General features: G+C 70.1%; 93 protein-coding genes and 12 pseudogenes (2 of these 105 only partly in view). 48 read left to right on the top strand and 57 right to left on the bottom strand.

Annotation, left to right across the window (positions count from 1 at the left end):
• From OG562_RS45300 to OG562_RS45290, 3 genes are all read left to right on the top strand, one after another.
• Positions 1–325, top strand: the 3' portion of a protein-coding gene (locus OG562_RS45300) for a MarR family winged helix-turn-helix transcriptional regulator (RefSeq protein WP_266408715.1). The gene continues 170 nt to the left of window position 1, outside the view; the window shows 325 of its 495 coding nt (coding positions 171–495); its start codon lies off the left edge, out of view; it ends in the stop codon at positions 323–325.
• 145 nt (positions 326–470) lie between these two features.
• Positions 471–1,118 carry a hypothetical protein gene (locus OG562_RS45295; RefSeq protein ID WP_266408713.1) on the top strand — a complete coding sequence of 216 codons (648 nt, stop codon included), beginning with the start codon at positions 471–473 and terminating at the stop codon, positions 1,116–1,118.
• Positions 1,115–1,858, top strand: coding sequence for an ATP-binding cassette domain-containing protein (locus tag OG562_RS45290; RefSeq protein WP_266408711.1), 744 nt, complete (start codon positions 1,115–1,117; stop codon positions 1,856–1,858). The genes OG562_RS45295 and OG562_RS45290 overlap by 4 nt, the downstream gene beginning before the upstream one ends.
• A 176-nt stretch (positions 1,859–2,034) precedes the next feature.
• Here the strand turns inward: OG562_RS45290 and OG562_RS45285 are convergent, their stop codons facing one another.
• The 3 genes from OG562_RS45285 to OG562_RS45275 form a co-directional block, all read right to left on the bottom strand.
• Positions 2,035–3,552 carry a glycoside hydrolase family 43 protein gene (locus tag OG562_RS45285; RefSeq protein ID WP_266408710.1) on the bottom strand — a complete coding sequence of 506 codons (1,518 nt, stop codon included), beginning with the start codon at positions 3,550–3,552 and terminating at the stop codon, positions 2,035–2,037.
• 57 nt (positions 3,553–3,609) lie between these two features.
• Positions 3,610–4,974 carry a cellulose-binding protein gene (locus OG562_RS45280; RefSeq protein WP_266408708.1) on the bottom strand — a complete coding sequence of 455 codons (1,365 nt, stop codon included), beginning with the start codon at positions 4,972–4,974 and terminating at the stop codon, positions 3,610–3,612.
• Positions 4,975–5,344: 370 nt separating this feature from the next.
• The gene (locus OG562_RS45275; RefSeq protein ID WP_266409864.1) at positions 5,345–6,328 is read right to left on the bottom strand and encodes a LacI family DNA-binding transcriptional regulator; all 984 of its coding nucleotides are present in this window, start codon (positions 6,326–6,328) and stop codon (positions 5,345–5,347) included.
• Positions 6,329–6,924: 596 nt separating this feature from the next.
• On the opposite strand from OG562_RS45275, the gene OG562_RS45270 reads away from it, so the two are divergent.
• The 4 genes from OG562_RS45270 to OG562_RS45255 all read left to right on the top strand — a co-directional run bounded on the left by OG562_RS45270 (position 6,925) and on the right by OG562_RS45255 (position 12,111).
• Positions 6,925–8,415 carry a cellulase family glycosylhydrolase gene (locus OG562_RS45270; RefSeq protein ID WP_323187636.1) on the top strand — a complete coding sequence of 497 codons (1,491 nt, stop codon included), beginning with the start codon at positions 6,925–6,927 and terminating at the stop codon, positions 8,413–8,415.
• A gap of 101 nt (positions 8,416–8,516) precedes the next feature.
• Complete coding sequence (locus tag OG562_RS45265) at positions 8,517–10,193, top strand: ABC transporter substrate-binding protein (protein WP_266408706.1); 1,677 nt, start codon at positions 8,517–8,519, stop codon at positions 10,191–10,193.
• Between the two features lie 221 nt (positions 10,194–10,414).
• On the top strand, positions 10,415–11,182 hold the full coding sequence (locus OG562_RS45260) for an ABC transporter permease subunit (RefSeq protein WP_323187635.1): 768 nt from the start codon (positions 10,415–10,417) through the stop codon (positions 11,180–11,182).
• Positions 11,179–12,111 carry a carbohydrate ABC transporter permease gene (locus OG562_RS45255; RefSeq protein ID WP_266408704.1) on the top strand — a complete coding sequence of 311 codons (933 nt, stop codon included), beginning with the start codon at positions 11,179–11,181 and terminating at the stop codon, positions 12,109–12,111. The genes OG562_RS45260 and OG562_RS45255 overlap by 4 nt, the downstream gene beginning before the upstream one ends.
• Before the next feature lie 25 nt (positions 12,112–12,136).
• Here the strand turns inward: OG562_RS45255 and OG562_RS45250 are convergent, their stop codons facing one another.
• Positions 12,137–13,072 carry a glycosyltransferase family 39 protein gene (locus tag OG562_RS45250; protein WP_266408702.1) on the bottom strand — a complete coding sequence of 312 codons (936 nt, stop codon included), beginning with the start codon at positions 13,070–13,072 and terminating at the stop codon, positions 12,137–12,139.
• A gap of 533 nt (positions 13,073–13,605) precedes the next feature.
• On the opposite strand from OG562_RS45250, the gene OG562_RS45245 reads away from it, so the two are divergent.
• Complete coding sequence (locus tag OG562_RS45245; RefSeq protein WP_266408700.1) at positions 13,606–14,076, top strand: DAK2 domain-containing protein; 471 nt, start codon at positions 13,606–13,608, stop codon at positions 14,074–14,076.
• Positions 14,073–14,570, top strand: coding sequence for a ribose-5-phosphate isomerase (locus tag OG562_RS45240; RefSeq protein WP_266408699.1), 498 nt, complete (start codon positions 14,073–14,075; stop codon positions 14,568–14,570). The genes OG562_RS45245 and OG562_RS45240 overlap by 4 nt, the downstream gene beginning before the upstream one ends.
• Before the next feature lie 455 nt (positions 14,571–15,025).
• Here OG562_RS45240 and OG562_RS45235 read toward each other — a convergent pair whose 3' ends face one another.
• From OG562_RS45235 to OG562_RS45220, 4 genes and pseudogenes are all read right to left on the bottom strand, one after another.
• Positions 15,026–16,093: a hypothetical protein gene (locus tag OG562_RS45235; protein WP_266408697.1), complete on the bottom strand. Its 1,068-nt coding sequence runs from the start codon at positions 16,091–16,093 to the stop codon at positions 15,026–15,028.
• A 436-nt stretch (positions 16,094–16,529) separates the two neighbouring features.
• On the bottom strand, positions 16,530–17,132 hold the full coding sequence (locus OG562_RS45230) for a HutD family protein (RefSeq protein WP_266408696.1): 603 nt from the start codon (positions 17,130–17,132) through the stop codon (positions 16,530–16,532).
• Between the two features lie 266 nt (positions 17,133–17,398).
• Positions 17,399–17,548 (bottom strand): annotated as a pseudogene (locus tag OG562_RS45225) (XRE family transcriptional regulator); the annotation flags it as partial.
• Between the two features lie 110 nt (positions 17,549–17,658).
• Positions 17,659–17,937, bottom strand: coding sequence for an undecaprenyl diphosphate synthase family protein (locus OG562_RS45220; protein WP_266409862.1), 279 nt, complete (start codon positions 17,935–17,937; stop codon positions 17,659–17,661).
• A 31-nt stretch (positions 17,938–17,968) separates the two neighbouring features.
• On the opposite strand from OG562_RS45220, the gene OG562_RS45215 reads away from it, so the two are divergent.
• Positions 17,969–18,802, top strand: a complete 834-nt coding sequence (locus OG562_RS45215) for a PIG-L family deacetylase (RefSeq protein WP_266408695.1) — start codon at positions 17,969–17,971, stop codon at positions 18,800–18,802.
• A gap of 551 nt (positions 18,803–19,353) precedes the next feature.
• The gene (locus OG562_RS45210) at positions 19,354–20,403 is read left to right on the top strand and encodes a GDSL-type esterase/lipase family protein (RefSeq protein WP_266408694.1); all 1,050 of its coding nucleotides are present in this window, start codon (positions 19,354–19,356) and stop codon (positions 20,401–20,403) included.
• Positions 20,404–20,650: 247 nt separating this feature from the next.
• On the opposite strand, the gene OG562_RS45205 is transcribed toward OG562_RS45210, so the two are convergent.
• From OG562_RS45205 to OG562_RS45170, 8 genes and pseudogenes are all read right to left on the bottom strand, one after another.
• The gene (locus OG562_RS45205) at positions 20,651–21,532 is read right to left on the bottom strand and encodes a TIR domain-containing protein (RefSeq protein WP_266408693.1); all 882 of its coding nucleotides are present in this window, start codon (positions 21,530–21,532) and stop codon (positions 20,651–20,653) included.
• Between the two features lie 1,090 nt (positions 21,533–22,622).
• Positions 22,623–23,189 (bottom strand): annotated as a pseudogene (locus OG562_RS45200) (DUF4157 domain-containing protein); the annotation flags it as partial.
• A 447-nt stretch (positions 23,190–23,636) separates the two neighbouring features.
• Positions 23,637–23,897, bottom strand: a pseudogene (locus tag OG562_RS45195) (MFS transporter); the annotation flags it as partial.
• Between the two features lie 119 nt (positions 23,898–24,016).
• Positions 24,017–24,592, bottom strand: coding sequence for a hypothetical protein (locus OG562_RS45190; RefSeq protein ID WP_266408692.1), 576 nt, complete (start codon positions 24,590–24,592; stop codon positions 24,017–24,019).
• Complete coding sequence (locus OG562_RS45185; RefSeq protein WP_266408691.1) at positions 24,589–25,983, bottom strand: hypothetical protein; 1,395 nt, start codon at positions 25,981–25,983, stop codon at positions 24,589–24,591. Before OG562_RS45185 ends, OG562_RS45190 begins: the two co-directional genes overlap by 4 nt.
• Positions 25,980–26,813, bottom strand: coding sequence for an ABC transporter ATP-binding protein (locus OG562_RS45180; RefSeq protein ID WP_266408688.1), 834 nt, complete (start codon positions 26,811–26,813; stop codon positions 25,980–25,982). The genes OG562_RS45185 and OG562_RS45180 overlap by 4 nt, the downstream gene beginning before the upstream one ends.
• The gene (locus OG562_RS45175; RefSeq protein WP_266408687.1) at positions 26,810–27,628 is read right to left on the bottom strand and encodes a zf-HC2 domain-containing protein; all 819 of its coding nucleotides are present in this window, start codon (positions 27,626–27,628) and stop codon (positions 26,810–26,812) included. The genes OG562_RS45180 and OG562_RS45175 overlap by 4 nt, the downstream gene beginning before the upstream one ends.
• Entirely contained in the window at positions 27,625–28,128 is a 504-nt protein-coding gene (locus OG562_RS45170; RefSeq protein ID WP_266409860.1) for an RNA polymerase sigma factor, read from the bottom strand. Before OG562_RS45170 ends, OG562_RS45175 begins: the two co-directional genes overlap by 4 nt.
• Positions 28,129–28,500: 372 nt before the next feature.
• Here OG562_RS45170 and OG562_RS45165 point away from each other — a divergent pair, with 372 nt between their 5' ends.
• The gene (locus OG562_RS45165) at positions 28,501–30,669 is read left to right on the top strand and encodes a SpoIIE family protein phosphatase (protein ID WP_266408686.1); all 2,169 of its coding nucleotides are present in this window, start codon (positions 28,501–28,503) and stop codon (positions 30,667–30,669) included.
• A gap of 204 nt (positions 30,670–30,873) precedes the next feature.
• Here OG562_RS45165 and OG562_RS45160 read toward each other — a convergent pair whose 3' ends face one another.
• Positions 30,874–32,058 (bottom strand): type III polyketide synthase, encoded by a 1,185-nt coding sequence (locus OG562_RS45160; protein ID WP_266408685.1) that lies wholly within the window; start codon positions 32,056–32,058, stop codon positions 30,874–30,876.
• Positions 32,059–32,493: 435 nt separating this feature from the next.
• On the opposite strand from OG562_RS45160, the gene OG562_RS45155 reads away from it, so the two are divergent.
• Positions 32,494–32,796: a hypothetical protein gene (locus OG562_RS45155; protein WP_266408684.1), complete on the top strand. Its 303-nt coding sequence runs from the start codon at positions 32,494–32,496 to the stop codon at positions 32,794–32,796.
• Here the strand turns inward: OG562_RS45155 and OG562_RS45150 are convergent.
• The 5 genes and pseudogenes from OG562_RS45150 to OG562_RS45130 all read right to left on the bottom strand — a co-directional run bounded on the left by OG562_RS45150 (position 32,735) and on the right by OG562_RS45130 (position 36,204).
• The gene (locus tag OG562_RS45150) at positions 32,735–33,568 is read right to left on the bottom strand and encodes an SMI1/KNR4 family protein (RefSeq protein WP_266408682.1); all 834 of its coding nucleotides are present in this window, start codon (positions 33,566–33,568) and stop codon (positions 32,735–32,737) included. The two genes, OG562_RS45155 and OG562_RS45150, sit on opposite strands and share 62 nt — an antisense overlap.
• Before the next feature lie 26 nt (positions 33,569–33,594).
• On the bottom strand, positions 33,595–33,924 hold the full coding sequence (locus OG562_RS45145) for a deoxyxylulose-5-phosphate synthase (protein ID WP_266408680.1): 330 nt from the start codon (positions 33,922–33,924) through the stop codon (positions 33,595–33,597).
• A gap of 357 nt (positions 33,925–34,281) precedes the next feature.
• Positions 34,282–34,416, bottom strand: a pseudogene (locus tag OG562_RS45140) (AraC family transcriptional regulator); the annotation flags it as partial.
• Between the two features lie 226 nt (positions 34,417–34,642).
• A complete protein-coding gene (locus OG562_RS45135) occupies positions 34,643–35,284 on the bottom strand; it encodes an AbfB domain-containing protein (RefSeq protein WP_266408678.1) in 642 nt (213 codons plus the stop codon).
• Positions 35,285–35,988: 704 nt separating this feature from the next.
• Positions 35,989–36,204, bottom strand: a complete 216-nt coding sequence (locus tag OG562_RS45130) for a hypothetical protein (protein ID WP_266408675.1) — start codon at positions 36,202–36,204, stop codon at positions 35,989–35,991.
• 58 nt (positions 36,205–36,262) lie between these two features.
• On the opposite strand from OG562_RS45130, the gene OG562_RS45125 reads away from it, so the two are divergent.
• Positions 36,263–36,544, top strand: coding sequence for a hypothetical protein (locus OG562_RS45125; protein WP_266408673.1), 282 nt, complete (start codon positions 36,263–36,265; stop codon positions 36,542–36,544).
• A gap of 350 nt (positions 36,545–36,894) precedes the next feature.
• Here the strand turns inward: OG562_RS45125 and OG562_RS45120 are convergent, their stop codons facing one another.
• Together OG562_RS45120 and OG562_RS45115 are read right to left on the bottom strand one after the other, a co-directional pair.
• Positions 36,895–37,785, bottom strand: a complete 891-nt coding sequence (locus OG562_RS45120; protein WP_266408670.1) for a hypothetical protein — start codon at positions 37,783–37,785, stop codon at positions 36,895–36,897.
• Positions 37,786–38,821: 1,036 nt separating this feature from the next.
• A complete protein-coding gene (locus tag OG562_RS45115; protein WP_266408668.1) occupies positions 38,822–38,995 on the bottom strand; it encodes a hypothetical protein in 174 nt (57 codons plus the stop codon).
• Between the two features lie 201 nt (positions 38,996–39,196).
• On the opposite strand from OG562_RS45115, the gene OG562_RS45110 reads away from it, so the two are divergent.
• A complete protein-coding gene (locus tag OG562_RS45110) occupies positions 39,197–39,886 on the top strand; it encodes an SDR family oxidoreductase (protein WP_266408665.1) in 690 nt (229 codons plus the stop codon).
• Here OG562_RS45110 and OG562_RS45105 read toward each other — a convergent pair.
• The 4 genes from OG562_RS45105 to lanKC form a co-directional block, all read right to left on the bottom strand.
• Positions 39,822–41,681 carry an ABC transporter ATP-binding protein gene (locus OG562_RS45105; protein WP_266408663.1) on the bottom strand — a complete coding sequence of 620 codons (1,860 nt, stop codon included), beginning with the start codon at positions 41,679–41,681 and terminating at the stop codon, positions 39,822–39,824. The genes OG562_RS45110 and OG562_RS45105 overlap by 65 nt on opposite strands.
• 112 nt (positions 41,682–41,793) lie before the next feature.
• Positions 41,794–43,461, bottom strand: a complete 1,668-nt coding sequence (locus OG562_RS45100) for an ABC transporter ATP-binding protein (RefSeq protein WP_266408661.1) — start codon at positions 43,459–43,461, stop codon at positions 41,794–41,796.
• Between the two features lie 237 nt (positions 43,462–43,698).
• Complete coding sequence (locus OG562_RS45095; protein ID WP_020127262.1) at positions 43,699–43,824, bottom strand: SapB/AmfS family lanthipeptide; 126 nt, start codon at positions 43,822–43,824, stop codon at positions 43,699–43,701.
• A gap of 100 nt (positions 43,825–43,924) precedes the next feature.
• Complete coding sequence (lanKC, locus tag OG562_RS45090) at positions 43,925–46,522, bottom strand: class III lanthionine synthetase LanKC (RefSeq protein WP_266408658.1); 2,598 nt, start codon at positions 46,520–46,522, stop codon at positions 43,925–43,927.
• Between the two features lie 480 nt (positions 46,523–47,002).
• Here lanKC and OG562_RS45085 point away from each other — a divergent pair, with 480 nt between their 5' ends.
• The 3 genes from OG562_RS45085 (at position 47,003) to OG562_RS45075 (ending at position 49,324) form a co-directional block, all read left to right on the top strand.
• A complete protein-coding gene (locus tag OG562_RS45085; RefSeq protein ID WP_266408656.1) occupies positions 47,003–47,650 on the top strand; it encodes a hypothetical protein in 648 nt (215 codons plus the stop codon).
• A 44-nt stretch (positions 47,651–47,694) separates the two neighbouring features.
• A complete protein-coding gene (locus tag OG562_RS45080; protein ID WP_266409858.1) occupies positions 47,695–48,633 on the top strand; it encodes a nucleotidyl transferase AbiEii/AbiGii toxin family protein in 939 nt (312 codons plus the stop codon).
• A gap of 118 nt (positions 48,634–48,751) precedes the next feature.
• A complete protein-coding gene (locus tag OG562_RS45075; RefSeq protein ID WP_266408655.1) occupies positions 48,752–49,324 on the top strand; it encodes a 3'-5' exonuclease in 573 nt (190 codons plus the stop codon).
• A 139-nt stretch (positions 49,325–49,463) separates the two neighbouring features.
• On the opposite strand, the pseudogene OG562_RS46325 reads toward OG562_RS45075, so the two are convergent.
• Positions 49,464–49,772: pseudogene (locus tag OG562_RS46325) on the bottom strand (Tn3 family transposase); the annotation flags it as partial.
• A gap of 478 nt (positions 49,773–50,250) precedes the next feature.
• Between OG562_RS46325 and OG562_RS45070 the strand changes: the two are divergent.
• The gene (locus OG562_RS45070) at positions 50,251–52,959 is read left to right on the top strand and encodes a serine/threonine-protein kinase (protein ID WP_266408652.1); all 2,709 of its coding nucleotides are present in this window, start codon (positions 50,251–50,253) and stop codon (positions 52,957–52,959) included.
• Positions 52,960–53,617: 658 nt separating this feature from the next.
• On the opposite strand, the gene OG562_RS45065 is transcribed toward OG562_RS45070, so the two are convergent.
• Positions 53,618–54,181 carry a hypothetical protein gene (locus OG562_RS45065; RefSeq protein ID WP_266408650.1) on the bottom strand — a complete coding sequence of 188 codons (564 nt, stop codon included), beginning with the start codon at positions 54,179–54,181 and terminating at the stop codon, positions 53,618–53,620.
• Between the two features lie 526 nt (positions 54,182–54,707).
• On the opposite strand from OG562_RS45065, the gene OG562_RS45060 reads away from it, so the two are divergent.
• The 4 genes and pseudogenes from OG562_RS45060 (at position 54,708) to OG562_RS45045 (ending at position 57,603) form a co-directional block, all read left to right on the top strand.
• Entirely contained in the window at positions 54,708–55,406 is a 699-nt protein-coding gene (locus OG562_RS45060; protein ID WP_266408647.1) for a CBS domain-containing protein, read from the top strand.
• A 152-nt stretch (positions 55,407–55,558) separates the two neighbouring features.
• Positions 55,559–55,893 (top strand): annotated as a pseudogene (locus OG562_RS45055) (universal stress protein); the annotation flags it as partial.
• Positions 55,894–56,141: 248 nt separating this feature from the next.
• On the top strand, positions 56,142–56,423 hold the full coding sequence (locus OG562_RS45050; protein ID WP_266409857.1) for an SHOCT domain-containing protein: 282 nt from the start codon (positions 56,142–56,144) through the stop codon (positions 56,421–56,423).
• A 178-nt stretch (positions 56,424–56,601) separates the two neighbouring features.
• Positions 56,602–57,603, top strand: coding sequence for a nitroreductase family protein (locus OG562_RS45045; RefSeq protein ID WP_266408645.1), 1,002 nt, complete (start codon positions 56,602–56,604; stop codon positions 57,601–57,603).
• A gap of 156 nt (positions 57,604–57,759) precedes the next feature.
• Here the strand turns inward: OG562_RS45045 and OG562_RS45040 are convergent, their stop codons facing one another.
• Positions 57,760–60,129 (bottom strand): glycoside hydrolase family 65 protein, encoded by a 2,370-nt coding sequence (locus tag OG562_RS45040; RefSeq protein WP_266408642.1) that lies wholly within the window; start codon positions 60,127–60,129, stop codon positions 57,760–57,762.
• Positions 60,126–60,884 (bottom strand): HAD family phosphatase, encoded by a 759-nt coding sequence (locus OG562_RS45035; RefSeq protein WP_266408640.1) that lies wholly within the window; start codon positions 60,882–60,884, stop codon positions 60,126–60,128. Before OG562_RS45035 ends, OG562_RS45040 begins: the two co-directional genes overlap by 4 nt.
• A gap of 448 nt (positions 60,885–61,332) precedes the next feature.
• On the opposite strand from OG562_RS45035, the gene OG562_RS45030 reads away from it, so the two are divergent.
• Complete coding sequence (locus OG562_RS45030; RefSeq protein WP_266408637.1) at positions 61,333–61,515, top strand: hypothetical protein; 183 nt, start codon at positions 61,333–61,335, stop codon at positions 61,513–61,515.
• A gap of 176 nt (positions 61,516–61,691) precedes the next feature.
• On the opposite strand, the gene OG562_RS45025 is transcribed toward OG562_RS45030, so the two are convergent.
• The 7 genes from OG562_RS45025 to OG562_RS44995 form a co-directional block, all read right to left on the bottom strand.
• Complete coding sequence (locus OG562_RS45025) at positions 61,692–62,138, bottom strand: DUF1003 domain-containing protein (protein ID WP_266408634.1); 447 nt, start codon at positions 62,136–62,138, stop codon at positions 61,692–61,694.
• A gap of 143 nt (positions 62,139–62,281) precedes the next feature.
• A complete protein-coding gene (locus OG562_RS45020) occupies positions 62,282–62,638 on the bottom strand; it encodes a PRC-barrel domain-containing protein (RefSeq protein WP_266408632.1) in 357 nt (118 codons plus the stop codon).
• Positions 62,635–63,036, bottom strand: a complete 402-nt coding sequence (locus OG562_RS45015) for an ANTAR domain-containing protein (RefSeq protein WP_266408630.1) — start codon at positions 63,034–63,036, stop codon at positions 62,635–62,637. Before OG562_RS45015 ends, OG562_RS45020 begins: the two co-directional genes overlap by 4 nt.
• Positions 63,037–63,120: 84 nt before the next feature.
• On the bottom strand, positions 63,121–63,399 hold the full coding sequence (locus OG562_RS45010; protein ID WP_266408628.1) for a hypothetical protein: 279 nt from the start codon (positions 63,397–63,399) through the stop codon (positions 63,121–63,123).
• A gap of 413 nt (positions 63,400–63,812) precedes the next feature.
• Positions 63,813–64,406: a cation transporter gene (locus OG562_RS45005; RefSeq protein WP_266408626.1), complete on the bottom strand. Its 594-nt coding sequence runs from the start codon at positions 64,404–64,406 to the stop codon at positions 63,813–63,815.
• Positions 64,407–64,553: 147 nt separating this feature from the next.
• Positions 64,554–65,468: a universal stress protein gene (locus OG562_RS45000; protein WP_266408625.1), complete on the bottom strand. Its 915-nt coding sequence runs from the start codon at positions 65,466–65,468 to the stop codon at positions 64,554–64,556.
• 261 nt (positions 65,469–65,729) lie between these two features.
• A complete protein-coding gene (locus tag OG562_RS44995) occupies positions 65,730–67,448 on the bottom strand; it encodes a GAF domain-containing sensor histidine kinase (RefSeq protein ID WP_266408624.1) in 1,719 nt (572 codons plus the stop codon).
• A gap of 341 nt (positions 67,449–67,789) precedes the next feature.
• On the opposite strand from OG562_RS44995, the gene ppdK reads away from it, so the two are divergent.
• The 7 genes from ppdK (at position 67,790) to OG562_RS44960 (ending at position 78,276) form a co-directional block, all read left to right on the top strand.
• Entirely contained in the window at positions 67,790–70,474 is a 2,685-nt protein-coding gene (gene ppdK, locus OG562_RS44990; protein WP_266408623.1) for a pyruvate, phosphate dikinase, read from the top strand.
• A gap of 16 nt (positions 70,475–70,490) precedes the next feature.
• Complete coding sequence (locus OG562_RS44985) at positions 70,491–71,204, top strand: CBS domain-containing protein (protein WP_266408622.1); 714 nt, start codon at positions 70,491–70,493, stop codon at positions 71,202–71,204.
• 104 nt (positions 71,205–71,308) lie between these two features.
• Positions 71,309–73,978: a bifunctional acetaldehyde-CoA/alcohol dehydrogenase gene (gene adhE / locus OG562_RS44980; RefSeq protein ID WP_266408620.1), complete on the top strand. Its 2,670-nt coding sequence runs from the start codon at positions 71,309–71,311 to the stop codon at positions 73,976–73,978.
• 65 nt (positions 73,979–74,043) lie between these two features.
• Positions 74,044–75,258 (top strand): globin domain-containing protein, encoded by a 1,215-nt coding sequence (locus OG562_RS44975; protein WP_266408618.1) that lies wholly within the window; start codon positions 74,044–74,046, stop codon positions 75,256–75,258.
• 41 nt (positions 75,259–75,299) lie between these two features.
• Complete coding sequence (locus tag OG562_RS44970) at positions 75,300–75,725, top strand: hypothetical protein (RefSeq protein ID WP_266408616.1); 426 nt, start codon at positions 75,300–75,302, stop codon at positions 75,723–75,725.
• A 176-nt stretch (positions 75,726–75,901) separates the two neighbouring features.
• A complete protein-coding gene (locus OG562_RS44965) occupies positions 75,902–77,509 on the top strand; it encodes an oleate hydratase (protein ID WP_266408614.1) in 1,608 nt (535 codons plus the stop codon).
• Between the two features lie 302 nt (positions 77,510–77,811).
• Positions 77,812–78,276 carry a pyridoxamine 5'-phosphate oxidase family protein gene (locus OG562_RS44960; RefSeq protein WP_266408612.1) on the top strand — a complete coding sequence of 155 codons (465 nt, stop codon included), beginning with the start codon at positions 77,812–77,814 and terminating at the stop codon, positions 78,274–78,276.
• A gap of 187 nt (positions 78,277–78,463) precedes the next feature.
• Here the strand turns inward: OG562_RS44960 and OG562_RS44955 are convergent, their stop codons facing one another.
• From OG562_RS44955 to OG562_RS44945, 3 genes are all read right to left on the bottom strand, one after another.
• Positions 78,464–78,904: a pyridoxamine 5'-phosphate oxidase family protein gene (locus tag OG562_RS44955; protein ID WP_266409856.1), complete on the bottom strand. Its 441-nt coding sequence runs from the start codon at positions 78,902–78,904 to the stop codon at positions 78,464–78,466.
• Positions 78,905–79,019: 115 nt separating this feature from the next.
• The gene (locus tag OG562_RS44950; RefSeq protein ID WP_266408610.1) at positions 79,020–79,694 is read right to left on the bottom strand and encodes a pyridoxamine 5'-phosphate oxidase family protein; all 675 of its coding nucleotides are present in this window, start codon (positions 79,692–79,694) and stop codon (positions 79,020–79,022) included.
• A 19-nt stretch (positions 79,695–79,713) separates the two neighbouring features.
• On the bottom strand, positions 79,714–80,784 hold the full coding sequence (locus tag OG562_RS44945; RefSeq protein WP_266408609.1) for a zinc-dependent alcohol dehydrogenase family protein: 1,071 nt from the start codon (positions 80,782–80,784) through the stop codon (positions 79,714–79,716).
• A gap of 234 nt (positions 80,785–81,018) precedes the next feature.
• Here OG562_RS44945 and OG562_RS44940 point away from each other — a divergent pair, with 234 nt between their 5' ends.
• From OG562_RS44940 to OG562_RS44930, 3 genes are all read left to right on the top strand, one after another.
• Positions 81,019–81,411 carry an STAS domain-containing protein gene (locus OG562_RS44940; RefSeq protein ID WP_266408607.1) on the top strand — a complete coding sequence of 131 codons (393 nt, stop codon included), beginning with the start codon at positions 81,019–81,021 and terminating at the stop codon, positions 81,409–81,411.
• A 783-nt stretch (positions 81,412–82,194) separates the two neighbouring features.
• Positions 82,195–82,779, top strand: coding sequence for a hypothetical protein (locus OG562_RS44935; RefSeq protein ID WP_266408605.1), 585 nt, complete (start codon positions 82,195–82,197; stop codon positions 82,777–82,779).
• Between the two features lie 677 nt (positions 82,780–83,456).
• Positions 83,457–84,137, top strand: a complete 681-nt coding sequence (locus tag OG562_RS44930; protein WP_266408603.1) for a hypothetical protein — start codon at positions 83,457–83,459, stop codon at positions 84,135–84,137.
• Between the two features lie 310 nt (positions 84,138–84,447).
• On the opposite strand, the pseudogene OG562_RS44925 reads toward OG562_RS44930, so the two are convergent.
• A pseudogene (locus tag OG562_RS44925) lies at positions 84,448–84,584 on the bottom strand (IS5/IS1182 family transposase); the annotation flags it as partial.
• A gap of 383 nt (positions 84,585–84,967) precedes the next feature.
• Positions 84,968–85,495, bottom strand: a complete 528-nt coding sequence (locus tag OG562_RS44920; protein WP_266408601.1) for a DUF6584 family protein — start codon at positions 85,493–85,495, stop codon at positions 84,968–84,970.
• A gap of 179 nt (positions 85,496–85,674) precedes the next feature.
• Here OG562_RS44920 and OG562_RS44915 point away from each other — a divergent pair.
• Together OG562_RS44915 and OG562_RS44910 are read left to right on the top strand one after the other, a co-directional pair.
• Positions 85,675–86,001 (top strand): annotated as a pseudogene (locus OG562_RS44915) (transposase family protein); the annotation flags it as partial.
• Between the two features lie 77 nt (positions 86,002–86,078).
• Positions 86,079–86,498, top strand: a pseudogene (locus OG562_RS44910) (transposase); the annotation flags it as partial.
• A gap of 158 nt (positions 86,499–86,656) precedes the next feature.
• On the opposite strand, the gene OG562_RS44905 reads toward OG562_RS44910, so the two are convergent.
• From OG562_RS44905 to OG562_RS44895, 3 genes are all read right to left on the bottom strand, one after another.
• A complete protein-coding gene (locus OG562_RS44905) occupies positions 86,657–87,190 on the bottom strand; it encodes a hypothetical protein (protein ID WP_266408600.1) in 534 nt (177 codons plus the stop codon).
• 109 nt (positions 87,191–87,299) lie between these two features.
• Positions 87,300–88,501 (bottom strand): IS3 family transposase gene (locus OG562_RS44900; protein ID WP_266408599.1). Its coding sequence is split into 2 segments (ribosomal slippage): positions 87,300–88,210 and positions 88,210–88,501, totalling 1,203 coding nucleotides; the frame shifts between segments, so codons are not numbered across the junction.
• A gap of 137 nt (positions 88,502–88,638) precedes the next feature.
• The gene (locus OG562_RS44895; protein WP_266409855.1) at positions 88,639–88,734 is read right to left on the bottom strand and encodes a hypothetical protein; all 96 of its coding nucleotides are present in this window, start codon (positions 88,732–88,734) and stop codon (positions 88,639–88,641) included.
• A 676-nt stretch (positions 88,735–89,410) separates the two neighbouring features.
• Between OG562_RS44895 and OG562_RS44890 the strand changes: the two genes are divergently transcribed.
• Complete coding sequence (locus tag OG562_RS44890) at positions 89,411–89,821, top strand: proteinase inhibitor I36 SMPI (RefSeq protein WP_266408597.1); 411 nt, start codon at positions 89,411–89,413, stop codon at positions 89,819–89,821.
• Between the two features lie 329 nt (positions 89,822–90,150).
• On the opposite strand, the pseudogene OG562_RS44885 reads toward OG562_RS44890, so the two are convergent.
• Together OG562_RS44885 and OG562_RS44880 are read right to left on the bottom strand one after the other, a co-directional pair.
• Positions 90,151–90,342: pseudogene (locus OG562_RS44885) on the bottom strand (transposase); the annotation flags it as partial.
• Positions 90,342–91,331: a helix-turn-helix domain-containing protein gene (locus tag OG562_RS44880; protein WP_266408594.1), complete on the bottom strand. Its 990-nt coding sequence runs from the start codon at positions 91,329–91,331 to the stop codon at positions 90,342–90,344. The gene OG562_RS44880 and the pseudogene OG562_RS44885, both read right to left, overlap by 1 nt.
• Before the next feature lie 1,322 nt (positions 91,332–92,653).
• On the opposite strand from OG562_RS44880, the pseudogene OG562_RS44875 reads away from it, so the two are divergent.
• Positions 92,654–92,974: pseudogene (locus tag OG562_RS44875) on the top strand (integrase core domain-containing protein); the annotation flags it as partial.
• 36 nt (positions 92,975–93,010) lie between these two features.
• On the opposite strand, the gene OG562_RS44870 reads toward OG562_RS44875, so the two are convergent.
• The 7 genes from OG562_RS44870 to OG562_RS44840 form a co-directional block, all read right to left on the bottom strand.
• Entirely contained in the window at positions 93,011–93,274 is a 264-nt protein-coding gene (locus OG562_RS44870; RefSeq protein ID WP_266408592.1) for a WhiB family transcriptional regulator, read from the bottom strand.
• Between the two features lie 494 nt (positions 93,275–93,768).
• Positions 93,769–94,689, bottom strand: coding sequence for a pseudouridine-5'-phosphate glycosidase (locus tag OG562_RS44865; RefSeq protein ID WP_266408589.1), 921 nt, complete (start codon positions 94,687–94,689; stop codon positions 93,769–93,771).
• A 1-nt stretch (position 94,690) separates the two neighbouring features.
• Positions 94,691–95,806: a PfkB family carbohydrate kinase gene (locus OG562_RS44860; protein ID WP_266408588.1), complete on the bottom strand. Its 1,116-nt coding sequence runs from the start codon at positions 95,804–95,806 to the stop codon at positions 94,691–94,693.
• Between the two features lie 242 nt (positions 95,807–96,048).
• On the bottom strand, positions 96,049–97,077 hold the full coding sequence (locus tag OG562_RS44855) for a TIGR03842 family LLM class F420-dependent oxidoreductase (RefSeq protein WP_266408586.1): 1,029 nt from the start codon (positions 97,075–97,077) through the stop codon (positions 96,049–96,051).
• Between the two features lie 16 nt (positions 97,078–97,093).
• Positions 97,094–98,512, bottom strand: coding sequence for a dihydropyrimidinase (gene hydA / locus OG562_RS44850; RefSeq protein ID WP_266408584.1), 1,419 nt, complete (start codon positions 98,510–98,512; stop codon positions 97,094–97,096).
• A gap of 12 nt (positions 98,513–98,524) precedes the next feature.
• The gene (locus OG562_RS44845) at positions 98,525–99,370 is read right to left on the bottom strand and encodes a nitrilase-related carbon-nitrogen hydrolase (protein WP_266408582.1); all 846 of its coding nucleotides are present in this window, start codon (positions 99,368–99,370) and stop codon (positions 98,525–98,527) included.
• 235 nt (positions 99,371–99,605) lie between these two features.
• Entirely contained in the window at positions 99,606–100,655 is a 1,050-nt protein-coding gene (locus tag OG562_RS44840; RefSeq protein ID WP_266408580.1) for a LacI family DNA-binding transcriptional regulator, read from the bottom strand.
• 231 nt (positions 100,656–100,886) lie between these two features.
• Here OG562_RS44840 and OG562_RS44835 point away from each other — a divergent pair, with 231 nt between their 5' ends.
• The 8 genes from OG562_RS44835 (at position 100,887) to OG562_RS44800 (ending at position 111,005) form a co-directional block, all read left to right on the top strand.
• Positions 100,887–101,972, top strand: a complete 1,086-nt coding sequence (locus OG562_RS44835; protein WP_266408578.1) for a BMP family protein — start codon at positions 100,887–100,889, stop codon at positions 101,970–101,972.
• A gap of 14 nt (positions 101,973–101,986) precedes the next feature.
• A complete protein-coding gene (locus tag OG562_RS44830) occupies positions 101,987–103,501 on the top strand; it encodes an ABC transporter ATP-binding protein (protein ID WP_266408576.1) in 1,515 nt (504 codons plus the stop codon).
• Positions 103,498–104,766 (top strand): ABC transporter permease, encoded by a 1,269-nt coding sequence (locus OG562_RS44825; RefSeq protein ID WP_266408575.1) that lies wholly within the window; start codon positions 103,498–103,500, stop codon positions 104,764–104,766. The genes OG562_RS44830 and OG562_RS44825 overlap by 4 nt, the downstream gene beginning before the upstream one ends.
• On the top strand, positions 104,763–106,049 hold the full coding sequence (locus OG562_RS44820) for an ABC transporter permease (RefSeq protein WP_266408572.1): 1,287 nt from the start codon (positions 104,763–104,765) through the stop codon (positions 106,047–106,049). Before OG562_RS44825 ends, OG562_RS44820 begins: the two co-directional genes overlap by 4 nt.
• Before the next feature lie 46 nt (positions 106,050–106,095).
• Positions 106,096–106,785 (top strand): NADPH-dependent F420 reductase, encoded by a 690-nt coding sequence (npdG, locus tag OG562_RS44815; protein ID WP_266408570.1) that lies wholly within the window; start codon positions 106,096–106,098, stop codon positions 106,783–106,785.
• 99 nt (positions 106,786–106,884) lie between these two features.
• Positions 106,885–109,470: a bifunctional FO biosynthesis protein CofGH gene (locus OG562_RS44810; protein ID WP_266408567.1), complete on the top strand. Its 2,586-nt coding sequence runs from the start codon at positions 106,885–106,887 to the stop codon at positions 109,468–109,470.
• Positions 109,467–110,129, top strand: a complete 663-nt coding sequence (gene cofC, locus OG562_RS44805) for a 2-phospho-L-lactate guanylyltransferase (protein WP_266408565.1) — start codon at positions 109,467–109,469, stop codon at positions 110,127–110,129. Before OG562_RS44810 ends, cofC begins: the two co-directional genes overlap by 4 nt.
• A 450-nt stretch (positions 110,130–110,579) precedes the next feature.
• Positions 110,580–111,005 (top strand): hypothetical protein, encoded by a 426-nt coding sequence (locus OG562_RS44800; RefSeq protein ID WP_266408562.1) that lies wholly within the window; start codon positions 110,580–110,582, stop codon positions 111,003–111,005.
• Here OG562_RS44800 and OG562_RS44795 read toward each other — a convergent pair.
• Positions 111,005–111,825, bottom strand: a pseudogene (locus tag OG562_RS44795) (transposase); the annotation flags it as partial. The gene OG562_RS44800 and the pseudogene OG562_RS44795 overlap by 1 nt on opposite strands.
• A gap of 837 nt (positions 111,826–112,662) precedes the next feature.
• Here OG562_RS44795 and OG562_RS44790 point away from each other — a divergent pair.
• Positions 112,663–113,865 (top strand): Clp protease N-terminal domain-containing protein, encoded by a 1,203-nt coding sequence (locus OG562_RS44790; protein WP_266408560.1) that lies wholly within the window; start codon positions 112,663–112,665, stop codon positions 113,863–113,865.
• Between the two features lie 94 nt (positions 113,866–113,959).
• Positions 113,960–115,343: the 5' portion of a histidine kinase gene (locus OG562_RS44785; RefSeq protein ID WP_266408559.1), read on the top strand. Its footprint extends 110 nt past the window's final position; only the first 1,384 of its 1,494 coding nucleotides appear in the window; the start codon lies at positions 113,960–113,962; its stop codon lies beyond the right edge, outside the window.

Genomic DNA, 115,343 nt, shown 5'->3' with positions numbered 1-115,343 from the left:
GGGGCGGGCGGGCCTGCCAGGCCTTTCGATGCGGACCATCGCCCAGGAACAGGTCCTGACCACAGGCGGCGCCACCCGCCTGGTGGACCGTATGGAGGCTGTAGGCCTGGTGGCGCGGACCGAGTCCCCCGACGACCGGCGCGCGAAGCTCGTGCGGCTCACCCCACAGGGCGAGGAGACGACCGTACGCGCCTCTCAGGTGCACCTGGAGAACATCCAACGCTACTTCGTCGCCCCCCTCCCCGCCGAAGACCTCGAACGGTTCACGCAGGACCTGCGCATCCTCAGCCACTCGGCTCGGGACGTCCTGCCACGCCTCCCCTGACCTGCGCCGAGACGTCGGCGCTGGTCTACTGACGGCATCCGGAATCCACAGCGCACGATGCGGCAGCCGCCAGGCGGGGGCGGACGTCATGAGCCTTCGCGGCTCATCGGCGGCGTTCCAGGGACGGTCGGAGGAGGCGGCGCCCTTGTTCGAGCACGCGGTCACCGCTCACTTGGCAGCCGAGGGGGAGGCCTCGACGGTGTTCGTGCGGTTGCAGTTGGCCGCGGTGCAGATGCACCTGGGGAATCCGCGTGTGGCGGAGACCGTCGGCAGGCGGTGGCCTTGGCGGAGGCGCACGATGAGCGGTGGGCGCGCGCACGCGATGTGGACGCTGCGCTGCGACGCCTGGAGTCGTGGCGACCGCAAGGAGGCCCTCGCGGTGATCCAGGCCGCGCTCGAGATCGAGCGCGGTTTCAACGAGCCGCTGTTTCAACGAGCCGCTCAGTGCCGCGCTGAGCTGAAGACGCCCGCCTGGATCATCGCTTCCCATGGCGAGTACGAGCAAGCGGGACGGCTGCTCGGCTCCGCGCACACGTTGTGGCGCGATCTGGGTGCGGACATTTCAGCGTTCGGTCCGCTGATGGCCGAGTACCACACGCAGTGCGAAGAGTCGGTCGAGCACTGGGTCCGGGGGCGTACGAGAGGGCACTCGCGGTCGGCGCGGCCACGACGGCCCGGCCGCGCCATCGACCATGCCCTGGACGCCGGCGCCGGGCCGACCGCTCCGGCCACCGCCCTCAGTCCCTTGACGCGTCGGAAGCTGGAGGTGGCCGCGCTGGCGGCCAGGGCATGAGCAACCGGCAGATCGCCGCCGACACATCGGACACGGCGCCGGACGCCGGCGTGCTCGCCGTGCGCGACTACTCCATCGCCTTCGCCACCGCCCAGGGCCCGCGTACGGTCGTCGACTCCGTCAGCACCGAAGATGTCACCGGCGTTCACCGTGAAGCTCCTGGGACACCAGGGCGATCTCCCTGCCGCGGATGCGCTGCAGGCTTCACCATCGGCTCACAACTCTGCGAGGTCGTCCGGCGCACCGGCGGGGTGACCGGCGGGAAGGACGCCGTCCGGCGACGCGTCCGTGAACTGTTGACCAGCGTCCACCTGCGCGATCCGGACGACGTCGTCCGCAGGCACCCGCACGAGCTGTCCGGCGGAATGGTGCAGCGGGCCGTCATCGCCATGGCACTGGCCGGCTCTCCGAAGGTGCTGATCGCCGACGAACCCACCACGGCACTCGACGTCACCGTGCAGGCAGGCATCCTCGATCTGCTCCGGTCGCTGCGCGACGAGCGCGGCATGGCGATCATCCTGATCACCCACGACCTGGGAGTGGTGGCCGACACCTGCGACCGCGCCATCGTGATGGAGAGGGGTCGGATCGTCGAGGAAGGCCCCATCGAGGACATCTTCTACCGGCCCCGCCACCCGACCAGAGCGTTTGACCCATCCGCTGTCGCCGTTTCCGGACTCCTGCAGTCGGGAGAGCGACTTCTCCTGAGTGGAGGCCCTGGCGAACAGTCGGCTCGGTGAGCGGCGAAGTTGGTGCCGGCCGATCATCGGGGCCGCGGCCGACCGTCCGCACTGCATGCGCCACGGCCCCGACCGTCCGCCGCGCGGTCCGCGGTCATGACTGCTCGGGGCCCGACGGGCGAACGCCGCGCCTGTCGGGCCCGGAACAGTGCAACACCGGCCTGGTGCGGGCCGCGTCAGCGATCGACCGGCTCGTACTCGAACCAGTCGAAGTGGACGGAGCCGGCACCGGCGAACATGCCGATCACCCGGCCGGTGAAGCCGCCGGCGACCTCGGTGGCCAGGTACTTCCCGTCCAGTGAGGCAAGCTCGACGACGGTGCCGTCCGGCTCCTCGATGCCGATCGTGACGGTGTCCGGGCCGGTGCGCGCATCGTTCACCGCGTGTACGGCGGCCACCTCGATGCGGAGGACCACAGGCCCGGGGGGCGTCGGACGGGACGTGACGACGGTGCTCAACGGGCCGATACGGGCCCGCACTTGCACCTCCCCGGGCGAGGCCTCGATGTCGTAGTGATGCTGCTCGTCGAGGCGGACGGCCAGACCGCCGCGGCCGTCCGCGACGTCGACCAGGGCGCGCACCCGGCATGACAGGTGCTGCTGCCGCCGGCCGACGAACGTCACGTCGGTGTCATCGAGGGATCCGCCGCGTGCCTGCAGAGTGAGCCAGCCGGGCTTCTCCTTCGTGGTGCACGCCTCCGGCGGTCGGTGCCGCAGCGAGATCCAGTGCGGGGCCAGCGCGGGCAGGTCGAAGTCGTCCCGGCCCGGCACTGCGGCCTGCGGTTGTAGCGGCCAGTTCGGGACGGGCAGGGAGGTCGACAGTTCGCCGACGACCGGCCAGCCGTCGGCCCAGTCGACCGGTGCCAGGAACGTCTCCCGGCCGAGTACGTGCCACCCCGGGGTACCGCCGCCCGGCCGCACGCCGAGCAGCACCATCCACCACGAGCCGTCCGGCGCCTGCACGAGGTCGGCGTGGCCGGTGTTCTGGACGGGGTGGTCGGTGCCCCGGTGAGTGAGGATCGGATTGGCCGGACACGGCTCGAACGGGCCCGTCGGCGTACGGCCGCGGGCGATGGAGACGCCGTGGCACCGCTCGGTGCCGCCCTCGGCGATGAGCAGGTACCAGTAGTCCCCGATCTGATAGAGGTGCGGTGCTTCAGGCGCCTTGGCGCCGGGGGCGCCGGACCAGAGCCGACGAGACGGGCCGAACGTCTCCCCGGTGTGGGGATCGATGCGGATCTGTGCGACTCCGGCGGTGGTGCACCAGCAGTTGCCGTCCTCGTCCCAGGCGAGGTCCGGGTCGATGCCCTGCACACCGGGCAGGCGGACGGGATCCGACCAGGGGCCGGCCGGATCGGTGGCGGTGAACAGCAGATTGCCGTCCCCGCTCACATTGGTGACGATCAGCCAGAAGCGGCCGTCGTGGTGGCGGAGGGTGGGTGCGTAGACGCCTCCCGAGGACGCCGCGTCGAGCGGCAGGCGCAGCTGACTCGGCCGGTCGAGCGCGTTGCCGATCTGGGCCCAGTGCACCAGGTCCCGGCTGTGGAAGACGGGCACCCCGGGGAAGTACTCGAAGCTGGAGCAGGCCAGGTAGTAGTCCTCGCCCACCCGGCAGACGGAGGGGTCGGGATGGAAGCCGGGGATCACCGGGTTGTCGATGGTGTTGGCCTTCGCGGGCTTGCTCGACACCCTCATCGAGTCCTTTCACTGGTGTGACGCGCGGGAGGCGCCGGCGGAGCCGGGACGGTCGGTTCAGCGGCGGAGCTGGACGACCACGATCGAGTAGGCGGGTACCGACTGGCGGGTTGCGCTGCCCGTCATCGCGGAGCCGATCGAAGTGGCGTTCTTCAGGTACGAGTACACCGTCGGGGTGACAGCGGACGGGCTGAACCCGCTGTACGACAGGGTGACCGTCGCGGTGTTGGCGGGGTCCTTGTTGATGAGCATGACGCTGAGGTCGCCGTTGGCCCGTCGAACGGCATGCGCGGAGACCAGGGGGGTCGAGCCGGCGGCCCGGACCAGCGTGTCGCCGGGCGCACCCAGCTTGGTGATCATCCGGGTGCCGTGGTACGGCGGGAAGGGCGTGTTGAGGGGCGGCTCGCAGGAGGCGCCGCTGGACAGAATTCCTCCGTCGTCGTAGTCCGTGGCGCCTTCGACCGTGGTCACGTGAGTGCAGTCCGTGCCGTTGTGCAGATTCCACCAGTCGACGGTGAACGCGCCGTTCTCCATCCAGGTCAGATACTCGTCGGGCGCGAACAGGCCGTTGGGGGACGTGTTCTTGTAGGCGTTGGCGTTGGCCTCCGTCACCGCGATGCCGACGTTGGGCGCGTTGCTCCCGGCGTACTGGTTGATCAGTGAGCGCAGGGTGGCGGCCATGCCGGGGATCTCCGCCTGGGGTTTGCTCAGCAGGTCGGCCTGGCTGTTGCCGATCGGGTAGTGGTGCACGATCACGAAGTCGATCTTCGATCCGGCGATCGACAGGACGGTGTGGTTCCAGTCCATCGCATCACCTGGTCCCGTGATGCCGTCCGGCCAGGCCCCCGGGGTGGTCAGCACCGCACCGATCCTGATGGACGGGTCGACGGCCTTCATGGCGGTGGCGTACTGGACCAGGTTGGCCGCGTACGTCGTGGCGGTCTTACTGGCGTGGTGGTCGGTTTCCCAGGTGGCGCCGTAGAGACCGTTGCCGTAGACCTCGTTGCCGATCTCCCAGTACTTCACCCCGTAGCCCTTGGTCACGTTGGCGTACCGCACCCAGGCCGCCGCCTCCTCGGGTGTGCCCGAGCCGTAGTTGGCGGTGATGATCGGCTGGGCGCCGGCGGCGCGTACCGTGCCCACGAAGGTGTCGAAGTCCGTGTCGGGCGCGACGTAGCCGCCCTCGACGGTGTGTGTCTGCCAGTGGTAACCGTCGGCGTAACTGCCGCCCGGGTAGCGGACCATCCCGGTACCGGCGTCCTTCAGCAGCCCTGGGACGTCGGGGTGGTTCATGTTGCCGTCGTAGACCGCGACGTTCATGCCGACACCGGTTGCCGGGATTCTCGCCAGCGCACGACCCGCGTCGACCGACACCGAGGCGCTGATCGCGGCAGGAGCCGCCGCCGACGGTGTGACAGCCACGCCCGGGACGGCCACAGCCAGTGACACCGCTGCGGCCAGCCCGGTCAGTCGGGCGCGACACCTGTGGACCAACCTCCGCATGAGCTATTCCAAGGGGATGCGACCGAGGCGGGTGGAGTGGGACGGCGTTCATGGTCCGGCGAGTCGCGGGCTTTTGCCAGCCACACGAGAGGAGCGAAACTTTCGCTCTCCATGGTCAGATGATTTCCTGGCCGAGGTTGGCCAGGGGACCCACGGTGGTCAACGGTCGCGCAGCCCGCCCCCTTCGCGGGAAGCCCCAGGCGCACCAAGGCGCCCGCTGCCGACGGGCTGTCGGCAGCGGGCGTCCGTGCATCTGATGAAGGGTGGAGCAGCGTGTGGCCGGTGAGGGTCAGCCCTTGGGGGGAGCCGTGCTGCCCCGGACCGTGAGGGTCGTCGCGATCTCCAACCCGACCTGGGGCGCCGCTTCTCCGCGGCCGAGCGTGAGCGCCAGCTCGGTGGCGGCCGCGGCCATCTCGGTCAGGGGCTGGTGGACGGTGGTCAGGGGCGGGTCCACCCAGGCCACGACCGGCAGGTCGTCGAAGCCGACGACGCTCAGGTCGTCCGGGATCCGCAGGCCGGCCTCGCGTGCCGCCTGGTAGACGCCCAGCGCCTGCAGGTCGTTGGCGGTGAAGATCGCGGTCGGGCGCTCGGGCAGGGCGAGCAGGGAACGGGCCGCCGCGCGGCCGTCCTCGTGGGCGAGGGGGGCGTGCACGACGAGTTCCGGATCGGCCGGCAGGCCCGCGGCCTGCATCGCGGAGCGGTATCCGTCCAGCCGGGCGCAGCAGTACAGCTGGTCCTCAGGGCCGCTGATCATGGCGATGCGGCGGTGTCCGAGGTCGGTGAGGTGGCGGGTCGCGGCCCGGCCGCCGGACCAGTTGGTGGCGCCCACGAACGGGACGTCGTCGGGCAGTTCCGTGGCGGGGCCGAAGACGACGAACGGGATCCCCTTCGCCGTCAGCTGCTCGCGCTCGGCCTGGGAGAGCTGGGCCACGGACAGGACGCAGTTGGGACGTCTGGAGACGGTGTCGTCCCAGGTGGGCTCGGCAGTGTCGTGCAGCCCGAACTCGGAGACCATGAGGCCGACCCGGTGCCGGCGTGCCACCCGCTCGACGCCCCGGATGATCTCGACCGCCCACATGTGCTGGAGCTCGCGGAACACGAGCTCCACGACGTTGTTCCTGTTGGCCCCGGAGGGTTTGCGGTAGCCGTGCTCGTTGACCAGCGCCTCGACCCGGGCACGGGTGTCCGCGGAGACCCCGGACTTTCCGTTGATCACCTTGGACACGGTGGGGACGGACACCCCCGCCGACTCGGCGATGAACGCGATGGTCACCGGCCGGGACGTGTCGCCCCGCCCGCCGCCCTCGCCCGCCAGTCCGTCAGCCGCGTCGTCCGCCAAGGTCGCCTTCCCGGTCTTCGAATCGCCCGCACCAGGCGGGGCCGGATGCGGGAGACGGCTGAACAGCGCCGTCTGGGCATGCCCGGCCAATCCGGCATCTCTTGCCGACGAACCTGTGGCCTCGGACACATCTTCATGTTAACTTCTCCGCCGCACAGCGCGAAAGTTTCCTTCACCAAGGCACGACTCGGCTACAACAGGGCCGATCCTCATGTGCCTGGCACGTCCGACAGAGACCCGTCAGGGTCTGCGCCGCCCCAACCGGAAGGTGCACGCGACGGCAAGGAGACGGACACGATTCCTCACACGACGGCACCGCCCGTCGCGACCTCCGCGGAGACTGACGGCGTTACTCCTGGCGATCGTCCTGCTCCCGCTGTTACCCGCCACCGCGCAGGCCGACGATCCGCCCGCCCCGCCGCCGAGTGCCCCGGCCGCCCGCAGCCCGGTGGCGGCCATGCAGCCCGGCTGGAACCTGGGCAACACCTACGACGCCATCCCCGACGAGACGTCCTGGGGCAACCCCGCCCGTGACCAGGGCACTGCTGAAGAAAGTCAGGTCGCAGGGGTTCAAGAGCATCCGCCTGCCCGTCACCTGGGGCGTCCACCAAGGCGCCGCCCCTGACTACACGATCGACCCGGCCTGGACGGCGAAAGTCCGGCAGGTCGCCGACATGGCGCTGGCCGAAGGCCTGTACGTGCCGCTCAACATGCACCACGACTCATGGATGTGGGTCAACAACCTCTCGACGGATCACGACGCCGTGCTCGCCCGCTACCGCGCCACCTGGACCCAGATCGCGGCGGAGTTCCGCGACGAGCCGTCCACACTCGTCCTCGAAAGCATCAACGAGCCGACGTTCAGCGGCACTTCGAGCGACGACGAGAACTACCGGCTGCTCGCCGAACTCAACCGCGCCTTTCACGCCGTCGTCCGCGACTCCGGTGACAGGAACGCCACCCGACTGCTCGTGCTGCCCACCCTGTACACGAACGCCGACCAGGGCCGGCTCGACGCGCTGGCCGCCGAACTGACCTCCCTGCGCGATCCCGTGATCGCCACGACGATCCACTTCTACGGCTGGTGGCCGTTCAGCGTGAACATCGCCGGCTACACCCGGTTCGACGCCACCTCGGAGCAGGACCTCACCGCCACCTTCGACCGCGCGTACGACACCTTCGTCTCGCGCGGCATCCCGGTCGTCATCGGGGAGTACGCCCTGCTGGCCTACGACCACAATCGCCCCGGCATCATCGAACGCGGTGAGCAGCTCAAGTACTTCGAGTTCCTCGGCGACTACGCACGCCGACGGAGACTCACCACCATGCTGTGGGACGCCGGTCAGTTCCTGAACCGCAACACCCTGCAGTGGCGGGACCCGGAACTCTTCGCCCAGATCAAGTCGAGCTGGACCACACGTTCCGGAACCGCTTCCAGCGACATGGTGTTTCTCGCCAGGTCGGCTGCCATCACGAGTCAGACGCTCACCCTGAACACCAACGGCACCGACTTCCAGGGCCTGCGCCACGGCTCCCGCACCCTCGTGCGAGGCCGGGACTACACCGTCTCCGGCAACCAACTCACGCTGACGGCGGCCACACTCGGCGACTTGGCGGGCGAGCGGACGTACGGGGTCGACGCGACGCTGGAGGGCCGGTTCTCCCGCGGTGTCCCGTGGCGGATCGACGTGATCACGTACGACACTCCCGTCCTGTCGAACACCTCGGGAAGCACCACCGGCCTGAGCATCCCCACCCAGTTCCGCGGGGACAGGCTCGCGACCATGGAAGCCAGGTACGACGACGGGAGCAACGCGGGCCCGGCGAGCTGGACTCCCTACCAGCAGTGGGACACCGCCTTCTCGGCATACACCAGTGACTCGATCAAGCTGACGCCCGAGTTCTTCACCTCGCTCAAGGACGACTCCCGGGTGACGCTCACCTTCCACTTCTGGAGCGGCGACTCAGCGACGTACTACGTCACCAAGTCCGGCAGCACCGTCACCGGAACGACCGGCTGACCTCGGCCATCACGGTTCCGCCCTTCCGACAGGCCCGTCGTCGAGGCGCTTCGACGACAGGCCGGCCCCCCGCACATCCCACCGGTGAAAGCAGCCCACCCATGACTTCCGACATAAACCGCAGAACTCTTCTCGGCACAGCCGCGGCCGTTGCCGGCACCGTCGCGATAACGCCACTGCTGTCCGCGTGCGGCGACGGTGGACAGAGCACCGGCGGAGCCAGCACGAAGAAGGGGCTCAAGGCCGCGCTCCCGTCCTTCGTGCCCGACAGCTCGCTCAGGGCCGACCTCCCGTCCGTCGCCGGCGGCGCCGACATCGCGACCGACCCCGGCTTCCTGACCTATCCCGCCCGACAGGCCCGGACCGTGGTCGGTGTTCCGGGCAAGGGCGGCAGCTACACGGCGGTCACTCCGCTGTGGGGAACCGTCCCCTCCCCCGGCAACTCCTTCTACCGGGCCATGAACAACGCTCTGGGCACCGACCTCAAGATCAAGCCCGCCGACGGCAACAACTACCTCACCATCATCCCCACGATGACCTCGGCCAAGAAGCTGCCCGACTGGATCCAGCTGCCCGCCTGGTGGAACTCCGGCTTCAACACGGGCGGCCTGGCCGGCGCGCAACTCGCCGACCTCACCCCGTACCTGGCCGGCGACAAGATCAAGAAGTATCCGAACCTCGCCGCCGTCCCCAGCGGCGCCTGGCAGGCGGGCGCCTGGGGCAACAGGATCTACGGCCTCCCGTCCTACTCCAGCAGCTGCGTCATCGCGGGCACGACCTTCTACCGCCGCGACGTCCTGGACGCCCAGGGCATCACCGCCGACCAGATCACCTCGGCGGCCGACCTGTTCGCGCTGGGCAAGGAGCTGACCGACGCCAAACGCGGGGTCTGGGCGTTCGACGACGTGTGGACGTACCTCTTCCCCTTCTGGGGTGTGCCCAACAAGTGGAAGGTCGAGAACGGCAGGCTGATCAACAAGTACGAGACCCCGGAGTTCCTCGACGCCCTCGACTGGCACCACAGACTCGCCAGGTCCGGCTCCATGCACCCCGACGCCCTCGCTGGGCAGGAAGCCTCCGCCAGCACCCGTTTCTATTCGGGGAAGGTCCTCATATCCGGCGGTGGCACCGGAGCGTGGAACCTCGCCGACCAGCAGTCCGGTTCGGCCGCGAACAAGGACTACCGGCGCGGAGCCTTCGGTGTTCTCGCGGCCGACTGCACGTCCAGGCCGAGCTTGTTCCTGGGCAACTCCACGGGCGTCATCAGCTATCTCAACCGCAGTCTCGGCAAGGACCAGATCGAGGAACTGCTGGCGGTGACCGACTACCTGGCCGCCCCCTACGGTTCGGCCGAGTACACCATGGTCAACTTCGGTGTCGAGGGCGTCCACCACACCATGGTGAAGGGGGTCCCCACCTTCACCGACGCGGGGAAGAAGTACGTGCAGCCCCAGACGTACTCGTTCCTGGCCTCGTGCCCACAGGTGGTCAGCAACCCCCGAGCCGACCAGGTGACGAGGGACTTCACCGCCTGGCAGGCCGCCAACGTCACGTACCTGTACAAGCCGGTGTTCTGGAACATGAACATCTCGCTGCCCGCCTCCCTGGCCACCGCGGACGCGGCGCAGTCGGTCGAGGACACGATCAAGGACTGCTGCCACGGCAAGCAGAAGGTCTCCGACGTCCAGGACGCCATCGCAGCGTGGAAGAGCAGCGGCAACCGGCTCAGGAACTGGCTGACGACCAACGTCCTGGAGAAGTACGGCACCGGTCAGTGAGGACAGCGCAGACGTGACCACCACCATCGACCCCAAGACCGAGAAGAAGACGACGAGGAAACTACCGCAGGCACACGTCAGACTCCACTGGCGGATCCGGCTGCGCCGGGACAAGTCCCTGGTCATCATGACGATTCCGGCCGTCGTACTGCTCCTGGCGTTCAACTACGCGCCGCTGTTCGGCCTGATCACTGCCTTCCAGTACTACGACCCCCTGGTCGGTGTCCGGCACAGCCCATGGGCTGGGCTCGAGCAGTTCACCACCCTCGTCCAGGATCCCTTGTTCTGGGGGGGCGCTGAAGAACACGCTCTACCTCAGCCTCGTCCAGCTGGTCCTCTTCTTCCCGATACCGATCGCGCTCGCCCTGCTGCTCAACACCGTGCTCAGCGAACGGCTGCGCAACCTCATCCAGTCCATCGTCTACCTCCCCCACTTCTTCTCGTGGGTACTGACGATCACGGTCTTCCAGCAGATGCTCGGCGGCGCAGGCGTGCTCAACCAGTTCCTGCGGCAGCACGATGCCGGCACCTGGGACATCATGACCGACTCGAACACGTTCGCCCTGCTGGTCACCGCCCAGGCCGTCTGGAAGGAGGCGGGCTGGGGCGTCATCGTCTTCCTCGCCGCACTCGCCGCGATCGACACCCACCTGTACGAGGCCGCCGCCGTGGACGGTGCCGGTCGCTGGCGCCGCATGTGGCACATCACCCTGCCCGGGATGCGCGGGGTGATCGTGCTGATGCTGGTACTGCGCCTGGGCAACGCGCTCACCGTGGGCTTCGAGCAACTCCTGCTCCAACGCGTGGCCGTGGGCCACAACGCGGCGGACGTACTGGACACCTTCTCCTTCTACTACGGCATCGCCACGAACAACTACGGCTACGGAGCCGCGGCGGGGCTCTTCAAGAGCGTCATCTCGCTGTTGCTGATCTGGGGCGCGAACAAGCTCGCGCACCTCTTCGGAGAGGACGGGTTGTACCGCAGATGAGCACTGCCGTTCCGCTGCGACAGCGTCGCAACGACAAACGCCCGGTCTGGGACGAGCAACCGTCACCCGCCACCACCACGGGCAAGAGCGCCGCTCTCACTCTGGTCACCGCAGTCGTCCTGGTACCGCTGTGGATCATCGTGGTCACCAGCTTCTCCACCCAGGCCGCCGTCAACCGGGCCGGCGGCCTGGTGATCTGGCCCGACGGACTCACCGCCTCCGCCTACCGGGAGATGCTCGCCGATCCCACCGTGCGCACCGCCGTGCTGGTCAGCCTGGGCATCACCCTCGTGGGAACAGGCGTCTCGATGGCGGTCTCCGTGCTGTGCGCCTACGGGCTGTCCCGCGCCCGCTCCTACGGACACCGGCCGATCCTGACGCTGCTGGTCACCACCATGTTCGTCAGCGGCGGCCTGATCCCCACCTTCCTGGTGGTCACCGGTCTGGGCGGCTACGGCCGCTACTGGGCCCTCATCCTGCCCAGCGCTGTGTCGGTCTTCAACATCCTCGTACTGCGGTCGTTCTACGCCGACACGTCGGCGGAACTCATCGACGCCGCCCGGCTGGACGGGGCCGGTGACTGGCGGATCCTGTGGTCGGTGGTCCTGCCCACGTCCCGCGCCGTCACCGCGGTCATCACGCTCTTCTACGCCGTCGGCTACTGGAACGCCTTCTTCAACGTCATGCTCTACATGCCTACGGAGAGCCAGAAGTGGCCCCTGCAGTACGTGCTGCTCACCTACGTGAACCGCGGCAACGGCTTGCCGGGCTCCGTCAACAGCGGATTCGGCAACGTCCACGCCGAGACCGCTCCGCTGTCATTGCAGATGGCCGTGGTCGTACTGACCCTCGTCCCCCTGCTCGTCGTCTATCCCTTCCTGCAGAAGCATTTCAGGACCGGTGTGCTCACCGGGGCGATCAAGGGCTGACGGTGCCGTCGCACGTTTTGCAGGCTCAAGCCGCGGCACGGTGTTCCAAGAGCATGTGGCCCCGAGCGTCGGCCGCGCCAGGAGCAGCCCGCCGCCCCGGGCCGACCTGGGGACACCCCTCCAGTCGCCGTACGGCCTGGGAGATGGCGGTGGCGTCGTCACGGCGGCTGTCCGGTGCGCGCAGATGCGGGGAGTACGCCGCCACGGCGAGCAGCGCGAGAGCGACCGCGACGAGCACGGGCTTCTTCCGGCCTCGGCCGCGCAGGATCCGGTCGAGGGCCGCGCCGGCCAGCAGCGCCTGTCCCACGATGCTGTAGAGGACGTAGCGGTCCTCGAACAGGGGGTGGACGAGCGAGGCCAGCAGGAGGATGGCGCCGGGCAGTACGGCCAGGGGCAGCGCGACCCGGACCAGCAGGACCTCACCGGAGTCGCCCCCGGTCCCGGTCCCGGGGCCTGTGGCCCTGCGGCGCAGCAGCCGACGGGCGCACAGCGCGGCGACCGTGCCCGAGCCCAGGAACCAGGCCAGCCCGCCGACGTCCATGCCGATCCAGGCCACCTGCGCCGTCTGGCCCGTGCTGAGCAGCGCCAGCGGTGCGACCCCGGCGACGGCGACGAACGCGGCGACGGCCCAGGGTCGGCGCGCGTCACGGGGCACCGCCCACGCATGCGCGACCAGCGCCAGGATCGCGAACTCGTGCAGGATCGCCGCCGTCAGCATCAGCACCGCGTATCCGCTCCACGTCCACGCGGACCGGCTGCGGATCGCGCGTATCAGGAGGTAGGTCGCCCAGACGACGCACGCCGTGACCAGGGTGTAGGAGCGGCCCTCCTGCGCGAAGCGCTGTATCTGCGGCGCCACCGCGAACAGTGCGCCCGCCGCGACCCCTGCGCGCGGGCCGACGAGCCGTCGGCCGAGGACGGTGACGCCCGCCGTGGCGACGGCCGCGGCGGGCGTCGCCACGGCGGGCGCATCACCAGCAGCGGGTCCGCCGAGCCGAAGACATGGAACAGGCCGTGCATCAGCAGGCAGTAGGCCGCGTGGACGAGATCCACGTGCGCGACCGTGGCCCACAGCTCCGGGAGGGTCCGGTGGGCCATGTCGTACGTGACTGCCTCCTCACGCCAGACACTGCCCTGCCGCCGGACACCCCACAGTCCGAGCATGACGGACAGCAGGGCGGGAAGGAGCGCAAGGCCCGGTCGGCGTCGGCGCCGACGCCGGCGCCGACGCCGACGCCGACGGACGACGACAACCGGCGGGGGTATCGGAAGCCGAGGTCGGGGCGGAGAGAATGCGGTGGAAATGGGAAGCTCCCCATGCGGGACGGTGGTCGACAGGGTTCGGAGGCGTGCCGGGCGCAGCATCGGCGGAGCCTCTCTGTGCTCCGGCGACGCTGCGGCCGCCGGCGGAGGGGTGATTCCGCCGACGGCCGCAGCCTGGGCTGATCGGGGCCCGGAGTACGTCCACCCCGCGGACATGAGCGCGACAGCGAGTTGCTGGGCGATCAACGCCGTGATGAGCAGGGTTATCGACCGTGCGTCTTCGGCCCTGGTGCTCTCGGGCGTCCGGGCGCCGGGCTGTGCGCCGCAGGGGCCTGCCTGACCGACAGCGCGCCCACGGTCACGGCCAAGGACGTCGCCGTTGCCGTACGGGCGGGACTCGAGGCCGTCGCCGCACTCGGCAAGGCCGCCCCGGGAGACAAAACGCTGCTCGATGCGGCCGTGCCCTTCGCCGACGCGCTGGAGGCTTCCCTCCGCGGTGGCGCGGACCTTCACACCGCGTGGAGTGAAGCGGTGGACGTGGCGCAGGCCGCTGCTCTGGCCACCGCCGAGCTGCTGCCGAGGGTCGGCCGGGCACGCCCCCTTGCGGCCCGCAGCATCGGCACCCCCGACGCCGGCGCGATCTCGTACGCCTTGTGCGCCCGGTCCGTTCTCTCCGCCATGACGAAGGAGCAGGTCGGATGACAGCACGAACACAGCCCATCCGGGTGGTCGTCGGCTGCGACGACGCGGGACTGGACTACAAGGAGACCCTCAAGGCCGACCTGCAGACCGACGAGCGTGTCATCGAAGTCATCGACGTGGGGGTGGGCATCGGGGAGACGACCGCCTACCCGCATGTTGCGGTCACCGCCGCTCGACTCATCGCGGAAGGCAGAGCCGAACGGGCGCTCCTCGTGTGCGGCACCGGCCTGGGAATGGCCATCTCCGCCAACAAAGTACCGGGCATCCGGGCCGTGACCGCCCACGACAGCTTCTCCGTGGAGCGAGCCGTACTCTCCAACGACGCCCAGGTCCTCTGCTTCGGGCAGCGTGTGGTCGGACTGGAACTCGCACGTCGTCTTGCCCGCGAGCGGCTGGGCTACCGGTTCGACACGGCCTCGGCGTCCGCGGCCAAGGTCGCAGCGATCCGTGGGTACGAAGACGACGAAGCAGGGCATGACCCCGGCGCTGCCTGAGGGCGAGCCGATCGCGGCAACGGGCCGGTGTCCACGTCGAAAACGACCAGCCACATAGAGCAAGAGGGCCCAGTCGGGTCGGGGAAGCCGGCCCCGGCCCCGAGCACGATGCCCGGCAGTACTTCAAGGAGCTCATCCTGCTCGCTGGCTGCAGCGGTCAACCCGGCGTCTGGCCGTTGTCGAGGAGACGGACAACCGTCTCTACCACTCCAGCGCGGCCCCCATCGACGCACGAGCATGCGCGGGGATCCCCCAGGTCCACCGGCATCGCACCGTCACGGCACCAGATCTGGGACAAGAACCTCCGCAAATACCGAACCGCATGTTCCGAGCGGTTCCAGCTCGCCGATCGGCTTCGCCCAGAAGCTGAACCAGTACAGCGGCCGCCCGGACCAGAGCCCCGCACAGGGCTGTTGCGGTGTGTGCGGCCTCGCGAAAGAGGGCTCAGCGACAGCTCACTGGATCAGGTCGGTGTGCGGATGCTCCGGAGATGCCGGGCAGACATAGAGCTGCAGATTGTCGGTGCTGCCGACTTCGACCGCGGTCGGCTGCGCGGGGTTCCGGCCGGCGACGTGACCGGCGGAAAACGCGGCGGCTTGATCCTCGTACGGTGCCCAGCCGTGCGTACCGCCGTCCCATTCGAAGGAGGCGATGGTCAGCAGCGGGACCATCTGAGCGTCGCAGACAGCGCAGAACCGGGGATAGGGGTCGGTGCGGCCCCACGGGGGCCAGCCGCCGACCTTCCAGCCGGGAGCGTCAGCCAGCTCACGGTCATAGAACGCCTCCGGATAGTCCGCGTGCGAGCTGTCCACGCCGACGTCAGCTGCCTGCCATGTGCTCCAGTCCTTCAGCGACTGCCGCATCTCTGCGCTCAGATCGAGGCTGCTGGGGTACTCGGTGATCTGTTCCGGCGCCAGCAGACACGGCTCCGGCACATAGCCTTCCCAGTCCGCCTCATACGGTTCCGGCGGTACGGCGAGGACCTCGCCGACCCCCGCGGCGGACCGCCAGAACAGTGCGGTCGAAGGCTTGGCATACGGCTCGTGGTCGTAAGGGCACCACAGCACCTGGAGCAGGTCCGCCTGTCCGGGCGGCCGCAACAGGGGTACGTCGCGCACATACAGCTGGGCCACAGGCAGCATGGGGACCGGGCACTCCGCGGGCCACGGAGGGCCTGCCTCGAGTCGCTCCATGAACGTCGCGTCGTTGCGCTCCTTGATCGCCGCCTCCTCAGGCGTGTACTGAGGACCATGGGGATCGCGGTGCAGCCGGGCCCGCCTGCGCCTCTCGAGCCGCACTTCTGCCGGTGACTGGCACACTCCGGTGCCCGGGTGCGAGCTTTCGCAGTGCGGCCATGGCTCCTCAGCCGGCCACAGCAACGGCCCCCCGACCGAGCTCTCCCACACCGAAGGCGACCCGGCACGAGGGTGCAGCCGAATGGCAGCTCGCCCCAACGGAGCCAGCTCAGGAAAGACTTCGGTGACGTCGACCGGCCGCGGCGGAGTAGTACGTACGAAGACCATAGCGGCGATCCTGCCACCAGCCACTGACAGTTCCCCGCCGCCTCAACCGGCGCCAGCGCTCAACTGGCCGAGTGAACGCTCGCCGAACCAGTCACAGCGACAACAAGCCTGCCTATGTGACAACTTTCGTGCTTCGGCTCAAGGTTCCGTGTGACTGAGTGCTTCAATCGGCCAGTTGCGCAGAGCGGCGTCCCGCCCAGACCGTCTTCTCCGCCATGCGGAATACCGCTGGTCGACTTCCGGAGCGATCCGCCACGAGCCTCGTCAACGGGCAGGCTGCTCGGGCTGAGGTCTGAAGGCAGCTCAGGACTTCGCCCTCCGGCAGGACTTCCACGTGGGTGAGAAAGACCGAAGGGGGACTTGCCGGTCGGGCCCGGGGAGGAAATGAGTGGACGCGCGAGCACGAAGACGACTGGGCGGGCGCCGGCTCCCGGCATCAGCGCGCCGCGGTGATCCTGATCTCGGCCACCGTGCCGTCGCCCCGTAGAGTCAGTGCCCGCGGGCCTTCGTGCGGTACGCAGTCGAAACGGCCGAGCGCTGTCTCCCGCCCGTCCGGTCCGCCTACGGCGATCCCCTCGGTGACCGCCATGACGAGTAGGGTCTCGCCCGCGGCGCACGCCATCTCCGCTCCCCGTGCGGCGGCGACGGTGACGATCTGCACTTGTGCCGTCGCCCGGCCCCTGCGGGTCATCACATTCATATCGCGCACCGCGCCCGCCTCCAGCCGACAGTCCGTCGCCGCGTCGCCGGAGAAGGCGAAGGGGCTCAACGGTCCGACCGGATGCGGGGTCCCGTCCACGGTCAGCACCATGCCTTCGCCCTCGACCAGGGTGATCACGCGGTCGATCCCGGGAAAGGAAGAGAAGGAGCCTCCCGCGTCCACGTCCGCGACACTCACCCGCCAGTCGAAGCCGTCCTCGGGCTCCGCCGGGGCCAGGGGCGCTTGCAGGGTTCCCGACGCGACCTCCCGGGTCGTACCGCCGCCGTTCTTCCACGGCATGCTGCGGTATCCGCTCCAGCGCAGAACATCTCCGCCCATCCGACGCCGCCTCCTTCTTCCGTCGTCCGGCCGACCGCGTTCGTCGGCGAACCTGGGCCCCACCGGGACTCGCGGTCGTCGGGTTGTATGAGCGCCACCAGACACGTGAACACCGAGTCCAGGGCCAGCCTACGTGTCGGCCAGGCGCAGAGAGCGGGGTGCCTCACCCGGCGGGCGGAGTCCCGAAGCCCGGAGCCAGGACCGGTCCTCCATCACGCACTGGCCCAGGCAGAACAAAGTGGGCTCGCGGCTCCGGCGACGGCATGTGCGTCGAAGAGCCGTGCCGCGTAGGCGGGCGGCAGGCCCTGGGTGACGGGCCGCAGCCGCGGGTCGTCGGTGGTGCCCGGGGCTGCGGTGCATCCGATTCGCGCCCGGGTGTCGATGACGATGCCGCCGGTCGTGGCGGCCTGCTTCCTTGGAGCGGTGGTCCAGGGCGCCCAGGGCACGACGGCGAACTGCAGGCACTTGCGGCGTGCGCCGTCGGCCGTGCGGTAGACCCTCGCCCAGGGGGCAAATCCCCGCTTCGTCAAGCTGCCTGGGCGAGTGCCGCGGCGGTCCGGGTGATCTCGTCGGGGCCGCCGTCGTTGATGCAGACAGCGAGTGTCAGTCCGGTGCGGTTGCGGGTGCGGTGTTCTTCGCGCCTGAGGGAATGGACGAGGTCCTCGGGCAGTTTGTCGGGACAGCCGGACCAACGCTGGCGCACGTCCAGGCCACGGAGGGGGCCCTCGTCGAGTTCGCGCTGGACTGCCTCCAGAATCGTGGTGATGTTGAGAGGCGACCGCTCATACGCCCGCCGCGGACTCAGACCGAGGCCTTTTCACACAGGAGGATGTTTCATGAATGACCGGCCCTTGACGCTCATGGCGGTACACGCCCACCCCGACGATGAGGCGACTGGAACAGGAGGTGTCCTCGCCCGGTACGCGGCGGAGGGCATTCGCACGGTCCTTGTGACGTGTACCGACGGCGGTTGCGGTGACGGACCGGGAGGTGTCAAGCCGGGCGATCCCGGGCACGATCCGGCGGCCGTCGCCTTGATGCGGCGTGAAGAACTCGAGGCAAGCTGCGAAGTCCTGAAGATCAGTCATCTGGAGATGCTGGACTACGCCGACTCCGGGATGATGGGCTGGCCGACCAATGACGCCCCCGGCTCCTTCTGGCAGACACCCGTGGAGGAGGGCGCTGCCCGACTCGCGGAACTCTTGCGGCGCTACCAGCCCGATGTGGTCGTCACCTACGACGAGAACGGCTTCTATGGCCACCCCGACCACATCCAGGCCAACCGCATCACGATGGCGGCGCTGGCGATGACCGCGCCGACACCGAAGGTGTACTGGACGACGGCGCCCCGCTCGATGATGCAGCGGTTCGGGGAGGTCATGCGCGAGTTCGGGGCGGACGGGCAGGAGCCGGATCCCGCTGAGGCCGCCGCGTTGGCCGAGATCGGGCTCCCCGACGAGGAGATCACCACCTGGGTGGACACCACCGCTTTCGGCGGCCAGAAGTTCGACGCGCTGGCCGCGCACGCCAGCCAGGGCGAGAACATCTTCTTCCTCAGGATGGGCCAGGAGAGGTTCACCGAGTTGATGGGCGTCGAGACCTTCGTACGTGTCCAGGACACCACCGGCGCGGCCGTGCCCGAGAGCGACCTCTTCGCCGGACTGCGCTGATCCGCCCGCCCACCGGGGGCCAGAGAGCCCATGGGGCCGCACGGGTCGCCGACTCGGCCTGTTCTGCGGGTGCGGCTCCATCGGGCGTGCTCGCACACCCGGAGGCTCGCTCACGTGGGTTCCGCTCCGCGGTCCTTGATCATCAGGGTGGCCCTGCTCGGTACCTGCTCCTGGCTCCGGCGCGGTGCCGTTCCCTGCCTCCTCGTCCCCCATGGCCCCGTCCTCGGCACCGCAGGAGGCGGTGTTGGCGCAGGGCTACCAGGTCGCCTGCGACCTCGTCCGGCACTCGGACCTGGTGGAGGGCCTCCGTGCACCGCTCGTCGGCAAGGACCAGAGCCCGCGCCGGACCCCGGCGACTCGGGGGAGATCGCGGAGGCCGAGGGGGCGGCGCTCTTCGCGCCGTGACGGACTTGGTCCGAGTCCGCCCGGGTTATTGACGTGCCAGTGACAACGGTGGCTTGATGAACAAGGCGCAGATATGGGAGCGCTCCCATATCTGCCTAAGCGTGTACCGCACTCCCACTCCCGCCCCACTTCGGGAAGGACACCCCGTGCGCAGCAGACACCACGCCCTCCTCGCCACTCTCCTGGCCGCCCTGCTCGCCTTCGCCGCCGGCCTCGGCCTGGCCGGCGCCCCGTCCGCCGCCGCCGTGACCCCGGTACGGATCATGCCGCTCGGCGACTCCATCACCGGCTCCCCGGGCTGCTGGCGCTCCCTCCTGTGGAACCAGTTGCAGAACGCCGGTTACACCGACATCGACTTCGTCGGCACACTGAACGCCCAGAGCTGCGCCCTCACTCACGACGCCGACAACGAAGGCCACGGCGGCTTCCAGGCCACCGCCACCGCCGACCAGAACCTGCTGCCCGGCTGGTTGGCTGCGACCCTGCCGGACATCGTTGTCATGCACTTCGGCACCAATGACGTATGGAGCAGCATCGCGCCGGACACCATCCTCGCCGCGTACACCAAGCTGGTCGGCCAGATGCGCGCCAGCAACCCGGCGATGAAGGTGCTGGTCGCCCAGCTCATCCCGATCAACCCGAGCAGCTGTGCCGAGTGCGCCGCTCGTACGGTGGCCTTCAACCAGCGCATTCCGGCCTGGGCGCAGGGCATCACCACCGCGCAGTCGCCGGTCACCGTCGTCGACCAGTGGACGGGCTTCGACTCGGCCGCCGACACCTACGACGGCGTCCACCCCAACGCTTCCGGCGATGCCAAGATGGCGGCCCGCTGGTACCCGGCGCTGTCCGCCCTGCTCACCCCGGGCGACCCGGGGGATCCCGGAGACCCCGGGAACGGTGGCTGTTCGGCGACCTTCCGGGCGGTGTCGGTGTGGCAGGGCGGCTACCAGGGTGAGGTGACGGTCACCAACACCTCGTCCACGGCGTCGATCTCGTCCTGGGCGGTGACCCTCGCACTCCCGACGGGCAGCCAGCTCACCCAGGTCTGGAACGGTGCGCTGACCGGGACGACGGTGCGCAACGCCGGGTGGAACGGCACGGTGGCGGCGGGGGCGAGCGCTGCCTTCGGCTTCCTCGCGAGCACGCCTGCTGCGGCGGGCACGCCTTCGGTGACGGCCACGTGTTCGGCGTCCTGACCCCGAGTCCGCCCGAGGTTTCACGATGATCCGCAGCGAACCGGTTCCCTCGTGCGGCGCGAGCGGCGGCTCGCCGGGAGATCCCGCTGCTCGCCGCGGGCGACATGACGGCGAAGCGGGCCGCACAGGGTCCGGCGGTCGGGGGCGTGGCGTGTTCGCGGTCGGCCACGGCGCGGCCCGACCCGCCGGGCGCAGGCACCCCATGGACCGTTGCCCGCCCACCCCGGCCGACCGCTACCGGCGGGCCTCAGCAGGGCCGTTCAAGGGTGAGCCGGTAGTGCCGCGGGTCGGCAATGCCGTGCAGATCCTCGGCGGTGAGGGAGCGGTCGTCGCCGCCCAGGAGCTGGAGACGCCGCAGCTCGCGCACCGGGCGCAGCCCGAAGGAGGATTCCAGCTCCAGGTCGAGTAGGCCCTCCGTGCGGGAGAACCACCAGCGGCCGGTGACCCTGCCCTGCATGCCTGCTCGTCGGTGGGTGCCTGTGAGGTGGCCGCCTTCGACGGAGTCGTCCGGCACCGCCGCGTCCGCCGAGGGGGCGAGCTCCACCTCCAGGGACTCTCCGTGCTGGGCGTCGCTCTCGATCCTCCAGTGACCGGACTCCACGGCCCCGACCGTCGCCGGGGCCCGCCCGGAGCCGTCACCGGATCGCGGGTCGGCGGGCGGGGCGCCCAGGAGGCGGTGGACCGCGGCGCCCGCCTCCTGGTCGTCGCTGCCGGGTGGAAGCTGCTCCACCCGGCCCTGCCCGGGAGGCGGGGCCGTCGTGTCGAGTGGCCAGACCAGGCACGGCTTGCCGAACGAGGCCGCGTACCGGTACTGCTCCTGGACGTGGGGGTCGTCGGCCGCGTCCCGGGACCACAGGAGGAGGAACAGGTCGCAGGCGCCCAGCTCCTGAAGTACCGGCTCGGCCGGCAGGCCGTCGTCCTGGTCGCGGGACTCGTCCAGTGCGGTCCGGGCGCCGTCGGCGCGCAGTCGGCCGTCCAGGGCGGCGGCCCGGTCGGCGTCTGCGGGCGCGTAGGCGAGGAAGACCCCTGGGCGCGCCGCCCGTCGGGGGCCGTCGCGCCCGTCGTGTGCCGTGCCGAACTCCTCGTCGCGCTCGTTGTCGTGCTCGTCGCCGTGCTCGTCGTCGGGCATGGGCACCTCAGGCCTCCGCGTCGTACGTGTCTGTCTCGTGGCTGTGGTGCCAGGGGGCCTGCGGGTTGTAGGAGGCGAGGTAGTAGTCCGCCGCGCAGGTGAACGTCTCCGGGAACAGTTGGTGCGCCCGCTGCCTCAGGATGTTCATGGCCGCGACCTCGTTGGCCAGTCCCGCCTGGTCCTGCTGGTTCGCCGGCTTGGCCATCTCCGCGTCCACGAGGTCCTGGGCCGCCTGGAGGTTGTCCTTCAGGAACTGGGGCCATTGTGCGGGATTGCTGCTGTACGTGTAGTTGGGGGTGACCCGGTAGTGGATTACCTTGGGCCACCTGAGGCCGGGGTTGTTCAGCGGTGCCGCCGGGTCCAGGACGTGGGTGACGTTCGGGTGCGCCTGCGCGTACGGTGCCAGGGCGGCCGGGCTTGACAGGGTCCCCTGGACGGTCTGCCCCGGGGCGGCCCAGCCGATCTTGCCGTCTCCGAGGTTGACCGGCGGGTTGGCGGCGATCCACTGCTCGTAGCCTGCGGCGAGCCCATGGGTGCCGTTCTGCATCGAAGCACGGATGGGCCGTTCGACCTTGTTGAAGTGCTCCTGGGTGTTGGACCGGGCGGAGCCCATGAAGATGTTCGAGGCCGTGTTGTTGGCACCCGCGACGAAGTCGCCGTTGATCGCGTGCATCGCCGTGGCCACGTTCTGCTGCCCTTGGGCGCGCACCAGGTTGACGTCTGCGGTCTTCATGGTGGTGATGTCCGCCGGCTCGCCCGGCGCCGAGCCGCCCCCGTTGTTGCTGAGCATCCTCTCCAGGTGCAGCCAGTTGCCGAGGGTGCCGCCGCCGGGGTACACCAGGCCTGCCCCCACCAGCGCGTCGGTCTGCGTGGCGCCGAGTGTCCCGGCGGAGGGCGTCATGTTGGTGAACGGCTGGAAGACCGCCGCCCGCTGCAGCACGGGACCCCCGGCCTGCGGGCCCGCGCCATGGCCGCACTCGTCCCCGTGGCTGTGCTCGTCCCGGTGGCCGTGCTCGCCACCGGGCCGGTGCGCGTGCTCCTCGGCCCGCTCGCCCGCAGCCGTGGCGGGACCGTCAGCGCTCACCGCACTGCGCATCACCCGAACGGCGTTGGCCTCGGCCTCACGCTCGAACCGGTCGGAGGGGTCGGAAACCCTGAGCCCGGAGCCGTTGTCGGCGCCCGCGACGGGCCCCTTGCGCTGCTGGAGGACATGGGTGAGTTCGTGGGCCAGGGTGTGCCGGTCACCGCCGCCCTCCCCGATGACGACATGGCTGCCCGAGGTGTAGGCGCGAGCGCCGACCTCGGCGGCGGAAGCGCGAGCGGCGCTGTCGTCATGGATGCGGACGTCGGAGAACTCGGCGCCCATCCGGCCCTCCATCTCGGAGCGCACCGCAGCGTCCAGCGGACGGCCAGACGTGTGCAGGACGTCCTGCACCGTCGAACGCTGCACCGCAGGCAGCCGGCCCGTCCCGCCAACCCGCCCCGCCGGCCCTCCCGCTCCTGCCTGGCGGAGCATCTGGACGACGGCCCGGTTCCCCGCGGCGGCCTGCAGCGCCATCAGGCCCGACAGCGGTGTCCGGCCGCCACCGCGGGATGAGCGGGTCGGCGTGCCGGCGCGTCCGGCAGCCTGGGTCCGGGCGTCGTCTCGAGCATGCAAAAAGGGCCTCTTCCCGCGCAGAAACAGCAACCCTCCCTGGATACGCGCCCGACGGTCGCGGCACCAGGGACCGAAGGGCACACTCAGGTGCCCCAATGATCACCTGGCCCCCGTGTCAGCGAGTGAAACGTCACTGACACGGGACAGCACACCCGCTACCACCTGGGACCACCGAGGCGGACGCCCCCGGCTGCTGCCCGCCGAAGGAGTGACTCCATAGGCCGGGCTCCGGGGATGGCCGACCTTCCCAGGGTCGGTGGTGTCCGACTCGGGGTCAGATCTTTCCGGCCGCCGTGGCGGTGAGCCAGTCGGCGGCTTCGGTGTGAGTCAGGAGCGGCGCCTGCGTCCGGTGGGCGGCGCCGTCTTGGACGACGTGGACACGGCCCGGGGGCGCTGAACGTCGGGGCGGGGGCGGCTGTGCAGGCCCGCCGGCGAGGAAGGCGCCCCGCCGGCGAGCGGCAGGACCAGTGCCCCGAGTGCGGCGCCGGTCGCGATGCCGGCGTTGCAGGCGCCGGAGTTGGCCGCGAGGGCGATGTCCGTGCGGCCCGGCGCGCAGTGCGGCATCGCGGTCTGGGTGACCATGGATACCGGCCCGAGCGCACCGCCCGTCAGGGCCGGGAACATCACTGCCGCCACCGGACGAGTGCCGACCGCGTACAGGCCGAGCATGCCCACCGCCTGCGCGGTTTAGGCCGTGGGCAGCGCGGCCGCCGTCCCCTTGTGGTCGGGTCTGTCCAACGCTTGCCGGCTGGTGGCCGCCGCCCTCGTGAGCGCCGCGGCGGGACCGCGGCACCACGGCCGTGGCCCGATGCGGTGGCCCGGTCCGGTTACCGTCTTGGTCCCGCGACGGCGTAGGCCGTGGTGCCGGCGACCGCGAGGACCAGGGCCGTCCAGGTGCCCGCCGCCGTGCCGGGCGGCAGCAGCATCCAGGTCGCCACCTGCATCGGCGCACTCGTCGGGGGCGGGGCGAAGAACGAGAACGAGAGCCAGGCGAACGGCAGCGTCCATGCGTACGGGCCGCCCGAGAGCGTCGCGCCCAGGGCGACCAGTCCCGTCAGGCCCGCACTGTCCCGGGCAACGAACGCGGTGGTGGCCATGGACTCGCCCATTGTCTGGACTGTCAGCAGCACCGCGGCGACGACCACACCGGCGAGCAGCACGTGCGCCGCTCTGCGGGGCGCCCAGCGGATCGCGGCCGTCCGGTCCAGCGCGAGGTCCTGCCCGCTCAGCCCGATCGAGGCTGCCATCGCCCCCGTAGCGAGGACGAGCACGGGCAGCCGCGGATCACCGGGCCCCTCGCCCCCGTCCCGGGCGCATGCCCACACCGCCACCGCGCTGATCACCACCGCGGCGAGCGACACGGGTACCTGACGCGAACGCGCGTACAGCGGCAGCCACCTCACCGGGACGCACCGCCGTTCAGCGCGTCGAACGCGTCGCCCTTGCAGGAAAACGCGGCGGCGCGCATCGCGTTGATCCGCGAGAGCTGCTCGGCCCGCGCAAGCGCCTCGAGTTCCTTCCACACCGGGCGGGTCTCGGCGTCGACCTCGCGGCGCAGACTTGCCGGTGTGCCAGGAAGCGGCCTGAGGTCCCCGAGCACCCAGCCCACCGCGACGGTCTGCGCGAACAGATCTCCCCCGAAGCCGCTCCAGCCGACGGGGGTGCACTCTGGCGCGATGCCTTCGGCGATCAGGGCCCAGGTCAGCTCCTCGCCCTTCGCGGCGGCGATGATGTCGTCGTCGAAGTCGAAGAGCACGGTCTTGCGGGACCACTGCGGCGTGGAGCCGTCCGGCAGTACGGCGGTGTTCTCCCGGACCGAGACCGGCGCCTGACTGCCCAGCGCGCCGTGCAGCAGGCGCAGCGCCTCCTTGCCGGGACCCGCAAGGTCGGCGAGTCGTGCCTGCTGCGTCTTCGTCACGCACACCGGGCCGTCGCACACCAGCTCGGCGGCCGCCTCGTCGACGACGTACATCCGGCCCGGGTCGGAGGGGAGGACGAGCAGGGCGAGCGCCAGGCCCGCCAGGACGGGCGTCAGGGCGGTCAGCCGGGCGCGCGGAGTCGCGGCGACCAGCAGCGCGAAGCCGGTCGCGGCCATGCCGAGCAGCCAGATCGTCTGCCCGACGTGCACCCAGGCGGAGAGCGTGACGAGCGCGTCGCGCACCTCGTCCACCGCCGGTGACAGCAGGGAGACCCGGTTCGGTTCCGTGCTCGTGAACCCCGTCGCCGTGGTCGTCTGCGTCCGGCCCGACGACATGTTCATGAGAGCCGTGAACACGAAGGCGCCCATGGCCAGCGCGGGCGGGGTGAGCACGTACGGCAGGGCCCGCCCGGCCCCCATGCCCAGCACGGCCCCCGAGACGAGGGACAGTGCCCCCACCAGAGAGATCGGCAGCCATCCGAGGTGCATGTACTCGGTGTTGGCGAGCACCTGGACCCCACCCACGAGGACGAGGAGCGCAAAGGCCGAGGCCAGCGTGATCGCCGTCGTGCCGGCCCCCGTGGCCGCGCGGTGCCAGGCGGGCCGCGGTGTGCTCGTCAGCAGCTCGGACATCTTCGAGCGGTGGTCGCGCAGGCCCTGCAGCGCCCCGAGCCCCACGGCGAGCGGCCACAGGTAGAACAGCAGGGCGCGGGTCCACAGGGCCATGGACGTCCACTGGGCCGTCCACGCCGTGGTCCCCGTCCACCACGCGCCGTTCAGCAGGTACAGGAACGCCAGCGCCGTCGCCAGGACCACGGCTCCGGCCCACGGGGCGACGGAGCGCCTCAGCTCGATGCGCAGGACACGGATGTTCACCAAGTGCCCCTTCCCTGCCCGGGGTTGAGCAGCAGTGCCGAGTAGCCGCGCTCCAGCGGGCTGTCACCCACGTGCTCCGGGCCGCCCACCGAGGCCAGCTCGTCCGGAGGGCCCTGGAAGACCAGCCGGCCCTCGGCGAAGAGCACCACGTCGGTGCAGGCGGCGGCGACGTCCTCCACCAGATGGGTCGAGACGACCACGCAGGTGTCCGTGCCCAGTTCCTGCAGCAGCTCGCGGAAGCGCAGCCGCTGCGCCGGGTCCAGGCCGGCCGTCGGCTCGTCCAGCAGGAGGATCAACGGGTCGTTGACGATGGCCTGGGCGATGCCGACCCTGCGCACCATGCCGCCCGACAGGGCCTTCATCTTCTCGTCGGCCCGGTCCGCCAGACCCACCCGCTCCACGGCACGCTGCACCGCCGCGGGGATGTCCGCCTTGGGCACCTCCTTCAGCCACGCCATGTACTCGACGAACTCGCGCACCGTGAAACGCTTGTAGTAGCCGAACTCCTGCGGCAGGTAGCCGATCCGGCGGCGCAGCGCACGGTGCTCCCCTCGGCCGCCCACGGACTCGCCGAGCAGTTCCAGACTGCCCTCGGTGGGGCGCAGCACGGTGGCCAGCGCCCGGATAAGGGTGGTCTTGCCCGCTCCGTTGGGGCCGAGGAGGCCGTGTACGCCGGTGCCCAGCGACAGGTCGAGCCCGTCGACGGCCATGCGTTTCCTGCCGGCCCTGACCTTCAAGCCCGTGGCCTGGATCTCCCAGGCGTAGGCCGTCGGCGCGATCTCGGCCGCGCTCACCGCGGACGTCATGTGATGGTCCTTTCCGATGGTCATCGATGGGCTCCCAGCACGGAGTACGCGCCCCTGCGGGCGATCACGACACCGATGCCGAGTGCGAGGATCAGCCCCCACGCGGGCAGGCCACCGGTCTGCAGCGCGAAGGTCGTACGGCTGGTGGCGAGGGTCGGCGCCACGATCACGGCGGCCCACACGGCGGCCAGCAGGACGGCGGCGCGGGTCACGCCGATGACACCGCCGAGCGCCAGGGTCGTCGCGGTGAAGGCCAGGCAGGGCAACAGCCACTGAGCCACCATGACCCCCGTCGCCCATCCGCCCACCGACAGCGCGGGGACGAGCACGCCGAGCACGGACGCGGTGCGCCGCAGCACCAGGTACAGCCCCGCCCTGGGCACCGAGGCCGTCAGCTCGTACGCCGGGTCCAGACCGCGCGACCAGGACGCCGCGACACCGAGCACGGGCAGGACCGGCGCGAGCAGCAGCACCAGCGACACCTCGCCGGAGCCGGTGTCGACCAGGTCGAGCAGCAGGGCCAGCAGCGTCACGCCCACGACCATCGCGAGCCACGGCACCATCGTGGGCGTCATCCATCTCGACAGCCGCGCCGACCAGCGCCGTCCGCGCGGCATCATGGCAGTGGCGGCCAGGTGGGGTTCGAGGCCGGACCACACCGTCTCGACCAGCGACGCCACGGCGGGCACCTGGGCGCCGACGGCGGCAGACAGCCGGTCACGGCACACCCGGCACGCCTCCAGATGGGCCTCCACGGCCCACACCTCGTCGGCGGCGAGGTCCGCGCCGCCCCGCGCGTATCCGTCGATGACCCGCATCGACGCGTGTTCCACACTCATGCCAACGCCTCCCGCATCGCGATCCGGGCCCGGCGGGCACGGGTCTTGACCGTGCCCTCGGGCAGCCCGAGCAGGACCGCGGTCTCCCGGACGGACAACCCGTCGAGCACCATGGCCTGCAGTACCTGCCTCAGCTCCGGCGCGAGGCACCGCAGCGCGTCCCCGACCTCACCGCCGACGGCCGCCCGGAGCGCCTCCTCCTCGGCGGCGGGCGCCGCCTCGGGCACAGCGGCGGCCGGCGGCGGCTCCGCGTGGTGAGCCCTGCGCCGGAACGCGTCGACCAGGCGGCGGGCCGCAATGGTCCACAGCCAACCCGTGGCCGTCCCTCCGACCGCGGCCCCGGCGAACGCACCCGCCGCGCGCCACACCGCCAGGTAGGTCTCCTGCATGACCTCCGCGACGATCTGCTCGTCCACACACCGGCGGCGCAGCCGCACCGCCAGCCACGGCGACGTACGCCGGTACAACTCCTCGAACGCGGCACGGTCGCCTCGTGCCACCAGCCGGACGAGACGCTCCTCGTCCAGCTCGTGCAGCGCTGCCCTGACTGATCTCACACCCGCTAGACGCCCGAGCCGGTCCGCAGGTTTTCCCCCCGACGTGATCCCCGCCACATGTGGGAAACCCGTGGGCTCCACTGGGTCGGGCATCGCCTTCAGGACCGTCCGGCCCGGGTTCGAGAGCACGGCCCCACCGGCCGCGGCATTCCTCGCTGTCGGCGTGCACCGCGCGATCACCGCGCGATCCGCTGGTGTGGGCGAAGCGACCCCCGGTGGTATTGAATGAGGTGTGCGGTCAGGGATCTCGGGGCCCGGTCGCACGGGTCCGAGTAACGACCCCGGCGCTGCGCCGGGGACTGCTGAGAGAGCCCCATGGACTCCACGCCCTCGCCCTCGCCCTCATCGCCGTTCGACCTGGTCAGCAGTGCCCTGGGGCGCTACATCCCGCGCGGCGGATCGGCAGCGACCACCGGTCCTGCCCCTGCGCAGGGCGACCGCACCACCCGCCGACGCGTACCGGACACCGACAATCCGGCAGCCGAACGTCATGATCAGATACTCGGCGTGGTCAACCTGGACAGGGATCTGAGAATCACCCGCCGGAATCTGGACGCCGCCGTGTTCGCGGGTCTGGACGCCGTGGCCGGGAGTGCTTTCGCCGATCTCCTGCCCGCCGGGGACGTACCGACGGTCACACGGCGGTTGCGGCAGGTCCTGGAGACCGGTGAGGCGCATGTCGCCCGCATCCAGCGCCTGCGGCGCGGCGACGGGTCGGAGCTGGTGGTCTCGATGAGCATCCTGCCCGCCGCGGCGCCTCAGGAGGGATTGATCGTCTCCCTGATCGCCATGTCCAGGAGGCTGCACCTGTACGCCGCCGAGACCGCCATCGGCACCTCGCTGGACATCGGCGAGACCGCACAGTCGCTGGCGGAGTCCCTGCTGGCTTGGGGAGACGTTGCCGCCGTCGACCTCGATTTCGCCGTGTGGACGGGCGAGGGAGTCACCGATCAGGCGCCGGGGCGCATCCGGCTACGGCGCGCCGCCCTGGTACCGGACCGGGCGTGGCCCGAGGGTTACGTGACTCCGGGTGACGATCTTCCGAGCGACGCGAGTCGCCTGCTGGCGCAGGCCGTACGGCGGGACGACGCCCCGCAGGCCATCGTCATACCCGACCGGGAGGCGGTCGAGCGGCTGCTCGGCAGTCCGCGAGTGATCCGTGCCCTGGTGCCCGGTGACCGGTCGGCGAGTGTGGCGTGCATACCGCTGGTCCTGGACGGGACGCCGCCCGTCGTGCTGGGCGTGGCGGAGGTCTGGCGGCGGGCGGACTGCCCCTTCCACGACAGCGAGTTGCTCGACCTGCAGGAACTGGTGGCCAGGACCGCCCATCACGTCGACCTGGCCCGGCAGCACCAGCGCGAGCACACGCAGGTGCTGGCGTTGCAGCGCCGGCTGCTGCCCCGGACCGGCGGCCACACCATTGAGATCGCCAGCGTCTACCAGCCCGCCACCCCCGACAGCGCGGGCGTCGGCGGCGACTGGGTGAACAGCTTTCCGCTGCCGGACGGCCGTACCGCGCTGGTGGTCGGTGATGTGGTGGGGCACGGCCTGGGAGCCGCGGCGACCATGGGCCAGCTGAGCATGGAGGCCCGCGCGCTGCTGTCCGCAGGGCTGGCGCCCGACGAGGTGCTGGAGCACCTGGACGAGACCGTGACGCTGCTGGACGACGCGGAGTCCGGGCTGGCGGCCGGTTACAGCGCCCTCGGCTCCACCTGCTGCATCGCCCTCTACGACCCGGTCAGCCACGACGTGGCGCTCTCCAGCGCCGGCCACCTCCCCCCGGTCCTGGTGCTTCCGAACGGCCAGGCGGCCCCGGTCGCGCTCAGCCCTCACCCCGGCCTGGGCGCCGAGTTCGCGCTGCGGGAGCCGTTCGACGTGTACACGTTCGGGGCGCCCCCGGGCTCGCTGCTCGCCCTCTACACCGACGGCCTGGTGGAGGATCCGACCCTGTCGATCGACGAGGGGATCAGCAGGCTGGCGGATGCCGTGTCCACGGTGCACCCCTGGGACACCCTGCAGCAGGCCGCACGGCAGGTCGTCTCCGCGCTGGCGCCCGTGCGCCAGCGCGATGACGTGACCCTGCTGCTCGTGCGCATGATCGGCTACCGCAAGGGGGACACCGCGACCTGGCGGCTGCCCGCCCGCGACGACGCGCCCGCCCGTGCCCGCGCGCACGTCTCCGCGCTGCTGCGGCAATGGCAGACCAGGGGTGACACCCGGGACGACGTGCCGCTGCTGGTCAGCGAGCTGGTCACGAACGCGGTGCGCTTTGCCGCCGGTCCCATCACGATACGGCTGATCAGGGCCGGTCCCGGTCTGCTGTGCGAGGTGGGCGACACCGGCAACGGCAGGCCGCGCCTGGGCCGGGGCGGCCTCCTCGACGACGGCGGGCGTGGCCTGCACATCGTGCACAGGCTCACCACCCGGTGGGGGGTGCGGTGGACGGACACCGGCAAGGTCGTCTGGGCGGAAGTCGCCGGCTGACCCGGCCGGCGGGCGCGGCACGGCCGGCGTACGCGAGTGCGGCGAGGGCAGGGGCGGCGTGCGCGACGCGGCGGGGGCGGCGTGCGCGTCAGCCGGCGCCGCCGGCGGTACGGACGGCGCCCTCAGCGGTAGCAGTGGCGTGACCGGTGGCGTGACCGGTGATGCGGGCGGCCCGTTTGCTCGTACGGGTGGCGCGGGCTCGCACTACACCCACTCCCCTTCCAGGGCGGTGGCGGTGAGGCCCGGTGCCGCCGCGTACAGGACGGCGCGACTGCCCGCCTTCTGCCCGGCGTCGTGCGCCCGCCTCAGGATGTCGAACACGGCGGCGCCTCCGCGGTTGCCGCTGGTGTAGCTGTCCCGGCTGTAGTCCAGCAGCCCCGACGGCCATGCGTCGGGCATCGTCTGTTCCATGTACTCCAGCACCCGGGTCCCGCCGGGGTGCGCGAGCAGCACGTCGGGGTGCCAGGAGTCAGGGTCGTCCTGGTAGCGGACGCGCAGCCACTCCCACATCGCGGTGACCGTCTCCTGTACGGCGCGCGGCCCACGCCGGTCCATCACGAAGTGGGTGCCGTCCGACCGCGTTTCCAGGCGGTGCAGGTCTTGGGTGCCTGGCAGGGTGTGGTGCCAGGCGGCGTCCAGCCGCAGCACCGACTCGCGCCGCGGGCGGCCCGTGACCACCGCGGCGACCGCGGTGTCCGCGAACAGCAACCGGACGATCAGGGACTCGAGGGTGTCGTCCGCGGGCTGGTAGGTCGTGCTCAGCGCCTCCGCGATCACGACCAGGACCACCCGGTCGGGGTCCGCCGCCACGAGATCCGCCGCCAGGGCCAGGGAGCGGGTCCCCGCGACACAGGCCCACTGCGTGGCCGGCAGCAGTATCACGTCGTTGCGGAGCGGAAGCCTGTTGGCCAGGGCGATGTCCAGACCCGGCAGCGCCGGGGTGGTGGAGTGACTGGTGATCAGGCAGTCGACGTCCGCGGCGTCCAGCCCGGCGATCTGCAGGGCCCCGCGCGCCGCATTCTCCCCGTAGGACTGCACGGCCTCCCAGGCCGGCGCGGTGCGCTCCTGGACGGTCTGCGGCGCGGGTATCGCCTCGAGGGCGGCGATCACGCGGTCCACGTCCCGCTCGGTGAACCCACCGCGTTCCAGCGCCTTTTCCGCGGGCCCGATGCCGACAGCCCGCAGGCCGCTGCCGTTGCCGGGCGCGACGGCGGTCTCCAGCGGCAGCATCCACCCACGGTTCTCGATGCCCGTACTGGCCGCGATGCCGTCGATCCGCGGCGCCCACGCCGCGTGCGGGTGCCGGTCGCGCACCTCCGCCACGATCTGGCTGGTCTCCACGGCGTGCTCACCGTGTATCACGGCAGGAGGACAGAGGTAAGCGGCCATGACGGGCACCTTTCCACGGGAACGAGGAGGAACGTCACGAGGGCTGTGCCATGGGGCCACTTCGGAACGTCGCGCCCATGCTGACGGGCTCCCCTTCGGGAGCCGCTTGCGCCCTGTGCCTGTCGAGCATGGACGCCAAATGGACATTTACGCTGTGACACAGACAACTTGGGCGGCCCTCGAGTGGCGTGATACGGCACACACCACTCAGAACAGGGGCCCTCAGGCCGGTTCCACAGATCTGGCCTGACTCGCCGTCAGCCATGGCTCACCTGGTCCGGGCGCACTCCGCCGACAGGCTGATGTCGGCGCCCGCCGTGACGGCATCTCACGACGGATCTCCGAAGTCGCCGTCCACGACGGTGTGGTCACGCTCACCGAGCAGCTGAAGCGGGGCAGTGACACCGCCGTCTCGCGCACCACGGCCAGTCCCAGATGCGTGGGCGCACCGCGCTGGTGGACCACGTCGACGCCTACACCGCCGCTCTCGTGGCCAGCCTGTTCGACCGCAGGGACATCAGCTTCTTCCAGATCCGCGCCCTGGGCGGCGCCGTCAAGGAGATGCCGGCCGACGCCACCGCCTATGCCCACCGTGCCCAGAACTTCTCCCTGTTCGCCCAGGTCCGCCCGGGCCACGAGGAACAGATGGCCCAGTGGAGATCACCGCTGATGCGGGCTACTGCTCGTCGTCGGTGGCCGCGTCCCAGGTCGGCAGGGGGGTCCCGGTTGCGGTCGTGAACTCAAGAACCTGGCATCCCATGAGCTGAACGGCAGCGAGCAGGCGCTTGCGAACCTGTTCCGTGTCCTCGGGCGGGTAGCCGATCCGGAGCTGGTGGGGGCGAGACACGTCGTAGGTGAGCAGCCAGTCGGTGTCCATGGTCGCGAAGTGGTCCTGCCCCGTCTCGTCGTACTCCGACCGCCACGCGCCCCGATCCGTGGTGGGAGCCAGCGCCTCGCGGAGGACGCGCAGGCGTTCGGGGTGGGAGAGGGGGCCTTCGGAGAGGCGGAGGCACCGGTGGACACGGGGACGGAAGGCGTTGAACCACGGCGCCAGGTCCGGCTCCATGTCTGCGATCAAGCGGGAGCTGATGTCTCCGACGGCCCAGCGTCCGATGAATCCGGCCGCATCCATGGGATGAGTCTCGTACCAGCCCTCGCTGCTCCACACCACGACCTGCCAGGCTTCTGGGGGTCCGTCGGTGAGCCAGCACAGCCGGTCGGCGTCCATCGTGGCGCCCCAGAGCAGCAGTCCGCCCGGTGCCGGGTGCAGTGGATACGGATAGCGTGCCCGGTCCCGTTCAGGCGATCCCGTCAGGTGTCCGCGCTGCCACTCGATGCCGTTGTGCTCGCTCGTACCGAACGGAGTCCGAAGGCAGAGGAAGTCGCAGAACTCTCCCCAACCGTATGTATCGACCAGCCATTTGTAGTCGTCGGGCAGCCGAGCGCCGAGTGCGGTCTCGGCAGCGGCCCAGTCCCCGCGGGCGTCGACGGGTACGGTCGGCGGGGTCACGAGTCGCGCCAGGCTGTCGTGCCCGATCACGGCAGGTCACGCAGGACGAGTGCTTCGGCGAAGGGCCTGCCGGTTCGCCGCGCGTACGCCATCCGCTCGCGTACCTCGCGCAGGGTGCGGGGACGGTAGCCGGGCCCGCTGCAGCAGCTCTTGTGGAAACGCACGCCCGCATTCAGCAGCACCGAGAGCGTCCGCCACGCCTCGGTGTCCCGCCGCCGCGGCGCTGCGAAGGCCGACCCCACATGGATCAACGGTTGCGCACACTGCGGGCAGACCCGCCGTCGATCCCCGCTGTGCGGCTGCTTGTACGAGGCCCGGCAAGGCAGGCAGACGTATGAAGTCTTCGCATGAGCCATGTGCACAGAGTAGGCGCCGCCAGGCGATCAGATCGACGGGATTGACGAGCCGCGGCGAGCGTGTTCCCAGTTCGCCTGAGATGGTCAGCGTCGGAGTCTGTCGGCGAGGGAGGCCGCGGCCCGTTCACGGAAGAGGCGCTGCCCGCCTGGCAGGTGCCCGGCGGCGACACCCTGACTCCCCGCGGAGGCGGAGGAGTTGTGGCGTACGACGGTCGGCAGTGGGGGCTCATACCCCGGTGACGCCCTGATCCAGGCACGGTGCGCGGCGACGCTGCTGTACTCGCCCGGTCCGAACAGGACACCGACCTGCTTGCCCTGGTGGAAGGCGGGGCCGCCGGAGTCGTCGGGCTCGCCGGGCGGCGCCGCCCACGAGCCGGAGCTGGTCGTCACGGCCAGCACTCCCCGGCCCCCGTAGACGATCTGGTGGTCGTGGCGGTGAGCGTCGATGGCATCTCCGGAGGCCAGCCACTGGGTACGGATCGCAGCATGCACGGTCGGCGACCGGACAGTCCGCCACGGATCGCGCCCGGACTTCCTGGGCGCTCCACGAAGCGGGCCGGGGGACAACTCCGGCGCAGTCGCCGGGTTTCGCCACCCGGAGCGCGACGGAGGCCGAGGCGAGCGCGAGCATCGACAGGGCCCTGCGATCGAACCCCACTGCCGTCTCACGTTCGCGAAGCCTGCGCGTCGCTGCTCCGGGCCGGAATGCGTCATGGCCTCAGTCGATGGGCACGGGAAGGCCGAACGTCGCGTCCGCGGCGAGGTTGGGACTCGTCCTCGGCGAGATGTAGAGGTGGAAGTCGCTGTGCCGGAGGTAGTAGCCGGGGAAGTTGAAGGACCGGAACGACCACTCGGACCGGTCTGCCAGGCCCTTCTTCAGGTGGAAGGTGGCGTCCTTGCGGAAGAGGCTGCTGCCGTTGCGGGGAAGCTTCTGCAGCTTGATGCGGAAGTTCTGGTGCCGCAGGTAGTAGTGGGGATAGTTGACCGACTGGAGGGACACCAGGTCGCTCCCGTTCCCCGTCAGACCGCGAACGATCTTGAACTCGAAGTCGCCGTAGGGCGGCTCGTTGGGACATGGCGAGAGTTCTCCCAGGAAGTTCGCGTGCCGGACGCACATCTCCGGGAAGTTGTGCGACTCCAGGAGCCTTACCCCGGAGGGGAGGGCGGCGGCGCTCGTCGCGCGTTTCGCCGCCGCGGCCGTCGTGTCCTGGGCCGATGCTGCCGGAACGGTGGCGGCTCCCAGGAGCGACGCCAAAACTATGGCGAGCATGGCGGGTCGGCGGCGGCTGCGGGGCCTGCGTCGGGCTTCCGGACGACGGTTGGGCGTGACGGTGGTCCCGTTGCTCGGTCCGAGAGACATCGGCTGTCCTTTCGGGCGGCATGGTTTCGAGGCGAAACCATGCGACGAGGATGCGACGGAGGTTTCCCGGGCAGGATGGGGCCATCGTCCCGAGGAGCACGGAAATCTGCGTCCCCGTCGTGTATGAGTACGCGGCGCGAAGCGCAACACCCTGTGCTTCAGCACCAGTTGCTGCACGAGCACAGCATCGAGGTGTGGGAGCGGCCTCCCGATCGAGGTCCTCACATGACAAGCAGAATGCCCGCAGCGTGGCGGTGCGTCATCGGCGCACAGGAGCGTGACAGCCGCTCACGAATTCCCGCCAGGACCCACTTCGAGCCGTTGACTCCGCTGCGTCGATCCGCGCCCCCCCTGCCGCGGGCGGCCTCTCGCGATCCTGGTGACGCCTGGCCAACGCCACGACAGCATCTGCGCACGCCCCCTGCGGGAACGCATTCGGGTCACATGATCAACGGCTTCTGTCAGGACCTCTGTCTGTTAGGGCCTCTAAGCGTGTCCCCCGGTCGCCGCTCGTGAGGCAGCGACGAAGATCGGCGGTGCCCGCAAGGGGTGTCAACGGTCATTGAGATGCCCAGGTGGGTGGTCGTTGGATGTCCCGGCCGGTGGCCATCAGAAATCCCCCCTGCACTGACCCCACCCTCAGGAACACCACTGGCCACAGGCATGAACACCACTCGATCGCAGTGACCAGCAGCATTCACCCCTCAGGCGGCGGCGTCGATGATTCGGTGGAACGCCTCGGCGGCGTCCTCGCCGACGGGTAGCAGGACGATGTCGTCGACGACGATGAGGTCCGCCCGGCAGATCCGCGCGACGGTCCGGGCGGTGGACCCGTCGACCTTCGACTTGCCGATCGCCGCGCTCAGGGTCTGCAGGGTGAACCAGGCCACGCGCAGGGCCAGGGCCTGGGGAAACGTCACGGTCGTATATTCCTTCGCTGGTCGAGGTGGGCGCCGATAGGTTCGGCAGGTGATCAATATGGTGGTGCGAGGTGACAGCGGGGCCGTCGTGGCTCGCGCCGAACGCGGCGTGAGGTGGACGGCTGCCTTCGCGGATCTGAACCCGGTGCAGTTCCCGATGGTCTGGGCCCTGACGCCGTATGGCGACGCGGTGTTCAACCAGCGGCAGGTGCAGCTGCTGGTGTCGGAACTCGACCGGCTTCCCGCGGCCTGTGGTGGTGACTGGGTGGGGCAGGCCCGCGAGATGGGCCAGGTCGTCGAGCGGGGAACGCACCTGTATCTGTGGTTCGTCGGCGACTGACCGCGATCAGTCGGCCGTCAACTCCTTGTAGGAGTGCGGCGGTTGACCGAGAGCCTGCCAGCCTATGGTGCCGCTCTGGACTGAGTGGGCCTCATCGGCTCGCACCACCTCACCGGCGGGCTTGCTCGCCGCGCGATGCGCCTTTGGACTGCGGATCGTAAGGGACGCAGCTGACCACTTGGCAGCCGTAGTCCAGGAACGCGTCGATCATCTTCGGTCGCGGCTCGCGTTCGTACGGATTGCGCCTGCCGGCGCGAGCCTCGACATACCGCTGGACTCGACTGGCCGCACACCTGGACCTTGCCAAGGCCGCCGACAAGGGGAAGCCGAAGCGGGCCCGAACGTAGAGTTCAGGAGCCGTCCGGGACGGATCCCCCGGTCTGGGCCTGGACGGTGCCGAGCACGCCGTGGGGAGAGCCGGCCGGGTTGGCAGCGTCCCACAGGAGGTCGAACCGGCGGATGAGGGGCTCGACCTCGTTCGCGCGGGCGTTGACCGTCGTCGAGGAGTTCACGCTGAGCTGGTCGGCGTGGATCTCGTAGGACAGCGCTCCGTCGAAGACGACGAAGTCGATCATCTTGCCGCGGCGGAAGTACGGCGGGAGCTCCTCCAGGGCGACCACCCGGACGTCGATGCCCATGTCCCGCTGCTCGGTGCAGATCGGGCCGAGGGCCCCGAACTCCTCGGGGCGTTTCACGATGAACAGCCGCCTGACCCTGATCTGCCGTTCGATGATGGCCTCGCGCTGGGCCGTCAGATAGCGGCCGGCCGGCTCGGTGCTCCAGAAGCCGTCGTCGACCACGGTGGTGCTGATGGCGTCGATGCTCTCGCGGGTGCACCCGGTGAGCGTCATGAGCCAGTCGTGGTTCTCGCCGGGGCACTCGGCGCTGAGGTTGGTGAAGTCCTCCATCTGCGCGGCGAGACGGTCGATCTCCGCGTGCGCGAACGCGTGCAGGATGTCCGGCCCCATGGAGACGACCTTGGTCGCGTGCTCGGCGAGCCGGGGCACCCCGTCGCCGCGCAGCTTCTCCACCTCGTCGAAGAGCTTGGTCGCTCTGCCGATGTCGGCGAACCGTTTGTCGACGGAGACGGTCACCGCGTGCATCTGGTTCACGAAGGACGCCAGGAACTGCACGATCAGCACGATGCCGCCGCACAGCACGGACAGCACCAACTGCCACGGACCGTACTCCGCTGAAGGTCCGATGGCGTTGGCGAGCAGGTAGACGACGACGCCTGTCACGAGAGCGAACAGGATTTTTTGGGTCGGTCGCGGCCGGCTCAGCGTATCGGCCTGGTGCGCAGGGGCGGCCCCCGTGGCCTGAGTCCTGACAACCGGGGCGGAGGGGGCGGGCACGTGCGGCCGAACCCGAATCCCGACGAGTGAAGCCAGCAGGCGACGCCCCAGCGGAAGCTGACGTTGCTCCTCCAGCGTGGGCTGCCGCCTCGCGGGGCCCGAGGCAGTTCGCTGGTGACGGGAAGATCGCACCGTCATGTCGTCCCCTCTTCCTCGGCCACCGGCTCGCTCTGCCTCGGCCTCGCCTCACGGCCGCCGACGCCACTGCTCAGGTCGCCTGCGGCGGCAACCGGCCTGCCGTTCGTGTTCCGCCGTTGCCCCGGCGGCGGGACGCTGACGTCCGCGGCGGGCCTGGACGCCTGATCCTGTCCGTTCGTACCCGGTGCACCGAGAGGTTCCTGCGCTGCTTCGGCACGCGCCGCCTGCGGCGGCGGGGTAGGCGGAGACGGAGGCGGGGGGACGGAATGGACTGGCGCCGACGCAGGTTGTGACTCCGGCGGCTGGAGGGGGACGGGCGTCGAGGCCGCACCTGTTTGGGTCTGCTGTACCGGGGTGCTCCCGTCAGGTGGGACTTGTCCCGTCAACGCATTGTTCACCGACGGGATATTGCAGAGCTTTTCGAGGATCACCGGTGCCGACATCCCGATGACGAGAGCGGCATACGTCCCGGTGATCTGCCCACCTGCGCCCATGGCCCAGGCCGCACCAGCCCCCATCAGCGTGTGCAGTACCCCCGCGATCGGATCAGCAAGCGGATCGAAGTACTGCCCGAACCGCGGCGGTTCGCCCTCTTGCTGCCCCGGCGGTAACCGACGGTGCACCCGGCGATCCGCCTGCCAGTCCTGCAACCGGGCGTACACATCCATCAGCACCCGCAGCACACCCCCCGACGCCCCCAACATCAACAGCGTCGGCACATCCACAACGTCCCCCGGGGTGCGTCCAGATAACACACATCAGAAATCAGCGCAGCCCGGCAAGCCTAGAACCCACCGCAGCCCGGGAGAAGAGCTCGCGGACGGCTCGCAGGCGGCGCCCGGCTGCGGCTGAAGCCGATGCCGATGCCGATGCCGATGCCGATGCCGCGGAGATCGTCCCCCGTCAGCTTCTCGAGCGCGGCGAGGGATGCCGGGTGCTGGACGCCGAAGACGAACACGTCGGGGCTGACGTCGGTGGCCGCGGCATCCCAGCCTGCCTTGGCTCAGCTGCCACAGCAGCCAGTCGCAGCCGCCTGCGGTGTAGACGAACTCCTCGGCGCCGAGCCCGTGCCCACACGAGCGCAGGGCCTGTGCGGAGGTGTCTTCAACTCGCCTGCTCCATAAGGGATGAGATCGGTATATGGGGTATGTATCAGCCTATGGGAGTTCACCTCATCACAGGTGCTGGTTCGGGTATCGGCGCGGCGGTGGCGGCGTTGTTCGCCGCGCGGGAGGAGGAGTTGTGGCTGTTGGCCAGGGACGAGGCGCGGGCGGAGGAACTGCGGGCCCGGTTCCCGCGGAGCCGGACGCTGGCGGCCGATCTGTCCGCACCGGGGTCGATACGCGCCCGGCTGACTGCCGGTGCTCTGCCCGAGCGGCTGGACTCGCTTGTGCATGTGGCCGGGGTCGTGGAGTCGGGTCGGGTGGGCGAGTTGGGTGCAGAGGTCTGGCAGGACACGCTCGCGGTGAACCTCATCGCCCCGGCGGAGCTGACAGGACTGCTGCTGCCCGCGCTGCGCGAGGGCCGGGGACATGTCGTGTTCGTGAACTCGGGGGCGGGCGTGCACGCGCCGCCGCGGCTGAGTGCCTACGCGGCGTCCAAGTTCGGTCTGAAGGCGCTGGCGGAGTCCCTGAGGGCTGAGGAGTACGCGCACGGCGTGCGGGTCACCACCGTGTACCCCGGGGAGACGGACACACCCATGCAGGTCAGGTTGCACGAGCAGTTCGGTCTGCCCTACGAGCCGCAGGCCCATATGAGTCCGGCGTCGGTGGCGGTTGCCGTGGTCATGGCGCTGGATCTCCCGCGGGACGCGACGATGAGCGATCTGATGCTGCGCCCGGGGTGCTGAGCTCGCCCCCGGTGCGGTCGGCGTCGGTGCGGTCGGCGTCGGTGCGGTCGCGGTGGGTGCGGTCGGCGTCGGTCGCGCCGATTCGCCAGTGGCCCATCAGAGCGGCGTAGAGCGGGACTTCGGCCAGCAGCGTGTCGTGCGTGCCGGTGCTCGGACGGGTTCCGTCCAGCAGGAGGACCCGGTCCGCGCGGCGGGCCAGGGACATGCGGTGGGCGATGGTGACGACGGTGCCGGGCCGGCGTCGGAACGCCTCCTCGACTTGTCGCTCGACCGCCGCGTCGAGGTGCCGGGTGGCCTCGTCGAGGACGACCAGCCGGGCGTCGGAGAGGTAGGTGCGGGCCAGGGCGACGAGGGCGCGCTCCCCGGAGGAGAGCGCCGCCGGGTCGACCAGGCCGTCGACTCCCCCGAGCCGCTCGGCCAGCGCGTCCATCCCGAGTTCCGTCACGGCGCCGGCGAGGACGGGGTCGGGGGTGTCGGGCTTGAGGTAGCAGAGGTTCTCGCGCAGGGTGCCGGCGAACACATAGGGGTTCTGCGGTGCCAGAACACGGGCGCGTGTCAGGTCGTGCCGGGCGATGCGGTCGAGGGGGGCCCCGCCCAGGACGGCTTGTCCGCGGTCGGGCGGGAGCATGCCGGCGAGTACTTCGGCCAGGGTCGACTTCCCGATGCCGGAGGGGCCGACGACCACCAGGTGCTCGCCGTCGGCGAGCGAAAGGTCGAGCCCGTCGAGGACCGGTTCCGCGCCTGGGCCGTAGGCGAAGACGATCCCCGACAACGCCACCGACCCGTCCGAGGGCCGCAGGGCGGGGTACGGCTCCGGGCCGGGCGGCGGGCGGCGGGCGGCCTCGGCGAGCCGCTCGGCGGCCACGGCCAACCGCAGCCAGGAGGCGCCGAGCCCCTGCACCAGCAGGCGGATCGCGGGTTCCAGGGTGGCCAGGACATAGGCGAGGACGCCCACGATCTCGCCGGCGGTCGCGCCGCGGGCGTGCAGGTCCGGCGCGGCGAGCACGACGAGCAGCAGGGGGCTGTGCGCGCCCAGGGCTACGATCAGCCGCCGTAGCGCGGACACGGAGGCGAGGGCCTTGGAGGTACGCAGGTAGCCCGTGACGGCGTCGAGGACCTCGCGTTGCGCGTGCTCGTGGGCCCCGCAGGCGACGATGTCGCGCAGGGCGGTGACGGTGGCGACCGTACGGCCGGCAAGGGTCTCCTCGGCGTCGAAGGCCTCGCGCTGTCTGCGGACGGTGGCGGGGGCGAGGACGGCGAAGAGGACGAGCGCCGCCAGGAGCGGGCAGGCGACGAGGGGCACGGCGGCGGAGGAGAGGACGGCGGTGCCCGCGACCACGGCGGCGACCGTCAGGACGAACTGCCACAGCAGCATCAACTGGCCGGCGAGCGCGTCGCGGACGGCCTCCACCTGCCGGGTGAGCCGGGCGACGGCGACGGCCGCGCCGTCGTCCCGGGCGGCGCCCGGGGCGACGGCGCGGTGGAGGGCGCCCGTGACGACGTCGCGCAGCAGCCGGTCCCTCAGCGGTTCGACGATCTCGGCCAGCCATGGGTAGCTCTGCCGGCCCGCCCAGGCGCCCGCGAGGGTGCTCAGGGCGAACACGCCCAGTCCGAGGGCGGCCGTGCGGGGCCGGCCCATCAAGAAGCCCCCGTCGACGGCCAGGGCGAGGGCCTTGCCGCAGACGAGGGCCGGCGCGGCGGAGAGCAGGGTCCACCAGGTCAGCCGGAGCGCGGCGGTTCGGTCGGCCGTGAGGGCGTCGCGGATCAGGCGCAGGGCGGTTCCGTGGGCCGCCATGAGAGAGGAGGCGGCCCGGCGCGGGCGGGGTGGGCCGGCGGTGCGGTCCGCCCTTGGCGTGCGCGCTTTCGTCGTCGGTCCTGAGGGGCGCCCTGCGCATCGGTCCTTCATGTCAGTCCTCCGCTGCCTCGGCGCCGTGGAACAAGCTGCGGTAGGCGGGCACGGCCCACAGTTCGCGGTGGGGGGCGAGGGCGGTGACGCGTCCCTCGTGCAGCCAGGCCACGAGGTCGGCGTGGGCGGCCGTGGCCGTCCGGCGCGTGACGACCAGGCGGGTGCGGTCGCCGAGGGAGTCGTCCAGGGCGCGCAGGACCGCGGCCTCCGTGGCGGAGTCCAGGCTGGACGTGGCATCGTCCAGGACGAGCAGCCGGCTGTCGCGGGCCAGGGCCCGCGCGAGTCCCAGGCGTTGCCGCTGGCCGCCGGAGAGCGGCGCGTCGGCGAGGGGGGTGTCATAGCCGGCCGGCAGGCGGCGTACGAAGGCGTCGGCCTGCGCCGCCCGGGCGGCTGCGTGAACCCGGGCCTCGGGAAGCGGGTCGGCGGCGGCGCGCAGGGCGTCGAGGATCGTGGGGCCGGTCAGCTCCGGGTCGCAGAATGCGTAGGAGACGGCGGCGCGCAGGTCGGTGGGGCGGATCTCGTCCAGGGGCAGTCCGTCGAGCAGCACGATGCCGCGGTCCGGGGCCCGGAGACCGCCCGCCACCGCTGCCAGCAGGGACGTGCCCGCCCCGGAGCGTCCGACGAGTGCGACGCAGCGCCGTGCGGGCAGGACGAGGTCCAGTTCGTCGAGGACGGCGCCGCCCGGGGTGCGTACGGTGATGCCGCGCAGCTCGACGTGTCCGGGTCCCGGTGGCAGGCCGCGCAGGCCCGGCGGCTGCCGGGGCACGGCGAGCACGTCCAGGACGCGCTTGTGTCCGGCCCGGGCGCGGGCCAGGTCCAGCAGGCTCTGGGCGGTCCCGAAGCCGCCGAGGCCCAGTGTGGCGTAGCCGAGCGCGGCCACGAGGTCGCCGGGTCCGAGCGCGCCGGTGGACAGTTCGTAGCCTGCGACGGCGATCACGGCGATCTGGGTCGCGGGGGCGAGCAGCCCTGTGGACCAGGCGACGCGGCGCTGGCTGTCCCACAGGGCGCGTCCGTGCCGGCCGAGTTCGGGCAGCGGCCGCAGGACCCGCGCGATCTCGCGCTCGACGGTTCCGGCGGCGGCGATGGTGCGGTGGCCGGCCAGCGCGTCCAGCAGCCGGGTGGCGACGGCGGCCTGTGCGCTCTGGTAGCCCTCGCCCCGGCGTACGGTGCGCCGCAGGTGGCGGCGCAGCAGCAGCCAGCCCGCGGGCGCCGTGGCCAGGAAGGCGGCGGCGAGTTCCGGGGCGAGCAGCCCCAGGGCGAGTACGGAGCCGGCGGCCATGGCGAGTTGGGCGATGGCGTAGACGGCGGCCTGGACGCTCAGTCCGGCTTCGCCGGCACTCGCGGTGAGGCGGGCCACGAGGTCGCCGGTCGCGGTCCGCCGGGCGGGATGGGGGCCGACGGCCATGATGTGCCGCACCAGTGCGGCGCGCAGTCGTGCGGTCGCCTCGGCGGTGGCGCGCGGACCCGCGTACTGCGCGAGGGTCTCGGCGCCCGTGAGCAGGCCGAGGACGGCGGCGACCGGTAGGAGGCCCTGTCCGGCGCTTCCGGACAGGGCGCGATCGACGGCCGCGGCGAGGACGGCGGGCAGGACCAGCGCGGCGGCCGAACTCGCCGCCACCGCCAGGGCGAGGAGGAGAGGCCACCCCCACGGCCGGGCGGTGTCCGGCATGGGGTTGCGCCGCGTCCGGGCCCTGCGCGCGACAGGGGCACAGGCCGTAGGATCGGGAACTCCGCTCCGCTGCGGCCGGTGTCGGTGGTCCTGTCCCATGCGAGGCTCCTACGGGCGATGGACGGGCGGTCGGCGGGGCGGCACGCAAACGCCGGCCCGGGCTGTCCCTCAGCCCGGGCCGGCTCTGTTCAGCAGGTCATCCCGGCGTGGGGAGGGGGGACGACCCGGGCGGTGCGGTCAGAGGCACAGCAGCGTGCTGACCGTGCTGTTGGTGCAGTTGACCGCGGAGAGGGAGCTGAGCACCGACAGGTACTCGGTGGTCTCCTCGGGGGTCTCCAGTGCCTGCAGGCTGAGGATGGACATGGTGGTTCTCCTGTCACTGTGATGGGTGCTTTCCGGCGATCGCCGGAAACTCTGGGCCGCGACGACGGACGTCGCGGGGTGCCGCGGCGGGGCGCGGCGGTCAGGGCGTCTGCGGGACCGCGAGGGGCGCGGGAGCCGCGACCCGTCGGCCGGTCCAGAAGGGGAGCGCCGGGGTGTCGGCGAGGGCCGATCCCAGGGCGAGCAGGATGCCCGCGGATCCGGTGGCGAGGTCCATCGAAAGGCGCAGCAACTGCTCGCCGGGGAAGGCCGCGTGCCCTTGGTGGGGGACGAGGTGCCAGACGAGGCGCCGGATGTGCCGTCGGATCACCGGATCGTGGTCGCGGGCACCGTCCCGGAGCAGGTGGAGCAGCAGGATCAGTCCCGCGCGTCCGTTGAACAGGCCGGGCTGCACGATGAACTCGGGCTCGGCCGCCCCCCGCATCTGCTCGAGGCTGCGTTGGCGTTCGGGGTCTGGTCGGTGGCGCAGGGCCGCGTGGAGCACGGCAGCGATGCCGGCGCTGCCCGACTCCAGGTACGGCAGCACCCGGCTGCCCTCGTCGACCTGGAGGGTTCCGTCGTCGCCCAGGACGCAGCGGGCGAGGTCCAGGCGCAGGGCCTGTTCGGCCTGGTCGAGCAGGCTCCTGTCGCCGGTGCTGTCGTGCAGGCTCAGGAAGAACAGGGCGGACCCGGAGGGGCCGTGCAGGAGCCCTGGGCGCCTGCCGGGCGCGGGGCCGCCGGAATCGGACGGCATGCGGGCGGCGAGACGTTCGGCGACGCCGATGGCAGCGGCCTGCAGCGAGGCGTCGGAGGTGGTGCCGGCGAAGTGCAGCAGGGTCAGTCCGATGCCGGGGAGCCCTCCCGCGAGATCGCTGCCCTGTCCGTCGAGCGGGTCCTTGAGGAGCCGGTCGAGGAGGTTGTGCGCCTGCCGGACGTAGCCGAGACGGTCCAGGGCGAAGGCCACTCCGTGGGCGCCGGTGTAGAGGCCGGGCCGGCAGGGCCGGCGTGCGACAGCTTCCAGCAGCCATTCGACGTGGTCGGGGTCGACGGGGGCTCCCACCGTGTGCAGGGCCCACAGCACGCCCGCCGCGCCGTAGGCGAGGCCGAGTCCGTCGTGGGTGAACTGGCTGGGATCCCCGGGGAAGAGGCGGTCGGTGCGCTGTGGGGTCGCGCTGGCCGTGATCGCCGCGGCCAGGGAGTCTCGCAGCGCGGGCCAGTCCGCGCGGTCGCCGCTGAACAACGCTGACAGTTCGTCGGCGTCGGCGGTTTCGGGGGACGTCGGGGATGCTGAGCGTGCCGGGGGGGCTGGAGGCGGTGTGGGCGGCCGGCCGGGGTCCGGCCGGGCGGGGAGTGCGAAGCGTCTGGAGGCGGCCCGGGTCAACTGGTCGCGTTTGCCAGGGTCCAGCGAGGTGAGCTGGATGAGCGGCATGAAGATCCACAGCCGGAGCGCGTCGAGGGCGTAGTCGTCGATCGCGTAGCCCTCGAGGTCGGCGGGGGCTGCGAAGCCGGCGGCGCCGAGCCCGGGTCTGACGTAGTCGTCGGCCGGAGAGGCGAGTTCGAAGTCCACGAAGCACACCCGTCCGTCGGGGCGGACGATCAGGTTGCGCGGGTGGAGGTCCCCGAAGACGACGCCGCGGGCATGGATGGCGCGCAGCCCTTCCTCGATGTTCGCCAGGACGTGCAGCGCCTCTTCCCGGTAGCGCCCGATCACTTCAGGGTCGGGGTCGGGATGGATCAGGGGGTAGCGCCGCCCGAACCATCTGTTCAGGGGCTCACCGGGTACGTACTCCTGCACCAGGAAGTGGTGTTCCCAGGCAGTGTGGTAGCCGAGAGCGGCGGGGACGAAGGGCACGCCCTCCAGGCGACACAGGATGTCGTGCTCTCTGCCGAGTCGTGAGACGGCGTCGTCGCCGCGCTGGTCGAGGCCGGCGTCCGGGCGAGCCTCCTTGAGGACCACCTCGTCGCCGCCGGAGACGGGCCGTGCGAGGTAGATTCCCCCGCCGTTGGAGAAGTGCAGGGCCCGTTCCACGGTGTAGGGGAAGTCGGCCGTGCTCGTCGCCGCCCGGTCGGCCAGCGCCTGTGCCAGCACGGCCGGGACGGGGGCCCAGTCGGGCACCTCGAACACGGCACGCCGTACGTCCGGACGGAGCCGGCCCGACGGTTCGCGCAGGGCCAGGACGAGCTCGCCGCTCTCCGACCGGCAGAACTGCTCGGTGAAGCCTCCGTAGCGCAGGTACAACGGCCCGTTGCGCCACCGCAGATCGCTGAGGATGTACGGACCCCGCAGGCCGGCGAGCGCCTCGTCGAGGTCGGTGAGGCACCGTTCCAGCTCGGGTTCGTCGACGGGGTACAGGGTCATGAACTTGCCGCTGGAGCCGCGCGAGGCGTACTTCGCGTTCTGCGTCTGTACCAGGGCCGGGCTGCGCAGGAACTTGTAGGCCACGCGGCGCTGGACGCAGTACGCGCTGACGACGGACAGAATGTGCTCCGCGTTGTCCAGACAGGCGGATACGTGGATCTTCCAGCCCTGGTCGGGCAGTTCGACGTCGGCGGGCGTGCGGCCCGCCCACACCTCTCTCGTGGATCCGAGCCAGCCGGCAGGTAAGGGCTCGCCGACCGCCGTGAACTCCTGCAAGGCAGCCCAGCGAACCGGCGAGTCATAGAACACCTTGTCGGCGTACGAATACGCCTCGTAGCGCATGTCCATAACGCTCCCCCAATTCAGCGACGGGCCCTTCCCGGACGAATGCAGTACGCACGGCGTGCCCGTTCCACTTCCTTTCGGAGTGGTACGCTGGCCGATTTTTGCCTGCGATGTGAAGGTAAGGTACGGCCGCCTCCGGTTGGCAGAGCGCAGTCGACGCGCGCGTCGGGGCGCGCGAAGCCCGGGAGCGTCGTCGCTGTGCCCCTCAATTGCACCGCGTATATGCGTTCGGTCTCTGACATCGGCACAACCTCGTCGAGGACGCCCACACGTCGCGTCGCCGGCGCCCGCCGACGCCCTGGCTCCGGCAAGAACCGCCCGGCGGTCACGACGACCGGGCCAGAGCCCCACTCGGGCGCGATCAGCGCCCGGCGAGCGCAGGTCGGTACGGGCAGGGCGCCGTCGTCTCGCCGTCGCTGTCAGTGGCGGTCAATACAGTTGGCGGCCGGAGACCAGACGGGCAAGTGTGGGGTGGCAGTGAAGGAGTTCGCTGGGGAGTTCGAGACCCACCTCACGGTGGTGTCCACCCCCATCGCAGGTGACGAGGACCGCATACGCCGATGGGCGCGGCGCCACCGCGTGAAGTACACGTGGATAGTGCTCGACCGCGGCGCCGCCCCCGATCAGCCGATGGTGACGGTGCGCGGCCACGGTGTCCTGCAAGCACAGCAAGAGGCCGCGTCGGCATGGATCGAGCGGCTGTCCACCGAGGGGTTCGGCGTCGCCCGGGTGAAGATCGAGGCGGCGCCGTGGAACGAGGACGTGCCGCGGACGGCTGCCGAGGCCCAGGAACTCCCTCTCGGCTGCTACTTCGAGCACCACGTCAAGCTCGCCCTCACCGACGAGACCGAGGTGGCGGCGGTGCGCGCACTCGCCGAGCGGCACACCGCACACGTGTCGCGCAATGCGCGCCGCGATCTGGGCGGGCGCGGTCACGAACGCTTCGTCACCCAGCGCTGCCGTGGCGTGGGTCGCGCCGAGGCCCGCCGCCGTCTCGACGCCCTCCTCGACGCCCTCGCGACGGCTGGGTTCAAGGCCGCCGAGGTCGAGGAGGAGTTCGTCGTGCACGACGACCGCCCAGCCCTCGACAGCGGATGGATCGACGAGAGGACGGACGTCCGGTGACCAGGTCCGTGAACGGCGAACAGTGGCACACCGCGCACCGGGCGGTGCTCGATCACCTGCTCCGCCTCATCGTCGGATCCCCGTTGGGCGACTCCCTGGTGCTACGGGGGAGCATGGTGATGCCGGCATGGGTGGGGGCCGCCGCGCGGGAGCCGGCAGACCTCGACTGGATCGTCTCCCGGCCCCTGCTGGTCCCGCTCGATCCCGAGTACCCGTATCCGTATGTGGAGGAAGTGGCGGTCGTACAGCAGTGGCCGGAGGCGGCCGACGGCGCCGACCGCTACGAGATATGGAAGTTCGAGGAGTTCGAGACCAGGGGCCTCAGCCCTGTGACACCGCCCGAAGGGATGCACTGGATCGTCGAAGCGGAGCCGGAGGTCCGTCCGCCGCATGAATCCCTGCTCGACCTGGTGCGTGAGCGGCCGGTGGCCGCACCAGGGGTGGTGCTCGACGCGGACGCCGGCCGCGACGACGGCACCTGGACGTACTCGGAGTACGACACTCCGGGCATACGCCTGACTCTCCCCTGGAAGGCGGAAGACCTCCCGCCCGGCGAGGTACGGCTGGACTTCGCCCGCGACGAACGCCTCCCGGAGCCCCCTGTGTGGACGGCGATACCTCGTGGTGACGGCACCGGACCGATCGCCGTGCGCACCGCAGGCCGGGAACTGTCGCTCGCCTGGAAACTGCTGTGGCTGCACGCCGACTGCGCCACGGAGGGCCGGGCACAGGCCAAGGACCTCTACGACGCCGTACTCCTCGCGGAGGCCGAAGCCACGAAACTGTCCCCGCAACTGCTGCGCAGAGTGTTCCGCCACGAGCCACGAGCCACGGCGGCCGCAGACGCCCTGCGCCTGGACACGGTGGCACTGTGGCCTGTGGACTGGGAAGACTTCCGCGCGAACCACCCACAGGTACGGGGCACGGCCCAGGAGTGGCTGGAGCGTCTGAGCCGGGCACTGGAAACGGTGTTGGGACCGTAGGCGCTATGGCGTGCGGACGGTCATGCAGTCTCCCGTCGGTACCTGGAACCGGGCTGACGCCGGGCGGGCGGGGAAACCCGGATGACCTGGAGCGAGGTCGTTTCTATCCTCATGCCTCATGGACGTGGACGAACACCTGCTCAACGTGGTCGATGTCGAAGCAACGTGCTGGGAGGGACAGCCGCCGCCCGGCCAGGTCAGCGAGATCATCGAGATCGGGCTCACCGTGGTCGACCTGCGCGCCGGCGAGCGCCTCGCCAAGCACCGGCTGCTGGTACGCCCGGCGCGATCGAAAGTCAGCCCGTTCTGTACGGAGCTGACCGGGCTGACGCAGGCCGAGGTGGACCACGGCCTGCCCTTCGCCGAAGCATGCCGTGGACTGGCGGCCCAGCACCGTGCGGGCCTCCTGTCCTGGGCCAGTTGGGGCGACTACGACCGTCATCAGTTCACTCGCCAATGCCAACACACGGGTACCCCGTACCCCTTCAGCCATCGTCACACCAACGCCAAGGTCGCCTTCACCGCCTCCTACGGCCTGCGCCGACGCCCGGGAATGGCCCAGGCACTGACGGTGGCCGGCCTCCCACTGGAGGGCCGCCACCACCGGGGCGACGACGACGCGTGGAACATCGCCGCCCTGGTACTGGATCTCGCCGGGCGGGGAGACTGGCCCGCCGGAAGAACTTCGTGAGGGTGGCCAGGGGCCGAGTTGGGGTGCCGTTAACGAGGGGCGAACCAGGTGATAAGTAACCCGCCAGTAGCTTTCGTATCGGAGATCGGCCCCCTCGGCGGAGGCGGCGCAGTTCAGAAGCTGGCTGTGAAATGGCCATCGAGCCCTTTTCGATGTGCCAGTACACGAGCACTCCGCGGCCTCCGTAGCGGGAGTGCCACTCGGTGAAGATGTTGCTGTCCCAGGCTTTGAAGTGCGTGGAATCGCTGGCCACGGTGGTGGTGCCCTGCCCCAGACCGTTTCCTGGCGGGCGGCGAAGGCGGCGTTGGCGATTTCCACCCCGGCAGCCTTGAGGCCGACGGCGGTCAGGTAGCGCCGCGCGGTGTTGCGGTGCGCGGTGGAGTTCAGCAGCCCCACCAGCGTGTCGTGATTCCCGCTCCCGTTGGAACAGCAGCGCGGCCAGCAGCACCTGCCGGACAGGGGCGTCGAAACGCCGCAGGTGACTCGGGGAGGCGGCCGACGCCCTGGCTCGCCAGGCGTTGATGACCCGCACGCCGATCCTGGCGAACACCTTCTCCGGGACGCCGACGGCACGGGCCTGCCCCTTGGGCTGGACGGCGAAGCCCAGCCTTGTCGCCCCGTGGACGGTAGAAGTGCACGCGAACCTCAACGTGCTGGGCCGCTACTGCCTCCACGCCTCCGCCCCGGCCGGCGGCGCCCTGCGCTCCCTGCAACCCCGCCGCCGACACCGACACCGACACCGACACCGAAGCCGAAGCCGAAGCCGAAGCCGAAGCCGAAGAGGGCGACTGAGGGAAGCCAGACCCGGCGCGCCACGGAGCGGCGGTCCACGGCCGCGGCTGAGGGCGCCCTGCTGACGAACCGCGCAGTGCCGTTCGTCGTCACTGCATCACGGGAACATCTTCTGTGCAGGCGAGGGGGAGTGGATGGAACAGGGCACGGAACTGGCAGGTCGGTACCGGCTTGAGGAGTTACTCGGCCGCGGTGGAATGGGGCAGGTGTGGCGGGCTGAAGATCTGCAACTGAGGCGGCAGGTCGCGGTTAAGTTGCTGCGGGTTGATCTGTCGGCGGATCTCGGCCAGGCACGAGAAATACTGGTTCGGTTCCACCGCGAGGGCCGCGCGATGGCGAAGCTCGCCCACCGAAATATCGCAGCCGTCTACGATGTGGGAGAGCATTCCGGCACGCCGTTCCTGGTACTCGAACTCCTCGACGGTAGCGACCTGCGAACAGTGCTGGAAAACCACCTTGCGCGCGGAATACCGCTGCCGCTGGTAGCGCAATACGGCGCGCAGGCCGCCGATGCACTCGCGGCAGCGCACGACGCAGAGATCGTGCACCGCGATATCAAGCCCGCGAATCTCATGGTCCTCGCCGACAACACGGTGAAGGTCTGCGACTTTGGAATCGCACGTCTCCGACAGGCCTCTACGGAGCAAGAAGTAACCCGGTCAGGGGTTGCGATCGGCACGCCGGCGTACATGCCGCCCGAACAGCTCCAGGGCAAGCCGGTCGACGCCGCCGCCGACGTCTATGCGCTCGGCGCCACGCTCTTTCATCTCCTGACCGGCCGTCTGGTGTTCCCTGCGCAGGACCCTGTGGCTTTCTACGCCATGCATGCGGGCGCTCCGGCCCCACAGGTGAGCTCATTGCGATCCGACGCCCCACGTGAATGGGACGCCCTCATCGCCTCGATGCTCTCGAAAGACCCGCGTCGGCGGCCCAGCGCGGCAGCTGCGGCAGCTCGGCTGCGCAATCCCGCCCTCACAAAGCCTGCTGCACACACCGCGAGGCGCACGCGGATCGACGTGGCAGAAGCCCTCAGCGTCGCCCGGGCAATCGAAGACGGGCAAAAGCGAGCTCAGCCCCTCGTCAAGATCGCCAAGGTTGTGGCTGAGTCTGATCCCGTCGCAGCCAAGGCACTGTTGACGGAGGCGGAACGGTCTGCTCGTACCAGGATCTCCAGTTTCGCCAACGCCTTCGACCTTGTGCCGATCGCCCGGGCGCTGGCCGCAGACGACCCCGGCTATGCGGCCGCTCTCCTCGCGGGCGCCGAACGAATCGTCCGCGAAAGCATGCGCCGTGACTCCGTCGGCACACTCTCCGAGTGGCACGACAACACTTTGGGTGACATCGCCGAGGTGTGGGCCGTGCTTGATCCTGACAGGGCGTATGCGGTTGTCGGTGACATCGCGATGCCTTACAAGAGGGAGTTTGCGCGGCATCGAGTCATCCGGGCACTGGCCTCAGCGCACCCGGTACTGAGCGAGTCGGTCGCCCGCGCCTTGACGGGCCGGGACAGCACCCGAGAAGGGTGGCAGCTTGCCGAGGCGCTGGTCACAGGTCCGCCCCTGAGCAGGACAATCGCACGCGCCCGAACACGCCGGGCAAGCTTGCCGGCCGTGCAGCACATCGCTGTGGCGCTGGCGTCGGTCGACCTGGCCGCCGGGGTGCGGGTGGCCCGCATGATCCGCCCGGCTTCCAGGCAGCCGATAGCGCTGATCGCAGAGGTCGCAGCCGAAACAGAACCCGCCGCAGCCGAAGCGCTCGCGAACACGCTCGATGGCGGGCAACGGGACACAGCTCTAATCAACATCGCCAGAGTCGTCGCCCTTACCGACTACCCCAACGCCCGGCGCATTGCGGCATCCATCGGCAACAGCAGGGCGCGCAGCGAAGCCCAATCCGCAATTGGGCAATCGATGCGCAACAGCCCATGGGCCGCCGCACACATCGCCGCCGAAGACGCGTTGGATGAGTGCGGCCCGGAGTTTCACATGGAAGCCTGCCGCCTGCTCGCCGGACACGACCCAGCCGCAGCAGAGCAACGAGCCCGCGCTATGACCGGCTGGGCACGCGCCAGAGCGCTGTACGACGTAGCGCTCGCTCTCCCCGCCTCCGAATCCGATCGGGCACACGCTCTGCTATGTGATGCTGCCGCTGACGATCGCCTGCACCCGGTGCCGCGTTTCCGGGCGGACATCGCAGCCGCCATGGTGAAGATGGGCTCTGACCCGGGCTGTGCCCGGGCGGTGCTCAGCGAGGCAGCAGATGCAGCCCGCCGAATACCCCACCGCCAAACGCGGAGCACCGAACTTCTGTACGTGGCGAACGTGCTTGCCTCGATCGACCCGGCCGCCGCCACACACCTGATCGAAAACGTCCCCATCCCACTGTACGAAGAGAAGCTACTAGAGGAGGTCATCACCGCAGCGGCCGCGTGCAACCCGGCTGCGGGCACCCGACTCGCACGCGGCTTCAAGTCTTCCCTGTTCGGCCAGAACCGCCTGCTGGCTGCTGCGGCTGCCGGCGCAGCCACCGTTGGCCTGGATGCGGCGTTCCGCATCGCCGAAACCATCGACGATACCTACGAGCGGGAAGGCGCGTGGGAAACCATCACCAAGCATCTCCTGACAGTCGCGCCCGGCACCGCCGTCATTTTCGCCATCCGCCTCACCGACGAGCTGGAAACCAGCACCGACGACTTCCGTTCACGATCCTTTCCGCAACGGGTTCTCAAGTTGGTCGCAACCATCGACCCAGAAGCTGCCCGGCGCATCGCCAGCCGGCATCCCCTTCAGCGCGATGATGCGCTGGCATCTATCGCTGAGGCCCTCTCAGGCGATCTCTCATAAATGACCGGTTGCGAGAGTTCTGCGAGAGCCCCGAAGGTGATCACGTTTCCGCAGGTCGCCATTGGCAGAAGTGCAGAAGTCCTCTCAGAGCCGGGACGTTGTGCGACACAGTTCTGACGGACTGCCGGGGTGGACCTGACGCCCGATCAAGCCGCAAACGCGGTAGAACGAAACGACCGTCCGAAATGTGACGCCCCGGCCGGCAGTGCCTGCCGCACCCGCGGCGGGAAGACCGCGACCATGTACCACACCGCCTGCTCCAACCTCGTCCCCGCGCTCCGCGCTCCGCGCTCCGCGCTCCGCGAGGAACTCGACGTCCTCGTGCTGGAGGACCGCGGCCCGGGTCGGCCGTGGAAGCCCGGTCCGCCCGTCGAGATGGCGCCGGCTGCCGTGACGGCCAAGCCGATCCGGATCGGGTACGCGCGCACCTCGTCACGGAGGCCGGCGGAACCTGGAGCCGATACGCCCCTCGCGACCACAGCCAGTGATCGCCACAGGTCGCCGGTTGCGCCCGTCTCCATGAAGCGGACAACACAGCGACGGATGTGATCAAGGAACTCGCCTTCGTGTATTAACGGGCGCCCCGAACGCGGCCTCGTCCGGTGAGCTGGCGCATTCGGGCGTATCTCCTCCACCCCACGTCATGAGTCACACCACGTCAGGCCGTGGACTGGCCGTTGAAGCGGTACTCCTCGGAGGGCATCGAGTCCCACTCAGTGTTCGCGCCGTCGCGCGTCACCATGAACAACGGACGCGACCGGAGGACCTGCCCGACCGGTTGCCCGCGCATCACGACCCCGGAATCATCCGGTCCTGCGTAGCCCTCGGGCGTGTAGCGAAAGCGCACGTCCGTTGCCTCGGCATACGCGATTACGTCGCTCTCCAGCTCCGACAGGATCCTCCCGACCAGCGGGAGTCCGTCGTGTGCGACCTGGGGACCGTGCACGGCGTCGGCAGCGATGCAGAACAGCCCCACGACTTGGCTCACATAGGCCGTGACGGCAGGCGGTGAAGGAACCACCCCACGACGGTGGACTTCGACCTTCCAGGACGGCGAGAAGATCGCGTGGTCCCGAGCACAATCGCTGACCTTCGTCTGGCCGAGTATCTCAGCCGCCTCGACCACTTCGTCGACGGTCATACCGAACCGGAGCGGTCCAACGCCGACAGCCGGCGAATAGGACCACTCGTCCCGTTCGGCGACTCCGGTCTTGAACGCCATAGTCGCTCCTCTAGAGACATCCGAGACTTGCCGTTGCCCATCATGTCAATCGCCGACCAGCAGACTGCCGGGTGCCGCCGAGCTCGCTCCGATCGCTCAGCGCGAGCCCCATCTGGGCTCGGCCGCGAATACGCCACACCTGAACATGCGAGCCCACCAGTCCCGAGGCCGGCGTTCGTCACCGCCGCCCGCCGCTATCTCAACGGCGATCCAACCGGCCCGACCCGACTACCAGTCAGGTCGGTCAAGGCCGCCCTGCTCGGTCCGTCCGGTCACCACAGCCTTCCCGCCCGGCAGCTCGCCGCTGTCGGCCTTCCGCCCGTACCGCTTGCCCCAGTCCGGCTCGATCAGAGGAGCCGGCCGGGCAGCGCCGTCCTCGGCCAGCCGGGACCGAGACCCGCACGGCGTCTCAGAGCCGTCCGGCCCCATCGACCCGGCCCGGTGGGGACCGACCGGCTCATGCGCCTCCTGTGCACCGGGCGGACAGTAGAAGGAGGAACGCACGCGACAAGAGGAGGCGGGAGCCATGTGGCACCGGACGGTGAGCGACCTCATGACCACATCGGTCGTCCGGGTGGGCCGGGACACCTCCTTCAAGGAGATCGCCAAACTGCTCGCCGAGTACGACATCACGGCCGTACCGGTCGTGGAGGACGACGAGCGGGTCGTGGGCGTGGTCTCCGAAGCGGACCTGCTGCGCAAGGAGGCCGCCCAGCTGGACCCGGCAGGTCTGCTGCCGGTCCTGCACACCGCGCCCGGCACCCGTACGAAAGCGGAGGCCACGACCGCCGGGGGGCTGATGAACAGCCCGGCCGTGACCGCAAGGCCGCAGTGGACGGCGGTGGAGGCCGCTCAGGTCATGGAGCGCCACCGTGTCAAACGGCTGCCGGTCGTCGACGAAGCCGACAGGCTGATCGGCATGATCAGCAGGGCCGACCTGCTCCGCGTCTTCCTGCGCGGCGACAGCGCCATCCGGGAGGAGATCTCCGGAGAGGTACTTCTGCGCACCCTCGGGATGACCCCCGGCGCGATCACCGTGCGGGTCGTCGGTGGGCGGGTGTCGCTGAAGGGCACCGTCGAGCGCAAGTCCCTCATCCCGGTCGTCGTACGCCTGTGCCAAGGCGTGGATGGCGTGGTCGATGTCTCCGCGGAGCTGCTCCACCGCGTCGACGACTCCTCCACGGCGCCGGAGGCCGGGTCACGCCGCGCCGGACTGGCCACCTGAGCAGGGCTGGAGTTGATCGCCCGGAGCTCCGCGACAGCCATGCCCAACGGTCCGGTCCGGGTCAGCGAGCCGGCGCGACGCACCGCTGTCCCGTCGGCTGCGCGCCCACCGGCCCTCGGAAGGAGCCGCAGCCCGCCACTACTACGCCGGATGGCGTAGTAGTGGCGCTGAGACTCCACGACCCATGCGATGACCTGCTCGAATTCGCCTTCGCCTTCACCACCGCCGCCGCCCGGGGCGTGCCCCTGCACGCCGTCCACGGCCGCAGCCTCCCGCTGCACGCGTACACCCCTGAGGCGCGGGCCACGGTGTGACCCGGGAGATCGCGGATGATGCACGGAAAGGTCTCCACGAGGCCCTGCGCCCCTGGCGCGAGAAGTTCCCCGGCGTGGCCGTGACGGACACCGCCCGTCTGGAGAGCCCCGCCAGGGCCGTCGTGAAGGCCGCCCAGAGTGCCGAGGGTGCCGACGTGCTCGCCGTCGGACGTGCTCGCCGTCGGACGACGCAAGACCCTCCACGAGCGTCCGCGGATCGGCATCGAACGGGGGGCCTGATGACGGCCTTGCCCCGACCCGTGCGTCCGTCGGTCCCGCAGATTCAGGGACCGACGCCCCGGCGGGTTTGGGCTCTTCGGCCCATGACGGGCACGTGGCCGGGTGCGACTGTGGGAGTGGCGCACCGAGACCACAGGCGTGAGGGCCGAGTCCGGTCGCCGCGAGGAAGTGGGTGACCGTGATGCTCTGGTACGGCCATGATCCGAGTGGGTGGGGCTGGTTCGTCATGTCGGTCGGCATGATCTTCTTCTGGGCTCTCCTCATCGTCATCGGCGTCCTGTTGTTCCGGGCCTTGTCCCGGTCGGCTGACTCGGGAGCGTCGACCAGCCCCGCGCAGCGCGGGCCCGCCGCCGAGCAACTCCTCGCCGAACGCTTCGCCCGCGGAGAGATCGACGACGACGAATACCGTCGCCGCCTGACCGTCCTGCGTACCGGCGGCGGCCCACAGCTCGGCAAGAGCTGATCGGGGACCCGTACCGTGCCGGATCCGGGGCGCCGTCACCGCACACTCCAGGTTCCGCGGTCGCCTGCCTGGGACCGCGGCCACGACCGCACACGCTCGGGACCGGGGTGGAATAGTGGAGGGGACGGGAATCGCCCTTCCGCGAATGGCCGCTCGGCCCTGGAGGGAGGTAGGTCCGATGTCCGTACGTGAACTCGACACGACGACCGTGACAGCCTTGGTCGAAGACGCCTCTGCGGCTCCGTCCATGCACAACGCGCAGCCGTGGAGATTCCGATTCCTGCGCGGTGACAGCACCTTCCAGGTGTACTCGGACCTCGAGCGCGCCATGCCTCAGGCCGACCCCACCACCCGCGGTCTTCACCTGGGCTGCGCCGCCGCCCTGTTCAACCTGCGCGTGGCCGCCGCCCACGCGGGCTGGGCGGCGGCCGCCGAGCTGCTGCCCGACCCCGCGGACCCGCGCCTGCTCGCGGTCGTGCGGCTGACCAGCCCAGCGCTTCCCGGGAACGATCTCGAAATGGACCTCACGCCTCTGTATCCGGCCATCCAACGCCGCCGCACCAGCCGTCAGCCGTTCACCGACGAGGCGATACCCCAGGCCATCAAGGATGCGTTGAGCGCCGCCGCTCTCCTGGAAGGGGCGCGGCTGGTCTTCCCGGACGCCTGGCATGTGCGGACGCTGCTGGATCTGGTGCACGACGCCGAGGGGCGCGACGCCATGGACGCCGCCGCCTACGAGGAGCTGAGGCAGTGGACCCGTGACGGCACGGGAGCAGCGGAGACGGCGAGCGACGGGGTACCGGAGTACGCCTTCGGCCCTCGCCGGCGCTCCGGCAGGGCGCCCGTGCGTGACTTCGCCGGCAGGCGCACCGTTCCCGGCCGTGAGGCCGCCGCGTTCGAGAACGCGCCTCAGCTCGCCGTACTGGGCACCGTGCGCGACCTGCCGAGGGACTGGCTGCTGGCGGGCCAGGCCATGGAGCGCGTCCTGCTCCAGGCCACCCTCGACGGGCTCGCCACCTCACTCACCTCCCAGGCCCTCGAATGGCCCGAACTCCGCTGGACCGTGCGCGACCCACAGTCGGCCATGGGATTCATCCAGATGGTGTTCCGGCTCGGATACGGCCCCCCGGTCCCCGGCACACCGCGCCGCCCCGTGCACGAGGTACTCGACATCGTGTGAGCCCTCCCATGAGCCCGGGCGGCCTCCGTCGGGCGGAGCAGACGCGTAGGCGATGGAACGGTTCACGGCGTCGGCCATCAGCTTGGTGAGGATGCCGCCCGAGAGGCTGTCCGGTCCCCACCGGGGGCCGTCCTGCCCCCTCTCCGGGACGCCCCCTCAGTCCGGAAGGAGGAGGTGGCAGCTGTCCCCCGGCCGCATGCGGACCCTTCGGTCCGGCAGCCGGATGTCGATCGGCGCGCGGTCGGACGGCGGCACCGTCACCTCGAGCCCGCCGCGCTCCAGGCGAAGGCGCACGCCCCAGTGTCCCTGGTAGCGGAGGGAGAAGCCGTACGCCGACAGCTCCGGCAGCGGCACCGGATCGAGCCACAGCGCGTCGGCGCGGGTCTCCAGCCCGGTCAGTCCCCGCTGGACGAGGTCGAGCGTGCCGGCCATGGCGCCCAGGTGGATGCCCTCGCCGGTGGTGCCGCCCTGGAGATCGGCGATGTCGCCGCGCAGGGCCTCCTGGCAGTACGTCCATGCCTCGGCGCGCCGGGCACGGGCCAGGACCCAGCCGTGGACGAGGCCGCTGAGGGTGGAGCCGTGGCTGGTGCGCAGGAGGTAGTGGTCGACCGTCCGGCGCCAGCCGTCATCGTCCAGGCGGTGACCCAACCGCTCGAAGAGGCCCCGGAGTTCGTACGGTGAGAAGAGGTAGCCGAGCATGAGGACGTCGGCCTGCTTGGACGCCTTGTAGCGGTTGACGGTGTCTCCCTCCGCCTCGAGGATCCGGTCCAGGCGCCGGATGTCGCCGTACCGGCGCCGGTAGCTCTCCCAGTCGAGTTCGGCCAGGTCGCCGTAGCCCTCGAACTGGCTGATGACTCCGTCGTGGAAGGGGACGTGGAGGGTGCGCGAGACGTCCTCCCACTGTTCGAGCTCGCCGTCGTCCAGGCCGGTGCGCTCGGCGAGTTCGCGCCGCCGGGGTTCCGGCAGGGTCCGCAGCACTTCCAGAGTGCGGGTGAGCACCCAGGCGGCGGTGACGTTGGTGTAGGCGTTGTCGTCGAGACCGGGCTGCTGCGCATCGGGATAGCCGTCGTGGTACTCGTCGGGTCCCATCACGCCCCGGATGCGGTGCCGGCCCAGTCGCTCGTCCCAGGCGGCCGAGTCCGCCCAGAATCGGGCGATCTGCAGCAGCATCTCCGCGCCCTCGGTGTGCAGGAACTCGGCGTCGCCGCTGGCCTCGTAGTACTGCCACACGTTGTACGCCACGGCCGAGCCGACGTGCCGCTGGAGCCGTGAGTGGTCGGGCAGCCAGCGCCCCGAGCGGGGGTTGAGGTGGAACTCCTGCGTCTCCTCCCGTCCGTCGCTGCCGCTCTGCCAGGGGTACAGCGCACCGCGCCGGCCCACCGCGCGGGCCGCGGCACAGGCCCGGTCGAGGCGGCGGTGACGGTAGCGGAGCAGGGCGCGGGACACCTCGGGAAAGTGCAGGTCGAGGTAGGGCAGTACGAACAGCTCGTCCCAGAAGACATGGCCGCGGTACGCCTCGCCGTGCAGTCCTCTGGCCGGTACGCCGACGTCCAGATCCGCCGTGTGCGGGGAGAGGGTCTGCAGGACGTGGAAGAGGTGCAGCCGCAGAATGTCGCCGGCCTCCCCGGCGACGTCCAGCTCGGCCCGCCGCCACAGCTGGTCCCAGGCCGTCAGATGGGTTTCGAGCAGCTCGTCGAAGACGGGGGCCGCGCCCACGCCTTCGATCGCGGCGTCCAGCGGGTCGCTGATGGCGGGGTCACGGGAGGTGTGCAGGGCGACGGTCTTGTCGACGGTGGCGGTACGGCCGGGCAGCAGGCTCAGGCGCACCCTCTGGCCGACGCGCGACCCCTCGTGCCGGTCGGTGACCGGAGCGTCTGCGGTCAGCCGGGCCGCCATGCCGATGCGGACGTCGGAGGTGCGGGTCCGGCAGCGCAGCCACACCGTGTCCGGCTCGACGGATCCGGTGTGCACCCGGGTCAGGTGGCGGCCGTCCAGATCCCGGTAGCGCGCGACCCCGGAGTTGGTGACTGCGCCGTCCAGCGCCGCCTCCACGTCGAGGTCCCCGGCGAAGCCCTCGGCCGTGAACTCGGTGCGCAGCGCCGCCAGATGGGGGTCGGCCATGTCGACGAGACGCTGCTGGCGCACCGCCAGCACCCGGCCCTCGCCGAGCGCGTACCGCGTCCGGCGCTCCAACAGCCCGGAGGCCAGGTGCAGCACCAGCCGGTGGTCGAGCACCTCGGCCGTGTCGGGGGTCAGCCACTGCCGCCCGGCGAGGCGGAACCGGAGCGGCAGCCAGTTCGGGACGTTGACCATGTCCTCGTTCTCCACCCGGCGCCCCGCCACGTCCGTGGTGAGCCGGTCATAGCAGCCGGCCACGTAGGAGCCGGGGTAGTGCACGTCGTCCGCGGCGCACTCCGGCAGCGCCCCACGGGTGGCGAAGTAGCCGTTGCCCAGCGTGCACAGCGACTCCCGCAGGCGCTCGTCCGCCGGGTCGTAGCCGTCGTACTCCCACGTCCAGCCCGTCACCGCCGTACTCCCCCGTCCAGCAGCTCTCCGAGGTCGTGTACGACGATGTCGGCGCCGTGCCGCAGAAGCCTGTCCCGGGTGTCCGCACCGGCGGTCCGGTCCACGCCGACGACGAGGGCGAAGCCGCCGCGGCGGCCCGCTTCGACGCCCGCCAGAGCGTCCTCCACGACGGCGGCGCGGGCAGGCGGAACGCCGAGCCGGCGGGCGGCTTCCAGGAACAGGTCGGGCTGCGGCTTCCCCGCGAGCCCCAGGCGGGCCGCCTCACCACCGTCGACCAGGGCCTCGAAGAGGTCCAGCACACCCGCCCCGGCGAGCAGCTCGCGGGCATGCCTCGACGCGGAGGCCGCGGCGACGGGCACCCCCGCCGCGCGCAGGGCGCGTACCAGCCGCACGGTCCCCGGATACGCGTCGACGCCGTGCTCGCGGAGCCGCTCGACGAACAGCGACTCCTTGTCCGCCGCCACGGCACGCACGGTCTGCCCCGTCGGGTCGAGGCCGCGCGACGCCAGAAAGGCGGCGGCGCCGTCGAGCCGGGACTTCCCGTCCACGTGCCGCAGATAGTCGTCGCCGGAGTCGAAAGGGCGCCGCTGCGCGGGGGCCTCGGGCGGGTGTTCGACCAGGAAGGCGTCGAAGGCGGTCTTCCACGCGGCCGCGTGCACGCTCGCCGAGTCGGTGATCACCCCGTCCGTGTCGCACACGACCGCCTCGATGCCCCGCAGCACGGGTGCGAGCACCCCATCGGACCGGACAGCCATCGTCACTCCCCCTGTGGGCGGGCACGTACCACCACGGTCGCACCGGCCGACGGCCCCCGCGAGGGGCGGATCGGCCCTTGGCGGGGACGTTCGGCCCATGTGCCGCGCCCACCGGCGGCCGGACGCTGGAGTCGAGGCCGTGTCTTCGTACCGGCGTTCCGGCGTTCCGGCGTTCCGGCCGGCGTACGTGATGCCCCATCACATCGGTGCTCGTGCGAGACGGCGACCCATGTCGGATGGGTCGACCTGTGGGTGTGGCCGAGGGGTTCGCGGCAGCGGCGGTCCGGTTGCCTCGTTCACAGCGTCAGCAGGTCAGGCGACGGGGTGGCGCCGCCGACCCCGAAACGGGACTCACCCGACTGATCGGCGCAGTCCGGGGAACCCGGCAGGCAGCGGCGCAGCCACCGGGATCACGTGTGGCTCGCCGTCCATCGGCAGGGGTAGACATATGCTTGCATTCGTGGCCGCCGCGATCTTCGTCATCGCCTTCGTCATCCGTGTCACCGAGACGTCGACCGAGGTGATCTTCAGCCCGACGAGCCTCATGCTTGCCGGGCTTGCCTTCCTCGCCGTGCACTCGGCCGGCGTGGGGTCTGGCTGGTCCTCCCGGGGTGGCGGACGTCGGCGCTGAGGAAGTGATGCGCTCCGTCCTCGTGCCGACAGACCCGAACGGGTAGCGGTCGGGTACTGCCCATCAGCGGGACCGAGTTACGCCCGCCCCCACAACCGGCAGCTGTCCGGCCTCGCCGGGTCTTCGTCGACCACTCCGACCTCTCCTCGGCCTGCTCGCCTGATCGCCCGTGCCCCTTACCGTTCCGCGCCGTCCTCGATCAGACGGCGGTGCAGTTCCGTGGTCATGGCGTGAATCGCGCGAGTCAGCTCGGTGTTGGTCTTGAGTTCCAACTCCTGCTCTACGAAATCATGGTCGGCCTTGATCTGCTGGAAAGCCGCCTGCCGGTTCTGGCCGATCATGACGAACGTCGACAGGAAGATCGCCTCCAGTGACACCACGAGCGTCAACGTGGGCCAGGGGCTTGCCTCGATGAGCAGCATCCAGAACGCGAAAGCGACGGCGTGGAGGTAGACGAACGGCATCGAACCGGCGAACTTGGTGATGGCGTCGGCGATCCGCAGTTGGACGTCCCCGGCACGGCTCTGGTGGTGCGCGACCACTGCGGGATGGTGCCTGGCCTGGTTGTCCTGCTCGCTCATCTCGGTGTGCCTCTCACGGATCCGGGCCCAGGGCAGAGCCATCGCGGTATACCCCGACGGTAGCGGCCCACGGATCGGCAGACGGCCGGGGAAGAGGCGCCCACGGAGACGGTCCGCCGTCACATGAGTCGGGCTCAGCTCCGCATCGCCTCGTCGCTGGAGCGCAGCCGTCGTGTTCATGGCCTTCAGCGGCGTGCCAGTTGCCTCTCGCCGGCCGCGCCGGCCTTGTAGAGCAGACCGTAGTGTCTGAAGATCGCTTCCTCCTGCTCGGCGGGCAGCACGTCGTCGGTGCCGATCGAAGGAGCCTGCTTCACCAGCGCTCTGGCATAGCCGAGCTTGAGGTAGCCCGGGCCGACGATCGCGTCCTCGACGGGGACGAACACCAGACGGCGCCGCGTGGGCAGTCCGGTCCGTACCGTGACCATGGACGGCTCGTCGGTGGTGGTGTCCACGTACACCGCCTCCAGCACACCGATCCTGTGACCCTCGGTGTCGACGACGTCGCAGTTGCGCCACTCTCGGACATCGGCGGCGTGAATCATGACCTTCCCCTTCCGGACGGCTCATCCGACGGCCGTGAGTCGCACCCGCGGTCTGCGGCGTAGAGCCGCCGCAGCGCATGCCGTAGAGCGTGCTGCATCCGCCGCGGGAGCGGCTCGCCCTCCCATGCGGCGACCAGGGCCGCTGCCACGTCCGGAAGTCCGGCGTTGCACTGCCGTGAGATGTCCACCAGCAGGTTGCCGGCCGGCCCACGGCGGCAGGGGGCCAGGACCATCACCATTCCGCAGGCCTGTTCGATGACCGCGCGGCCGGCGAGCGCCCGCCGCAGCTGGTCGATCCGGGCGCGCAGCGCCACGACGTCCTGATCTGCTGGGTCCTCTGCCGGGGCCTCGGCCGTCAAGCCCCACCAGTCCTCCGGAAACACGACTGTGCGTCGCATGGCGTCTGCCTCTCCACGATCTCGGCGCGTCCGGCGCGGCGGAAGCCGTCCCGGAACCTCTGGATGTCAGGCGACCTCGACCGGTCACCCGTGGCGTTCGCGGTCCCGGCGGTCCTCGCGCCTCCAGCGCGCCCGGTCCTGACGGCTGTGGCGGCGATCCCATCGGTCCTGACGCTCCCGGCGGTTCTCGTGGTCCCGGTACTCCCCGAGTCCGGAACCGCCGCCGCGGCCCCGGACGCGACCACGCTCGCGGCCGTAGCGAGTGGAGCCGACGACCAACACCGCCGCGGCCACCCACCAGATGGGATTGAGGAACCCGAAACCGAACAAGAACACGGCGAGTATGAGAAGCAGGACGAACACGGGGGGCCTTCCCGGAGCGGAACAGTGCATCGCTGCCGGGGACCAGGGCCTGCTCGAACAGCCTAGCCCTGCCGAGAGCTTGAGGACAGCACCGCAGGCGAGTGTCGGCCGAATGTCCTGGGCCGTCGTCCGGAGGAAGGGCGCCGAGCAGGGCCGCGCGGCCGCACTTCCCTTGGTGCGCGGGCTGGTTCACGCCGAGGCCGCCTGCCGCCGCGTGATGATGGCCGAACCCCCCGCGGGGCCTGGCTGGTGCGGCTCTGGTGGAGGCGGGTGACCACGTTTTCCGCCCAGGCCGTCGTGCCGACCGCGCGTCAAGTGGCGTCAGGAGCCCCGAAGATCCCCGCGCTGCGAGCGGGCGCCCCGCACGCCCAGGGGTGTTCCACGGGGACGCGGACACCCTGCGGCTCGCCGCCTCACTCCACCGCTCGCGAGAAGATCTCCCGCACCTCGCGGACGGCGTAGCAGACCAGCACGTAACCCGCCACCGGGTCGGCCCACCACCAGCCGAGGGCGGCGTTGAGGGCCAGACCGACCAGGACGGCGGCGGCCAGCAGGCCGTCGACCAGTGTGACGCGGCCCTCGGTCTGCAGTACCGGATTGTCCAGCGCGGCACCGGTACGCGCCTTGCCCGCCGCCAGGGCGAACATCACGGCCGCGGTCACAGCGGTCCATCCGATGCCCAAGGCCGAAGGATGCGGGCGCAAGCCGCTCGCCAGAACCCAGGTGGACTGCGCCACGAGGTACAGGGCGAGCGCGGCGAAGCCGGCGCCGATCAGCCGCAGCGCCCGGCGGCGACGGGCTTCGCCGACGCCGAACAGTTCCCAGACAACGACCGTGGACGCGCCGATCTCGATCAGTGAGTCCAGTCCGAACCCGGCCAGGGCAACCGACTTGGCGGAGATCGCCGCCGCCGCGAGCACCACGATGCCGATCACGTTCCAGCCCAGAGTGAGGTATTCCAGGGTGAAACCCCGCCGGAGCAGAGCGGTTCGGGAAGTCTCGTTCACCGCAGAAGTGTCCCAGGCCACTGTGGGACACACCGCCGGGAGCCGACCGGGCCGCTGACGGACCCGGTCGGCTCCCGGCGGTGGCCTTCGGTCGTCCCCCGCCTCCGCTGTGGCGCCGCCGTCGGAGGACCGGCCCGCCGCCGCCCGTCAGTCGTGCGGCACCACCGCCACCGGCGCGGAGGCATGCTGCAACACGCCGTGCGTCACCGGGCCGATGCGGCCGCCGACCAACGTCTGACGCCTCCTCCGCCCGACGACGACCAGCGCCGCGTCCCGCGAGGCGTGCACGAGGTGACGGCCGGCCCCGCCGACGACCGACTGCTCTCGCACTTCCACCCCGGGGTACTTGTCCTTCCAGGGCCGCAGGACGTCGCTGAGCCCGTGCCGGGCCTCCTTCGCCAGTTCGGCGTCGAGTCCCGAGTCCAGGACGGCGCCGTAGCCGTAGACGGCCGCGGGGTTCCAGCCGTGGACCACCCGCAGGCCGGCCGCGCGAAGCCGGGCGGCCTCGAACGCGAACTCGACGACGGCGTCGGCCGGGTTCTCCAGGTCCAACCCCAGCACGACGTCGCGGTACGGAGTGGTGATCGCCCCGTCGCCCGCGGCGTCCGGCAGACGCTCGTCCTCGACCCGCTCACCGGCCCGCACGAGCACGACGGGCCGCTCCGCACGCGCCACCACCGCCAGAGCGACGGAGCCGACCAGGAACCCCGCCATCGTGCCGAGGCCCCGGGAGCCCAGGACCAGCAGTTCGGTGTCCTCCGCAGCGGACAGCAAGGCCGCAACGGCCTCCTCCCCGACCTGCTGAACGGTGATCCGCAGACCCGGGTGCCGCTGCGTGAGCCGGGACTCCGCCTCACGCAGCACGCGGTCCGCCCACTCCCGCTGCGCGACGATCACGCCCGGCGCAGGAACCTCCATGAACGGCACGTAGAAAGGGCCCAGGGAGTCCCCGGCGTGCAGCAGACGCAGAGGTATCTCTCGTTGGGCTGCTTCGCGCGCGGCCCAGTCCGCGGCGGCGAGGCTTTCGGGCGAGCCGTCAAGACCGACGGTGATGGCGAGCATGTGCAGACCTCCTTCAGGGATGCACCGCCAGTGTCCGAGCAACACGCCTGGGGCAGCAGGGGCCGGAGGTCCCCCTCCAGGAGCCGATCGGCCCCGGGGCAGGGCCGCCGGCACATCAGGAGTGCACCGTCACACGGTAGTTGTGCCGCTACGGCGGATGCCGCGCCGGTATCGCGACCGTGGCGGCATCCCGTGTGCCCGACGGCGGCCTGCCCGCAGGAGAACCCGAGAGCCGCTGACACCGGCCGGGGCTGGCCCTGCCTACGCCTTCCGGGCAGGCACCCGCCACACCAGCGCGGTGCCGCCCCCCTCGGGCTTCCCCAGTTCCAGTCGGCCGCCCAGCTGCTCGGCGCGCTCCGCCATGTTGCGCAGCCCGCTGCGGCGGCCGTCGTCCGGGATGCCCACCCCGTTGTCGCTGACGGACAGCCGTACCTCCCGGCCGTCCGTGGCCAGGAGCACATCGGCCCGGTCGGCACGCGCGTGACGGGCGATGTTGGTCAGGGCCTCGGAGAGCACCGCCACCACGTGGTCGGCCATGTCCTTCGGCACGTCGGTGTCCAGCAGTCCCTCCATGCGCACGCTGGGGGCGAAGCCCAGGACCGGCGCCGCCTCCCCGACCACCCGTACGGCGCGCGCCCGCAGGCCCGCCTCCACCGTGCCCTCGCGGGTACGCAGGCCGAAGATCGTCGATCTGATGATCTTGATGGTCTCGTCCAGGTCGTCGACGGCGCGCACCACGCGCTCGGCGGCTTCTTCGTGCTCGATGAAGCGTCCGGCGCTCTGCAGGGTCATGCCGGTGGCGAACAGCCGCTGGATCGCCAGGTCGTGCAGGTCCCGGGCGATCCGGTCGCGGTCCTTGAGCACCGCGACCTCCTCGGCGTCCTGTCGGCGTTCCGCCAGCTCCATGGCGACGGCGGCCTGCCCGGCGAAGGCCTGCAGGGTCTCGGTCTCCGTCGCGAGGAAGGCCGGCCGGCCGACTTCCCGCGCCAGCAGGACCACGCCTCGCGCACCCGCCCCGCCCGTGCCGATGGGCACGGCCACCGCGGGGCCCAGTCCCCCGAAACGCGGAGGCTCCATCGAGATGCGCTCGTCGTGGGTGACGTCCTCGCTGGTGACCGGGGCCTCGCCGGAGAACGCCAGTCCCATCAGGCTCCGGTCCATCGACAGGACGAGCCCCCGGTGCGCCTCGGCGTCCATCCCGACGGCGATCTCCACGGCGAGCGATCCGGTGTCCGCCATGGGCAGCGCGACCGCCGCCAGCGCGGATCCGGTGATCTCGCGGGCCCGCTCGGCGATCAGAGCGAGGACCTCGGCACGGTCGCCACCGGACATCAGGCTGTGGGTGATGTCCGCGTTCGCCTCCAGCCAGCGTTCCCGCAGCCGGGACTCCTCGTACAGACGCGCGTTGTCGATGGCGACGCCGGCCGCCACGGCCAGCGTGAGCGTGACCGAGACGTCTTCCTCGTCGAACTGACCGCCGCCCCGCTTCTCGGTCAGGTAGAGGTTGCCGAAGACCTGCTCGCGCACCCGGATCGGGACGCCGAGGAAGGTGTTCATCGGCGGGTGGTGCGCCGGGAATCCGTACGAGGCCGGGTGCTCGGAGATCTTCGCCAGGCGCAACGGCTCGGGATGGTGGATCAGCTCCCCGAGGATGCCGTGGCCCTCCGGATACGGGCCGATCCGGGCGATCTGCTCCTCGCTGACCCCGATCGTATGAAAAGCCGACAGCCGCTTGCCGTCCGGACCGATCACGCCGAGCGCCGCGTACTCCGCGTCGACCAGCACCGCGGCGGCCTCCACGATGCTGAACAGGGCCTGCTCCAGATCCAGCTCCCGGCCGACCGACAGCACCGCCTCCAGCAGGCTGTGCACCCGGTCCCGCGTGCCGCGGGCCGCGTCCAGACGCGCCTGAAGCTCCTCCAACAGCTCGTCCAGCCTCAGCTGCGGCAGCCGTACGCGAGCCTCCTCGGGGCTTCCCACCGGTACTCCTCCAGGTCCCCACAACACACGGACGCCCACTGGTCCGATCATGTGTCACGGTAGTGGTCGGCCGCGGGATGCGGTACCGGATCAGGCCGAGTGCCCGGCGATGGCCTCGGCGCCTCCGATCCAGCCGACGGCGGGCCTGGCCTGCACCGCCGCCCCGTGCACGCCGCCGCCCCCACCACGGACAACGTAGGGCACCGCCTCCGGGCAAGGGACGGACCTGCCTGGGCCGACCGGCCCCATGAAGGGGACCGACAGCACCTGCCCCTTCCGGTCCCGGCGGCCGGACGCTGGAGACGTACCCGGCCCGAAGCCCGACGGAGGAGAGCGACGTCATGGTCCGTTACGTGTACGACTTCGCGGAAGGCGGCCGTGACCTGGCCGACCTGCTCGGCGGCAAGGGCGCGAACCTGGCCGAGATGACCCGGATGGGCCTGCCGGTCCCGCCGGGCTTCACCGTGACCACCCGGGCCTGCCGGGCCTTCCTCGCCACCGGCGCCGCGCCGGACACGCTGGCCCGGGAGATCTCCGAACACCTCGCCGCCCTGGAGCAGGCCGCGGGACGGCGGCTGGGGCAGCCCGACGACCCGCTGCTGCTGTCCGTCCGCTCCGGGGCGCGGTTCTCCATGCCCGGCATGATGGAGACGATCCTCGACATCGGCCTCGACGACGACTCCGTCCTCGGCCTGGCGAAGGTCTCCGGGAACGAACGCTTCGCCTGGGACTCCTACCGACGTCTCATACAGATGTTCGGCAGCACCGTCATGGGCGTCGACGGCTCCGTGTTCGAGAACGCCCTGGCCGACCTCAAGCGCGTCCGGGGCGCGGCGAACGACCTGGGCCTGAACGCGGCGGACCTGGCCGGGCTCGTCGGGACCTACAAGGGGCTGATCCGGCGGGAGACCGGCGAGGACTTCCCGCAGTCCCCGGCCGAGCAGCTGCGCCGGGCGGTCCTGGCCGTCTTCGAGTCCTGGAAGGGCGAACGCGCCCGGCTGTACCGCCGCCGCGAGCACATCCCGGACGACCTGGGCACCGCCGTCAATGTGCAGACCATGGTCTTCGGCAATCTCGGGTCCGACTCCGGCAGCGGAGTCGCCTTCACCCGCGACCCGGCCACCGGGCGGCCCGGCCTCTACGGCGACTACCTGGCGAACGCACAGGGCGAGGACGTCGTCGCCGGGATCCGCAACACCGTCCCGCTGACCGCGCTGGCGGAGCTGGATCCGGTCTCGTACGAGCAGCTGCGCGGCCATCTGCGGACGTTGGAAGGCCACTACCGGGATCTGTGCGACATCGAGTTCACCATCGAGCGCGGCCGGCTGTGGATGCTCCAGACCCGGGTGGGCAAGCGCACCGCCGAGGCGGCCTTCGCGATCGCCGCCGAACTGGTGGACGAGTCCCTGATCACCCCCGACGAGGCTCTGGCCCGCGTCAGCGGGGACGGCCTGGCCCGGCTGATGTTCCCCCGGTTCGACACCTCGGCCGTCGGCGAGGCGCTCGCGCACGGCCTCCCGGCCTCGCCGGGCGCGGCCGTGGGCGCCGCGGTGTTCGACTCGGCCGAAGCGGTCCGCCGGGCCGCCGCCGGCGAGAAGGTCGTCCTCGTCCGCCAGGAGACCACCCCCGACGACCTGCCGGGCATGATCGCCGCACAGGCGGTCCTCACCAGCCGCGGCGGCAAGACCAGTCACGCGGCCGTGGTCGCCCGCGGCATGGGCACGGTGTGCGTGTGCGGCGCCGAGGAACTCACCGTGGACACCGCGGCGCGTCGCTTCACCGTGGGCGACACGACCGTCGAGGAGGGCACGGTCGTCTCCGTCGACGGCTCCGAGGGCGCCGTGTACCTGGGCGCCGCCCCACTGGTCGACTCCGCGGTGATGCGCTATTTCGAGACGGGCGAGCGGTCCGCAGGGCTGGTCGAGGCCGTGGCGCGGGCCATGGAACGGGCCGACGGCGCCCGGCGGCTCGAGGTGCGGGCGAACGCCGACACCCCTGAGGACGCCGCCCGCGCCCGGCGGTTCGGCGCACAGGGCGTCGGACTGTGCCGCACCGAGCACATGTTCCTCGGCGAGCGCCGCAAGCTGGTCGAGGCGATGATCCTGGCCCGCGACGAGACCGAGCGCGAGAAGGCGCTGGGCGCGTTGCTGCCGCTCCAGCGGCGGGACTTCGTCGGCATTCTGGAGGCGATGGACGGTCTGCCGGTCACCATCCGGCTCATCGACCCGCCCCTGCACGAGTTCCTGCCCGACCGCACCGACCTCGCCGTGCGCATCGCCACCGCCGAGGCCCGGGGCTCTGTACCCGACCGGCACGACACCGAGCTGCTCGAAGCCGTCAACCGCATGCACGAGGAGAACCCGATGCTCGGCCTGCGCGGCGTGCGTCTGGGCCTGGTGGTCCCGGGACTGGTCGCCATGCAGGTGCGGGCGATCGCCGAGGCGGTCGTGGAGCGGACGAGGGCCGGAGGCTCCCCCGAGGCGGAGATCATGGTGCCGCTGGTCGGAGCCGTCGAGGAACTGCGCATCGAGCGCGAGGAGGTGGAACGCGTCCTCGCCGAGGTCTCCAAGGAGTCCGGCGTCCCCGTGCACTGCCCGGTCGGCACCATGATCGAGCTGCCCCGGGCCGCGCTCACGGCCGGCCGGATCGCCCAGGAGGCGGAGTTCTTCTCCTTCGGCACCAACGACCTCACCCAGACCACCTGGGGCTTCTCCAGAGACGACGTCGAGGCGGCCTTCTTCTCCGCCTATCTCGACAAGGGCGTCTTCGCCGCCTCCCCCTTCGAGACCCTCGACCGCGACGGAGTGGGCCGACTGGTCCGCATCGCGGTCGACGAGGGCCGCGCCGCGCGCCCCGGCCTGAAGATCGGCGTCTGCGGCGAGCACGGCGGGGATCCGGACTCCGTCCACTTCTTCCACGCGGCCGGCCTGGACTACGTCTCCTGCTCGCCGTTCCGCGTCCCGGTCGCCCGTTTGGAGGCCGGACGCGCCGCGCGCTCCGATGCGCTCACGAGTGACAGCAGGTGACAGGGAGGTGGGCGGCATGGCCGGCATCGTCGGTGAGGTGATGACCCGTGAGGTCGTCGAGGCGCACCGGGAGACGTCGTTCAAGGACGTGGTACGGCTGCTGGACCAGTATCGGATCAGCGGGCTGCCGGTCGTGGACGACGACGACAAGGTCGTAGGAGTGATCTCCGAGACCGATCTCGTCCGCCGCCAGGCGGTCCGGTCCCCGGACGCCGGGGCACGACGGTTCCGGATGCCCCGGCCGCGTCGGTCCGCCCGTCGCGCAGCCGCCGTCGCCCGCGCCGGCACGGCGGGGGAGCTGATGTCGACGCCCGCGGTCACCGTGCATCCGGAGCTGCGGATCGCGGACGCCGCGCGCGTGATGGAGCGTCACGGCGTCGAGCGCCTTCCGGTCGTGGACGAGGAGGACCGGCTGATCGGGATCGCCACCCGGCGTGATCTGCTGCGGGTCTTCCTGCGCACGGACGAGGAGATCCGCCGGGAGGTCCACGACGAGGTGATGACCCGCGTCCTCGGACTGCCGGCCCAGAGCGTGGTCGTCTCGGTCCACGACGGCGTGGTCACGCTGGCGGGAGCTGTGGAGGAGGGCGGAGACCTTCCGCTCGCGATCCGGCTGACGTATCGGGTGGACGGTGTGGTGGGCGTCGTCAACAGGCTGACCGTCCGCATCGTTTCGGGGCCGGTCGGCCCCGCCAAGGGACCAAAGGAACCTGGGGCGGAACACCGCTGACGAGAGACGCTGCCGGTGGGAGCGATACCCGTGCCGGCAGCGCCGCTCCCCTCCCGCGCCGCCGCCCGTGCGGCGCCGCCCTCTCGACGACGGAGGCTCGCCCCATGACCCGCCACGACGACCGCAGCGCGACCACCGACCCCGCCGGCGCGCCGTCCGACATCGCCATAGCGGTGGACCGCCTGGCGACGAACGGGCTCAAGGCACTCGCCGACTACGAGGCGCTCGATCAGGACCAGGTCGACCACATCGTGAAGAAGGCCTCGGTCGCCGCCCTGGACCAGCACACAGAGCTGGCGCGACGCGCGGTGGACGAGACCGGACGCGGCGTCTTCGAGGACAAGGCCGCCAAGAACATGTTCGCCTGCGAGTACGTCACACACAGCATGGGCCCGATGAAGACCGTCGGCGTCATCGCCCGCGACGACCTCGACGACCTGATCGAGGTGGCCGAACCGGTCGGCGTGGTGTGCGCGATCACGCCCGTCACCAATCCGACCTCCACCACGGTCTTCAAGGCCCTGATGGCGCTGAAGACCCGCAACCCGGTCGTGTTCGCCTTCCATCCCTCCGCCCAGCGCTGCAGCGCGCAGGCGGCCCGCGTCGTGCGCGACGCGGCGGTCGCCGCGGGTGCGCCGGAGCACTGTGTGCAGTGGATCGAGACACCGTCCGTCGAGGCCACCGGCGCGCTGATGCGGCACCCGGATGTCTCGCTGATCCTCGCGACCGGCGGCAACGCCATGGTCAAGGCCGCCTACTCGGCCGGAAAGCCCGCCCTGGGCGTGGGCGCCGGCAACGTCCCCGCCTACGTCCACCGGAGCGCCGACATACGCCGGGCCGTCAACGATCTGGTGCTGTCCAAGTCGTTCGACAACGGCATGATCTGCGCCTCCGAACAGGCCGTCGTCCTGGACGAGGAGATCTACGACGCGGTGCTCGCCGAATTCCGCACCCTGCACGCCCACGTGGCCACCGCGCAGGAGAAGGCGAAGCTGGAGACCTTCCTGTTCCCGGTCGGGGCCGCGGGCGCGGGCTGCGAGCCCAAGGTCAACTCGGCGGCCGTCGGGCAGAGCCCGGTCTGGATCGCCGAGCAGGCGGGCTTCACCGTGCCCGCCGACACCTCCCTCATCCTGGTCGAGGCCGACCGGGTCGGCCCCGACGAGCCCCTCACCCGCGAGAAGCTCTGCCCGGTCCTCGCCGTCCTGCGCGCCGACTCCGAACAGCAGGGCTTCGACCTGGCCGCAGACATGGTGGCCTTCCACGGTCAGGGCCACAGCGCCGTCATCCACACCGGGGACCTCGACCTCGCCGAGTCGTACGGCAGGCGCATGAAGACCGTCCGGATCATCGTCAACGCGCCGTCCTCGCAGGGCGCCATCGGCGGCATCTACAACAGCCTGCTGCCGTCGCTGACGCTCGGCTGCGGATCCTGGGGCAGCACCTCGGTGTCCGACAACGTGTCCGCCGCCCAGCTGCTGAACGTCAAGCGGGTCTCCCTGCGCCGCAACAACCTGCAGTGGTTCAAGGTCCCGCCGAAGATCTACTTCGAGCCGCAGTCCATCCAGTACCTCACCTCCATGCCGGACGTCCACCGCGTCACCGTCGTCACCGACGCGACGATGACCCGCCTCGGCCTCGTCGACCGGGTCGAGCGCGTGCTGCGACGGCGCCGGGAGCCGGTCACCGTCCAGGTCATCGACAATGTCGAGCCCGAGCCCAGCATCGACTCGGTCCGGCGCGGCGCCCGCCTCATGGGCGACTTCCGCCCGGACACCGTCATCGCCCTCGGCGGCGGCTCCCCCATGGACGCGGCCAAGGTGATGTGGCTGCTGTACGAGCAGCAGGCCGCGGGCAAGGACGTCGACTTCGCCGACATGCGGCACAAGTTCTCCGACATCCGCAAACGCGCCTTCCGCTTCCCGACGCTCGGCAGGCTCGCCCGCCTGGTGTGCATCCCCACGACGTCCGGCACCGGCGCCGAAGTGACCCCGTTCGCCGTCATCTCCGACCCCGCCACGGGCAAGAAGTACCCGCTCGCCGACTACGCCCTCACCCCGAGCGTGGCCATCGTCGACCCGCTGCTCACCACCGCGCTGCCCCGCGCACTGGCCGCCGACAGCGGCTTCGACGCCCTCACCCACGCCGTCGAGGCGTACGTGTCCGTCTACGCCAACGACTTCACCGACGGCCTCGCCCTGCACGCGATCCGGCTGATCTTCGACAACATCGAGGCGGCGGTCAACGACCGTGCGGACCGGCCCCAGGCCCGGGAGAAGATGCACAACGCCGGCACCATCGCCGGCATGGCCTTCGGCAACGCCTTCCTCGGCATCGTCCACGCCATGTCCCACACCCTCGGTGCCACTTTCCACCTCGCGCACGGCCGCACCAACGCCGTTCTGCTGCCGCACGTCATCCGCTACAACGGCGCCGTCCCCACGAAGCTCACCGGCTGGCCCAAGTACGAGCACTACCGGGCCCCCGAACGCTTCCAGGACATCGCCCGCACCCTCGGCCTGCCCGCGGCCACCCCGGCCGAGGGCGTCGAATCGCTCGCCGGCGCGGTGGAGCGGCTCCGCGACGCCCTGGGCATCGAGCCGACGTTCCAGGCCCTCGGCATCGACGAGCGCTCCTTCCTCGACGCCCTGCCCCAGCAGGCGCTCAACGCCTACGAGGACCAGTGCGCGCCCGCCAACCCGCGGATGCCGATGCTCGACGACATGCGGGAGCTGATGCGGACCGCGTACTACGGCCGTGCCGAGCGCACGTGCTGAACACCGCCGCCGCCCGCGCGTGACGCGGCTCCCTTCCACTTCATCAGCCCTGTCCAGGAGGTTCCATGCTGTCCGCAGAATCCGCCGCCCTCGTACGGGCCACCCTGCCCGCCGTGGCCGGAGCGCTCGACGAGATCACCACCCGCTTCTACGCCACGATGTTCCACGACCGGCCGGAGCTGCTCGACGGGATGTTCAACCGGGGCAACCAGGCCAGCGGCGCACAACGCCGCGCCCTCGCCGGGTCGATCGCCGGATTCGCCGGCGCGCTGCTGGCCGATCCCGGCGCACGGCCGGACGGCCTGCTGTCCCGGATCGCCCACAAGCACGCGGCCGTCGGCGTCACCGACGATCAGTACACCGTCGTGCACAAGTACCTGTTCGGCGCGATCGCCGAGGTCCTGGGCGACGCGGTCACCCCGGAGGTGGCGGCCGCCTGGGACGAGGTCTACTGGCTGATGGCCGGCGCCCTGATCAGCCGGGAGGCCCTCCTCTACCAGGACGCGGGCGTCCAGCCCGGTGGGATCTGGCGGCCCTGGACGGTCGTCGAACGCCGTACCGAGACGCCTGACGTGGTGTCCTTCGTGCTCCGCCCGGCGGACGGCGGACGCGCGCCGCGGGCCCGCGCGGGCCAGTATGTGAGCGTCCGCGTACGCATGGCCGACGGGACGCATCAGCTGCGTCAGTACAGCCTGTCCTCGAACCCGGGCGGAGAGCTGCGGCGGATCACCGTGAAACGGGTGACGGGCGGCGCCGACGGGCCGGACGGCGAGGTCTCCACCCTGCTGCACGACCGGCTGCGGGAGGGGGACGGGCTGCTGCTCTCCGCGCCGTTCGGCGACGTCTTCCTCGACGACCCGGTGGATGCCACCACCCCTGTCGTGCTGGTCTCGGCCGGCATCGGCTGCACCCCCATGACCGGCATCCTGGCCCACCTGGCCGCCCTCCGCTCGATCCGCCCGGTCCTGCTTCTGCACGCCGACCGCTCCCCCGGCGACCACGCCCTGCGCGCCGAGACACACGACCTCGTCGGGCGCCTGCCGAGCGCCCGGGCCGTCTTCTGGTACGACCGCCCCGGACCGGAGGAACCCGACGCCCGGACCGGCCCGATGGACCTGAGCGGCACCGAACTCCCCGACGACGCCACGGTGTTCCTGTGCGGCCCGCTGCCCTTCATGCGCGAGGTACGCGGACAGCTGCTCGGCGCCGGGGTTCCCGCGCGACGCATCCGCTACGAGGTCTTCGGACCCGACCTGTGGCTGCCCGACACCGCGGCCTGAACCCCACCGAACCTCCTGACATCCCCGAGGAAGGACCCCACATGACCGCCGACCACACCCAGGAGACTCCCCCGGTCCGGCTGCGCTCCGACGGCGCCGTGGACGAGGAGACCCTGGCGTACGCCCGAGCGAAGATCGACGCCGTCCTGGGCAGGCCGGGCCTGCCCGTCGTCACCGGCGAAGTGCACCTCGTACGAGCGGCCGCCCACCACGCCGGCCACCCGTGGTCGGCCACCGCCGACCTGCGCATCGGCGGTCGTCAGGTGTTCGCGGTGGCCGAGGAGGCGACCGGCACGGAGGTCGTCGACCGGCTCCGGGCCCGGCTGCGCCGCCAGGCCGACAAGGCCGCCCAGGCCCGGGACGACGGACACCGCACGACGGCCCCGCCGTGGCGCGGTGGAGGCGGACGGCCGGGTCCCGCCGCGGCGACCGGCAGCGGCGCGGCGGAGGACTCCCGCACGGCGTGACGCGGCGTCGGCGGGCCCGGTCGGTCGTGCTCCACCGACCGGGCCGCCGGCCCGCCCGCCGCCCGCCGCCCGCCGGCGACTTCGACGGGACCGCCCGTGGGGGCCGAACGGACCGGTGAGGTGACCGAACGGCCCCCTGACGGGATCCCGCAGCGCAGGACACCGTGGAACGCACGGTGTCCGATCGACCGGCGAGAACGAGGAGTTGTGTGATGGCGAAGGCATATCTGGTGGGCAGCGGGATCGCGGCACTGGCCGCGGCGACGTTCCTGATCCGCGACGGCGGCTTCGAGGGATCCGACATCCACCTCTTCGAGGAGCAGCGGACCCTCGGCGGCAGTCTGGACGCCGGCGGCACCCCGGACGCCGGCTACACCATGCGCGGCGGGCGGATGTTCGAGGCCGAGTTCCGCTGCACGTACGACCTGCTGTCCGGCATCCCCACCCTCGACGACCCCTCCGTCTCCGTGACCGAGGAGATCCTCGCCGGACACGAGGACTTCGCCTGGAACGACATCGCCCGTCTCGTCGACGGGGACGGCAAGATCGTCGACACCGCCTCGATGGGATTCTCCGAGCGCGACCGGCTGGAACTGGTCCGCTGTCTGGCCACCCCCGAGGGGCGCCTGGACGGCAAGCGGATCACCGACTGCTTCGGCGAGCATTTCTTCACCACCAACTTCTGGTTCATGTGGTGCACCACGTTCGCCTTCCAGCCCTGGCACAGCGCGATCGAGTTCCGCCGTTACCTCAGGCGCTTCGTCCACCTGTTCTCCGAGTTCGCCTCCATGTCGGGCATCCACCGGACCCGCTACAACCAGTACGACTCCATCGTGCGGCCGCTGACGGCCTGGCTGGGCGAACGCGGGGTCACCGTGCACACCGGCTGCCATGTCACCGACCTCGGGTTCACCCCGGGCATCCGGAGCGGGACGGTCGAGACCCTCTACCTGAGCCGGAACGGCCAGGACGAGAAGATCGCCGTCACGCCCGAGGACCTGGTCCTCGTCACCAACGGCTCCATGACGGACGCCTCCAGCCTCGGCTCGCACACCTCCGCGCCCCCGCCGGCCCCGCACCGCTCGGACGCCTGGCTGCTGTGGCACCGGCTGGCCCGCGGACGCGAGGACTTCGGCGACCCGGCCGTCTTCGACAAGCACGTCAAGGAGTCCCGCTGGGAGTCGTTCACGGTCACCACGAAGGACCCCGCCTTCCTGAAGGCGCTCAAGGAGTTCAGCGGCCGTCCGACCGGCAAGGGCGGCCTGATGACCTTCACCGAGTCCAACTGGCTGCTCACCGTCGTCGCCAACCGCCAGCCCGTCTACCGCGACCAGCCGGAGGACGTCGGGGTCTGGTGGGGCTACGGCCTGTTCCCGGGCCGTGCGGGCAACCACACGCCCAAGCCGATGACGATGTGCACCGGCCGCGAGATCCTCGAGGAGGTCCTGCACCACCTGCCCTTCGACGAGCGGACAGCGGCCCGGGCCCTGGAGACCTCCCTCGTCGTCCCCTGCGTGATGCCGTACATCACCAGCCAGTTCCTGGCCCGTCGCCGCGCCGACCGGCCCAAGGTCGTCCCGGAGGGGTCGGTCAACCTCGCCTTCATCGGGCAGTTCGCCGAGGTGCCCGACGACGTCGTCTTCACCGTCGAGTACTCCGTACGCACCGCCTGGGCGGCTGTGGCGCAGCTGCTGAAGCTGGACGAGCACCCGCCGGAGGTCTACAAGGGCCACCACGACCCCCACGTACTGGCGGCTGCGCTGGAGACCATGCACCGCCGGTAGGACGCCAGGGATGCCAGGGGTGCCAGGGACGTCCGGCCTTGACGCCGGGGACCATCGGCACCTGGAGGGAAGGGAGCGGTCCGAGAGACACTGGAGGCAGGAGCGGCACCGATCCCCCGCGGTGTCGCTCCGTTCACGTGGCCGCGCGGCCTGCCGTGCACGGCAGGGACCACCGGACGCGGACCTGGGCCGAACGGCCCTGGCGCGAGAGACTCCGGCACGGTTCGAATGGCCCGGTCAGGCCCACATGAGGCGGCGGGAGACGGATAACTGTGAGTGACCCGACGATACGGATACCTGCCATGGCCGACGACGACCACCCGTCCCACGCCCCGGAACCGCGGAGGAGTGTCGAGCTGGACGGCGCCGAGGCGCTGCGGCTCCTGGGCAGCGTGTCCCTGGGGCGGATCGTCTTCACCCGGCACGCGCTGCCGACCGTCCGGCCGGTCAACCACGTGCTGATCGACGGCGACATCGTCATCCGCACCCACGGTGACGCCACGCTGACCCGGTACGCCCGGCAGACCGGGGGCGAGGGGGCCGTCGTCGCCTACGAGGCCGACGACATCGACCCCGACACCCACCTCGGATGGAGCGTGGTCGTCACGGGCTATGCGCGGCTGGTCACCGATCTACGGGAACTGGCCCACTACCAGGCCTTGTTGCGTCCGTGGGTGTCACAGAGGATGGATCACGCAGTCCGCATCAGTCCCGATCTGATCACCGGAGTCCGCCTCACAGCCCACGATCCGTCCCCGTCGTTCTGACCCCTCAGGCGTGTACGCGGTGGGCTCCGACGACGGCCTCGACGACCTCCTGGGTCGCTGCCGGCAGTTCGTCCGCGGGGGCGGCACGGATCGTGCGGAAGTCCGCCCTGACGTCGAGGTGCTGATTGCGTGCCGGGGAGGGCGGCGCGGTGCGTGCGTCGGCGCGCGAGAGCGCGGAGATCGGAGTTCAGGAGGGGCGGTGCACTCCGTACAGGGTGCGTCCGCCGACGAGTTCGCGTCCGGTGACCAGCTCCGGGGCGATCCGCACGAAGACCTCCTTGGGCGCCGGCGCCCAGGAACGCGGCCCGGTCCGCAGCAGCCGTGCATGCTCGGCGAGATCGATCACAAGGGTGGCCGCTCCCGTGACCACGACGCTCCAGCCGGAGTTCGTGGCGGCGTCGACCTCGTCCACCTCGAAGGCGACGACAGCCCCGCCGATCGCCCTCACCAGTCCCGAGGAGGCCGACGCGCGCACCAGCACCGCGCCGTCCTGGTCCAGGCCGAAGTTGACCGGCAGGACGGCGGGCAGCGCCTGCCGTGTGTAGACGATGCGCCCCACAGGCGCCCTGGCCAGCCGGCGCAGGCACTCCTGCCGGTCGAGTTCGCGGAATCCGTCGTTGGCGTCCATCTGCTTTTTCTCGTCTCTCACCTGACAAAGCGGTCCTGTAGTGGTCCATCCTCAACCGGTGAGGAAACCCGGGCCAGGGACCATCGGTCCCTGGCCCGCCTGAGAAAGTCCCTGTTCAGACCACGATCCGGCGTCCCGTGACGGCGTACGGCTCGATGCGCACCCACAGGTCGCGCCGGCCTCCGGCCCACGGCCCGCTGTACTCCTGCTTCGCGAGTCGCCTCTTCTCGTCCAGGTCCGTCACCGTGCGCGCGCGGCCGCGCACCAGCACACTCCATCCCTGGCTGAACGCGTCGTCTATGCGGTCGACCTCGAAGGCGACCTGGCAGCCGGACGCCAGGGACGGCGTCGCGCCCTCGGCGGTCCGGAAGACGATCGTGTCATCGACGACGCTGTAGTTGACCGGGACGATCACCGGCCCTTGAGTCGTGGACACCGCGAGCCTGCCCACACCGTGCGTCGACAACAGCTCAGCACACTCGGTCCTGCCCAGCTCGGTGAACTCGGGGGCACGGCCGGCCCGTCCGGGACCAGGCGGCACATCGGCGTCGCCTCCGGTGAGCGCCGAGACCGTCGTCTGCAGAACTGCCGCCAGCGCGAGCAGCGCACCGCTGCTCGGCGCGGCATCGGGGTGCTGCTCCAGGTGCGCCACATAGCTGGGCGCCATGCCCGCTCGAGCGGCCGTCTCCTCTCGCGTCAGCCCGAGTCGGAACCGGCGTGCGGCGAGTCGGCGGCCCAGGTCGCCCGAGGGCGCGCTCTCCGTCCCGTTCGCCTTCGTCTGTTCGGTCATGGCCCGTCATGTCCTCTCGTCAGGCCGCCCGGACGGCGACTTCCTCGTGCGACTGCCCGCCGAGCACCACCTTGAGGGCGCCGGTTTCGGCGGCCCGGGCGAAGACGTCGTACGCCTCCTCCATGTGATCCAGCGGGAAGGTGTGGGTGACCAGCTGCGTGGTGGGCAGCCGGCCCGCGGCGGCCATGCGCAGCAGGGTGGGCGTGGAGCGGGTGTCGACCAGGCCCGTGGTGATGGTGATGTTCTTGATCCACAGGTCTTCCAGGTGGAGGGTCGCGGGCCTGCCGTGAACGCCGACGTTGGCCACGTGACCGCCGGGCCGCACCATGCGGGTGCACAGCTCGAAACTCTCCGGCACGCCGACCGCCTCGATGACCACGTCCGCGCCGAGCCCGTCGGTCAGATCGGCGATCAGTTGCTCGGGGTCCTCAGCGGCGTCGGCCACGGCGTCGGCGCCGAGCCGTTTGGCGGCCTCCAGCCGGGACGCGGCCAGGTCGACGGCGACGATCCGCTCGGGCGCGAACAGGCGCGCCGTGGCGATCGCCGCGAGACCGATGGGGCCGGCCCCGACGACGGCGACGGTGTCGCCCGGGCGGACGTGCCCGTTGAGGACGCCCACCTCGTAGGAGGTCGGGAAGATGTCCGCCAGCAGGACGGCGTCCTTGCTCTCCACCGCGCCGGGCAGCGCGTGCACGGACAGGTCGGCGTAGGGGACGCGGACGTACTCGGCCTGGGTCCCGTCGATCAGGTGGCCGAGGATCCAGCCTCCACCGCCCCGGCACTGGCCGTAGGCGGCCTCACGGCAGTAGCGGCAGCGGCCGCAGGCGCTGATGCAGGACACCAGCACGCGGTCGCCCGGACGTACGGTCCGGACGTCGCTGCCGACCTCCACGATCTCGCCGACGGCCTCGTGGCCCAGGACCGTGCCCGGGCGCACCTCGGGTACATCGCCCTTGAGAATATGCAGGTCCGTGCCGCAGATGGTGACGGCGCCGACCCGCACGATGGCATCGGTGGGCTCCTTGACGGCTGGGTCCGGGACCTCCTCCCAGGCGGACTGCCCGGGGCCGTGGAAGACGAAGCCTTTCATGACGCTCCTCACCATCCTTTGTCCGGCTGTCGCTCGGCCGCCGTTCGGCTGCCGAGACTGCCCCACACATCCAGCTTGTCCATCGATCGCCTGATCCGCTTGGGCCGTCCGGCCCCCATCGCCCGCCGGACGGTCGTCTCCGTCCGCGACCGGGAAGAAAGGCCCGGTCGGGCCCGCCGACCCGGGACCGAACGGCCCTTCCGCGCACCCCGCCGGCACCGCTTTGCTCTCCCCATGGCCGCTCACCACACGAGGTCCACGCCGTACCCAACGCATCACACGGTCGGTGGCGCGATCGTCGTGACCCTGCAGGGCGAGATCGACCTCCTGGCCGTGCCCGCGCTCACGGCGCGCCTGGACACGCTGACCGCCGGTCCGCGCCCTGATCTGGTGCTGGACCTGCGTCCCGTGTCCTTCATGGACTGCACCGGCCTGGGCATGCTGTGCCGGGCGCTGAGGCGGGCGCGGGCCCGGCACGGCCGGCTGCGGCTGGTCACGGACAGCGCCCGGTTCCTGCGGACCCTCCGCTGCACGGGCCTGGCCGGCGCCTTCGACATCCACTCCCGGTGGCCCGACGACCTGGCCGGGACGCCGGTCGCGGAGTCGGTCTCCGCTGTCGACGACTGAGCCGGCTCGACGGTGTCGCCGGTAGCCGGGCGGCCTACCGCAGATCCTGACCCGGTGTGCGACGGGGGCGGCCGACCCCTCCGGGCCGTAGTCCGAGGCGTATGAGCGGCTGACGATGTGCACGGCCGTCGGGAGCACCCGCCAGGGCGTCGCGCGGATCGGACCATGCGACGGCCTGATGCATCACGGACGCGCGCACGCCGTATGCCGTCGCGACGAGCCGCCCGTGCTCAAGGGCCTGTCCGGCGCACAGCCAGCCGCCTCCACGGTCGTGTTCGGTCGCCCTCGTCGGAGAAGCGCCGGCTCCGGATCGCCTCGTAGAGGTCCGCGCTCCGCAGACGGGTGACGGGTGACCGGTGACCGGTGACCAGCCGGAGTGGTCCAGCGCGACCCGGAGGTTGAACACGCGGGCCCCGACAGTGAGGAGCACTGCCCGGCCCGCGGGGTCCGCGTGGCGCATGCCCCTTTCAGGACCGGCGCGCACCTCGAAGTCAGCGAGCGCGGCGCCGAACGCGGTGCTCGCCATGATGCGCTCCTCGCGTGTGGGCGTCGGACAACTGGTCGTGTCCTACGAGCACGAGCACCGCGCCTCACCCGCGGCAGGGGCCGAAAGCCCTGGGCGGGGCTCCGGGCGGGCCGCGGACTCTGGGGCCGAACGGCCCTTTCCGACGGTGGAGTTGGTCCCGAGCGGCCCTGCGACGGCGCCTGGTCGGCCCATGTCACGGCACGGCCTCGACTGTCACCGTCGGAAAGGTCACCACGACGAGGAGGAGGTGCGGACCGATGCCCAGGGACACGTACGCGAAGAAGCGGTTGTGGCGGTGGCGCAGCAACCCGCTACGGCGACGCGATGACATCGTCGAGGCCTGGATCGTGCTGGCCGTCTGGATGGTCTTCGCCGTGGGCGGCTCGGTCGCCGGACTGGTGACCGCTCATGCGGCGGACGCGGTGTTCGCGCGCCAGCGAACCGAGCGGCAGTCCGTCCGGGCCGTGCTCCTGAACGACGTCCCCTCCCCCAGGGCCGCCACGGTCGGTGGAACCTCCGATCGCCGGATGACGACCGTGCGCTGGACGACGGCCGACGGCTCGACCCGCACCGGCAAAACCCTGGTGGACACGGGCCGCAAGGCCGGATCCAGGGTCACGGTCTGGCAGGACGGCCAAGGCCGTCTCACCGCCGCGCCGCCGAGCTCCACGGAGGCGACGATCGAATCGGGTCTCCTGGGCGCCGCGGCCGCGGCCGGTCTCGCCGGCCTGGTGTTCGGTGCCGGAGCGGTCGCCCGGTGGCGGCTCGACCGGCGCCGCGTCGACGAGTGGGGCAGGGAATGGGACCAGGTGGGACCACGATGGGGCCACAAGACCAGCTGACCGCACGACGGATCCGGGCTCCAGGCCGAGAGCGGCCCGGAGCCTTCCTGCGTGTCCATGACCTGGCTCGCCCCCGGGCGCAAAGCTCCACAGATCGTTCGGTCCCTGCCCCGAAACGAAGGCGCGCACCGGGCTGGGCTGCGAAGGCGCGTGTCCCCCTGCGCCGAAAAGACCCGACTTCGATGGAACGAGTGATCCTTGCCTGTGCCTGTGCCTGTGCCTGTGCCGGTGCCGGTGCGTCGGCGCCGAGACGTACCGCGGTCGACCGGGCCGAGCAGGAGGCACAGCTGCGCGGTCTGCCGATGCCGGTGGCCCCGGGTTCGCCGCCGGACCCGCGCCAGGCGAAGCTGGGGCTGTGCTGACCTACGTTTACCGCGTCTCCAAGTACGACCCCGCCGATCGCGACGGACAGGGGCGTTACACCGGCCCCGAGGACGTCTTCAGCGACCACGGCGAGGTCGAGGCGGCGTATCTTCAGGCCGTCGCAGCATTCGCCGGGGACACCGGCATCGGTCACCTGGCCGTCCGCGAACCGCAGGTTCCGTGCCTCGCGCACTTCGGCGTCGAGCCTCCCGTGGACGGTTTTGGGCTGGAGGGGCTCTTCCCGTTCGGCCCGACCGGCTTCCACGACGGGGCTGAGGTGTCGCTCGGCATCCGCGCTGGAGCTGGTGCGGGCCATGCTGCGCGACAACGGCGCCTGGTGCCGCCTGGAGGAGGAGAGCATGTTCGCGGTCCACGTGGGGTGGGACCAGTACCTCTACATCAGCAGCAGCCGGCCCTGCGCGGAAGCGCTGGCCCGCACCCGCGAGCTCGGGCTGTTCCCGGAACGCCTGGACGCCTCGCCGTATGCCTTCGAGGCCGACGAGGAAGGCGTCCAGCGGCCCGGCGACGATGACTTCTGGGCCTGCCTGCACCGGGCAGTCGGCGACGGCAGCGCCGGAATCCTGGAGGAGACGTATCTCGAAGGCGCCTCACGATGGCACCACCTCACCCGCGACACCGTCGACACGGTGCGCGCCGGTCTGGCACCCCGGGCCCGCCTGGCTGTCTGGCCTCCCTTGTCCTGCGACGTCGACGCCGTCCTGGGAGCCCTCCCCACCGAGGGAATCATCGAAGCCGTCTGGCAGGACGATGACGGCCATGTCTTCAGCGCCATCACGGACGAGGGCGCGTTCCCCGAGCTGATCGCCCGGATGTCCGGTGCCCCCGCCGCCGCGCTCTTGTCCGTTTATGCGGATGAACGCCTTCCTCTGTTCACCGCTGTCATGCCCGACAACGACGGCGTACTGCGGGCTCGTTGGCAGACGGAGCCGACGCCGAGCGACCGGAACTGGGCCCTCCGTCACCGCAATGGGTGAGCATTCCTGTCCCGTCTCATGAGACCTTTCAGAGGCACGGCCGCTGACCCTGCGGGGTGACAGATTGAGTTGCGACTCATGGCAATTGGGGCGAGGTGTCCCTGAAGAGGTGCGGCCAGCATCAGGCCCGCGTCTCATCGATCATGGACAGCGAAGTCAGTCGTGTATAGCACGCTGACCTGGCCCGACTGGGTTGGATGTCAACGGGAGGTTGATCCGTCGGTGTCCTGACCGTCTGCTCGTGCTGGCCGTTTGCGGCCAGTCCCACGACACGAACCCGCGAAGATGACGACGGCCGTGAAGCGAGCCGGTTCTTGGACTGCCCCGCCACCGCGTGGTCCCGGGTTGGGACCACGCGGTGGCGGGGCAGTCCACGATGAAGACGGTGTCCTTGGCGAACCGCTTGCGGGGTTGGAGCGCGTGCATCGGCCCGAGGTGGTCGAGCAGGTCGGGTTCGTCGTTGGCGACGCGTCGCGACAGCAGCCGACGGCCGCTCTCGTCGATCGCGACGCAGTGGTGATGGGTCTAACCCGCGTCGATGCCGGCCCAGATCGCGGCCATGTGGCGCCTCCGTGCAGTGTGGTGCTGATGCCTCCCGGCGGACGACCTCGCTGTCGATTCCCTACGGAGCGATCATTCGCAATTCCTCATTGGCAGCCGAGTCGTCGTGGGACGTCGGGCGGCCAATCGATGGATGCCACGAGCGGCAGAACCTTGAAAGCCGCACCCGAGGCCCCTGGGTGGGCCAACCATACGAAGGGCTCGCCCGGTCCCGAAGAAGAACGTAGGGAACCTTGAGCGGCGCTCCTCACCGGCCCCGGTGACCTGAGTCAGTCGAAGAGGGCAACGAGTCCATTCACCCAGATCGCGAGGAACATGAGGGCCGCCACCAAGCAGCCGACGCCCGCCAGCACACCGCCGACCGTCCACGGCTCGGAGGGCGCCTCGTAGTCCCCTTCCAGGTCGTCCCGGTAGGAGGCGGGGTCGTCCCAGTCGACGGGGTGCCCCAGCTCCTCAGCGCAGGCGGTCCGCACCGCGACCAGCTGCCCCTCCGCGAAGGCGGTGGCGGCCTTCGCCTCGGGGCCGTGCCAGGCGAGGGCCCTCATCCGCCAGCCGGGAGACCCGTACCGCGCCTCGAAGGCGGCGGTCTCGTCGGCGTACCGGTCCTCTTCGAGGTACATCCAGCGTCCAGCCTCGGCCGCATCACCGTAGAGCCGGTACACCTCGGCCAGACGACGGCGGAGCGTCAGGTCGTGCGGGAACGACGAGATGAGACCGCGCAGACGCTGGCGCGCGACGGGAACCCGGCCGGCGGCCAGGTCTGCATCGACTCGGGCAAGGGTATCTCTCAGGGGCATGAGCGCATGATCGGGTACCGCATTGACCTAAGTCGAACTGGTTTCGTCGCTCAGCACTCGCTCACTCTTAACGGCATCGGCTGAACCTCACTGAGACGGGACACCGCCAGTTACGGGACAGCCCTCAAGGGCTGTCCCGCAATGGCTGATCTTGGTGTCATGATCTCGTCACGTCTGGTCTGATCACGGCGTCGGAGCCATCCTGGACAGCCCCGTTCACTGGGCTGAGCCCTCGGCAGTTCGGCAAGCCGGTCACTGCGATGCGGGGCGAAGGTACTGACCAGGTGCGCAAGGGTCGACCGTGGAGCCTGAGTCTGGAGGACCGGATCCTGCCGGTAGCGGCTTACTGGCGTACGAACTTGACGCTGCGACAGCTCGCCCCGCTGTTCGGGGCGTCGAAATCGGCCGCTGACCGCATCCTCGGTCACCTCGGACTGTCGCTTACGCTTCAGCCCCGTCAGAGGTTCCGTAAGGACGCCGTGCTGATCGTCGACGGCACCCTAGTAGGGCTTGGTCATCTTCACTTGTGCATGCGTGTCTACTGCTCTTCGAGCGTCGTTGGGGTGGTGTGACACCTGAGGAGATGGTCGAGGTCCGGGAGGACCTGGAGGCGTTCGCGGCGGAGTTGTTCGACGGGTTTTTCCGTGCGGATCAGCGGCGGTGGGGGCAGGCGCATGTGCGGGGGCTGCTGCTGGAGGGGCGGCGCAAGTCGGTGGAGCCGATGGCGGCCCGTCTCGGTGAGGACGGTAACCGGCAGGCGCTGGCACACTTCATCACCTCCAGCCCGTGGGATCCGGCGCATGTGCGGGCCCGGCTGGCCTGGAGGATGCAGGAGGCGATCGGTCCGGAGGCGTTGATCGTCGATGACTCCGGCTTCTTGAAGGACGGGGACGCGTCGGCGTGTGTGTCCCGGCAGTACACCGGCACCGCGGGCAAGGTCACCAAATGCCAGGTCGGGGTGTCACTGCACCTGGCCCGGGATCATGCCTCGGCGGCGGTGAACTGACGGCTTTTCCTCCCGAGTTATCTGCATGCTCGAATCAGGACTGAGTGCAGCGTCCGTGGTGCGTGATGACCTTAGCGTTCTACATCTGCCTGAGGCACGGGAGGCACAAGAGCCCGCCGGACGCCTACATTGATGGGTGCGCCGGGACGCGGGCCTTACTCGTCGTCGACGTGGCGAAGGACTGCTACCTCCGGTACCCACGGGAACCTGATCCCTGGAAACCTTGCCTGCCAGGCTCCGTACGGGTCGAAGGCAAGGACTGCCTCGATGAACGGCTGGGGCGGCAGGTAGCTGTGGTCGACGACGTAGTGGCCGATGAGGCTCGGAGCGGCGAAGACAGTGCCAGGGCTGCCGGGGACGCGGATCTCGCCGGTTCCAGCGCTTGCGCGTAGGTCTCCCGGGCGTGCTGTGTACCAGGGGTGGGAGTCGGGGAGAGGTGTTGGGCAAAGATCGCACTCGTGCAGGCCCAACATGACATTGACTTGCTGGGCATCGATTACGGCCAGAAGCTTGCGGCCGAATTCCCGGGGAGCCTGGCCGCTGGTCCAAGGGAGGCCTGCTTCCAGCCAGCCTATGTTGAATCGTTCGTAGACCGGCTGAAAGCTCACAAGGCGCATGCTGTCGGTTAGGTCGGTGAATTCTTCACCTTCGTCCCAGTAGGCGTATGGGCTGAGGTCTGCATAGAACATGTGCCCATCATCGCGCTTGCGACTGGGCCGCTTGGACCGTCACTGAACCGACGGGTGGGTTGACGGTCTTCGGAGTTCAGGGGCCTTGACCCGGAATCTTGGACACGGGCTATGCGGCTTGGGCCAGGGTAGTTGGTGTTGTGTCGAGTGTCGTCTCGTAGGCGATGGGACTGCGTTGTCCGAGGTAGGAGTGACGGCGTCGGGTGTTGTAGCGGTTGAGCCAGCCGAACGCGTCCAGTCGGGCCTCGCGTTCACCGGGCCAGGTCTTGCGGCCCTGGAGCGTCTCGCGTTTGAAGGTTGCGTTGAAGGACTCGGCGAGTGCGTTGTCCGCGCTGGAACCGATCGCGCTCGTGGACTGGCGGATGCCGGCCTTGCGGCAGGCGTCGGCGAAGGCCCGGCTGGTGTACTGGGCTCCGTGGTCGGTGTGCATGATCGCTCCAGTGAGGCTGCCGCGGGTCCGTTCGGCGGCGGCCAGGGCGTCGATGACGAGATCGGTGCGCATGTGGTCCGCGATCGCCCATCCGGCCAGGCGGCGTGAGGCGAGGTCGATGACGGTGGCCAAATACAGGAACTTCCCGCCGTCCAGCGGGAGATAGGCGATGTCGCCGACGTACTTCGTGTTCGGCTCGCTCGCCGTGAAGTCGCGGCCGATCAGGTCCGGGGCCTTCGCCGAGGCCGGGTCCGCGACAGTGGTGCGGTGCCTGCGACGCAGCCGCACGCCCGCCAGGCCGATGCTCCGCATCACCCGTGCGATCCGCTTGTGGTTGACGCGCTCACCCTCGCCGCGGAGTTCGGCGGTGATCCGGGGGTCGCCGTAGGTGCCGCCTGATTCGTGGTGGCACGCCCGTATCCGGGTGGCGAGGCGGGCGTCGGCCGCCTGCCGGGCGGCCCGGTCCGCGGCTGTCCGGCGCCAGTAGTAGAAGCTGGAGCGGGCGATGCCCAGGACGGTGCACAGCCGCTTCACGCCGTAGCGGCGGTGGTGGTCGGCAACGAACTGGAAGCGGTTCACCAGCGCGTCTCCCCGGCGAAACACTTCGCTGCCTTGCGCAGGATCTCGCGTTCCTCCTCCAGTTCGCGGACCTTCTTACGCAGAGCGGCGTTCTCCGCCTCCAGTGGTGTCGCCGGCTCGGCGGATGCCTCTGCCCGGCGTCCCCGCGGCCGGCTCGCGTCGGCTGCCCTGACCCAGTTCCGCAAGGTCTCGGGGTTGATTCCCAGATCGGCAGCGACCTGGCGGATCGTCGCCTCGGGCCGCGACTGGTACAGCGCGACCGCGTCCGCCTTGAACTGCGGCGGATAGTTCTTCATGACCACGAGATGTCCGTTCTCAGATCCTCAGGATCCAGTGTCTCGTGTGTCCAAGATCAGGGGGCAAGGCCCGACCTGTCCTCCGGGATGCCGCTGGCCACTTTGGTGCGGCTGGCCAAGCTGCGCTGGCGCATCGAGCACGACTACCGGGAGATGAAACAGGTTCTGGGCACGCGGGCGCCGATCTCCCGAACCAGGCGGTCCGCCTCCCCCGAGGCCGCCCCGCCCTCCTGCGCCACCGTGCGCAGCACTCGAAGCAGATCATGCGCCTCGTCGAGCGTCAGCAGGCCAGCGTTCGGTGTCGTGCTCCGCGGACGCGAAGTCGATCTCGTCGAGATCGAGGTGGTCGTAGTCGTCTATGAGCCTGCAACGTCGGCAGAGCTGCGCAGGTAACGACGCGGAACGGGGTGCCGCCCCGAGCGGCGGAGTCGCCGGCCCGGGGCGGCAGGGAAATAGGGGTGTGGTCGTGGAGGGCGGTCACCTACGCGGCGAAAGGCTCTGTGGGGCTTCAGCCGAACGATCTTCCCAGCAGGCTACGGGTGAGGCCCGGAGACCCTGTCCATACGTTCCTTCGTAGGTCTGAACTGATCATTCGTAAGATCGGTGGGCCCAGCAACCCTGGGCATGACTGTCGCTGTCGTGCCGTTGTCGTGGCTCGAGGGGAACGGCCGCCCGGCATTCGCGACGACTCCCCCTTGTCCGTGACCTGACCGGCTGCTGGGACGGGGGCTGACAAGGGGAAACGTGCCTCTTACGTCTTGGTGTAGACGCTATGCGCACGAGCTGTGGACGGATTGCCGACACAAGCCGACGGCACGTGGGCATTCTTGATCGGGCGTCGGCTCGGAGAGTCTGGTCGCATTGTCGGCCCACTCCTCATCGCGGGGTGGGATGTTACGGGAGAAGGACACCAACATGCGTTTCTGGCGGAAGAGTTCGGCCGCTCTGCTGGCTTCCGTGGCTCTGGTGGCAGGAGGAACCGTCGCCACGGCAACTCCGGCATCAGCGGCTATCGGTGGATGCGCGCAGGGCAACCTCTGCTTGTACGCCGGCACCCAGTTCAACGTGCCCAAGCTCACGACCGGGAAGACCTACGAGTGTTTCCAGCTCGCCCACTACCAGCTGGACGGCCCGTACCACATCTATTCGTATGTGAACAACTCGCCTGTGAAGGCCGATCTGTACGCGGGGACTTCCACCCTGGACGTTTTCAGCTACGTGGGGACCATCGGCTCCGGGAAGTTCAGCAGCAACACGCAGCAGAACTTCAATGAGGTGGACGTCGTCTGCACTGGCGGGCGGGAAGCCTACTGGAGCCAGGCCTAGGCCTCTCCTGACGACCTTGCCCGTCGCCACGTAACGCAGACCTGCAAGTGAACGTCGAGCAAGGGAGAGCGGCAGCCCGACCCGTTAGTGGTGTCCGGGCTGCCGCCGCATGGAGAGCCGACTGGGACCAGAATGCTGCCTCTGCTGCGTCAGCGGTTGCACCACCTGACTTCGGCTCCCGTCCGTCGCCCTAACCAGATCATGGTTACAGAGAGTAAATGGCATGTATCGGAGGCCGCTGCCTCGTGGTGTAGAACCCTGCATAGGCGGATTCCGCATCGTCGCAACACGGTGATCATTCCAGTGTTACGACGAGCTTGGCGAAGAGGTGCAGGGGTTTTCCAGCTGAGGGTCTTGCGCGGGCGGCTGTTGAGTTCGGCGGCGACGAAAGTAAGGTCCTCGGCACCGAAGTCGGACAGGTCGGTGCTCTTGGGGAAGTGTGTGCGCAGCAAGCCGTTCGTGTTCTCGTTCGATCCGCGTTGCCAGGGGCTGGCGGGCTCGCAGAAGTGGACGGGAACGTCTACGTCGTGACGTGCTCGGACAGTGCCTGCGACCGGTGCTGCTGGGGTGAGAGCCCGTAGGCGTTGCGGAAGGCGCGGGCAAAGTCGGAAGCGCGGGGGAAGCACCAGTAGGCGGCGATGGCGTGGATCGGCCGGTTATGCAAGGACGGGTTGGCAAGGTCACAGTGGGCACCCTCCAGCCGCCGGTTGCGGATCCAGGTGGCGACTGGTTCTCCGGGCGACTGCTGAAAGATCCGGTGCAGATAACTGAGAGAGATGTGGTGCGCGGCAGCGATCGCTGTCGGTGTCAGTTCCGGGTCGCGCAGGTTTTTCCAGATGAATGCCTGGACACGTTCGGCCGTGACCCGTTGGTGGGTCTCGGGCGGCAGTGTGGCCTCCGCGTTCACCAGGGAAGCGAACCATGCGGACACAAGATCGAGCAGGACCGTACCAAGGCTGGGTGCGTCGCACGGCTGGAGGGTTTCGGCCTGCCGGCCAATGCTGATGAGGAACTCCGTCAGTAACGCGCCGACGCCCTCCTGGCCTGGCAGCCTCCTGCCCAGCAATGACTGAATCCGGTCAGGCGGCATGGGCAGAGACGCCTTGGAGAAGTCTATCCCGATCCCCTTGACCGCACGGCGCTGCCGGTCGTCCGTCGCTCGCAGGTCATACGGGTGAGAGCTGTCGACGACGTGCAGGTCCAAAGAGCTGAACACGTCACTCCGATTGGCATGTTCGAGAGCCAGTGCTCCATCGAGCAAGAGTGTGAGGTGATACCGCTCGGGGTCGGACTGGCGGATCATCTTCGGGCTTCGCCGGTAGTTTGTCGGCAAGGCGGACACCGACATGACCGCCACCGGGCCCATCTCCATGAGATGGGCCGTCGCCCAGAAGTCGGGGGCGTGGATGCTGGTCGCGTCGCTCGGGCGCGTCGGGTCGATTTGTTCACGCCAGACGTCGAACCGGTCTTCGGCAGGGACGTCTTCGCTTCGAAACACTGTCCCGATCATTGGGTCTCCCCCCCGGATGGCTTCTGACGCTCAATCTCGCCCACATCATTGCATGCAGAGATCGTTCCGGTCCGGGGTGGTTCCGGCAGTGGCTCGGTCGATGTTCGCGATGTCGTTCGTGGTTGAGTCCACCGCGGGAGGCTCGAATCACCCTTGTCCGAGGGTGGGCCTGGAGTTCTTGATCGCGCTGTGCGGCCTCCGTCATCGCGGGGTGTGATGCAACGACGAGCGGGGCCCACGAGTTTCACGTCGACGGCTGTGACTGCCGATGCTCCCGCGGCAGCCACCGCAACCGGCGTCGGATCACGGATTACCGGACGCCGGCCAGAGACGCGTGGAGCCACCTTCTCCTATCCGGTGCCCAAGCCGACCCACCGACCGAGGACCCGAAAACCGGGACCGGAACGAAAAAGACAGGATCATCGTGATCTGGAAGCGGATCCATGCGGCAGCAGCCGTATCACTCGTACTGTTCGGCGGGGGCTCGCTAGTAGGGCTTGGTCAGGTCCGTATCGGTGTGGGTATGTCGCGGTGGCAGGTGGGACAGGCACCGGCCCAGGCGGCGAGAAGGGTCTGGAGTTCTCGCACGACTAGTTACTCGCCTTTCCTCCTATTCCTGGCAGAATGCAAGGTAGTCGCGCACCTGGTGAGCGGCCATCAGGGAATTCGGCGTCAGCGAAGATTCACGCCTTGACCGTTAGTGGATCTAACTAGTCGCGGCCATCGAACATCAGCTGGAGCCGGACCGGATCCGTGCCGTGGTCGCCAGCGTCGCGGGCGGACGCTCGAAGTCACGCCTCCTCGCGGCACATCTCACTGAGCATCCTCGCGTGCTGAACGACGGTCGCTCGCCGGCGCCCAGGGCCGTCGGCGACCTGCTCATCGCCCTGCTTGAGGCCGGGGCTCAGACGGTCTCACCGCCGTGTTGCGCCGAATGCGGCAGGCAGGTACGAACGCTCCAGCGCCGCGGCCAGGACTGGTACTGCTGGAACTGCGGGCCGCCACAGCCCGAGCCGTGTGCTGCCTGCGGAATCACCCGACGGGTCGCTTCACGCGACCGGACCGGGCGGCCACGATGCGGCAAGTGCCCGGACGACGACGGACGCGACCCCATCGCAGTGATCGGCGCCCTGATCGCTGAACTGGATCCGCAGGCCGAACGGGAGACGGCCTCCGAGGCGGTCCGCCGATCGGCACCTCGTCGCTCCTACCAGCGGAAACTTGCCTGGGCCCTGGAATCCAACCCAGCTCTGCTGACCGGCGCGGTCACCTCGCACCTCACCGCGCGAAGGCTGGTGTTGCGACGACCGGTTGAGTCTGGGCAGTACACATCATTCGCGTTCACCGCACGCCTCCTCGACGCCTGCATCGACGCCTGCATCGACGCCTCGATAGGCACCGTCGGTGGCGCCTCGGACAACGCGCTCATGGAGTCCCAGATCGGCCTCTACAAAACGGAGCTGATCAAGCCCCGCAAGCCCTGGCACGGCCTCGCCGACATCGAGCTCGCCACCGCGGAATGGGTCGACTGGTTCAACAACCAGCGCCTCCACACAGCGATCGGAGACATCCCACCCCATGAGCACGAGACCAACTACTACGCTCAATACCAGATCCAACCGGCGGCTGGAGCCAACGCATAGAGCCTCCACCGATCCCGAAGCGGTTCAATTCACGTTTCAAACCGATTGGTGTCTTCGATTGGCGAGCCAGCGTGCTCGGTAGATCTTACGTTTCATGGCGTTGCGTTCTTCAGTGGTGTGACCGCCCCAGATACCAGACTGCTGGTTGATCTTTAGTGCCCAGTTGAGGCAAGCCGCAGCGACGGGGCAGCGTCGGCAGATCCTGACAGCTTGGCTGGCCTGTGAGGATTCAGGGGTCTCGTCAGCGGGGAAGAAGAGGTCGGGTTCATTGCGGCACTCAGCTAGGTGACGCCAATCCATGAAATGGTTGCTTCCTATGCTTGGACTCTGCGACGATTTAGCTTGTGCGCACTCTCTCTATGTCCTTCGTAGTGCAGCTAAGGCGTCGAAAGAGAATGGCCTTAGGAGGGCTCGTTGGTTGCTGCTTTGGGTCAGCGACGGAAAACCCCAGCTAAAGGTAGCGGAGATCGCCCTCCATGCCGCCCAGTAACCTGTTCACGGCAGGAATTTATCCTTGGCCATGCTGTTAAGGCCGTACTGCTAAGGCACCTCGAAACAGTTCTGGAGTGTTCGATGCGATGCGCCTGTCCACCGATTCGATGGGGCAGAGCTAGCCAACGGGTCCGGATCAACAGAGGTGGTGCCTGTCATACAGATTTACAAGCAAGGGATGTGAGCATTCACCGTCGCTTCCTATATTCCGCCCCGGTGGCCGACCGACGTCTGTGGTCGGCCACCGAGGCCGCCTGGTCACCTTGTCTTGAGGCCGAGGCGAGGGGGTGGCGTGCTGGCAGTTACTTCTGAGTGAACGCCACCGCGATACGGGCACCCAGGCGGGCGTTGTTGTTGACCAAGGCGATGTTCGCGCGAAGGCTCTCGCCCCCGGTGAGTTCGACGATCTTGCCCAGGAGGTACGGGGTAGCCTCCTTGCCGCCGATGCCGACCTTGTCCATTGAGGCGAGGGCCTGCTGGATGATCCCCTCGATACGCTCGGCGGGGATCTCGTCGGACTCGGGGATCGGGTTGGCTATGTTCAGGCCGCCGGTGGCGCCCAGTTCCCAGTGGGCTCGCATCACCGCGGCGATCTCCTCGGGGGAGTCGGAGCGCAGGGGCGAGGTGTGGCCGCTGGTCCGGGAGTAGAAGGAGGGGAACTCGTCCGTGCCGTAGGCGATGACCGGGACGCCCAGGGTCTCCAGGGTTTCCAGGGTCAGCGCGATGTCGAGGATGCTCTTCACACCCGCGCTGACCACTGCGACGGGAGACGTGGCGAGTTCGGTGAGATCGGCGCTGGTGTCGAAGCTGGCGGGGGCGCCCCGGTGCGCCCCGCCGATACCGCCGGTCACGAAGACGGGGATCCCGGCGAGTGCCGCCAGGCGCATCGTGCTCGCCACCGTCGTCGCGCCGTGGGCGCCCCGGGCGACGACGTGTCCGAGGTCGCGGACACTGACCTTGGCGACATCGGGGCTGGTCGCCAGGAGTTCGAGATCGTCGGCCTCCAGACCGATCCGGGGCCTGCCGTGCAGCACCGCGATGGTCGCCGGAACCGCGCCGTTGTCCCGGACGATCTTCTCGACCTCGGTGGCCATCTCCACGTTCTGGGGATAAGGCATGCCATGGCTGATGATCGTGCTCTCCAGGGCGACGACCGGGCGGCCGTCGTGCAGGGCGTCCCGGACCTCGTCGGTGATCGTCAGCATGGGGTGGTGCGTGGTCATCTCAGTCTCCGTAAGAGTGGTTCAGTGCGTCCTCGACGAGGCGCGGGGTCAGGTCGGGTCGTACGGTCGTGGTGGCGGCGACGGTGAGCGCGGCGGCGGCGTGGCCGAAGCGCGCGGCCTCGATGGGCTCGGCGCCGCCCAGGACGGCGTGGACGAAGGCGGCGAGCATGGAGTCTCCGGCGCCGGTGACGTCCACGACCTCGGTCCGGGGCGCGGGCAGGAAGGTGTGGCCCTGGCCCGCGCTGCTCAGCAGGCTTCCCCCGGGGCCGAGCCGCACCCAGACGTGGCTGACACCCCGGTCGTGCAGTGCGGCGGCGGCGGACAGTATCTCCTTGTCGGTGCCGACGGGCAGGTCCACCAGCGCCTGGAGCTCGTCCTTGTTGGGCGTGACGGCGAAGTACGGCCGCTCTGGGACGATCCCGGGACCCAGCAGCGCTGCCTTGGGGACGCTCACCGGGTCGATCACCACCGGAACGTCGGCCGCCTTGGCCAGCTCTACGACGTAGTTGAGCGTCGCCGTGGCGAGGTTGCCGTCGAGCACCAGCATGGCGGCGCCGGCCACCAGTTCTCGGATGTGGTGAAGATCGGCGGGAGACAGTTCGTCCGTGGCCGTCATGTCCGAGACGGCCACCAGCAGGTCGCCGTCCGCGTCCAGGACGGCGGTGTAGGTGCCGGTGGGATGGGTGCTGAGGTGGACATGGTCGGTCTGCACCCCTGCGGCCTGGGTGTCGCGCAACAGAGATTCGCCGGCCGGGTCCCGGCCGATGGCGGCGATCAGGTGGGTCGGCGTACCCAGCCGGGCGAGATTCTCGGCGATGTTGCGCCCGACTCCGCCCGGACTGGTGTGTGAGCGGCCGGGGTTGCTGGTGTGCCGGGTCACCGGTGCCAGACTGCGCACCTTGTGGTCCATGTTCGCCCCGCCGACCACGACCACCGCGTTCTCCGGGCGCACGATGTATCCGCGCCCCAGGATGGCGCCCTTCTTTCCGAGGTTGGAGAGGTGGACGTTCACTGCGGTGCGGGTCGTGCCCAACGCATCGGCCAGAGCTTGAGGCCCGGCCAGTGGGTCACGCCGCAAGAGTGTCAGGATCTCGCGCTCCCGTTGCGTCAGCATCATGCTTACCATAATAAGGCTTCTTTGCTTGAATAAGGAAGGCTGGTAGTCGCCGAGAGCGCCGGTGCGCGGGGCGTTCTATCAGGGCCATCGAGCGCAGGGCTCGGAACGGGGCCAGGAAGGCCCCCGACAGGAAGACACCCACCGCCCGCGCGCCGACTGCCTCACCAGGGATGGATCGGACGCGCACGGCACGGGAGCCGATGTCCCGGGCGATCGCAACGGCAGCGGCGTCGAGGTCGGGCTCACGCCTTGGCGAGCCTCCCGCTGCGCAGGACTGGCATGATCGCCTCGCCGTACACGCGCAGCGTTTCCTCCTTGTTGTCGTGCTGGAGGTAACCCGCGAACTGGTCGACACCAAGTTCTTCGAGCTGCTTCAGTTTGGCGATGTGCTCCTCGGCGGTGCCGAGAATGCAGAACCGGTCGACGATCTCGTCGGGAACGAATGAGGTGTGGGTGTTGCCGGCACGGCCGTGCTCGTTGTAGTCGTACGACTCGCGGCCCTTGATGTAGTCGGTCAGCGCCTGCGGGATCGCACCGTCCGAACCGTACTTGGCGACGATGTCCGCGACATGGTTGCCGACCATGCCGCCGAACCAGCGGCACTGCTCGCGTGCGTGTGCCAGACCGGCCTCGGTGCCGTCGGTGACGTACATGGGGGCGGCGACGCAGAACTTCACCTCCTTCGGGTCGCGTCCGGCGGCCTGTGCCGCCGCCCGGACCGTGCGGATCATCCAGGCGGCGATGTCGACGTCGCCGAGCTGGAGGATGAAGCCGTCGCCGGCCTCGCCTGCGAGTTTGAGGGCGAGCGGCCCGTACGCCGCGACCCAGACATCGAGGTGGGAGCCACGGCTCCACGGGAACTGGAGGGTGGCGCCGTTGTACTCGACGGTCCGTGAGTTCGCGAGCTCGCGAATGACATGGACGGCCTCCCGCAACGCCTTGAGTGTGGTGGGGGAGTTGTTGGCCACCCGCACAGCCGAGTCGCCGCGGCCGATCCCGCAGACGGTGCGGTTGCCGTACATGTCGTTGAGCGTCGCGTAGAGCGACGCGGTGACGGCCCAGTCGCGGGTGGCGGGGTTGGTGACCATCGGTCCGACGGTGATCCGCGATGTCCTCGCCAGGATCTGCGAGTAGATGACGTACGGCTCCTGCCAGAGAATGTGGGAGTCGAAGGTCCAGAAGTGACTGAACCCGTGTTGTTCGGCGAGTTCGGCGAGCGCGACGGTACGCGCGGCCGGCGGGTTGGTCTGTACGACGACGCCGAAATCCATGATGGTGTTCTCCGCTTCAGACGAGGTACTGGCTCAGGCCGCGCTTGACGTACCGGCCGTGGCCCTTGGTGCCGAGGTAGGTGCCGCCGTCGACGACGACCTTGCCGCGCGAGAGCACGGTGTCGACGTGGCCGTCGATCTCGAAGCCCTCCCAGGCCGAGTGGTCCATGTTCATGTGGTGGGTCGCGCCCACGCCGATGGAGGTGTGACCGTTCGGGTCGTAGACGACGACATCGGCGTCGGCACCCGGCTGGATCACCCCCTTCTTCCCGTACATCCCGAACATCCGGGCCGGGGTGGTCGAGCTGATCTCGACCCAACGGGGCAGTGAGATCCGGCCGTCGACGACGCCCTGGTAGAGCAGGTCCATGCGGTGCTCGACCGAGCCGATGCCGTTGGGGATCTTCGAGAAGTCCCCGATCCCCAGGTCCTTCTGGCCCTTCATGCAGAACGGGCAGTGGTCGGTGGAGACCAGCTGGATGTCGTTGGTGCGCAGCGCCTGCCACATGTGGTCCTGGTGGCCCTCCGCCCGCGCGCGCAGCGGGGTGGAGCACACCCACTTGGCGCCCTCGAAGCCGGGCGCGCCCAACTGCTCCTCCAGGGAGAGGTACAGGTACTGAGGGCAGGTCTCGCCGAACACGTTCTGGCCCCGGTCGCGTGCCGCCGCGATCTGCTCGACGGCCTGCTTGGCGCTCACATGCACCACGTACAGGGGCGCGCCGGTGAGGTCGGCGAGCATGATCGCGCGGTGTGTCGCCTCCGCCTCGGCCTGCCAGGGCCGGGTGAGCCCGTGGTGGTACGGCATGGTCCGCCCGGCGGCGAGGGCCTGCTGGACGAGTACGTCGATCACGGCGCCGTTCTCGGCGTGCACCATCATCAGCGCGCCGTTGTCCGCGCCCTTCTGGAAGGCGCGCAAAATCTGCCCGTCGTCGGACAGGAACACGCCCTTGTACGCCATGAAAAGCTTGAAGCTGGTGACGCCCTCGGCGATCAGCTCGTCCATGGCGGTGAGCGATGAGTCCTGGACATCGCTCAGGATCTGGTGGAAGCCATAGTCGACCGCGCAGTTGCCGGCCGCTTTCTCGTGCCAGAGGTGGTACTGGTCGAGGATGTTCTGGTCCGGGTACTGGACGACGAAGTCCACGATGGTCGTCGTACCGCCCCAGGCCGCGGCCCGGGTCCCGGTCTCGAAGGTATCGCTCGCGAAGGTGCCGCCGAACGGCATCTCCATGTGCGTGTGGGCGTCGACACCGCCGGGGACCACGTACTTCCCGGACGCGTCGATCACCGTGTCGACCCGGGCCTCCAACTCCACTCCGAGCAGCCGCGAACCGGGCACCAGGACGGCGGCGATCGTCTCGCCGTCGATCAGGACGTCCGCGCGGGCCGTACCGGTCGCGTTCACGACCGTGCCGTTCTTGATCAGCGTCTTCATCGCCGTCCCCGCTTACGGCGCGACGATGGCGCCGTAGGCTTCCGGCCGGCGGTCGCGGTAGAACTGCCAGTCGTTGCGCACCTTGCGGATCAGGTCCATGTCCAGGTCGCGCAGGAGCAGCTCCTCCGAGGTCGAACTGCCCTTCTCGCCCACAAAGTTGCCCAGCGGGTCGGCCACATACGAGGTGCCGTAGAAGTCGACGGCCAGCTCCCCGTACTCGTTGTCCTCACGTCCGACACGGTTGGGTACGGCGACGAAGTAGCCGTTCGCTGCGGCTGCCGCGGGCTGTTCGAGCTCCCAGAGCCGGTTCGAGAGGCCGGGCTTGGAGGCGTTGGGGTTGAAGACGATCTCCGCGCCGCCGAGGCCGAGCGCGCGCCAGCCCTCCGGGAAGTGGCGGTCGTAGCAGATGTTGACGCCGATCTTGCCGACCGCGGTCTCGAAGACCGGGTAGCCCAGGTTGCCCGGCCGGAAGTAGAACTTTTCCCAGAACCGGTCCAGGTGCGGGATGTGGTGCTTACGGTACCTGCCGAGGACCGTGCCGTCGGCGTCCACGACGACCGCGGTGTTGTAGTAGACGCCGGGCTGGTCCTCCTCGTAGATCGGGAGGACCATCACCAGGCCGAGTTCCCTGGCAAGTTCGGCGAAGCGCCGGACGATCGGGCCGTCCGCGGCCTCGGCGTACTCGTAGTACTTCTGGTCCTGCGTGATGCCGAAGTAGGGGCCGTAGAACAGCTCCTGGAAACAGATGATCTGGGCGCCAGCAGCCGCGGCGTCACGGGCGAAGCCCTCGTGTTTGTCAAGCATTGAGGCTTTGTCGCCAGTCCAGCCGGTCTGTGACAGGGCGATGCGAACCGTCATCGAAGCTCCTGATGGTCAGGGGAGTAACGTTAAGCGTTTGACTTGGCGATGTTAAGCGTTTGATGCCTGGTGAGCAAGGGGTGGATCGGCCGACGTCGGCGAGCGGGCGTCGGGGACGGCGTACGGAACTCGCGCGCGGGGGCTCAGAGGGTTTCCGTCCGGGGCCGACGGCGGCGCTACGGCGGTGTGCAGGTGTTCAGGCCGCGCAAGGCGCCCTGCCCCGGAAGGTCCGGCGCTACCGACCCGTCGTGTCCGGGACCGGCGCGGCCGTCGACTCCCGGATCACCAGACTGCCCGGGACGGTGCGCAGAGGCTCGCCGGGGTCGTCGCCGTCGATGATCGAACGGAGCAGTGATCCCGCGAGGAATCCCAGCTCGTCGCCGGGCAGTGCCACGGTCGTGAGCGCCGGCCGGCTGATCTTCGAGTACGGCAGGTCGTCGAACCCTGCGACGGCGAGCCGCCCGGGCACGTCGATGCCCATGTCCTGGGCCGCGAGAAGGACACCGTAGGCTTGCACGTCGGTGCTGCACACGACAGCGGTGACACCCGCTGTGTGCCATGCGGGCCATACCTCGCGGAACGTCTCCGCGGCCGCTTCGAGTTCCACGAAGCCGTACGCTCGCGGCACGGCCTCGCTCACGCCGAGCTCGGCCGCGGTCTCCCAGAAGGCCTTGCTGCGGGAGACGAAGGTGGCCGAGGCCGTTTCGTTGTCGAGGTAGCCGACGTGCCGGTGGCCGATGGAGGCGAGGTGGCGCGCAAGTTCGCGGGCCCCGGTCGCCACGTCGAGGTTGACGGCGGCGACGCCGCCCTGGAGTCCGGCCGAGTCCACCAGGACTGTGGGGGGCGTCGTTGTGGCCTCTGTGAGGGACTCGGGGCTGGGGGATCCGATGAGGACCCCGGCGGCCCGTAGGCCCTTCAGCCGCCTCAGGTCCTCCGCCTGGTCGGTGCGGCCGAAGTCGGACACCGGCAGGAGCAGCTGGTAGGTCTCGCCCAGCGCGCGCCGCACGCCGCGGATGACGCTGCCGTAGAACGGGTTGGACAGGTCGGGGGCAACGAGCAGGATCGTCCTGCTCGACCCCGACGAGAGCAGGCTGGCGGACTGGTCCACCACGTAGCCGAGCTCGCGCACGGCCTCCCGGATCCGCTCCGCCACGGCGGGTGACACCCGGCCGGCGGCCTTGCCGTTCACCACGAGCGACACCGCACCCACGGACACCCCCGCACGCTCGGCGACGTGGGCGGCGGTGACTCGGGGCTCTCCTGATCGGCGCTGCGTGCGTGGCATGAGCACATCGTATCGAGAGGGGGGCGGCATCGACCCAGAAGACGTTAACCGTTTGATTTCGTTTCTTCGCTGTGACATCAAACGCTTGACTCCAATGGAAGGCGGGCCGATTATCGGTGCACTCCAGGCGTTCACCCCTTGAGGACCTGGACGCCCCCATCGGTTGCGTTCCTCTTCGACGCGCCGCTTCCCCGTTGCCGTGTCAGGCAGCCCCGTCCCGCCGGAGGACCCATGTCCCGCTCCAAGGCAAGTGTCGCGATGGGAGCCGTCGCCGCGGTCTCCCTGCTCGCCGGTTGTTCCGCGGCTCCCAGTACCAAGGCGAGCGGCGCCGCCGGCACCGCGGCCTCGGGCTATCGGCCGTGCATTGTCTCCGACAGCGGAGGCTTCAACGACCGCTCCTTCAACCAACTCGGCCTCGAAGGGGTGCAGGCCGCCGCCAAGAAGCTGGGGAACACCTACAAGTCGGTCGAGTCCGCCACCTCGAACGACTACGCGTCGAACATCGGCAACCTCATCGCCCAGAAGTGCGACGTCATTGCGGCGGCCGGGTTCAACCTGGTGAGCGCGGTGAAGGCGGCGGCCGTTAAGAACTCCTCGAACGACTTCCTCATGATCGACGACAACTCGATCAAGGCGAAGAACGTTAAACCCGTTGTCTTCGCGACCAACGAGGCCGCCTTCCTGGGCGGTTACGTGGCCGCCGCGTACTCGAAGACCAGGACCGTGGCAACCTGGGGTGGTATGCAGATCCCGCCGGTCACGCTGTACATGGACGGCATAGCCGACGGCATCGCCTACTACAACTCCCAGCACCACACCGACGTGAAGCTGCTGGGCTGGAACACGAAGAAGCAGAGCGGCACGTTCTCAGGCGACTTCACGGACCAGAACAAGGCCAAGACGATTACCTCGAACTTCCTGAGCCAGGACGCGGACGTCGTCATCCCGGTCGCCGGACCGCTGTACCAGGGCGCTGCCGCCGCGATCCGCAGCAACGGCGGGACCCAGGTGCTCGAAGGTGTCGACGCGGACATCTACACCACGGACACCAACGGTTACAAGGACCTCTTCCTCACCTCGATCCTGAAGAAGATCAAGACCGCCACCGAGGACGCGGTGCTCGCGTCGGCGAGCGGCAAGACCTTCGACAACACGCAGTACGTCGGAACGCTGAAGAACGGCGGAGTCGACATCGCCCCCTTCCACGACTTCGCTGCCAAGGTGCCGTCCGGGCTGGCCGACGAACTGGCCGAAGTCCGCAAGGGGATCATTGACGGCTCGATCGACGTCTCCTCACCGTCCGCGCTCACCAAGTAACAGGTGAAGATCTGATGCGACTGGAACTACGCGGCATCACCAAGCGGTTCGGCACGCTCACGGTGAACGACCACATCGACCTCGTGGTCGAGCCCGGGGAGATCCACTGCCTCCTGGGCGAGAACGGGGCCGGAAAGTCGACCCTGATGAACATCCTCTACGGCCTCCTCCAGACCGACGAGGGGCAGATCCTGCTCGACGGCCAGGAGCAGCGGTTCGTGGGACCCGGGGACGCCATGAGAGCGGGTATCGGCATGGTGCACCAGCACTTCATGCTCGTGCCCGTCTTCACGGTCGCCGAGAACGTGATGCTCGGCCACGAGTCGACTCGGTTCGGCGGTCGGCTGGATCTGCCGGCCGCCCGGGCCAAGGTCCGCGAGATCTCGGACCGTTTCGGGTTCGACATCGACCCGAACGCGAGGATCGACGAGCTTCCGGTGGGCGTGCAGCAGCGGGTGGAGATCGTCAAGGCGCTCTCCCGGGACGCCAAGGTGCTGGTGTTCGACGAGCCGACCGCCGTGCTCACTCCGCAGGAGACCGATGAACTAATGGCGATCATGCGGCAGTTGAAGGCTGCGGGAACCGCCGTCGTCTTCATCACCCACAAGCTGCGGGAGGTCCGCGAGGTCGCCGACCGGATCACCGTCATCCGCCTCGGGCAGGTCGTCGGCGAAGCCGAACCGGAGGCGTCCAACGCCGAGTTGGCCATGATGATGGTGGGCCGCAGCGTGGCGCTCACCGTCAGCAAGGAGCCGCCGAAACATGGGGATGCGGCGCTGGTCGTGGACGGACTGAGTGTCTTCGACCGGGGCGGCAGCCCGGTCGTGGACGACGTGACCTTCACCGTCCACGCAGGCGAGGTACTCGCCATCGCCGGCGTACAAGGCAATGGGCAGACGGAACTGACCGAGGCGATCTTCGGACTGCAGGACCGGCTGACCGGCAGCGTCACCCTGTACGGCACCCCGCTGACCGGCAAGTCCGTCGCCCAAGTCGTCGAGATGGGCGTCGGGTTCGTGCCGGAGGACCGTCAGCGCGATGGGCTCGTCCCGGAGTTCAGCATCGCCGAGAACCTCATGCTGAACCGGTCGGGCCGGTCGCCGTTCACCCGTTTCGGCACCCTCCGTCTCGCCGCGCTGAACGCGTTCGCGCGGCGCAAGATCACCGAGTTCGACATCCGTGCGCAGGGCATCGACACGGCGGTGGGCCGGCTGTCCGGCGGCAACCAGCAGAAGGTCGTGCTGGCCCGTGAACTCTCCCGCGACCTAAGACTGTTCATCGCGTCGCAGCCGACCCGCGGTCTCGACGTTGGTTCCATCGAGTTCGTCCACGGGCAGATCATCGCGGCCCGCGACGCGGGCATGCCGGTGATCGTCGTCTCCACCGAACTGGACGAGGTGATCGCACTCGCCGACCGCGTCGCGGTCGTCTACAGGGGCCGGATCGTCGGGATCGTGCCTGCGGACACACCGCGGGACACCCTCGGACTGATGATGGCCGGAGAACTGCCCGCGGAGGTCGCGGCGTGAACAGGACACAGCACACGGAACCCGCGGCCGTCACCGACACCGCCGAACCCCCTCCGAAGAGCGGGCCCGCCCCGGCGGACCCGACCACCGGATCAGGTCTGGTCACCGCCGCGCGACAGGCGCTGGAAGGCAACGTCGTCCTCTCGGTCCTCGCGGTCGTGGCCGCGCTCGCCGTGGTCGCGGTCCTGATCGCCGCCACTGACAGCGCCGTACAGACCGCCCTCCCGTACTTCTTCACCCGCCCGACGGACACGCTCACGGCGGCCGGCGACGCGGTCGGCGGCGCCTACAGCGCCCTGTTCCAGGGCGGGGTCTACGACTTCGGCGGCACGGGCTTCCATCCGTTGCTCGTCAGCCTGGGGTTCGCGACCCCGCTCATCGCTGCGGGCCTGGGCAGCGCCGTCGCCTTCCGGACCGGACTTTTCAACATCGGTGGGCAGGGCCAGATCCTCGTCTCCGGAGCCGGCGCCGGGTGGATCGGGTTCGCCGTACACCTGCCCACGGGCCTGCATCTCCTGGCCGCGGTCGGCGGCGGGCTCGCGGCCGGGGCGATATGGGCCGGGGTGGCGGGCGTGATCAAGGCACGCACCGGCGCGAGCGAGGTGATCCTCACGATCATGCTCAACTACGTCGCCTTCTACGTCCTCGACTACTTCCTGCACACCTCCCTGCTCCAGACGCCGGATTCGAGCAACCCGGTCTCCCCGCCGGAACTGCCGACCGCAGTCTTCCCGTCCCTGTTCGGGTCCGTGCTCAACCTCGGCTTCCTGTTCGCACTCGCCGCCGTGGGCATCGCATGGTGGCTGCTGAGCCGGTCGACCCTGGGGTTCCGGCTGCGAGCGGTGGGCGAGAACCCGGACGCCGCCCGGACCGCGGGCATCGACGTCCGGCGGACAGTGGTGCTCTCCATGCTCATCTCGGGACTGTTCATCGGCCTGGGCGGCGCTTACCAGGTCCTCGGCCAGACCACGACCGGGTTCACCACCTCCCTCGACGCGGGCATCGGCTTCAACGCCATCACCGTCGCCCTGCTCGGCCGGTCACGGCCCGGGGGCGTGCTCGCCGCAGGCATCCTGTTCGGCGTCTTCCAGACCGGCGGATACGCCATGCAGGCGTCCCAGGGCGTCTCGATCGACCTCGTGCAGGTCATCCAGGCGGTCATCGTGCTCTTCATCGCCGCGCCGCCCCTGGTCCGGGCGATCTTCCGGACCCCCGCACCCGGCACGGCGGCACAACGGCAGCGCACCAAGGAGGCATCGGCATGACGACCGTCGAAGCGACCACCAGCCAGGCTCCGGCCGGCGCCCCCCTGACGGTTCACCGTTCCTGGCGGGTGCCGATCGCCTACGGCGTGTTCACCCTGGCGGCTCTCCTCGTCCTGGTGGTGTACGGACGCGGCGGAACCACGGAGTTCACCTTCCACGGAGGTTCTGCCGAGGGGCTGGAACTGCCGTCCCTGCCGCTCGGCGTGCGGACCACGTCGATCGTCACGGTCGTCCTCGCCCTCGTCGGGTGCGTGGCCGGCGCCGTGCTGGTCCAGCGAGGTCGCCGCGCCCCGCTCTGGCTGACCACCCTGTTCGCCGCGGACCTGCTGACCGGCTTCCTCTCCTGGTCGGCCGCAGGTCACACGCTTCCTGTGGTGGCCCTGCTCAGCGGCTCTCTGGCACTGAGCGTGCCGTTGATCTTCGGCGCCCTGGGCGGGGTGATCTGCGAACGCGTGGGCATCGTGAACATCGCGATCGAGGCGCAGCTGCTGGCCGGCGCGTTCGTCGCGGCCGTCGGTGCGTCGGCGACCGGGTCGGTCGTCGTGGGCCTGGTGTCCGCCATGGCCGCCGGGATGCTCGTCTCCTTCGTCCTCAGCGCGTTCGCGATCAGGACGCTCGTGGACCAGGTCATCGTCGGAGTCGTGCTCAACGCTCTCGTCCTAGGACTGACGAGCTTCCTCTACTCCAGCGTTCTGGTCAGCAACACGCAATCGCTGAATACCGCGCCGCAGCTGTCCGTCATCGAGATCCCCGTGCTGTCGGCGATCCCCGTCCTCGGACCGGTGCTGTTCCGGCAGACCGTGATCGTCTACCTGATGTACGTCGCGGTCGCGGCCGTGACGTTCGGGCTGTACAAGACGCGCTGGGGCCTGCGGCTGCGGGCCGTCGGCGAACACCCCCAGGCCGCGGACACCGTCGGGATCGGCGTGAGCCGCACCCGGCTGTGGAACGTGGCGCTCGCCGGTGCCGTCACCGGACTCGGCGGTGCCTACTACACCCTCGCCGCGGTCAACTCGTTCACGAAGAACATCACCAGCGGGGCCGGGTTCATCGCGCTGGCCGCCGTCATCTTCGGCCGGTGGAACCCCGCCCGGGCCACGCTGGCGGCCCTGCTGTTCGGCTTCGCCAGCAACCTGCAGAACGTCCTCGGCATCCTCGGATCCCCCGTACCCAGCGACTTCCTGCTGATGCTGCCCTACGTCGTGACGATCTTCGCGGTCGCGGGGCTGGTCGGCCAGGTCCGCGGCCCCGCCGCCGTCGGGCGACCGTACGTCAAGGGATGAGCCGAATGCCGAGCGCCGAACCATACGTTTTCGAGACAGGAGCACCATGAGCACAACCGCCCCCAAGCCCGGCCCGCACGACCTTCCCGACGTCTCCGCACTCGTGGTCGGCATCCTTGGCGGCACCGGCCCCCAGGGCAAGGGCCTGGCCTACCGGCTGGCTAAGGCCGGACAGCAGGTCGTGATCGGTTCCCGGACCGCAGACCGGGCCGAGACGGCCGCCGCCGAGCTGGGACTGGGCATCTGGGGCGCCGACAACCAGGCCACTGCACGGGACAGCGACGTCGTGATCGTCGCCGTGCCCTGGGACGGCCACGCGGCCACCCTGGAGGCGCTGCGGACCGAACTCGCCGGGAAGATCGTCGTGGACTGCGTCAACCCGCTCGGCTTCGACAAGGAGGGCGCCTACTCCCTCAAGCCCGCCGAGGGCAGCGCGGCCGAGCAGGCCGCCGCGCTGCTTCCCGACTCACGGGTCACGGCAGCCTTCCACCACCTGTCCGCCGTGTTGCTCCAGGACCAGGGGGTCGAGGCCATCGACACCGACGTGATGGTGCTTGGCGACGAGCGCGCGGCCACCGACGTCGTCCAGGCCCTCGCCGCCCGCGTCCCCGGCATGCGCGGCGTCTACTCCGGACGGCTGCGCAACGCCCACCAGGTCGAGTCGCTCGTGGCCAACCTCATCTCCGTCAACCGGCGTTACAAGGCCCACGCGGGCCTGCGTGTGACCGACGTGTAGTGGCGTCTGGCTAGCTGCGTACCGAATGTCGGAGATGCCTGCCTCCGTCATCAAAGGAGGGTAGGGCGGGTGAGACACGATCGAGAGAGAAAGATTTCCATGACCTGGGCAACCGGCCTCACCGAGAACTCCATGCGTCGCGCTCTCAAACGCGCCCGGGACGGCGTCGCCCTCGATGTCACCGAGGCGGCCGTCCTGCTCCAGGCCCGCGGCGAGGCCCTGACCGACCTGGCCGCGTCGGCCGCCCGTGTCCGCGACGCCGGTCTCGCCGAGGCCGGCCGCCCCGGCGTCATCACCTACTCCAAGAGCGTATTCATCCCGCTCACCCGGCTGTGCCGGGACAAGTGCCACTACTGCACGTTCGTCACGGTCCCCGGCAAGCTGCGCCGGGCCGGGCACGGGATGTTCATGTCGCCGGACGAGTTGCTGGACGTGGCACGCAAGGGGGCCGCGCTCGGCTGCAAGGAAGCGCTGATCACGCTTGGCGACAAGCCGGAGGACCGGTGGCCGGAGGCCCGGGAGTGGCTCGACGCGCACGGGTACGACGACACCATCGCGTACGTCCGGGCCATCTCGATCCGGATCCTGGAGGAGACGGGGCTGCTGCCGCACCTCAACCCGGGCGTGATGTCGTGGACGGACTTCCAGCGGCTCAAGCCGGTGGCCCCCTCTATGGGCATGATGCTGGAGACGACCGCGACGAGGCTGTGGTCGGAGCCGGGCGGCCCGCACCACGGCTCGCCCGACAAGGAGCCGGCGGTCCGGCTGCGGGTCCTTGAGGACGCGGGTCGTTCCTCCGTCCCCTTCACGTCCGGCGTGCTCATCGGGATCGGGGAGACGTACGAGGAGCGGGCCGACTCCCTCTTCGCCCTCCGCAAGGTCTCCCGCGCCTATCACGGCGTCCAGGAACTGATCATCCAGAACTTCCGCGCCAAGCCGGACACCGCGATGCGCGGCATGCCGGACGCGGAGCTGGACGAGCTGGTCGCCACGGTGGCCGTCGCCCGGCTCCTCATGGGCCCGTCGGGCTGTATCCAGGCCCCGCCGAACCTCGTCGACAGCGAGTACGAGCGGCTGATCGGCGCCGGGATCGACGACTGGGGCGGGGTCTCCCCGCTCACCATCGACCACGTCAACCCCGAGCGCCCCTGGCCGCAGATCGAGGACCTCACCGCGAAGTCCGCGGCGGCCGGCTTCGAGCTGCGCGAACGCCTCTGCGTGTACCCGGAGTTCGTCCGGCGCGGCGAGCCCTGGCTGGACCCGCGGCTGCGTCCGCACGTGGCCGCGCTCGCCGACCCCGAGACGGGGCTCGCGCTCCCCGACGCCGTGGTCGAGGGCCACCCCTGGCAGGAGCCCGAGGAGGTCTTCGTCGCATCCGGCCGCACCGACCTGCACACCACCATCGACACAACCGGCCGTAAGGCCGACCGCCGCGACGACTTCGACGAGGTCTACGGCGACTGGGGCGCCCTGCGCGAGGCGGCGGCACCCGGCATGCTCCCGGAACGCATCGACACGGACGTACGGGACGCGCTGCGGGTGGCCGCCGACGACCCGACGAAGCTGACCGACGCGGAGGCGCTGGCGCTGCTGCACGCGGACGGCGCCGCGCTGGACGCCCTGCGCGGTGTGGCCGACGACGTCCGCAAGTCGGCGGTCGGCGACGACGTCACGTACATCGTCACCCGCAACATCAACTTCACCAACGTCTGTTACACCGGCTGCCGCTTCTGCGCGTTCGCCCAGCGCAGGACGGACGCGGACGCCTACACCCTCTCCCTGGACCAGGTCGCCGACCGCGCCCAGCAGGCGTGGGACGTTGGCGCGGTCGAGGTCTGTATGCAGGGTGGCATCCACCCTGACCTACCCGGCACGGCCTACTTCGACACCGCGAAGGCGGTCAAGGAACGCGTCCCCGGGATGCACGTCCACGCCTTCTCCCCGATGGAGGTGGTCAACGGCGCGACCCGCACCGGCCTGTCCGTCCGCGAGTGGCTGACGGCGGCGAAGGAGGCGGGCCTGGACTCGATCCCCGGCACGGCGGCGGAAATCCTCGACGACGAGGTCCGCTGGGTCCTCACCAAGGGCAAGCTGCCCACGGCGACCTGGATCGAGGTCATCGAGACGGCCCACGAGGTGGGCCTCCGCTCCTCCTCGACGATGATGTATGGCCATGTCGACCAGCCCCGGCACTGGCTCGGCCACTTCAGGACGCTGGCCGGGATGCAGCAGCGGACGGGCGGCTTCACGGAGTTCGTGACGCTGCCGTTCATCCACACGAACGCGCCGGTGTACCTGGCGGGCATCTCGCGCCCTGGCCCCTCGATGCGGGACAACAGGGCGGTGACGGCGATGGCCCGCCTCCTGCTGCATCCGTACATCCCCAACATCCAGACGAGCTGGGTGAAGCTGGGCACCGAGGGCGCGGCGGAGATGCTGCGCTCGGGCGCCAACGACCTCGGCGGGACGCTGATGGAGGAGACCATCTCCCGGATGGCAGGCTCGTCGTACGGCTCGTACAAGTCGGTGCGGGACCTGATCGCGGTGGCGGAGGCGGCGGGCCGTCCGTCCCGGCCCCGGACGACGCTGTACGGCGAGGTGTCCCAGGAGCGGCAGCAGGCGGCGCGGGTGTCGGACGGTCGCCTGCCGGAGCTGCTGCCGGTGCTGGAGGAGGGGAAGCGGTGAGAGGGGAAACGTGGACGGCGGTCGTCCCGGTCAAGCCGTTTTCGATCGGGAAGTCTCGTCTCGGCCCTGCGACGGTACACCGGGAGCGTCTGGCGCGCGCTTTCTTCCTGGACACGCTTGACGCGGTGTTGAGCGCGCTCTCGGTGTCACGCGTCATTGTCGTGACCAGCGACGCGGATGCGGCAGCCGACGCGGCGAACAGAAATGCGGCGGTGGTGCACGACTCGCCCGGCGGAGGGCTCAACCACGCGATCGTGCGTGGCGTCACGAGCGCCCGGCGAACACTCGCCAGCTCCGCCGTGGCCGTCGTCACAGCCGATCTACCGTGTCTTCGCGCGGCAGATCTGGACAGAGTGCTGCGAGCGGCACAAAACCACTCGCGTGCGTTCGTCCCCGACCATACGGACAGGGGCACGACAGTGCTGACCGCTGGACGCGGACATCGCTTGCGACCTGCATTCGAGGGATCGTCCCGGCAACGCCATCTGGACTCAGGGGCAGTGGAGTTGCGGCTGCAGCACGCTCCCAGTGCCCGGCTCGATGTGGACACGATCGAGGATTTGGGGGCCGCGGCGGTCTTCGGCGTCGGCACGCACACTGCGGAGTTGCTCACCGTTCACCTGCGTCGGCGCGATGACTCAGTAGTCGGGTGGAGCTGAGGGTCAGGGCGTGCACAGGCCAACGACGTGCCTGGCTTGCACGGCTTCGTGGCTGGCCTCGGCCGGGGCCCCGACGCCGTCGTCGCCTGGCCCAGCCTCAGCTCCGGCACCGTCGAGGCCACGACAACAAGATCATGCCTCAGCGGCAGATGTATGGCCGAGCCGACCTTCAGAAGCCGTTGTCCTTCCGGTCGTCAGCGTTGAGTTTCCGCTGTTCAGGCATGGTTTCGGTGCCGTTGAGGGAGGCATGGGCCCTTCTGTTCGTCGGGAACGGCAGGGAGGCTGCTGGTGGCTTCGGTGACGGGCCTGCGCATGCATCGGGCCGACGACCAGGACACCCTGGACTGATCCGCGCCCTGATGAGCATGAACGTCACGCTGATCCTGGTCGGCGTCGACATCCTCGGCTCCGGACTCCTGCGGCAAGACACTGGGATGTCACGACTCGCCAGTGGGTGATGCCACCATCCCGCACGCGCGCTTCCACGGGCTGGAGGCCACGCAGACCGAACGCCGCTTCGACCTGGTCGAACTCGACGGCTTCCGCTACACCACCCCCGACCAGATCGCCGCCTTCCACGACCACCTGGTCGGCCTGGAGGACAGCCTGCGTCTGCTGAAGGCAGAGCCGGGCCTGCTCACGGTCGGCACCATGTCCGAGTACCTCATGCGCCGCACCGACGGCGTCGTGGGACTCCTCGCACCGTGGGCGACGCGATCTCGGTGCTCGGGCATGGTGGAGTCCCGGCGCGGTGGTCGGGTTCTCCAGGTTCCTTCGGGTCGTGGGCGGTCAGGTGATATTGCCGGCCAGTCGGCCGGGCGGGGCAGCGCGGCAAGGCGGTGGAAGGCGTTGACCAGCTCGTTTCTCCAGGGCTAGGTCGCCGGGATCCGCAAGCGCAGACGGCGGCCGCCGCGGGTGAGGCGTGCGGCGACGTGCAGCAGCCGGTAGCGGAGCTTCTTCGGCTCGGCAGCCGCGAGTTCGCCGTCCAGCAGCAGGACGCGCGTCCAGGCCAGCAGGTCGATCGCCGTGAGGCTGAGTTCGAGCCAGGCGGCGTTGACGTTGAAGTCGCGGGAGGGAAAGCGGACGAAGCCGGTGGTCTTGCCGCACCGGATGTGGTCCTCGACGCATGCGTGCCCGCGGTGACGGACCTCCAGGAACTGGGCGGAGCCGCCACCAGAGTAGGGGGTGTCGGTGAGGAACACCTGATGACGCAGGCCCTCGTCCTGGTCGAACAGGGACAGCTGGGCTCCGGGGTGCGGCCGCTCGCGGCGCACGATGATGCGGGTGTCGGCCGGATAGCCGTCCAGCTCGATCATGCCGGTCAGTTCGGCGACCTCGGCGCCGTCACGCAGCATTCCGTCCTGGTTCAGGGCGGGGTGCCAGAGTCGGTCGGGCATGACCCGAATGGCGCGGCGGACCGGCTCGGTGATGGCATATCCGACCGAGAAGTAGGTACGGATTCCTCGGCCAGCGAGGCGAGGGCGGTGTCATCAATAGGATCATGTCCGGTCCCGCGTGGCCGAAGCGGCCTGAGCGCGGCGCAGTACGCGGCGGTCAGCCCCGTGGCATCGGCCAGATCTGCCAGCAGCCGTGCCCCGGCATGACCGACCACCCCCGAACCATCGGCAATGACCTGGCCCTTGGGACGCAACCCGATAGCCTGCACGTAGAAAGTGCCCTCCGCCTGGACCGACAGAACCCCTCAGCAAGGTTCACCGTCCCAGGTCAGGAAGGCACTTTCGTATTCCCGCCTCAACAGCCGCCGCACCCAAGCGAAACGGCGAGGTTAGGGCGTGGCTTCCAGTGGACTTCACCAGCGTCGCCAGCGCAGTTCTACGCCTCCAAGACGTTCGCACGGATCAGCCGGCCTAAGAGGTCGTCCAAGTCGGTCGTCGAGCCGCTCGGTGCCGATTTCCGGATCGGGCTGGAGGAGGCGGACCTCAGGCGGGTCGCCGACGTCATTCCTCCGGCACTCGACTTCGACCCGTCGGCACTCGACCACGAATCCGCCGCCTACGTCACCGCCGTCCACAGGCCCTCGGAGCTGACGCTCCGTCCTGACGACTGCCTCCCCTCCTCGTCCGAGCGAGCGCGAGCAGGCAAGGGCGGCGCAGGAGCAGCGGTCCATGGTCGGCCGGTGGGCTGCTCGCGTCAGCAAGGGCCGGGTGTCACTGTCTCCGTTTGCAGCAGTGTCCCGGTGTTGGGCTCGAGTGTGGTGCTGGTCGCCATGAAGGGCTGGGCCTGCCCTTGTGGTGACGGAACGGAGAGATGCGGGTGCGTCAGCGGCGGTCAACGAGCTGACTGCGGGGTGGAGTCGGCGACGCAGGAAGCGGACGGTCGTCGTACGACGGGGTGCGCCGGGTCGCTGATGTTCCGTAGCCGGTGTGCCGATCGGACCGGGAGTGTGGCCGGTCGGCCGACGCGGTGTCGCGGGGGGCGCGTCTAGCGTCGTTCGAACCAGGCCACCGCGCTTCGAGGGGAATGTTCGATGGATCAGCGAGGGACGACCGGAGCACACGTTGACGCTGCGGCCGTGGTCGGAGCGACCACGGAGTTCGAGCCGGACGTCATGGACCTGCTCGTGCAGACGCTGCGCCGTGCGGTCAGGAGCGAGTTGCCGGCCGTGGGGACGGACACCCTGCTGGGCGCGCTCGTGGTGGGGGACACGGACGCCGGTGCGGCGATCGCCCCGGGGATGCGGAAGGCCGGTGCGCTCAGCGGCGTGATCTCCGGCCGCGCGGGCCGCGGTTGGGCGAGCGACGACGAGGTGCACCGTGCGCCGCTCGCGGCCGGCGCGGAAGCCGATGGGGTGGAGGTCGATGCGGCCTGGCGCGAGGCACGGTGGCGTTTCGGCCTCGGTTCGCGCGGATCGGCTTCGGAGAGCGGCCCGGTGCTGCCGGGGATGACCGGGGCGATGCGCGCGTGCCTGCTGCTCGCGCTCAGGTCGGCCCGCACAGAGGGGACGACAGAGGTGCGCTGCCGGCATGTGGCCCGTGCCCTGCTGGACCTGCCGGACAGCAGGGCACGGGAAGCCCTGCTGCTGCAGAGGCTGGATCCGGCCGCCGCGGCAACCGCGCTCCACGGACTGGACGCGAGCGCCCCGGAGGAGACCGAGGGACCGGAGTCCCGCGGCGTCACCCTTCTTCGCCGGGCCGGAACGCTGGGCAAAAGCGGTAACCGCATGACCCGCGCACTGACTTCGTGGACCTCCGGGGCCGCCGTGAACGGCTCACCGGTTCTGTTCGCGGTGAACGTCGAGGCCGTGCGGCAAGCAGTGCGGTGCGGGCGGGCGGCGGCGGAGCCGGTGGATCTCCTGCTGGGGATACTGGCCCTGGACCGTGCGCTGTCCGTTGCCGGGCGCTCGCTTCCCGGGAGTCTGTCGGAGGCCAACGCTGCTGCGGCTCTGCTGCGCCGGCACGGCGTACGGCAGGTTTCCCTGGTCTCTTCGGCTTCGGTGACCCCGTCCGCCGCTGTTCCCGACGGCGACCGTGTGCGGCTGTCCGCCGCCGCCGACCGGACCGTGGCGGCCGCGCGGCTGGCCGCCGCCGAGCACGGTTCGCCCACGGTCGGTACGGTCCACCTGCTGTCCGCGCTGCTCGGCGCGACGGCGACGGCGACGGCGACGGCGACGGATGCGGACGCCGGGGCCGGTGGTGTGGTCGTACGGCTGCTGGCCGCCGACCACGTGGACGTGGCCGCGTTGCGGGCAGAGCTGAGCCTCCGGCTGGGCGCATGACCCCCGGCGCCCGCCGTGCGACGACCGCCGCCGCGGCAGCTACCGTTCCGCCCGGGAGATCCACAGTGGCGGGACAGGGGTGATCATGAGTCAGGTGCCCGAAGACACACAGTCGTTGCGCCCGTCCGTACGGCTGGGACGCACGCTGACCGGTGTGCCTCGGCGGGTGCGCCGCGAGGCGGCCGACAGCTGGGCGGCGGTGCGTGCCGCCGAGCGCCGTACGGTCGTCGTCGAGGCGCTGCTCTGTACCCTGACGGCAGCCTTCTGCCTGCTGCCGCTGCTGCCTGCGCCCCCGGAACGGTTGGCGTCGGCGGTGCTGGAAGGGGTGTGGGCGGCGCTGGTCGTCCCCGCTCGGCGCGGTCGGCCGGTCGCCGCCGTTGTGTGCGCCTCCCTGCTGCTCGTGGGTGCCAACGTATGGACGCTGGCGGTGGCGCCGCTGGTCGTGCTGTCCGCCACCCGTCGTATCGCACCGCCACGGCGTGCGTGGCAGACCGCCGGGGTGGCCTGCGCCGCCGTCGGTGTCCTGACCGTCGTCTCTGCCCTGGTGCACTCCGAAGCCCTGCTCTTGGAACTGGCCGGCAACGCGGTCTCCGCCGTGCTGCTTGTGCTGCTCCCCGCCCTGGCAGGGACCCTGCTGGGGCGGCGGCGGCCCCTGGTCAGCCTGCTGCGGGAACGCAACGCCTATCTGGAACAGACCCGCACGCTGACCGCCGCGGCCGCACGAACGGAGGAACGGACCCGGATCGCCGGAGAGATGCACGATCTCCTGGGCCACCGGCTGAGCCTGATCTCCGTGCACGCCGGGGCGCTTGAACTCGCCGCCGGGCGACAGGCGCCCGCCCTCGCCGGACAGGCCGAGCTGCTGCGCACGACCGCCGGTACGGCCATGGGGGAACTGCGCGAAATCCTCGGGGTCCTGCGGCACGAGGACGTCACGGACCTGACGGACAGGACCGGGGACGAGAGGGGAACGCGTGAGGACGTCACCGCTCTGGTGACGGAATCCCGGCAGACAGGAAGCACCGTCGAGCTGGACTGGTCCGTTCCCGACCCGGCCGAGGTGGACCTCCGTACGCGTCAGGCGATCCACCGGGTGGTCCGCGAAGGGCTGACGAACGTGCTGAAACACGCATCCGGCGCGCCCACCAAGGTGGAGGTGAAAGGCACCGGCAAGGGGATCGAGGTGTCCGTCACCAACGAGGCGCCGCGCGCGGCGGGCCACTCCCCAGGGGGAAGCCGCAGCGGGCTGGCCGGCTGCCAGGAACGGATCTCGTTGCTCGGCGGCGCGTTCGAAGCGGGCGCCTTGCCGAACGGCGGTTTCCGCATGGCGGCTTGGCTGCCCACCCACGGGAAGCCCCTTCAATTCGCCGCGCTGGAAGGGGCCTTCACCGAAGCCCCGCCGGGCACGGCCCGCCTTCCCTCCGGCGGCTCCTTCGGCGGCTTCGGGCAGGAAGGGGCCCATGCCCCGCTCTCGGACG

The sequence above is a fragment of the Streptomyces sp. NBC_01275 genome (assembly GCF_026340655.1).
Classification (GTDB): domain Bacteria; phylum Actinomycetota; class Actinomycetes; order Streptomycetales; family Streptomycetaceae; genus Streptomyces.
This window is presented reverse-complemented; position numbering and strand designations above follow the sequence as displayed.

Coding starts and splice junctions, on each gene's coding strand:
- OG562_RS45290 (WP_266408711.1), top strand. CDS start 1,115: ATGAGCAACCGGCAGATCGCCGCCGACACATCGGACACGGCGCCGGAC.
- OG562_RS45285 (WP_266408710.1), bottom strand. CDS start 3,552: ATGAGGGTGTCGAGCAAGCCCGCGAAGGCCAACACCATCGACAACCCG.
- OG562_RS45265 (WP_266408706.1), top strand. CDS start 8,517: ATGACTTCCGACATAAACCGCAGAACTCTTCTCGGCACAGCCGCGGCC.
- OG562_RS45255 (WP_266408704.1), top strand. CDS start 11,179: ATGAGCACTGCCGTTCCGCTGCGACAGCGTCGCAACGACAAACGCCCG.
- OG562_RS45240 (WP_266408699.1), top strand. CDS start 14,073: ATGACAGCACGAACACAGCCCATCCGGGTGGTCGTCGGCTGCGACGAC.
- OG562_RS45235 (WP_266408697.1), bottom strand. CDS start 16,093: ATGGTCTTCGTACGTACTACTCCGCCGCGGCCGGTCGACGTCACCGAA.
- OG562_RS45230 (WP_266408696.1), bottom strand. CDS start 17,132: ATGGGCGGAGATGTTCTGCGCTGGAGCGGATACCGCAGCATGCCGTGG.
- OG562_RS45215 (WP_266408695.1), top strand. CDS start 17,969: ATGAATGACCGGCCCTTGACGCTCATGGCGGTACACGCCCACCCCGAC.
- OG562_RS45205 (WP_266408693.1), bottom strand. CDS start 21,532: ATGCCCGACGACGAGCACGGCGACGAGCACGACAACGAGCGCGACGAG.
- OG562_RS45180 (WP_266408688.1), bottom strand. CDS start 26,813: ATGACCATCGGAAAGGACCATCACATGACGTCCGCGGTGAGCGCGGCC.
- OG562_RS45175 (WP_266408687.1), bottom strand. CDS start 27,628: ATGAGTGTGGAACACGCGTCGATGCGGGTCATCGACGGATACGCGCGG.
- OG562_RS45165 (WP_266408686.1), top strand. CDS start 28,501: ATGGACTCCACGCCCTCGCCCTCGCCCTCATCGCCGTTCGACCTGGTC.
- OG562_RS45160 (WP_266408685.1), bottom strand. CDS start 32,058: ATGGCCGCTTACCTCTGTCCTCCTGCCGTGATACACGGTGAGCACGCC.
- OG562_RS45155 (WP_266408684.1), top strand. CDS start 32,494: ATGCGTGGGCGCACCGCGCTGGTGGACCACGTCGACGCCTACACCGCC.
- OG562_RS45145 (WP_266408680.1), bottom strand. CDS start 33,924: ATGGCTCATGCGAAGACTTCATACGTCTGCCTGCCTTGCCGGGCCTCG.
- OG562_RS45135 (WP_266408678.1), bottom strand. CDS start 35,284: ATGTCTCTCGGACCGAGCAACGGGACCACCGTCACGCCCAACCGTCGT.
- OG562_RS45125 (WP_266408673.1), top strand. CDS start 36,263: ATGGTGGTGCGAGGTGACAGCGGGGCCGTCGTGGCTCGCGCCGAACGC.
- OG562_RS45110 (WP_266408665.1), top strand. CDS start 39,197: ATGGGAGTTCACCTCATCACAGGTGCTGGTTCGGGTATCGGCGCGGCG.
- OG562_RS45105 (WP_266408663.1), bottom strand. CDS start 41,681: ATGGCGGCCCACGGAACCGCCCTGCGCCTGATCCGCGACGCCCTCACG.
- OG562_RS45100 (WP_266408661.1), bottom strand. CDS start 43,461: ATGCCGGACACCGCCCGGCCGTGGGGGTGGCCTCTCCTCCTCGCCCTG.
- OG562_RS45095 (WP_020127262.1), bottom strand. CDS start 43,824: ATGTCCATCCTCAGCCTGCAGGCACTGGAGACCCCCGAGGAGACCACC.
- lanKC (WP_266408658.1), bottom strand. CDS start 46,522: ATGCGCTACGAGGCGTATTCGTACGCCGACAAGGTGTTCTATGACTCG.
- OG562_RS45075 (WP_266408655.1), top strand. CDS start 48,752: ATGGACGTGGACGAACACCTGCTCAACGTGGTCGATGTCGAAGCAACG.
- OG562_RS45070 (WP_266408652.1), top strand. CDS start 50,251: ATGGAACAGGGCACGGAACTGGCAGGTCGGTACCGGCTTGAGGAGTTA.
- OG562_RS45065 (WP_266408650.1), bottom strand. CDS start 54,181: ATGGCGTTCAAGACCGGAGTCGCCGAACGGGACGAGTGGTCCTATTCG.
- OG562_RS45060 (WP_266408647.1), top strand. CDS start 54,708: ATGTGGCACCGGACGGTGAGCGACCTCATGACCACATCGGTCGTCCGG.
- OG562_RS45050 (WP_266409857.1), top strand. CDS start 56,142: ATGCTCTGGTACGGCCATGATCCGAGTGGGTGGGGCTGGTTCGTCATG.
- OG562_RS45045 (WP_266408645.1), top strand. CDS start 56,602: ATGTCCGTACGTGAACTCGACACGACGACCGTGACAGCCTTGGTCGAA.
- OG562_RS45035 (WP_266408640.1), bottom strand. CDS start 60,884: ATGGCTGTCCGGTCCGATGGGGTGCTCGCACCCGTGCTGCGGGGCATC.
- OG562_RS45030 (WP_266408637.1), top strand. CDS start 61,333: ATGCTTGCATTCGTGGCCGCCGCGATCTTCGTCATCGCCTTCGTCATC.
- OG562_RS45025 (WP_266408634.1), bottom strand. CDS start 62,138: ATGGCTCTGCCCTGGGCCCGGATCCGTGAGAGGCACACCGAGATGAGC.
- OG562_RS45020 (WP_266408632.1), bottom strand. CDS start 62,638: ATGATTCACGCCGCCGATGTCCGAGAGTGGCGCAACTGCGACGTCGTC.
- OG562_RS45015 (WP_266408630.1), bottom strand. CDS start 63,036: ATGCGACGCACAGTCGTGTTTCCGGAGGACTGGTGGGGCTTGACGGCC.
- OG562_RS45000 (WP_266408625.1), bottom strand. CDS start 65,468: ATGCTCGCCATCACCGTCGGTCTTGACGGCTCGCCCGAAAGCCTCGCC.
- ppdK (WP_266408623.1), top strand. CDS start 67,790: ATGGTCCGTTACGTGTACGACTTCGCGGAAGGCGGCCGTGACCTGGCC.
- OG562_RS44985 (WP_266408622.1), top strand. CDS start 70,491: ATGGCCGGCATCGTCGGTGAGGTGATGACCCGTGAGGTCGTCGAGGCG.
- adhE (WP_266408620.1), top strand. CDS start 71,309: ATGACCCGCCACGACGACCGCAGCGCGACCACCGACCCCGCCGGCGCG.
- OG562_RS44975 (WP_266408618.1), top strand. CDS start 74,044: ATGCTGTCCGCAGAATCCGCCGCCCTCGTACGGGCCACCCTGCCCGCC.
- OG562_RS44970 (WP_266408616.1), top strand. CDS start 75,300: ATGACCGCCGACCACACCCAGGAGACTCCCCCGGTCCGGCTGCGCTCC.
- OG562_RS44960 (WP_266408612.1), top strand. CDS start 77,812: ATGGCCGACGACGACCACCCGTCCCACGCCCCGGAACCGCGGAGGAGT.
- OG562_RS44955 (WP_266409856.1), bottom strand. CDS start 78,904: ATGGACGCCAACGACGGATTCCGCGAACTCGACCGGCAGGAGTGCCTG.
- OG562_RS44950 (WP_266408610.1), bottom strand. CDS start 79,694: ATGACCGAACAGACGAAGGCGAACGGGACGGAGAGCGCGCCCTCGGGC.
- OG562_RS44945 (WP_266408609.1), bottom strand. CDS start 80,784: ATGAAAGGCTTCGTCTTCCACGGCCCCGGGCAGTCCGCCTGGGAGGAG.
- OG562_RS44940 (WP_266408607.1), top strand. CDS start 81,019: ATGGCCGCTCACCACACGAGGTCCACGCCGTACCCAACGCATCACACG.
- OG562_RS44935 (WP_266408605.1), top strand. CDS start 82,195: ATGCCCAGGGACACGTACGCGAAGAAGCGGTTGTGGCGGTGGCGCAGC.
- OG562_RS44930 (WP_266408603.1), top strand. CDS start 83,457: ATGCTGCGCGACAACGGCGCCTGGTGCCGCCTGGAGGAGGAGAGCATG.
- OG562_RS44920 (WP_266408601.1), bottom strand. CDS start 85,495: ATGCCCCTGAGAGATACCCTTGCCCGAGTCGATGCAGACCTGGCCGCC.
- OG562_RS44905 (WP_266408600.1), bottom strand. CDS start 87,190: ATGTTCTATGCAGACCTCAGCCCATACGCCTACTGGGACGAAGGTGAA.
- OG562_RS44890 (WP_266408597.1), top strand. CDS start 89,411: ATGCGTTTCTGGCGGAAGAGTTCGGCCGCTCTGCTGGCTTCCGTGGCT.
- OG562_RS44880 (WP_266408594.1), bottom strand. CDS start 91,331: ATGATCGGGACAGTGTTTCGAAGCGAAGACGTCCCTGCCGAAGACCGG.
- OG562_RS44870 (WP_266408592.1), bottom strand. CDS start 93,274: ATGGATTGGCGTCACCTAGCTGAGTGCCGCAATGAACCCGACCTCTTC.
- OG562_RS44865 (WP_266408589.1), bottom strand. CDS start 94,689: ATGACCACGCACCACCCCATGCTGACGATCACCGACGAGGTCCGGGAC.
- OG562_RS44860 (WP_266408588.1), bottom strand. CDS start 95,806: ATGATGCTGACGCAACGGGAGCGCGAGATCCTGACACTCTTGCGGCGT.
- OG562_RS44855 (WP_266408586.1), bottom strand. CDS start 97,077: ATGGATTTCGGCGTCGTCGTACAGACCAACCCGCCGGCCGCGCGTACC.
- hydA (WP_266408584.1), bottom strand. CDS start 98,512: ATGAAGACGCTGATCAAGAACGGCACGGTCGTGAACGCGACCGGTACG.
- OG562_RS44845 (WP_266408582.1), bottom strand. CDS start 99,370: ATGACGGTTCGCATCGCCCTGTCACAGACCGGCTGGACTGGCGACAAA.
- OG562_RS44840 (WP_266408580.1), bottom strand. CDS start 100,655: ATGCCACGCACGCAGCGCCGATCAGGAGAGCCCCGAGTCACCGCCGCC.
- OG562_RS44835 (WP_266408578.1), top strand. CDS start 100,887: ATGTCCCGCTCCAAGGCAAGTGTCGCGATGGGAGCCGTCGCCGCGGTC.
- OG562_RS44830 (WP_266408576.1), top strand. CDS start 101,987: ATGCGACTGGAACTACGCGGCATCACCAAGCGGTTCGGCACGCTCACG.
- OG562_RS44820 (WP_266408572.1), top strand. CDS start 104,763: ATGACGACCGTCGAAGCGACCACCAGCCAGGCTCCGGCCGGCGCCCCC.
- npdG (WP_266408570.1), top strand. CDS start 106,096: ATGAGCACAACCGCCCCCAAGCCCGGCCCGCACGACCTTCCCGACGTC.
- OG562_RS44810 (WP_266408567.1), top strand. CDS start 106,885: ATGACCTGGGCAACCGGCCTCACCGAGAACTCCATGCGTCGCGCTCTC.